Source organism: Haloarcula sp. CBA1122 (assembly GCF_009741785.1).
Classification (GTDB): Archaea; Halobacteriota; Halobacteria; order Halobacteriales; family Haloarculaceae; genus Haloarcula; species Haloarcula hispanica.
The window spans coordinates 1-115,343 of sequence record NZ_WPCB01000003.1 but is presented as its reverse complement, the minus strand read 5'-3'; the positions used below and the strand labels follow the sequence as shown (position 1 = coordinate 115,343).

Annotated in this window: 82 protein-coding genes and 6 pseudogenes; 35 read left to right on the top strand and 53 right to left on the bottom strand. The window is 60.6% G+C overall.

The annotated features are described in order from the left end of the window. The first annotated feature begins 354 nt into the window (after positions 1 to 354). The 6 genes and pseudogenes from GJ630_RS02130 (at position 355) to GJ630_RS02105 (ending at position 8,177) form a co-directional block, all read left to right on the top strand. Positions 355 to 2,058: a thiamine pyrophosphate-binding protein gene (locus tag GJ630_RS02130; protein WP_014030860.1), complete on the top strand. Its 1,704-nt coding sequence runs from the start codon at positions 355 to 357 to the stop codon at positions 2,056 to 2,058. Positions 2,059 to 2,119: 61 nt separating this feature from the next. Next, positions 2,120 to 3,082: an NAD(P)-dependent oxidoreductase gene (locus GJ630_RS02125; RefSeq protein ID WP_191449326.1), complete on the top strand. Its 963-nt coding sequence runs from the start codon at positions 2,120 to 2,122 to the stop codon at positions 3,080 to 3,082. Between the two features lie 116 nt (positions 3,083 to 3,198). Continuing rightward, positions 3,199 to 4,466 (top strand): annotated as a pseudogene (locus GJ630_RS02120) (M24 family metallopeptidase). Between the two features lie 86 nt (positions 4,467 to 4,552). Then, positions 4,553 to 5,557, top strand: a complete 1,005-nt coding sequence (locus GJ630_RS02115) for an LLM class flavin-dependent oxidoreductase (RefSeq protein ID WP_191449318.1) — start codon at positions 4,553 to 4,555, stop codon at positions 5,555 to 5,557. Positions 5,558 to 5,722: 165 nt separating this feature from the next. Then, positions 5,723 to 6,106: a PaaI family thioesterase gene (locus GJ630_RS02110; RefSeq protein WP_014030864.1), complete on the top strand. Its 384-nt coding sequence runs from the start codon at positions 5,723 to 5,725 to the stop codon at positions 6,104 to 6,106. Between the two features lie 71 nt (positions 6,107 to 6,177). After that, positions 6,178 to 8,177 (top strand): annotated as a pseudogene (locus GJ630_RS02105) (AMP-binding protein). A gap of 112 nt (positions 8,178 to 8,289) precedes the next feature. Here GJ630_RS02105 and npdG read toward each other — a convergent pair. Both npdG and GJ630_RS02095 read right to left on the bottom strand, forming a co-directional pair. Continuing rightward, complete coding sequence (gene npdG / locus GJ630_RS02100) at positions 8,290 to 8,961, bottom strand: NADPH-dependent F420 reductase (RefSeq protein ID WP_191449317.1); 672 nt, start codon at positions 8,959 to 8,961, stop codon at positions 8,290 to 8,292. Between the two features lie 134 nt (positions 8,962 to 9,095). Continuing rightward, positions 9,096 to 10,457: an NAD-dependent succinate-semialdehyde dehydrogenase gene (locus tag GJ630_RS02095; protein ID WP_191449316.1), complete on the bottom strand. Its 1,362-nt coding sequence runs from the start codon at positions 10,455 to 10,457 to the stop codon at positions 9,096 to 9,098. A 104-nt stretch (positions 10,458 to 10,561) separates the two neighbouring features. Between GJ630_RS02095 and GJ630_RS02090 the strand changes: the two genes are divergently transcribed. Beyond that, a complete protein-coding gene (locus GJ630_RS02090; RefSeq protein WP_023842934.1) occupies positions 10,562 to 11,281 on the top strand; it encodes an EthD family reductase in 720 nt (239 codons plus the stop codon). A 1-nt stretch (position 11,282) separates the two neighbouring features. Continuing rightward, positions 11,283 to 11,867: an HD domain-containing protein gene (locus tag GJ630_RS02085; RefSeq protein WP_050036566.1), complete on the top strand. Its 585-nt coding sequence runs from the start codon at positions 11,283 to 11,285 to the stop codon at positions 11,865 to 11,867. A 290-nt stretch (positions 11,868 to 12,157) separates the two neighbouring features. Here GJ630_RS02085 and GJ630_RS02080 read toward each other — a convergent pair whose 3' ends face one another. The 4 genes from GJ630_RS02080 to GJ630_RS02065 all read right to left on the bottom strand — a co-directional run bounded on the left by GJ630_RS02080 (position 12,158) and on the right by GJ630_RS02065 (position 16,708). Next, a complete protein-coding gene (locus tag GJ630_RS02080; protein WP_191449315.1) occupies positions 12,158 to 13,216 on the bottom strand; it encodes a glucose 1-dehydrogenase in 1,059 nt (352 codons plus the stop codon). A gap of 455 nt (positions 13,217 to 13,671) precedes the next feature. Next, positions 13,672 to 14,418: an IclR family transcriptional regulator gene (locus tag GJ630_RS02075; RefSeq protein ID WP_014030871.1), complete on the bottom strand. Its 747-nt coding sequence runs from the start codon at positions 14,416 to 14,418 to the stop codon at positions 13,672 to 13,674. Positions 14,419 to 14,470: 52 nt separating this feature from the next. Continuing rightward, positions 14,471 to 15,619, bottom strand: coding sequence for a galactonate dehydratase (dgoD, locus tag GJ630_RS02070; protein WP_014030872.1), 1,149 nt, complete (start codon positions 15,617 to 15,619; stop codon positions 14,471 to 14,473). A gap of 237 nt (positions 15,620 to 15,856) precedes the next feature. After that, the gene (locus GJ630_RS02065) at positions 15,857 to 16,708 is read right to left on the bottom strand and encodes an SIS domain-containing protein (protein ID WP_371726801.1); all 852 of its coding nucleotides are present in this window, start codon (positions 16,706 to 16,708) and stop codon (positions 15,857 to 15,859) included. Between the two features lie 400 nt (positions 16,709 to 17,108). On the opposite strand from GJ630_RS02065, the gene GJ630_RS02060 reads away from it, so the two are divergent. From GJ630_RS02060 to nagZ, 4 genes are all read left to right on the top strand, one after another. Next, positions 17,109 to 18,476 carry an extracellular solute-binding protein gene (locus GJ630_RS02060; RefSeq protein ID WP_252718695.1) on the top strand — a complete coding sequence of 456 codons (1,368 nt, stop codon included), beginning with the start codon at positions 17,109 to 17,111 and terminating at the stop codon, positions 18,474 to 18,476. A gap of 332 nt (positions 18,477 to 18,808) precedes the next feature. Beyond that, positions 18,809 to 19,669, top strand: coding sequence for a carbohydrate ABC transporter permease (locus GJ630_RS02055; protein WP_008308407.1), 861 nt, complete (start codon positions 18,809 to 18,811; stop codon positions 19,667 to 19,669). 1 nt (position 19,670) lies between these two features. Beyond that, positions 19,671 to 20,588, top strand: coding sequence for a carbohydrate ABC transporter permease (locus GJ630_RS02050; RefSeq protein WP_014030876.1), 918 nt, complete (start codon positions 19,671 to 19,673; stop codon positions 20,586 to 20,588). Positions 20,589 to 20,687: 99 nt separating this feature from the next. Further along, positions 20,688 to 22,235, top strand: a complete 1,548-nt coding sequence (gene nagZ / locus GJ630_RS02045) for a beta-N-acetylhexosaminidase (RefSeq protein WP_197427615.1) — start codon at positions 20,688 to 20,690, stop codon at positions 22,233 to 22,235. A gap of 39 nt (positions 22,236 to 22,274) precedes the next feature. Here the strand turns inward: nagZ and GJ630_RS02040 are convergent, their stop codons facing one another. After that, positions 22,275 to 22,979, bottom strand: coding sequence for a PIG-L deacetylase family protein (locus tag GJ630_RS02040; RefSeq protein WP_014030878.1), 705 nt, complete (start codon positions 22,977 to 22,979; stop codon positions 22,275 to 22,277). Positions 22,980 to 23,023: 44 nt separating this feature from the next. Then, positions 23,024 to 24,241, bottom strand: a complete 1,218-nt coding sequence (locus GJ630_RS02035; protein WP_050007469.1) for an aminotransferase class V-fold PLP-dependent enzyme — start codon at positions 24,239 to 24,241, stop codon at positions 23,024 to 23,026. A gap of 131 nt (positions 24,242 to 24,372) precedes the next feature. Here GJ630_RS02035 and GJ630_RS02030 point away from each other — a divergent pair, with 131 nt between their 5' ends. Together GJ630_RS02030 and GJ630_RS02025 are read left to right on the top strand one after the other, a co-directional pair. After that, positions 24,373 to 25,503, top strand: coding sequence for an ABC transporter ATP-binding protein (locus GJ630_RS02030; RefSeq protein WP_191449313.1), 1,131 nt, complete (start codon positions 24,373 to 24,375; stop codon positions 25,501 to 25,503). Positions 25,504 to 26,598: 1,095 nt separating this feature from the next. Then, positions 26,599 to 27,351 (top strand): IclR family transcriptional regulator, encoded by a 753-nt coding sequence (locus GJ630_RS02025; RefSeq protein ID WP_191449312.1) that lies wholly within the window; start codon positions 26,599 to 26,601, stop codon positions 27,349 to 27,351. Positions 27,352 to 27,625: 274 nt separating this feature from the next. Here the strand turns inward: GJ630_RS02025 and GJ630_RS02020 are convergent. The 5 genes and pseudogenes from GJ630_RS02020 to GJ630_RS02000 all read right to left on the bottom strand — a co-directional run bounded on the left by GJ630_RS02020 (position 27,626) and on the right by GJ630_RS02000 (position 35,361). Beyond that, positions 27,626 to 28,347 (bottom strand): annotated as a pseudogene (locus tag GJ630_RS02020) (ABC transporter ATP-binding protein). After that, entirely contained in the window at positions 28,344 to 29,108 is a 765-nt protein-coding gene (locus GJ630_RS02015; protein WP_014030883.1) for an ABC transporter ATP-binding protein, read from the bottom strand. Before GJ630_RS02015 ends, GJ630_RS02020 begins: the two are co-directional and overlap by 4 nt. Then, positions 29,101 to 31,125: an ABC transporter permease gene (locus GJ630_RS02010; RefSeq protein WP_014030884.1), complete on the bottom strand. Its 2,025-nt coding sequence runs from the start codon at positions 31,123 to 31,125 to the stop codon at positions 29,101 to 29,103. The genes GJ630_RS02015 and GJ630_RS02010 overlap by 8 nt, the downstream gene beginning before the upstream one ends. An 8-nt stretch (positions 31,126 to 31,133) precedes the next feature. Continuing rightward, positions 31,134 to 32,381, bottom strand: a complete 1,248-nt coding sequence (locus GJ630_RS02005; protein WP_129754775.1) for an ABC transporter substrate-binding protein — start codon at positions 32,379 to 32,381, stop codon at positions 31,134 to 31,136. 130 nt (positions 32,382 to 32,511) lie between these two features. Beyond that, on the bottom strand, positions 32,512 to 35,361 hold the full coding sequence (locus GJ630_RS02000) for a penicillin acylase family protein (RefSeq protein ID WP_191449311.1): 2,850 nt from the start codon (positions 35,359 to 35,361) through the stop codon (positions 32,512 to 32,514). 192 nt (positions 35,362 to 35,553) lie between these two features. Here GJ630_RS02000 and GJ630_RS01995 point away from each other — a divergent pair, with 192 nt between their 5' ends. Further along, positions 35,554 to 36,024, top strand: coding sequence for a VOC family protein (locus GJ630_RS01995; RefSeq protein ID WP_191449310.1), 471 nt, complete (start codon positions 35,554 to 35,556; stop codon positions 36,022 to 36,024). Positions 36,025 to 36,084: 60 nt separating this feature from the next. On the opposite strand, the gene GJ630_RS01990 is transcribed toward GJ630_RS01995, so the two are convergent. Further along, positions 36,085 to 36,411: an EthD domain-containing protein gene (locus tag GJ630_RS01990; protein ID WP_050036557.1), complete on the bottom strand. Its 327-nt coding sequence runs from the start codon at positions 36,409 to 36,411 to the stop codon at positions 36,085 to 36,087. Between the two features lie 112 nt (positions 36,412 to 36,523). Here GJ630_RS01990 and GJ630_RS01985 point away from each other — a divergent pair, with 112 nt between their 5' ends. Then, positions 36,524 to 37,294, top strand: coding sequence for an IclR family transcriptional regulator (locus tag GJ630_RS01985; protein ID WP_014030889.1), 771 nt, complete (start codon positions 36,524 to 36,526; stop codon positions 37,292 to 37,294). A gap of 105 nt (positions 37,295 to 37,399) precedes the next feature. Here GJ630_RS01985 and GJ630_RS01980 read toward each other — a convergent pair whose 3' ends face one another. Both GJ630_RS01980 and GJ630_RS01975 read right to left on the bottom strand, forming a co-directional pair. Then, positions 37,400 to 38,212: an enoyl-CoA hydratase/isomerase family protein gene (locus tag GJ630_RS01980; RefSeq protein ID WP_146418177.1), complete on the bottom strand. Its 813-nt coding sequence runs from the start codon at positions 38,210 to 38,212 to the stop codon at positions 37,400 to 37,402. After that, the gene (locus tag GJ630_RS01975; RefSeq protein WP_191449309.1) at positions 38,209 to 39,093 is read right to left on the bottom strand and encodes a 3-hydroxyacyl-CoA dehydrogenase family protein; all 885 of its coding nucleotides are present in this window, start codon (positions 39,091 to 39,093) and stop codon (positions 38,209 to 38,211) included. Before GJ630_RS01975 ends, GJ630_RS01980 begins: the two co-directional genes overlap by 4 nt. A gap of 99 nt (positions 39,094 to 39,192) precedes the next feature. Between GJ630_RS01975 and GJ630_RS01970 the strand changes: the two genes are divergently transcribed. Beyond that, positions 39,193 to 40,335, top strand: coding sequence for a thiolase family protein (locus GJ630_RS01970; protein WP_191449308.1), 1,143 nt, complete (start codon positions 39,193 to 39,195; stop codon positions 40,333 to 40,335). A gap of 9 nt (positions 40,336 to 40,344) precedes the next feature. Here GJ630_RS01970 and GJ630_RS01965 read toward each other — a convergent pair whose 3' ends face one another. Beyond that, positions 40,345 to 41,781 (bottom strand): zinc ribbon domain-containing protein, encoded by a 1,437-nt coding sequence (locus GJ630_RS01965; RefSeq protein ID WP_191449307.1) that lies wholly within the window; start codon positions 41,779 to 41,781, stop codon positions 40,345 to 40,347. Continuing rightward, the gene (locus GJ630_RS01960; RefSeq protein WP_191449306.1) at positions 41,778 to 42,950 is read right to left on the bottom strand and encodes a thiolase domain-containing protein; all 1,173 of its coding nucleotides are present in this window, start codon (positions 42,948 to 42,950) and stop codon (positions 41,778 to 41,780) included. The genes GJ630_RS01965 and GJ630_RS01960 overlap by 4 nt, the downstream gene beginning before the upstream one ends. A 131-nt stretch (positions 42,951 to 43,081) precedes the next feature. Between GJ630_RS01960 and paaK the strand changes: the two genes are divergently transcribed. Further along, entirely contained in the window at positions 43,082 to 44,371 is a 1,290-nt protein-coding gene (paaK, locus tag GJ630_RS01955) for a phenylacetate--CoA ligase PaaK (protein ID WP_044952595.1), read from the top strand. Positions 44,372 to 44,374: 3 nt separating this feature from the next. On the opposite strand, the gene paaI is transcribed toward paaK, so the two are convergent. After that, positions 44,375 to 44,770, bottom strand: coding sequence for a hydroxyphenylacetyl-CoA thioesterase PaaI (gene paaI / locus GJ630_RS01950; protein WP_014030896.1), 396 nt, complete (start codon positions 44,768 to 44,770; stop codon positions 44,375 to 44,377). 98 nt (positions 44,771 to 44,868) lie between these two features. Between paaI and GJ630_RS01945 the strand changes: the two genes are divergently transcribed. Beyond that, a complete protein-coding gene (locus GJ630_RS01945; RefSeq protein ID WP_008308373.1) occupies positions 44,869 to 45,327 on the top strand; it encodes a MaoC/PaaZ C-terminal domain-containing protein in 459 nt (152 codons plus the stop codon). Positions 45,328 to 45,474: 147 nt separating this feature from the next. Continuing rightward, positions 45,475 to 46,926 (top strand): aldehyde dehydrogenase, encoded by a 1,452-nt coding sequence (locus tag GJ630_RS01940; RefSeq protein ID WP_191449305.1) that lies wholly within the window; start codon positions 45,475 to 45,477, stop codon positions 46,924 to 46,926. Between the two features lie 100 nt (positions 46,927 to 47,026). Here the strand turns inward: GJ630_RS01940 and paaE are convergent, their stop codons facing one another. The 6 genes and pseudogenes from paaE to paaA form a co-directional block, all read right to left on the bottom strand. Beyond that, positions 47,027 to 47,194, bottom strand: coding sequence for a 1,2-phenylacetyl-CoA epoxidase subunit PaaE (paaE, locus tag GJ630_RS19415; RefSeq protein WP_004594293.1), 168 nt, complete (start codon positions 47,192 to 47,194; stop codon positions 47,027 to 47,029). Further along, positions 47,191 to 47,625, bottom strand: a complete 435-nt coding sequence (gene paaD, locus GJ630_RS01935; RefSeq protein ID WP_151104029.1) for a 1,2-phenylacetyl-CoA epoxidase subunit PaaD — start codon at positions 47,623 to 47,625, stop codon at positions 47,191 to 47,193. The genes paaE and paaD overlap by 4 nt, the downstream gene beginning before the upstream one ends. Beyond that, positions 47,618 to 48,451 (bottom strand): 1,2-phenylacetyl-CoA epoxidase subunit PaaC, encoded by an 834-nt coding sequence (gene paaC / locus GJ630_RS01930; protein ID WP_191449304.1) that lies wholly within the window; start codon positions 48,449 to 48,451, stop codon positions 47,618 to 47,620. Before paaC ends, paaD begins: the two co-directional genes overlap by 8 nt. Next, positions 48,451 to 48,750: pseudogene (locus GJ630_RS20455) on the bottom strand (PacF protein); the annotation flags it as partial. The pseudogene GJ630_RS20455 and the gene paaC, both read right to left, overlap by 1 nt. A gap of 54 nt (positions 48,751 to 48,804) precedes the next feature. Beyond that, positions 48,805 to 48,978, bottom strand: a pseudogene (locus GJ630_RS20450) (PacF protein); the annotation flags it as partial. 5 nt (positions 48,979 to 48,983) lie between these two features. Further along, complete coding sequence (gene paaA / locus GJ630_RS01920) at positions 48,984 to 49,925, bottom strand: 1,2-phenylacetyl-CoA epoxidase subunit PaaA (protein WP_014030901.1); 942 nt, start codon at positions 49,923 to 49,925, stop codon at positions 48,984 to 48,986. A gap of 106 nt (positions 49,926 to 50,031) precedes the next feature. Between paaA and GJ630_RS01915 the strand changes: the two genes are divergently transcribed. Next, a complete protein-coding gene (locus tag GJ630_RS01915; RefSeq protein WP_080510010.1) occupies positions 50,032 to 50,688 on the top strand; it encodes a helix-turn-helix domain-containing protein in 657 nt (218 codons plus the stop codon). A gap of 25 nt (positions 50,689 to 50,713) precedes the next feature. Then, positions 50,714 to 51,475: an enoyl-CoA hydratase/isomerase family protein gene (locus GJ630_RS01910; protein WP_050036548.1), complete on the top strand. Its 762-nt coding sequence runs from the start codon at positions 50,714 to 50,716 to the stop codon at positions 51,473 to 51,475. Here the strand turns inward: GJ630_RS01910 and GJ630_RS01905 are convergent. Then, on the bottom strand, positions 51,472 to 52,347 hold the full coding sequence (locus GJ630_RS01905; RefSeq protein WP_064287168.1) for an amidohydrolase family protein: 876 nt from the start codon (positions 52,345 to 52,347) through the stop codon (positions 51,472 to 51,474). The two genes, GJ630_RS01910 and GJ630_RS01905, sit on opposite strands and share 4 nt — an antisense overlap. A gap of 217 nt (positions 52,348 to 52,564) precedes the next feature. On the opposite strand from GJ630_RS01905, the gene GJ630_RS01900 reads away from it, so the two are divergent. Both GJ630_RS01900 and GJ630_RS01895 read left to right on the top strand, forming a co-directional pair. Next, positions 52,565 to 53,398 carry a CoA ester lyase gene (locus GJ630_RS01900; protein ID WP_191449303.1) on the top strand — a complete coding sequence of 278 codons (834 nt, stop codon included), beginning with the start codon at positions 52,565 to 52,567 and terminating at the stop codon, positions 53,396 to 53,398. A gap of 42 nt (positions 53,399 to 53,440) precedes the next feature. Beyond that, complete coding sequence (locus tag GJ630_RS01895; protein ID WP_014030906.1) at positions 53,441 to 54,163, top strand: class I SAM-dependent methyltransferase; 723 nt, start codon at positions 53,441 to 53,443, stop codon at positions 54,161 to 54,163. A 41-nt stretch (positions 54,164 to 54,204) separates the two neighbouring features. Here GJ630_RS01895 and GJ630_RS01890 read toward each other — a convergent pair whose 3' ends face one another. The 8 genes from GJ630_RS01890 to GJ630_RS01855 all read right to left on the bottom strand — a co-directional run bounded on the left by GJ630_RS01890 (position 54,205) and on the right by GJ630_RS01855 (position 64,640). Then, positions 54,205 to 54,669, bottom strand: coding sequence for a MaoC family dehydratase (locus GJ630_RS01890; protein ID WP_191449302.1), 465 nt, complete (start codon positions 54,667 to 54,669; stop codon positions 54,205 to 54,207). Positions 54,670 to 54,672: 3 nt separating this feature from the next. Continuing rightward, entirely contained in the window at positions 54,673 to 56,391 is a 1,719-nt protein-coding gene (locus GJ630_RS01885; RefSeq protein WP_014030908.1) for an acyl-CoA carboxylase subunit beta, read from the bottom strand. Between the two features lie 2 nt (positions 56,392 to 56,393). Continuing rightward, positions 56,394 to 58,172, bottom strand: coding sequence for an acetyl-CoA carboxylase biotin carboxylase subunit (locus tag GJ630_RS01880; protein ID WP_064287172.1), 1,779 nt, complete (start codon positions 58,170 to 58,172; stop codon positions 56,394 to 56,396). Further along, on the bottom strand, positions 58,172 to 59,338 hold the full coding sequence (locus GJ630_RS01875; protein ID WP_191449301.1) for an acyl-CoA dehydrogenase family protein: 1,167 nt from the start codon (positions 59,336 to 59,338) through the stop codon (positions 58,172 to 58,174). The genes GJ630_RS01880 and GJ630_RS01875 overlap by 1 nt, the downstream gene beginning before the upstream one ends. 45 nt (positions 59,339 to 59,383) lie before the next feature. Continuing rightward, positions 59,384 to 61,066 (bottom strand): acyl-CoA synthetase, encoded by a 1,683-nt coding sequence (locus GJ630_RS01870; protein ID WP_014030911.1) that lies wholly within the window; start codon positions 61,064 to 61,066, stop codon positions 59,384 to 59,386. Between the two features lie 170 nt (positions 61,067 to 61,236). Further along, the gene (locus GJ630_RS01865) at positions 61,237 to 62,640 is read right to left on the bottom strand and encodes a UbiD family decarboxylase domain-containing protein (protein ID WP_050036540.1); all 1,404 of its coding nucleotides are present in this window, start codon (positions 62,638 to 62,640) and stop codon (positions 61,237 to 61,239) included. Then, positions 62,637 to 64,142 (bottom strand): UbiD family decarboxylase, encoded by a 1,506-nt coding sequence (locus GJ630_RS01860; protein WP_151104037.1) that lies wholly within the window; start codon positions 64,140 to 64,142, stop codon positions 62,637 to 62,639. Before GJ630_RS01860 ends, GJ630_RS01865 begins: the two co-directional genes overlap by 4 nt. A gap of 3 nt (positions 64,143 to 64,145) precedes the next feature. Then, positions 64,146 to 64,640 (bottom strand): hypothetical protein, encoded by a 495-nt coding sequence (locus tag GJ630_RS01855; protein WP_014030914.1) that lies wholly within the window; start codon positions 64,638 to 64,640, stop codon positions 64,146 to 64,148. Positions 64,641 to 64,929: 289 nt separating this feature from the next. Between GJ630_RS01855 and GJ630_RS01850 the strand changes: the two genes are divergently transcribed. Both GJ630_RS01850 and GJ630_RS01845 read left to right on the top strand, forming a co-directional pair. Next, positions 64,930 to 66,495, top strand: coding sequence for an AarF/ABC1/UbiB kinase family protein (locus GJ630_RS01850; protein ID WP_050036539.1), 1,566 nt, complete (start codon positions 64,930 to 64,932; stop codon positions 66,493 to 66,495). Positions 66,496 to 66,714: 219 nt separating this feature from the next. Beyond that, entirely contained in the window at positions 66,715 to 67,953 is a 1,239-nt protein-coding gene (locus GJ630_RS01845; RefSeq protein ID WP_014030916.1) for an MgtC/SapB family protein, read from the top strand. Positions 67,954 to 68,101: 148 nt separating this feature from the next. On the opposite strand, the gene GJ630_RS01840 is transcribed toward GJ630_RS01845, so the two are convergent. The 6 genes from GJ630_RS01840 to GJ630_RS01815 all read right to left on the bottom strand — a co-directional run bounded on the left by GJ630_RS01840 (position 68,102) and on the right by GJ630_RS01815 (position 76,970). Beyond that, a complete protein-coding gene (locus GJ630_RS01840) occupies positions 68,102 to 70,510 on the bottom strand; it encodes a cation-translocating P-type ATPase (RefSeq protein ID WP_191449300.1) in 2,409 nt (802 codons plus the stop codon). A 60-nt stretch (positions 70,511 to 70,570) separates the two neighbouring features. Continuing rightward, positions 70,571 to 71,320, bottom strand: a complete 750-nt coding sequence (locus tag GJ630_RS01835; RefSeq protein ID WP_014030918.1) for a helix-turn-helix domain-containing protein — start codon at positions 71,318 to 71,320, stop codon at positions 70,571 to 70,573. A gap of 243 nt (positions 71,321 to 71,563) precedes the next feature. Beyond that, complete coding sequence (locus GJ630_RS01830) at positions 71,564 to 72,751, bottom strand: orc1/cdc6 family replication initiation protein (protein ID WP_050036536.1); 1,188 nt, start codon at positions 72,749 to 72,751, stop codon at positions 71,564 to 71,566. 1,276 nt (positions 72,752 to 74,027) lie between these two features. Beyond that, positions 74,028 to 74,459: a Zn-ribbon domain-containing OB-fold protein gene (locus GJ630_RS01825; RefSeq protein ID WP_050007977.1), complete on the bottom strand. Its 432-nt coding sequence runs from the start codon at positions 74,457 to 74,459 to the stop codon at positions 74,028 to 74,030. A gap of 32 nt (positions 74,460 to 74,491) precedes the next feature. Further along, positions 74,492 to 75,661 (bottom strand): beta-ketoacyl synthase N-terminal-like domain-containing protein, encoded by a 1,170-nt coding sequence (locus GJ630_RS01820; RefSeq protein WP_064287230.1) that lies wholly within the window; start codon positions 75,659 to 75,661, stop codon positions 74,492 to 74,494. A 190-nt stretch (positions 75,662 to 75,851) separates the two neighbouring features. After that, the gene (locus GJ630_RS01815; protein ID WP_064287176.1) at positions 75,852 to 76,970 is read right to left on the bottom strand and encodes an NADH:flavin oxidoreductase; all 1,119 of its coding nucleotides are present in this window, start codon (positions 76,968 to 76,970) and stop codon (positions 75,852 to 75,854) included. Positions 76,971 to 77,409: 439 nt separating this feature from the next. Here GJ630_RS01815 and GJ630_RS01810 point away from each other — a divergent pair, with 439 nt between their 5' ends. The 5 genes from GJ630_RS01810 (at position 77,410) to GJ630_RS01790 (ending at position 82,861) form a co-directional block, all read left to right on the top strand. After that, complete coding sequence (locus GJ630_RS01810) at positions 77,410 to 78,606, top strand: ABC transporter substrate-binding protein (RefSeq protein ID WP_008308325.1); 1,197 nt, start codon at positions 77,410 to 77,412, stop codon at positions 78,604 to 78,606. After that, positions 78,606 to 79,490, top strand: a complete 885-nt coding sequence (locus GJ630_RS01805; protein ID WP_008308323.1) for a carbohydrate ABC transporter permease — start codon at positions 78,606 to 78,608, stop codon at positions 79,488 to 79,490. Before GJ630_RS01810 ends, GJ630_RS01805 begins: the two co-directional genes overlap by 1 nt. Before the next feature lies 1 nt (position 79,491). Then, positions 79,492 to 80,394: a carbohydrate ABC transporter permease gene (locus GJ630_RS01800; RefSeq protein ID WP_191449299.1), complete on the top strand. Its 903-nt coding sequence runs from the start codon at positions 79,492 to 79,494 to the stop codon at positions 80,392 to 80,394. A gap of 10 nt (positions 80,395 to 80,404) precedes the next feature. Further along, positions 80,405 to 81,544 (top strand): ABC transporter ATP-binding protein, encoded by a 1,140-nt coding sequence (locus GJ630_RS01795; protein WP_050007813.1) that lies wholly within the window; start codon positions 80,405 to 80,407, stop codon positions 81,542 to 81,544. Positions 81,545 to 81,916: 372 nt separating this feature from the next. Beyond that, positions 81,917 to 82,861 carry a glycerophosphodiester phosphodiesterase gene (locus GJ630_RS01790; protein WP_191449298.1) on the top strand — a complete coding sequence of 315 codons (945 nt, stop codon included), beginning with the start codon at positions 81,917 to 81,919 and terminating at the stop codon, positions 82,859 to 82,861. Positions 82,862 to 82,910: 49 nt separating this feature from the next. Here the strand turns inward: GJ630_RS01790 and GJ630_RS01785 are convergent, their stop codons facing one another. Beyond that, positions 82,911 to 83,702 carry an HAD-IIA family hydrolase gene (locus tag GJ630_RS01785; protein ID WP_050007814.1) on the bottom strand — a complete coding sequence of 264 codons (792 nt, stop codon included), beginning with the start codon at positions 83,700 to 83,702 and terminating at the stop codon, positions 82,911 to 82,913. Positions 83,703 to 83,824: 122 nt separating this feature from the next. Further along, positions 83,825 to 85,126 carry an MgtC/SapB family protein gene (locus GJ630_RS01780; RefSeq protein WP_014030929.1) on the bottom strand — a complete coding sequence of 434 codons (1,302 nt, stop codon included), beginning with the start codon at positions 85,124 to 85,126 and terminating at the stop codon, positions 83,825 to 83,827. 299 nt (positions 85,127 to 85,425) lie between these two features. Here GJ630_RS01780 and phnD point away from each other — a divergent pair, with 299 nt between their 5' ends. From phnD to phnE (GJ630_RS01760), 4 genes are read left to right on the top strand one after another with little or no spacing between them, the layout of a single operon-like run. Then, a complete protein-coding gene (gene phnD / locus GJ630_RS01775; RefSeq protein ID WP_191449297.1) occupies positions 85,426 to 86,604 on the top strand; it encodes a phosphate/phosphite/phosphonate ABC transporter substrate-binding protein in 1,179 nt (392 codons plus the stop codon). Between the two features lie 15 nt (positions 86,605 to 86,619). Continuing rightward, a complete protein-coding gene (gene phnC, locus GJ630_RS01770; RefSeq protein WP_008308314.1) occupies positions 86,620 to 87,435 on the top strand; it encodes a phosphonate ABC transporter ATP-binding protein in 816 nt (271 codons plus the stop codon). A gap of 5 nt (positions 87,436 to 87,440) precedes the next feature. Beyond that, a complete protein-coding gene (gene phnE, locus GJ630_RS01765; protein ID WP_050036534.1) occupies positions 87,441 to 88,256 on the top strand; it encodes a phosphonate ABC transporter, permease protein PhnE in 816 nt (271 codons plus the stop codon). Next, positions 88,256 to 89,050 (top strand): phosphonate ABC transporter, permease protein PhnE, encoded by a 795-nt coding sequence (gene phnE, locus GJ630_RS01760; RefSeq protein ID WP_014030932.1) that lies wholly within the window; start codon positions 88,256 to 88,258, stop codon positions 89,048 to 89,050. Before phnE (GJ630_RS01765) ends, phnE (GJ630_RS01760) begins: the two co-directional genes overlap by 1 nt. Before the next feature lie 749 nt (positions 89,051 to 89,799). Here phnE (GJ630_RS01760) and GJ630_RS01755 read toward each other — a convergent pair. The 11 genes and pseudogenes from GJ630_RS01755 to GJ630_RS01705 all read right to left on the bottom strand — a co-directional run bounded on the left by GJ630_RS01755 (position 89,800) and on the right by GJ630_RS01705 (position 115,291). Further along, the gene (locus tag GJ630_RS01755; protein ID WP_191449296.1) at positions 89,800 to 92,715 is read right to left on the bottom strand and encodes a helicase-related protein; all 2,916 of its coding nucleotides are present in this window, start codon (positions 92,713 to 92,715) and stop codon (positions 89,800 to 89,802) included. 82 nt (positions 92,716 to 92,797) lie between these two features. Then, positions 92,798 to 96,994, bottom strand: coding sequence for a BREX-5 system adenine-specific DNA-methyltransferase PglX (gene pglX / locus GJ630_RS01750; RefSeq protein WP_064287180.1), 4,197 nt, complete (start codon positions 96,992 to 96,994; stop codon positions 92,798 to 92,800). A 78-nt stretch (positions 96,995 to 97,072) separates the two neighbouring features. After that, positions 97,073 to 99,265 carry a BREX-5 system phosphatase PglZ gene (gene pglZ / locus GJ630_RS01745; protein ID WP_191449295.1) on the bottom strand — a complete coding sequence of 731 codons (2,193 nt, stop codon included), beginning with the start codon at positions 99,263 to 99,265 and terminating at the stop codon, positions 97,073 to 97,075. Between the two features lie 3 nt (positions 99,266 to 99,268). Then, entirely contained in the window at positions 99,269 to 103,642 is a 4,374-nt protein-coding gene (gene pglX, locus GJ630_RS01740; protein ID WP_191449294.1) for a BREX-5 system adenine-specific DNA-methyltransferase PglX, read from the bottom strand. 570 nt (positions 103,643 to 104,212) lie between these two features. Next, entirely contained in the window at positions 104,213 to 108,055 is a 3,843-nt protein-coding gene (locus GJ630_RS01735; RefSeq protein ID WP_064287183.1) for a hypothetical protein, read from the bottom strand. Beyond that, positions 108,052 to 108,633: a BREX protein BrxB domain-containing protein gene (locus tag GJ630_RS01730; protein WP_014030942.1), complete on the bottom strand. Its 582-nt coding sequence runs from the start codon at positions 108,631 to 108,633 to the stop codon at positions 108,052 to 108,054. Before GJ630_RS01730 ends, GJ630_RS01735 begins: the two co-directional genes overlap by 4 nt. Then, entirely contained in the window at positions 108,630 to 112,313 is a 3,684-nt protein-coding gene (locus GJ630_RS01725; RefSeq protein WP_371726780.1) for a hypothetical protein, read from the bottom strand. The genes GJ630_RS01730 and GJ630_RS01725 overlap by 4 nt, the downstream gene beginning before the upstream one ends. Continuing rightward, entirely contained in the window at positions 112,310 to 113,152 is an 843-nt protein-coding gene (locus GJ630_RS01720; RefSeq protein ID WP_050007321.1) for a DUF1819 family protein, read from the bottom strand. Before GJ630_RS01720 ends, GJ630_RS01725 begins: the two co-directional genes overlap by 4 nt. Before the next feature lie 85 nt (positions 113,153 to 113,237). Next, positions 113,238 to 114,484 (bottom strand): annotated as a pseudogene (locus GJ630_RS20445) (P-loop NTPase). A gap of 1 nt (position 114,485) precedes the next feature. Next, complete coding sequence (locus GJ630_RS01710) at positions 114,486 to 115,097, bottom strand: hypothetical protein (RefSeq protein ID WP_191449293.1); 612 nt, start codon at positions 115,095 to 115,097, stop codon at positions 114,486 to 114,488. Between the two features lie 2 nt (positions 115,098 to 115,099). Beyond that, the gene (locus GJ630_RS01705; protein WP_252718690.1) at positions 115,100 to 115,291 is read right to left on the bottom strand and encodes a hypothetical protein; all 192 of its coding nucleotides are present in this window, start codon (positions 115,289 to 115,291) and stop codon (positions 115,100 to 115,102) included. Positions 115,292 to 115,343 lie beyond the last annotated feature (52 nt).

Here is a 115,343-nt window from a genome sequence, read left to right as displayed (position 1 = left end):
TCAGTAGGTGAAGTCAAACTTAGAAGGTCTTTACCGACAATTTTCCTAATTTATCCTTTCAGTCAGTATATGAATCTAGGGAGTCTGCACTGGAATTTACTCTGTTCTAACTATTAGAACAGTTTTCGGGAGCAATAACAAGGAATCCGAGCGGTCAAAGGACCGAGTCCGCTAGAAACTGGTACTATGACTTTGTCGAATTACTTGAACACCGCGGCAGGACATCGAGTTTCGCAGGGCCCCGAATAGTACGTCCGTTCACCGGGATTGGTGCAACGTTGACCCCAAACTCTATATCTTGGGAGTTACCCACAGTGGGACGTAACGCGATAATGACTCTCAAATTCACTACCCATGACTGAAACAGGAAAGCGCCTTGTCGAAGAACTGGACGAGCAAGGCGTCGAGTACGTCTTCGGATATCCCGGCGGTCGTGCCATCGAGATTCTCGATCACGTCCCGGAGGCCGACGTCGAGATGGTCCGACCACGCGATGAGCGCGAAGCCAGCGTCATGGCCGAAATGCACGGGCGACTCACCGGCAACCCCGGGGTCCTCGCGGGGCAAGGCCCCTGGATCGGCAGCCTCGGCGCAATCGGCCAGATGGAGGGCAAGCTCGCTTCGTCACCGATGGTCGTTATCACCGAGGCCAGCGAGCGTGGCGACTATTCCACACTCGCGCCGTACCAGCAGGCTCGCGGTGACTACGGCGGGCTGGACCTGCCGTCAGCACTCGACGCCTACACCAAGGAAAACTGGTTCCCGCGCTCACCGACGGAGACGGTGCGAAGCCTCCAGCTCGCGTTCAAACACGCGACTGCCGGCCGGCCGGGGCCAACGGCAATAATCCTCGACGGCGATGCCGTCACCGAGGAGATGCCCGAAGACCCGATTCCGCCGGTCTGGGACGGTCACGATCAGGTGCAAAACTGGGAATCGCGACCAGCCCGCGAGGACGTCCAGACAGCGATAACAGCCCTGAGCGAGGCCGACCGACCGGTCATCATCGCCGGCAACGGCGTTCACGCGGCCGACGCCTACGACCAGCTCGAAACTGTCGCTGAGGCTACTGATGCCGTCGTCACTACCTCCTATCTCGGCAAGTCCACGTTCCCCGAAACCCACGACCTGGCCGCGGGCGTTATCGGCTCCTTCGGGCACGAGGGCGCAAATCAGGTCGTCAGCGAGGCAGACGTCCTCCTCGTCGTGGGTTGTCGCATGAACCCGATGGACACGAACTGGCAGTCCCCGGAGTTCATCCGACCCGACGAGCAGACAATCATCCACGCTGACATCGACACACGCAACGCTGGCTGGGTCTACCCCGCAGATGTTGCACTCATCGGTGACGCCGCACAGAGCCTCGACGACCTGGCGGCAAACCTCCCCGAGAGCGCTGGAAACGACTGGGCGCGCGACCGTGCGGCCGCGGCGCAGGAGTCGTTTTACGCCCCCAGATGCGAGTCGGACGCGTCGCCAATCAAGCCACAGCGGGCGGTCAAAGAGATAGAGACAGTGGTTGATTCGGAGACCATCGTGACCGCAGACTCGGGCAACAACCGATTCTGGTTGCTGAACTACCTCCAGACACCGGACACCGGGACCTACTACGGCAGCGGTGGCGTCGGCGCGATGGGATGGGCAACGCCAGCCGCGGTGTCCGCCGCCATCACGACGGAGAAAGATGTCATCGCCGTCGCCGGCGACGGTGGCTTCACGATGACGATGACGAGTGTGGAGACAGCCGTCGAGAACGGCGTCGCGCCCACGTTCGTCGTCCTCAACGACACCAGCCTGGGGATGGTCCGTCAGATGCAACACGAGGCGGGCGACATCGCTGGCGTCGAGTTCCACGACACCGACTTCGTGAAAGCGGCCGAGGCGTTCGGCGCTGAAGCGACACGAGCCGTGACGCCTGCTGAACTCGGGGATGCACTCGCCGAAGGGACCAGCGCCGATGTCCCGTTCGTCATCGACGTTCGCATCGACCGTGACGAAGAGATGGTCGAGTCCCTCCAGTCGTCGTTCTACAAAGAAGTCGGCGGACTGCACGAATGACGTCCCAGACACGGGTTAGCAAAGAATATAAATCAACCACGGAACACACACTGATATGACAATGACAGATACGACGGTGCTTGTCACTGGTGGAACCGGCTTCCTCGGCTCGTATGTGGTCGAGGACCTCATCGAACACGGCCACGACGTCGTCGCCTACGACCTCTCGACGGACGACCACATCCTATCGAAGTTGGGTGTCGCCGACGACGTGACCATCCGGCGCGGTGATGTCTCCGAGGCGACGGATGTGATTCGTGCCGTCAAAGAGACGGGGACGACACACATCGTTCACCTCGCGGCACTGCTGACGAACACAGCACGGGACAACCCGCGGGCTGGCCTCGATGTCAACATCAGGGGGACGAACAACGTCTTCGAGGCCGCACGCACCCTCGACGACCAGATCGAGCGTGTCACCTGGGCCTCCAGCGCGGCGGTGTACGCGCCGCCACACAACTACGCCGCCGAGTACGTCGACGAGAGCGAACTCGTCTATCCTGACACGCTCTACGGCGCGACCAAGGAGTACAACGAACATCAGGCCCGTGTCTACCACGAGGACTACGGTGTTGACCACGTTGGACTCCGTCCGACAGTCGCGTACGGCCCCTACCGCGAAACCGGTGGGTCGGCGTTCCTCGCAAACATCATCGAGAAGCCGGCACTCGGCGAACCGTTCAGCGTCGAGTACGGTGATCAGGTGATCGACTGGCAACACGCCCGCGATATCGCACAGGCGTTCCGGAAAGCAACGTTCGTTGACGAGGACGACCTCAGCCAGCGCATCTACAACGTCCGCGGCGTCCTTGCGACTATCCGTGAAGCCGCCAACGCTGTCCGGGAAATCGTCCCGGACGCCGACCTCGATGTCTCCGACGAGGGCGAACTCCCCTGGACGCAGAATCTCGATATGACTGCCGCACAAGAGGACCTCGGCTACGAGGTCGAGTACGACCTCGAATCCGGGTTCCGGTCCTACATCAACACGCTCCGGGAAGAGAACGGGCTCGAATCGCTCTGACACTGGCCCGCCGGCTGTGTGCGTGCTTCCGAACAGGAGTGGCTGCGAGCGTGTTTGCCTCATTGTATCAGGGTGAACCCGGTGTTTGATTAGGGACCTCCGTGTACGCACAGGTGATGTACGAGCGCGACTTCATGGAAGGAACGCGTGGCACCATGCCGTCGACTGGGAAGAGCGGATCGACGTCCAGCGGATGCGACGCGAGCGCAAAGAGCGAGCCCTCGACCGACTGCAGGACTCCGAAATGGGGTCGATGCTGCTTATCAATGACCCGAATGTCCGGTACGTCACTGGGCTGGCGATGACCGGTGGGAGCGGGGCAGATCACTACACGCTCCTGACCGAAGACGGCGACGTAGTCCACTGGGACACTGCGGACCACGCATCGAACCAGCGGTTCAACTGTCCCTGGCTCGACGATATCCGGTATGCCTGTCCCGGACTCGGCAACGTTCCCCGGGCGTCAGGCAGCGCTTCCGCGCGCGACTGGCTCAAAGACAAGATGGCCGAGACGGTGTACACCGCCATGGAAGAGTACGGTGTCGATCGGGAGCCGATGGGTATCGACGTGGGGAACGGGACACTCATCGAGAAGTTCGAGGACCGCGGCGTCGATGTCGACACCAGTGCAGCGACCGATATCATGCTCGACGCGCGGAAGACCAAAACCCGCGACGAGGTCGAGTGTCTGCGACAGGTCGCTGCTATCTGTGAGGCAGGCTTCCAGAGGATTACGGAGAGTGCGAAGCCAGGCAAGCGCGAATCGGAAGTCTGGGGCGACACGGTCGGCGAACTCTGGGGCCACGGCGCGATGGCCCAGGGCGGCTACGTGACCTCTGGTCCGAACACCTGGCCGAAACATCAGGCGAACACGACCGACCGAATGATCCGGCCGAACGACCTCGTCTACGCGGATTTCTACAACATCGGCTATCTGGGCTATCGCTCCTGTTACTACCGGACGTTCAGCATGGGTGAACCGACGCAGGCACAGAAAGACGCCTACGAAAAGGCGCGTGACGACCTCTACGACGTCCTCGAACGAATCGAGCCGGGGGCCACGACCGACGAGATCTGCAAAGGATTCCCCGACAGAGAGGGTGAGCATATGGACTGGTACGACGCCGACGAGTTCTGGCAGATGACGACCAACCACTGGGCCCATGGGCTGGGGCTACAGCTCTACGAGACGCCGCTCATCTGGCGCGGGCTCTCGCCGGACCACCCGATCGAAATCGAGGAGGGCATGACGATGGCTGTCGAGACGATGCAGCCCGCGGAGCGACAGGGCGTCCGCGTCGAAGAGATGGTCGTTGTCCGCGAGAACGGCGTTGAGATCCTCAGCGAATGGCCCGTTTCGGAGATCACGCGGATAGACTACTGACTGGCAGGCATCTTGGCCGGTCTCACGCACTGTCTGGTCGCCGGCGTGCCACTACCGTTAAGTCGGTCGCGCCGTTACGGAAATTTATGCAACTGGGAACAGGCCTGTTTACCTGTCAGCAGCGCCCGGACGACGACCGCGAAACCAGCGATATTTACGACGAAATGCTCGAACTGGGGGAAGTTATCGACAACGCGGGTCTCGATAGCGCCTGGGTCTCAGAGCATCACTTCCTCGACGACGACTATCTGTCGGGCGTCACACCGGCGCTTGGGGCGTTAGCCGCAGTCACCGACGACATCGAAATCGGGTCCTGCATCGCACTCGCGCCGCTGTACGATTCGATCCGGCTCGCCGAGGATATCGCAACGGTGGACCAGATCTCCGGTGGCCGAACGACGCTCGGGATGGCAATCGGGTCCAACGTCTCCGAGTTTGACGCCTTCGGGATTCCTGACGACGAACGGGCCGAGCGGCTAGCCGATACGGTCGACACACTTCGAGGGGCCTGGTCTGACGGGCCGCTCGGCTACGAGCCGGAATTCCATGACATCTCGTCGGACGTCACTGTGACACCGAAGCCTGCACACGACGTTCCCCTCATGCTCGGTGGGGCGTCGCGGCCTGCCGTCCGGCGAGCCGCCCGGACCGCTGACGCATGGTGTGCCCCGTCGTCGCTGTCAGTCGATGGCGTCCGCAAGCGCGTCGAGGACATCCGTAACGTCCGTGACGACGAGGATATCGAGGGCGACTTTCAGGTGTACGTCCTCCAACACGGGTTCGTCGGAGACTCCCGCGAGGACGCGTGGGAGCGGATGCGCGACGGCTACCTCTACATCCAGCGCCGGTACGAGGAGATATTCTCCGGCGAGACCGTTGCGGAACTGGACGAAGACCGCAAACAGGAACTCAAAGAGCAGGCTATCTTCGGGACACCCGATCAGGTCACCGAAGAACTCGAAACGTACCGCGAGGCGCTGGGCGACGACATACACTTCATCTTCCGGACGTATCACCCGGGAACCGGAACGCAGGAGATGGCCGAGTGTATCCGGCGGCTGGGTGAAGAGGTGCAGCCGAAGGTCAGCTAAGGACTGGCACGTCGTGTCGGTGACTGCCGAGACGCCAGACGCAGTCCGGACCGAAGGGGCTGAGACACCATGAGCGCCAGTGAGTCCCTCGGTACCGCCCGTGTGGTCCGGCACCGTGTGAACACCAATACTTATTTCCCCTGATGAAAAACCGGTTGAATGAGTATGGACATCGAAGCGTTCTTCGAGAACATGCCGTTTGCCGACCTGCTCGATATCGAAATAACCACAGTCGACAACGGGTACGCCGAAGGGCATATCCAAATGCGCGAAGAGCTGTCGTGGAACGAAGAGCAGATAATGGCCCACGGCGGCGTCACGTTCACGCTCGCAGACACCGTTGGTGGGGCCGCTCTGGTGTCGCTCGTCGACCAGCCGGTGCCGACCATCGATATGCGCATCGATTACCTCGAAGCCGGGACAGGGGACCTCCGAGCAGAGGCGGATGTGGTTCGCCACGGCGGTGACGTTGGCGTCGTCAGCGTCGAAGTGTACGCTGAAGACGGCACACAGGTCGCGGACGCACGCGGCGTCTACAAGACGGGGTAGCGCAACCAGACGGGGTCGCTCAACTGCAGCGACTGCACAGCTTCCGACACTGTCACAGCCACTTGAATCCAATGTCAGATTCACTCACAGCACTCGACGAGGTACGGTACGAACCGAGCGAGACGTTCGTGACCGAGAGCAACGTCTACGCGTTCATGCAAGCGCACGGCATCGAGACCTTCGAAGACTCCACAGACGGACGGTCACCGATATCGACGGTGAGCCGGCGTCCGGACTTGACTGGTTCTGGGACGAGATAGTCGACTATCTCGACCTGGAGTTTTACGAGGCGTACGAGCAAGTCCGCGATGACACAGATGGTCCGCAGTTCACGGACTGGTACGTCGGTGGGGAACTCAACATCGCGCACAACGTCGTCGACCGTCACGCGGCCCCAGATTCAGAGACCCGAGATACCGTCGCGACAATCTGGGAGGGTGAAAACGGGACAGTCCGTAAAATAACCTATCACGAACTCCACCAACAGGCCAATCGCGTCGCCAATGCACTCGAAGAGCGCGGTGTCGGACCCGGTGACACCGTCGGGCTGTACATGCCGATGGTCCCGGAAATCGTCCCATTGCTGTATGGCTGTTTCAAAGTAGGTGCGATTGCCGTCCCTATCTTCTCCGGCTTCGGGGTCGACGCGACAGCAACTCGCATCGAAGACGCCGAGTGTTCAGTCCTGTTCACCGGTGATGGTTTCTACCGCCGGGGAAGCGAAATCGACCTGAAGTCGGCCGCAGACGAGGCTATCGAAGCGGCGGGCCACGTAGAGCACACAATCGTCTACAATCGGCTGGGTTCTCGGGAATCCACTCTCTCGTGGGACCCCGCTCGTGACGAATGGTGGGCGGATGCAGTCGGTTCCCAAACTGCCGACTACGAGACCCAGTCGCTCCCCGCCGACCACGAGTCGATGCTGCTGTACTCATCTGGGACAACAGGCAAACCGAAGGGCATCGTCCACACGCACGCCGGCGGGCTCGTCCAGCCGGCGAAGGAAATCTTCTTTTCGTTCGACCACAAGCCCGCAGACCGGTTTTTCTGGGTCTCGGACATCGGCTGGATGATGGGGCCGTGGACGCTGATCGGCAATCACGCCCACGGTGGCACCGTCTTCCTGTATGAGGGGGCCCCCGACTATCCCGAGCCGGACCGGTTCTGGGAAATGATCGACACCCACAATCTGTCGGTGTTCGGGATTTCACCGACGGCGATCCGTTCGCTACAGAAACACGGCGACGAGTGGCCGGATGGGCACGACCTTTCGACGTTGCGCCTGCTGGGTTCAACTGGCGAGCCGTGGGACCCGGACTCCTGGGAGTGGTTTCTGGAGAACGTCGGCGACGGCACGACACCGATTATGAACATCTCCGGCGGAACGGAGATATTCGGCTGTTTCCTGCAACCGACGCCGCTGCATTCGCTGAAGCCGGGGACGCTTGGTGGTCCGGCGCTCGGCATGGACATCGACATCGTCGATGCACAAGGGGAATCCGTTGCCGAAGCCAACGAGAAGGGGTATCTGGTCTGTCAGTCGTCAGCACCGTCGATGACAAAGTCGCTGTGGAGCGGTGACGAGCGGTACCTCGAAGAGTACTGGTCGCGGTTCGGCGATATGTGGGACCACGGCGACTGGACACAGAAAGACGAGGACGGCTTCTGGTTCTTACACGGTCGGTCGGACGACGTGCTCAACGTCGCCGGCCGGAAGGTCGGCCCGGCCGAGGTCGAGAGCGCACTCATCGAACACGATGCGGTCAACGCCGCTGTTGCCATCGGTGCGGACGACAAAACGAAGGGGACCGCGGTTGTCACATACGTCATCCTCAACGAGGAGTACGAGGCGTCAGACGACCTTCGAGAGACGTTGCGCGCGCAGGTCGGGACCGCGCTCGGCAAGCCGTTCCGACCGCGTGAACTCCACTTCGTCGACGCGTTCCCGAAGACCCAGTCGGGAAAGATTGTCCGTCGAATCGTTCAGAACGTCTACGAGGGGACAGCACTGGGGGACCTCTCGAGTATCGAAAACCCCGACGCGATCGACGAAATCGACAACGCGCGCTGAGATAATTCCTGATCTGGTTGCGACTGTCTACAGATACAGGCAAACGCGAGGACGTCGCCGATCTCGCTACGATACTATCGAACCGCGGCGGCGGACGGAAGCGCGGCCGGGTCTAGCTAAAACTCACACCGACATCGTGCATATCCTCGTTGTATCGAGCGATATTGATGAGCAGTGGCGTCAGACTCTCGACCTCCGTAGCGTTCGATAGCGGCCCAGCAGGGATCGGTCGGACGCCCGCAAGGTCATCAGTTAGCGTCACGACTCGTTCACTGACCGCCGGGTCGTCCGCGACCACCAGCGTATCCACATCGAGCGTGGCCTCCAGATCCGCTAGCCGGTCCGCGGCGAGGTTGTGGAACGCGCCGGCCACTGGAACAGATTCAGGGGCTCGCTCCGCGACAAACTCAGTAACGCTCCCTGTCGACGGTGGTCGGTAGTGAAGTCCATCCCCATCGCCGTTCATTCCGACGGCGGGGCTAATGAGCAGTTGGTCTGAGAGCACGTCATCTTCTGCCAGTGCTTCAACTGTATCGCCGACGTGGTGTGGCGGAATAGCCAGGATAACCACGTCTGCACCGGCCGCAGCGCTACTGTTGTCTGTCCCGTTGATTCCAGTCTCGACGCCGTGCTCGGACAGTCGTTCTTCGTACGTGCTCGCTCGCTCGGTGGCTTTCGCAGCGTCCCGCGAGCCGATCGTAATCGTGTGGTCCGTGTCCGAGGCAAACTGCATTGCGAGCCCCTCACCGATGTCACCAGTACCGCCCAGTATTGCTAACTCCATGCGCTTGCATAACGCCCCTTGAAACAAGAAGGTTTGTCCTGTCACGCGAATCGCTGACTACCATCGTTGCTGCCGGCAGACGAGAGCCGAGCGCGTCAGCAATGTGAAGACCACCCAGTGCCAAACGCGAACGGTTATTCGACCCAGACTGTCTTTTTGTTGACGAACTCTTTGATTCCCATCTCCGAGAGTTCACGGCCGTAGCCGGCGTCTTTGATGCCGCCGAACGGGACCCGCGGATCTGATTTGGTCATCTCGTTGATGTAGACACAGCCCGCGGAGACCTCTCGTGCCAGCCGCTGGCCGCGTTCCCGGTCCGCAGTCCAGAGGCTCGCACCCAGCCCGAAACGGGTGTCGTTCGCGACTGCGATTGCTTCTTCCGCATCGGCAACCTCGTAGACGGTCGCCACTGGTCCGAACGTCTCCTCTGTGTCGGCAGGGCATCCTGAAGGGACATCAGTCAGTACTGTCGGTGGGTAGAACGCGCCGGTCCGGTCAAGCGGCTCGCCCCCGGTCAACAGCGTTGCTCCGGCGTCGACGCTGGCCTGTACCTGGTCGTGGAGTTCGGCCATGAGGTCAGGGTCGGCCTGTGGACCGACATCAGTTTCGTCGGACATCGGGTCGCCGACAGTGAGGTCTTCGAAGGCAGCGACGAGTCGATCAACGTACTCATCGTAGACGTCTGTGTGAACAATAAAGCGCTTGGCGGCGATACACGATTGGCCACCGTTGAGCGTCCGTGCTTGTACCCCAGTTTCGAGGGCCGCATCGAGGTCTGCGTCGTCAAGGACGATAAACGGGTCAGACCCACCGAGTTCCAGTACGGTCTTTTTCAGGTGTTTGCCGGCGGTTTCGGCGACGGCACGGCCAGCAGGGCCACTTCCGGTCAACGTCGCCGCACGGACACGGTCGTCTGCGAGGATGCCGTCAACGTTACTGGAGCCAACCATCAGCGTCTGGAACGCGCCGTCAGGATAGCCGGCTTCAGCAAACACTTCGTCAAGTGCGAGCGCACAGCCGGGGACGTTTGAGGCGTGTTTGAGGAGGCCAACGTTGCCGGCAGTGAGATAGGGTGCAGCAAAGCGAATGACCTGCCAGAAGGGGTAGTTCCAGGGCATCACTGCAAGCACTGGTCCGAGCGGGTCATGGACTGTCTTTACCTCTGTCCCCGGTGGACTGGGGTGGTGCTCCTCGGAGAGATACTTGTGTGCGTATTCGGCGTAATGGTCACACGCCCAGGCACACTTTTCGACTTCAGCGACGGCCTGAGTGATGGGTTTGCCCATCTCCCGGGTCATCAGCTCTGCGTACCGCTGTTTGTTCTCCCGGAGGACCTCACCGGCGTTTACGAGCAATTGCTCGCGCTCACGCAACGGGACATCGCGCCATTCCTCGAACGTCGCTGCGGCTCGGTCCAGTTTTCGTTCGACCGTGTCGTCATCATCCGGGTCATACACGTCTAGCCGCTCACCCGTAGCGGGATTGACTGCTTCCATACCGGTTCAGTCTTCGGCGTCACACGTACATTAATCTTTACTGACCTAACTAATCTGATAGACGACAGCGTTAGCTTTTATATTCATAGGTCAGAAATGTGCTGATGATGTACAAGCACGTAGCCCTGTTAGTCAGACAGGACGGCATGTCTCACGAGGAGTTCGTCGACTACTGGCAGACCAATCACACGCCGATTGCAAAGGACATCGAGGGCGTGGTTCGCTACCAGCAAGTCCTTCCAACAGAACCAGCACACGCCGAATTCGACGGACTGGCGGAGCTGTACTTCGAGACGCTTGCGGACCTGCACGAGGCGCTGGGTAGTCCCGGCTCCCGTGACTATGACCCCACGAAAGCGGTCGCCGCGAAGGCCCGCGAGGACGTGAACAACTTCCTTGCTGTCGAGGAGCGGCCGCGTATTATCGGCGAAGAGATCGTCCAGAAAGACGAGGTCGACGGCGACACCGACGGCCTCTACAAGCACTCGGCGTTTCTCGTCCGGCAGGACGACATGACACACGATGAGTTCGTCGACTACTGGCAGAGCAACCATACGCCGATTGCCCGCGAAATCGAGGGCGTCGTCAAGTACAATACGGTCATCCCCACTGACCCCGAGAACGCCGAGTTCGACGGCGTCGCCGAACTCTACTTTGACGACCTCGAGAAGCTATACGACGCGCTCGGCAGCGAAGGGTCGCGGGATTACGCGCCCGACAAAGGGAAAGCGAAAGCGGCACGCGAGGACGTGGATAACTTCTTGGCTATCGACGAGCGGCCCCGGTTTATCGGCCAGGAACAGCTCGTCCAGGACGAGGGGTAGCATGCCCGACTACGAGGAGCAAGTCACGGAGGCGTTCCCGGAACTCGACTACATCTCGTCGGACAGCCTCCGCAGCAACGTCATCGAGGCGTGGACACTCGCGCTCGACCGAGGTGGCTGGCGCGACATTACCGATATCCCCTACGCCTGGAACATCCACGAAGTAACCAACGTCAGGCACGTCCGCGGTGTCACCAGAATCGCACGGGAATCCGCTATCGAGCAGCAGGAGTTCCACGGTGCCGACCCCGATATGGACGTCATCGTGGCAGCCACACTACTCCACGACGTCGGAAAGTGCTACGAGTACGTCGACTTCGTCGAGGACGAGAAGCTACTCGACCCGGACCCGAAATACGCAACCGAAGAGGTCCCACACTCCCTGTCGGGCTATGCACTCGCACACGAGGTCGGCTGTCCGCTGGCGGTCCAACGAGCGATTCCGCACTTTATCGGCGAGATCCCGACGCGGACACTGGAAGCCGAACTCGTCAAGAGTGCGAACTCCGCGTCCTCGAACGCGATTACCCAGTCAACGATGGGCATCACGCTGCAGGAGTGGGTCGATGAGTATTCCCAAACGTAGCCACTGGCGCGAACGATAGCGCTCTGCCACAGCGTCGACCGGCGAAACTAGTCCCTACGAGGCTTTCATTTTGAGTTTTCAATGGATTTCTACGCCCCCAACCAGCATTTACATCTAAATACACCGAAAATATTCTCATACATCAATAATTCCTTGCCATAAATGTCCCTAGAGGAGCCTGGTTTCGAAAATTCTCGTCAAAAGAATGATTAAGACAATTATTCATGTGGAAGTGCGGAGAAATACCACTCTTTCGAGTGTATATACACATATCGAGGGTATGCTGCGGCTTATGCGCTGAATTCGATGTACGATTTGATAGTATCCGGCGACTTCTCGAATGCGTCTGCAAACCCCGACACCGAGCACTGGGTCGTCATGATAGACGCAAGGAACCAGTCCGGGTATTCTGCAAGTGTGTTACGAGCGCGTTTGTAATGCCGGACGTTAGAGTTCACGCTCCCGAGCAACGCTTTGTTCTGGAGGACCAACTGCCTGTGAAGCGCTCCACCGTTGACAGTAAATTCCCAGTCCTCAGGGATGCCGAGGAGGACGCCGACTCCGTTCGCACCGAGTGCCTCGACCGTCGAAAACGCGTGTTTTGCATGCCCTGTCGCCTCGAACACCAGATCCATCGGCTCGTGGACATCGGGTATCTCGTCGACGGCCGTCTGTCGAGAATTAACGTAGGTAGCCCCCAGTTCCTCGATAATGTCGATGGTCGGGTCCGGCCGTTCACGACGGCCGAGACAGTACGTCCGCTCACACCGGTCTGCAAGCATCGCCAATGTGAGCAGTCCTAGCGGTCCGTTTCCGAGGACGAGTCCGGCAGCATTCTGCCACTCGAAGGTCGACCTGGAACGCTGTGCCAACTCGAGTGCCTTTTCGGCATTGCTGATCGGTTCGACCAGGAATCCGACATCCGCCAGCGATTCCGGGATCGGGACGAGAAACGATGCGGGTGTGGTGAAGTACTCGGCCATGTAGCCGTGCGCCCCCGCAATCCCCCGTTCGACATACTCACCTGGTGGAGCCATATCGGGCTCGTTGTTCTCGAAGAACCGACTCGACGTGTTTGCGGGCCGCCGGACTGTCGGGACGACAATCTCTCCCTCGTTCAGCGCGGTCCCGTTCGAGGACTCCACGACGCCGACGGCCTCGTGGCCCAGTATCTGGTAGTCGCTGCCCTCGGGAAACTCGCCATGTGATCCCGATAGCACCTCAAAGTCCGTTCCGTCGATGCCAACACGGAGCGTCCGCACGAGCACCTCTCCCTCGTCCGGTTCCGGGCGCTCGATGTCGATGCGTTCTGGCCGAGTCTTCCCCCGCTTGACAGCGATTGCATCCATTGTTGTAGGTATCCCCGTGAGTGAAACGCACCATCCATCAACAGTTGAATGTTTCGACCAATAGATAGAGGGACTTCGGCGAAATTATTTCGTATTACGAAAAGCTGTGAGGATGCGGGAAGCATACTGAACGACAGCGGTGTGAACGGCAAGTGGATGAGAAAGAACCGATGCAGCACCGCTACAGTACGATATGTGCATATTTAGGAGGGCCAGGTTCAGGTGAGTGAATTAGAATAATATGTGTACGGCTGTTATTTCGCTCACCACTCGCTCTCAAATGGTTTCGCTAAAAGAAATACCCTATCTCGGATAAAAATTTTTGTTGGGATATGTATGGCATTGCTGAAACTGCCGTCGGTCAGCTAGGACTGGAGTTGCTGCGGCTGTACTGAACATTGCTGATTCCAGGCTATATTGATAATGGCCGTGAACACGAATGGCTGACGAATGACTCAGATTTGCTCCGCATTGAGTTGCCTGACGGCGCTCAGAATCATCCCGGGGACATCCTCCTGTAACCGCTTCCCGCTCAGCCGTTCAGCGTGTCCTGCCACGTACACGGCTGCGGTTGTAGACTGGTCCTGAATCGGAACCGCGACGCAGTTTACGTCTGGATACTGCTCGCGACGCTCGAACGCGATACCTCGGTCCCGGATATTGTCGAGTTCGGCAGTGAGCGTCTGGCGATCCGTAATCGTGTTCTCGGTCATTGCAGGCAGACCAGTGTGGTCTAAAATAGCATCGACCGCCTCTGGGTCGGTCGCCGCGAGGATTGCCTTTCCCGGAGCGCTGCAGTGAAAACACGGGGAGTTTACGTGTCTCGGAGAGTCGTCAACAGCGGTGTGATAGACGTCGGCAATTTGCTTTTCGCACTTGATAACCAGTCCGGCAGACTCGCCGGTCGTCGCTGATATCTGGTCTATCTGGGGCTTCGTGTCGTGGTAGATGGGTGCCTGAGATTTAACGTGTTCGCCGATATCGGCAAACTGTAACGTCAGCTGATAGTTTCCTGTACTCTTTGTAACGTAGCCTGACTGCAACAGCGTATTCAGGTGCTTGTATGTCGTACTCCGAGTGTACCCGAGTTGCTCGGCCACCTCTGAGACGCCAAGCGGCCCGTCGGCGTCTCTGAGCACGTCGACGATGGCGAACGTCTTCATCGGTGCCGAAAGTGTTGCTGTCTCAGTTTTATCGGGCATAAGATTACTACTCCCGTCTATAGCTTAAGTTTTTATTATTATGAAACGATCGTTACCAGTCGGCGACGCTACCGTCCTCGTGCCGCCATATCGGGTTGTGCCAGTCGAGATCGGCCTCTGCCTTCTCCCGAACGACATCTAGTGCTACGTCGATACCCAGTCCCGGGCCATCCAGCGTCTTCAGGTAGCCGTCGTCGAACGCAAACGGGTTCGAATTCAGCAGATCGTGTGCGGGACTGGTCGTCTCAGAGTGGACGTCGAACCCCTGATCCTGGACTAACAGGTTCGGAACGACCGTATCCACCTGGATCGACGCAGCCAGCGCAATTGGACCCAGTGGGCAGTTCGGTGCAATGGCGACGTCGTGTGACTCCGCCATGTTAGCAAGTTTGACCATCTCTGAAATACCGCCTGCGTGAGAGACATCGGGCTGAATCACGTCAATCGCCCCCGTTTTGAGGAGGTCTTTGTAATCCCATCTCGAGTACAGTCGCTCACCTGCTGCGATTGGTGCGCGTGTCTGTGCCGCGATGTTCGGAAGGTGTTCGATGTTCTCGGGAAGCACTGGCTCTTCGATGAACATCGGTTCGACGGATTCGAGGCGGTTGGTGAGGGTCTTGGCCATCGATTTTGATACTCGGCCTCTGAAATCGATCCCGAGATCCACTCGGTCGTCCACCGCTGTTCGAACGTGCTGAATCCGTTCTGTGATCTCGTCGAGCGACGCCTTCGTTTCGATGAACCGGGTCTGATTCGTCGCATCCATTTTGAGTGCGGTGTAGCCGGCCTCGGCTAACCGCGTCGCTTCTGCAGCGACATCCTCCGGCCGGTCACCGCCGATCCACTTATACACTCTAACCTTATCACGGCTCTTCCCACCCAACAGTTCGTACACAGGTGCACCGAAGTGTTTCCCCTTGATATCCCAGAGCGCCTGATTGATACCAGCGATGGCAGACATCAGGATCGGTCCGCCGCGATAGAACCCGCCACGGTACAGCGCTTGCCAGTGGTCCTCGATTCTAAACGGGTCCTTCCCGATGAGATACTGGTCCAGCATCTCCTCGACCGCCGCTCGAACTGTTTTCGCTCTCCCCTCGATGACGGGCTCACCCCACCCCAGAACTCCGGTGTTGGTTTCTAGTTTCAGGAAGACCCAGCGGGGAGGGATTTCGAACAGTTCGTATCCGGTGATTTGCATACTGCCGCATCGTATCCGGAGTGTGATTAACCTTCATGATATAATCTGCATAATCCAGCTCCCACTGGGTTTACATATCGGTTGTGCGGCTGTGTATCGTGACGGTCGTCACCGCTGTCAGCTATCGACAGGACTCCAGAGGGCGGAAAAGAGACCAGTGTGAGTTAGCCGTTTCAATTCGTTGCTTCTCATCGGTGATCGATACGTGCCCTTCGCTAGGGTTGCTGGTGTAGCCCGCTACCCCAGCGCACTCCACTCGATATGTTTCGAGAGTTCCGGTGGATCGTCCGGATTGTATCCCTTCTTGACGGCCGTCTTGTACGTGAGCGATTGCAGGATCTTCAACGGGACTATCGGGTGGTCCGGTGATCGGGACGGGAGTTTGATTGAGATGTCTCCACCGTAGTCGTTCGTCGGCCGCCGCAGGACAATTGTGATCACTCCGGCGTCGCGTAGCTTTGAAACGACCTCGCTGGTCAACGATGACTTCGATTCTCGGGTCGCAATGACGAGTGCCGGCTCACCGGCAGCGTTTGCGATGGGACCGTGGCTGATTTCCGGTGTCGGGAGTGCTGTCGTATGCAACAGTGCACCCTCGCCGAACTTCGTCGCCGCCTCGCCTGCAAGCCCATATTCGATCCCCTGTCCGAGAGTGTAGAGTGTCTTGGCCTCCGCGAGGACAGCGACGGCTGCCTGAAAGTCCTGGTCGATGACGTTCCGGCATGTGCGTTGCAGTTCGTTCGGTGTGTACTCACTGTATTTGCTTTCGAGCAGCGAGAACGTCAGCATCAACGCGGCATCGACTGTTTTGGTAGCAAGGACTGCTTTCTCGGTCCCCGCCGGCGTGACGAGGATCTCGTCCGCTACAGACCCCAGCGTCGAATCGGCGCTGTTTGTAATACCGATAACGACTGCACCTCCCTCTTTTGCTCGGCGAGCGGCTGTAACGGTTTCAGACGTTTCGCCGGACTGGGAGTAGGCGACGACAACCGTTTCCTCAGTAATCGGCGGACCGGCGAACAGATATTCTGACGCGGCGTGCGCCGTTGCATCGATGCCGCTCTGGAAAGACGCATACTGACCGATCACGCCGGTCCAGTACGAGGATCCACAGCCGATGAAGTGGACTCGGTCAGCGTGTGCAATACGCTCGCGTGGCTCGGAAAGGTCGTGCGTGCTCAGTTCGAAATCGTTCAGTCGGTCGATACCGGAACGGATCTCGTCGTAGATGCGTGTGTGGTCATGTTTTGATGTTCATGGGACGGCACTGTGGTCAGTTGTTTCAGCGACAACGCCGGCAGAGGCTTCGGTCAGCCAGCAACTGTCTGACTGACCGAAGCCTCTCTGCGATCACTTAGATTACCAATTGATGGCAGTGTATTATAAAACCACACGATAGGTATTTGTGATAGTCCACAGGAACACAGTGTTACGAAGAATATCCTAAACAATTAATTATATATACTACATGGGTCGTTGGTGATAGCATATGTCAGACAGTAGTTTGCGGAGTGGCAAGCGACGTCGCTTCATCAAAAGCGCCGGAGCGGCAACAGTCACGCTGCTCGCGGGCTGTGGCAGCAACGGAAGTTCAGAGAGTACCTCCGGGGATGGCGGGGACGGCGACTCCGGCGCGAGCACCGGGGAGCAATCGAACGATATAACCACCCTCACAGTCCGTCACTTCGTCAATGACCACATTGAGACGTTCTACGAGAAGCACAATCCCATACTGAAGAAAGAACACGGGATCAGCGTGGATTTCGAGACGATGGGCTGGGGCGTCGCTCGGAAGAAGCAAAACAACAGTATCTCCACCCGGACCGGTCCGGACGTCGAAGAGATCGCATCGACGTGGATGCCACAACAGGTCAATTCCGACGGCTGGATGGACCTCGAAGAAGCCGGCGTCTCGATGCCGACAGACAATATCTACGAGTCACCGCTTCAGATCGGTAAATTCGACGGCGTCCGGGCTGGGTTCCCCTGGTTCTGGGGACCCCGCGGACACATTTATTATAAATCGCTGTTCGAGGAAGCCGGTATCGATGGCCCTCCGTCGACCTGGGACGAACTCGCGAATGATGCGTCGAAGTACAACACGCAGGCCGAAAAGTGGGAACAGGAAGGCTACAACACGAGATACCTGTTCGGCATTCCGGGGGCGAACAACTGGGCAGTCGTCCAGTACTATATGATGCTCATCTGGCAAAACGGCGGGAGCGTGATCGACGGGTCCAAGCCGACATTCGACAGTGACGCGGCGGTGGAGGCGCTGAATTTCTACAAGGACCTGTCGACGACGCACAAGGCGTCCCCACAGGCGTCAGTCGAGTGGAACGGCGTTGCACGGAACAACGCGTTTAGCAGCAAACGGATAGCCTCGACGTGGCAGGGGCTCAGAGTAGCAAACGATATCGACGCCGAACTCGGCGTCGGCAAGCCGCCGGCCGGTCCCCGGGGAGAGTCGTCGACCTTCTTCGGAGTGAACCTCATGGGCATCCATCCCTGGACGAAGAAGAAGAGCGAAGCCGCGACGTTCATCGAGTATCTGATGCAGCCGGGGGTCAACGCAGAACTCGCGAAGGGCTCTGGCTTCTTGCCGACGATCAAGAGTAGCTTCGAGCAAGACGCCTTCCAGGGTGAGCTGTATCAGTCCTTCAGTGAAGACGTTCTGAACAACACAAACGCCAAGACAGCGCCGCAAGTCGTGGGCTGGGGTGATGTCTCCGGAGCGATCAAGGGGGCTGTCACGAAGGTACTCACGAAGGCAGCAACGGACTCCTGGTCCGAAGGCGATACCGAGAAGGCACTCCAACAGGCTGCGATGCAGGCAGAAAACGCGCTTCAAGGATAACCTCGGAAAACAGGCGTTTCAGTGTGGTTCTGTGCTTGTCCGGTCGAATAGCTACTATAGTAACAATTGAAACGATGTACACACTTATCGCACTGCCGTCGTGCGATCAGGTGTGCATTGATTTTCAATGGCTACTATAGCTTTGTGTCGGGACCGTGTCACTCTAGCGTCGTGCAGAACGGTTAAATACATTGCATAATAATCGATTGTGTATGCTCCTGTCCGCGTACCAGCGAGTCAGACGTCGACTCCCAGCGGTTCATATCCCATACGTTAGCTCGTTACCTGCAAGCCAGCGCTTCGGACTCAAGCTCATTGCCCCGGCTCTGGCAATGATGCTTCTCGTCCACGGGATTCCAGTCATCCTCGGGTTCGTTATGAGCTTCTACGAGTTCCCGTCGCTCAGATACACTGACTGGTTCCGCCCAGAGACGTTCGTCGGGCTTGACCACTTCGCGAAGGTCTTCCAGAAGGATACGATCTATGGCGCACAGTTCTGGAACTCGCTCAAAGTCACCATTCTGTACACGGTTGGCTCGGTCGTAGGGACGTACGTTCTCGGGCTCGTCACCGCACTCACCCTCGATAAGCAATTCCGGGGGAAGCTTGTCGCGAGGACCGTGATTCTGATTCCGTACGTGACACCGGTTGTCGTCACGCTTCTCACCTGGCGGATGATGTTCCGGAGCGATACTGGAGTCATCAACGCGTTACTCCGGCAGGCCGGACTCATCGAGGGGTCCCTGTTCTGGCTGCTGGGTCCAAACTCACTGTACGCGATAATCATCGCGAACGTCTGGCGGAACTTCCCGTATGCGGCGATCATGTTGTACGCCGGACTGCAGTCGGTACCGGAGCAGTTGTACGAGGCTGCAGAGATAGACGGGGCCGGCCGGTGGGGGAAACTGCGGTACGTGACGCTGCCACAGTTGAAGCCCGTCTCTGCCGTCATTCTGCTGCTGTTGATCCTCTGGACCTTCATCAACTTCCCCGTCCCGTATATTTTGCTGGGAGGGTCACCGAGCGAATCGGGGAACGTCCTGATGTTGCTCATCTACTCCTTTGGCTTCAAACAGAGTGCGTACGGGATCGGGTCCGCGCTCAGCGCGATGCTGTTCCTGTTCTCTATGACCATCGCATACGTCTATTACAAGCGCGTTGTGGCGTCTAGCTACGACGGAGGGGCTATCTGAGATGCTCAGTTCGCTCATGGCTGCTGTCGGGTCAGAAAGTACGATGGTGCCCGACGAAATGCGGCTGACTGCCGATGGTAAAGAGCTCGTGTACCAACTGCTCTGGCGCTCCGTGCTCATCCTTGTTCTCATATTCGCGATATTCCCCGTCTGGATGATGTTCACGACGTCGTTCAAAACCCGCGATGAAGTGCTGCAACTCGGGCTCGACATAATTCCGGCGGACCCCTATGTCCAGAACTACTTCCTGATGTTCCAGCGGTTCCCGCTCGTCGACTACTACGTTAACAGCCTGGTCATTTCGAGCGTGACAACAGTTCTTTCGCTGCTCATCGGTGGACTGGCTGCCTACTCGTTGTCGCGATATGAGTTCCCTGGCAAGGAGAAATTCGAGATGGGGGCACTCGCAACGCAGATGATCCCCGGAGTACTCATCCTCATCCCGATGTTTCTGTTGTTCATCGTCATGGACCAGTCGGCGAACGTTCCGATGAAAGACACGTACCATGGAATGATATTCCTCTATACGACGTTTACCGTCCCGTTCACCATCTGGATGCTTCGTGGGTACTTCGACACGATACCGACCGCGCTGGAGGAAGCCGCGCGGATCGACGGCTGTACGCGGACACAGGCCCTGTTCCGCGTCGTCATGCCGCTTGCAGCACCGGGCCTGGCTGCGACTGGGATGTTCGTGTTCCTGCTCGCGTTCAACGAGGTGCTTTTCGCGTCGGTCCTGGCGACCGACAACGTCACGCCGTTCTCCATTGGGATTCAGAACTTCCAGCAGCAGGATCAGACGATGTGGGGCCAGATGATGGCTGCCTCGACGCTCGCCGCTGTCCCACTGCTCGCAATCTTCGTCGTGTTCCAGCGGCAGATCGTTTCCGGGCTGACGTCCGGGAGTGTCAAGCAGTAATCTTCGGCTCCAGTGTTGTGGCGGTTCGCGATTCCAAACGTAGTTTTATATCCCCAGCACGTCGGATGTTGTTATATGCAGACTCAGACGGTGGCGAGTATGCCATTAGCACAGAAAGTCGGCCAGTTATTCATGGCTGGCTTTGATGGCACCGAACCGACTGCTGGGATACGGGAACTGATTCGTGAGTACAACCTCGGCAACATCATTTATTTCACCCGAAATATTACGTCGCCGGCGCAGGTGGCAGCCCTCTCGGCGGAGTTGCAGTCAGAAGCCACAGCAGTCGGCGCTGGCCTCCCACTGTTCGTCGCCACCGACCAGGAGGGCGGCGTCGTCTCACGCCTCAACTGGGGCACGCAACTGCCGAGTCAGATGCTCATTGGGGCCTGCGATGACGAAGCGATGGCTCGGAAAGCAGGTGCGACCGTCGGACGGGAGCTACGGAGCCTCGGGATCAATCTGAACCTCGCGCCAGTCCTCGACGTCAACAACAACCCGGACAACCCCGTAATCGGTGTCAGATCCTTCGGTGAAAATCCCGAGCGCGTGGCCGCGCTGGGCGCAGCCATGGCCCAGGGCCTCCAGTCCGTGGCTGTCGCGGCCTGTGGGAAGCATTTCCCCGGTCATGGCGACACGGCAGTCGATTCACATCTCGACCTGCCGGTGGTCGCCCACGAGCGGTCCCGACTGGAACGCGTGGAGTTCGCACCGTTCGAAGCGGCGATACAGAGCGGTATCGACGCGATCATGACCACACACGTTGCCTTTCCGGCGATAACAGGCGACGCGGAACTGCCAGCGACGATATCGTCGGCAGTCCAGACAGCACTGCTTCGAAAGCAATTGGGGTTTGATGGGTTACTCGTCACGGACTGTCTCGAGATGGACGCGATTGCCGAAGGCGTCGGTCCCGCCGAAGGGGCTGTCCGTGCAATCGAGGCCGGGTGTGATATCGTCACTGTTTCACATACGTTCGAGCGACAGCGTGCAGCGATTGAGGCCGTGCTTACCGCCGTCCGAACGGGACGGCTTACCGAGGAGCGAATCGACCGGTCGCTGCAGCGCATCCGGCGTTGTAAACAGCAACGGATGGGTGCATCTGAGACTGCCGAAAAGCCGGAGTGGAATCGCTGTGCGCCCGAATCGAAACAGCTTGCAACTGAAATCGCAAACTGTGGGGTAACACTCGTCAGGGACGACAGCGAGACAGTGCCGTTCGATACGTCGCGTCACCTGCATGTGGTCAGCTTTACCGGAACGCGGGGGTCGCCCGCCGAGGACGAGCGATACGACCCAGAGGCGGTCTCTGCTGCGCTCAGCGAGGTCGGGTTTGAAATCACGACACATACAGTGGCGACCGGTGAGACTGTCGAGATAGCGCCAGAGAACGAGCAGATTGTCGCTGTCAGTTACGATGCCCTGGCAAACGAGTCACAGGCAGCGACGCTCCGGACGCTCATTGCGCACCACGACCAGCTGGCAGTCCTTGCCGTACGGAACCCATACGACCTCTCTGTCTGTCCAGGTGCGGCCACGTTTTTGACGACCTACGGCTACTCACCAGGTGCGATTCAGGCAGCGGCGAAAACACTGGCAGGGACAGTCGACCCAACGGGGACGCTTCCGGTCACGATTCCCGACTGAGGTCGCTTCAACGACAGTGCTCGTGAAACGCCAGCGACCTTATCCGAGAAACTCCTGTGCGGACTCGTGCAGCGGGACGAACCCCTCCGCACTGCGGGCCCCGGCCTGTTTCCCGAACACGAGATTCTCGGCGCGAAGTCCGTCGATGAGGTTGTCGAACTCGGCGTCGATGCCGCCGTGCTCGACGAGGAACTCTACCTGAGACTCGTGTTTCTTGATCGCTGTGACCTTCTGTTCCAGGTACCCATCGATATCGATGAACATGGAGGGGGTAAACTCCGATGTCGGCTTGCCGAAGTAGTAGATGTTGTCCGGATCACAGGGTTCGAAATCCGTCTCAACGAGGGGGAGCGAAGCCATGTAGTACGCGTCCGTAACTAAACGTGACGTCGCTCGGTGGTCTGGATGCAGATCGTCTTTGTAGTGCGTGAGGATGATGTCCGGGTCGTACTCCCGGATTACATCCACCATCTCTACACGGTTCTCCAGGGAGTAAGTGATCCGCCCGTCTTTGAACTCGAGGAACGCGACTTCCGACGCGCCTAACACTGCCCCCGAGGCGCGGGCCTCCTGTTCGCGGACTCTCCCGACGGCTTCCTGTGAGTCCGTTCGCAGCCCGCCGTACTCTCCCCGAGTCATGTGTACGATACTGACCTCGTCACCGCGTTCAGCGTGCTTTGCTATCGTACCGCCACAGAAGACATCTGCGTCGTCTGGGTGGGCAACTACTACGAGGACGTCCATACTATGCTATGGTATTGTAAGTTATTATTTATATCTTTTCTCTGTTACAGATGTGTGAGCAGGCGGTCGACGACGTACGCAGCACCGTCTTCGTCGAGACACATCGGGTTGAGAACAATCTCGCCCTCGTCGATGCGGTCCTCGCCGACATACACGCGCGGGTCCTCGCGCTGCAGTTCTGACACCAACGCGGCTGCCGAAAGAGTCGATTGGGAGTGAGTTATATCCACAATGATCCGTGGAGCAACACTCTGCTCACCACCAGCAACAACTGTGGTCTCTACGCCCGCTGCCTCAAGTTGGCTCGCCATGTTTTCGGCGAGGTTCTCCCACTCGGCGACAAGCGCTTCCTGATCCTCTTCGATGAATAGTTCTAGCGCGCGAATGAGGCCGACAAGTTCCTCCTTGCCGACCTTGAGCGACCGTCCGATTCCCTGTCTGGGAACCCCATCGAACCGTTCCGTATCGATAAGCGAGCTGGGTGGGTTCCAAACCCGGCGGTCGACGTGCATATCCTGGTGCTGCACAGCGATTGAACGGATATACTGACGTTTGCCGGCGATGATACCCGTCGTCTGTGGGCCCCGGATTCCTTTGCCACCGCTGAACACCACCATGTCCGCTCCCTGCTCGACGAAACGAGAGAGGTTCTCAATGGGCGGCACCTCGGCGGCAGCGTCGACAATCACGGGAACATCGTGTCGGTGTGCGATCTCCGAGACAGTCGAGAGGTCCGGCTGTGTGTATGTTTTCTGGACGTACGCGACCCCGGCAGTGTTTTCGTCGATGGCGCTTTCGATCTCCCAGGGTTCCACGTTTGTTGCGCCAGTGCCGAGATGGTAATCGTTTGTCCCGACATCGACGATGTTTGCGCCAGCCGCTCGCAGTGCGTGGTCGTACCCCGTCCGGTGAGTCCGGGGCATCACGATGTCGTTTGGTGCGTCTGTCGGATGGGGTAACTCCGACATGGTCTCCGGGTCGTCCCCCGCGATTGCGGCAGCCGCGGCCAACAACAGGCCGGCCTCAGCACCCGGCGAAACGTATCCGGCTTCCGACCCGGCGATTTCAGCGATCTGTTCGGAAGCCTTTGCCTCTAGATCACTCAGCTGAACGAATTCGTCGGCAGCAGCGCGCATGGCGTCCGCGGCTTCCTCTCGAATGAGGCTGCCGCCAATCCGCGTTTTTGTGCCCGCTGCATTGACGACCGGCGTGACACCCAACTGACGATACACCGACTCTGACTCTGTTGTGAATGGAACCATAGTTGTGCTCTTTTCACTACCGCTAGTCCCGTATACGAACTCAAACCCGCTCCAGGTATATGAAAGATTCCCATCTATAATCGAAAAACACAAACTATTATATATCTCTGTGGGACAATAACAGGTATCGCATGGCACAGTTAGAGCTCGATAACCTTGTCAAGACGTTCTCCGACGGGAGCGACGAGGTTGTCGCTGTCGATACGGTGAATATGTCGCTAAACGACGGCGAGTTTCTGGTACTGGTCGGCCCATCCGGCTGTGGAAAATCGACAACCTTGCGGATGGTCGCCGGGCTTGAGACGGTGACTGAGGGTGATATTCTGATCGGAGACGAGTCTGTCATCGGCACCGAGCCCCGTGACCGCGATATCGCGATGGTCTTTCAGAACTACGCGCTCTATCCACATATGACCGCAGAGGAGAACATGTCGTTCGGGTTGAAGATGACGACGGACCTAGATACAGAAACGATTGAACAGCGTGTAACCGAGACAGCCGAGATGATGGGCATCGAGGACTTGCTTGATGATCCGCCAAAGGAGCTATCTGGGGGCCAGCAACAGCGGGTGGCGCTCGGGAGAGCAATCGTTCGGGACCCAGCGGTGTTCTTGATGGACGAGCCACTGAGCAATCTGGATGCCAAGCTCCGGACGAAAATGCGGACAGAGCTAAAGAGCCTCCAGAACGAACTCGACGTGACAACGATCTACGTTACTCACGACCAGACGGAGGCAATGACGATGGGCGACCGTATCGCTATTCTGGACGATGGCGTGTTACAGCAGGTTGGAACGCCACTGGAGTGTTATCACCGTCCAGCCAATCGGTTTGTCGCCGGGTTCATCGGGTCGCCCTCGATGAACTTCATTCCTGCCGCTGTCGAGGACGGGTCGCTAGTGCACCAGGAGTTTACCTACGAGCTGTCCGCTGAAACCGCCGCCCAGCTCGACGGGTACGAGGAAGTCATCCTCGGTGTCCGGCCTGAAGATATTCAGCTCAACACCGCGACTGGCCCGGAGCAGACCGTTACCGCGACCGTCGACGTCGTCGAGCCACTTGGGGACCTGTTTCATGTGTACGTGACTATCAACGGGCAGCAGTATACGGTCACCGTCGAGGATGGAGCAAACCTCGGGAATGGCGTCACGGTCGGATTGCAGTTCCCAGAGGAGGTCATCCATCTGTTTGATGCGGACTCCGGCACTGCGATCAAGAACAGTGAAACGGAAATCGACGAAGAGAGTCCGGTTGCAGCCTGATTTTCTCATTCCGCGACGCCCGATAGAACGTGGCTTGAGAATACCCGAGAAGGGTACCAGTGGTAGTGACGGCCGGAAGAATACCAAAGGAGCCACTGGGAGGACCAGCGCGGAACCGACCCATTTTGACGGCTCTGTGAGCAGGGCTTGCTGACGAGATGGTCTGAGACGTGCTTGCTCAGTATTCAATATTTCCGCTCTGCGAGCGGGTGTGGGAGTTCGTTTCGTAATGTGAAATTCATTCACGCAGTCACCAGAAGTAGCTAGCGAGGCGCAGTCACTTGCTATATGAACTGTTGTCGTTGTGAGGGGTCAGTACCGCAACGGCACTGTGTTTCGTAATACGACATCTGCATGGCCTTCAGATAACAGGCGTACAAATATTATCGGAGTGGTCGACTGCTCTACACGTCTCACTAGGCGTCGGGAGCAGAGGGGAGACAGATGCAACCCTGACTGAGATTCAACACCTGTGAACAACCCTCACTGTAGGCCGGATGGTTGCACTGCGCTCTGGAGCGCACATATCTCAGAGATACAGCCATAGGATAACAGGCGTACATCTATTATCTGATTCAGAATCAGCCTGAGAGTTACCGGCCGTAGGTGATAGTGTCGGCGTTGGAGTGCAGACCAGTATCGAGGCGATACGAGAAGCGATTGCGGTTGTGCAAGGAGAGTGCTGAGCACGAACAGGGCGAATCGAAACGGACTGGGAGACCGTGACAGGACTAGTCCCGGTAACGCTGCTATCCTCGCTATGTTCTCATTTGTATTTCGTATGCTGCGGCCGAGTTCAAGCTGATTGAACATCCTGGTGTACAGCAAGTGCCACCGTCCGACATCTGCATCGGCCGGCATTAGAGCACCGGGACACCGCCGCCTTACTCCGTTTCTCAGTGGCAATACAGTGGTCAGTAGGTACGTAAACGGACGGACGGAATTTAGGAGAGTCACTGGATTGCCGAGTTTTGGGTAGTATATCATGGTGCAGTCGTCGCGACGCCACTGGGAATACACCTGATAACACAGTCCCCGGACACAGAGTTCAATCTTGTTGAATAATTTTATAAACAGTTAGCCGAATATACGCGTATGACAGGACAAGGCCCGATAGAGTCCGCCGGGAGGGTGCTGGACATTATTGAAGCACTGAAAACGGAACAGGCACTCGGCGTCACTGAGCTGGCAGAGCGGGTGGAGATGCCCAAGAGCACAGTCCACGTTCATCTCTCGACACTCCAGAGCCGAGGCTACGTCGTCCAGGACCAGAACAAGGCGTATCGGCTGAGCTTGCGGTTTCTGGATATCGGGATGAAAGTCCGCGAGCGGCAGGAGATGTACCAGGAGGTCGCCCCGAAACTGAACGAGATAGCCGACGAAACCGACGAGAAAGCGTGGTGGATCGTCGAAGAGAACGGAAAGGCGGTCTTCCTGGCCAAAGCGCTCGGCAGTCGGGCGATTCAGACAAACTCACAGATCGGCCAGTACACCGAACTGTACAGGCTCGCTGGTGGCATGGCAATCCTCTCAGTGTTGCCGAAACACCGGCGGGAGACAATCCTCGAAAGCTACGACTACCCCCTCCCCGACAGTCGGGAGCGGCAGGAACTCGAAGCAGAACTCGACGAGATTCAGGACCGCGGCGTCGCCTACGGCATCGACCAGTTCCTCGAAGGCGTAGCCGGCGTCGGTGCCCCGCTGGTAGACAACGCCGGCAACACGTACGGTGCCATCAGCGTGTCGGGACCAGCGAACCGGCTGGACTCCGAACGCATCGAAAACGAACTGACGGACCTCATCCGTGGAATCTCCGGCGAGCTACAGGTGAATCTCTCTTATCAGTAGTTCTACTGACTCGAACACCACTGATCTGGGCAAGACACCTGTGAGACCGTTCGAATCCCTTCGGAACAACGCTATAGCACGATAGAAGCCGATTCAATAGAATAGAACTTTCCGTGTTACATGTTGACACTCTTGATGTGTTGGCACTCTAGTGGTCGTTACCGCTCGGTGCATGGGGCTCGAACTATGGTCGGTAAGCCCCGTCTCGAACGGGGCCCTGCGCTATACGGCTAGTGACCGGGGATCGGGTCGTGCCCGGCGATTGTCGCCATAGTCAGTCAGTGACACCGACGCCGAGGTGTCTGTCGAGTACGTCCTCGTTGTTCTGGATCTCCGCCGCAGTCCCCTCGTGGACGATCTCGCCCTTTTCGAGGATGTACGTGTACTCCGAGACCGCCAGTGCGACCGGGATGTTCTGCTCGACGACCAGCACCGTGATACCCTGTTCGTTCAGTTCGAGGATCAGGTCCTCTATCTGCCGGACGACATAGGGTGCGAGCCCTTCCGTCGGTTCGTCAAGCAACAACAGATCCGGGTCGCAGTCAGGGCGCGGCCGACCGCGAGCATCTGCTGTTCGCCACCGGAAAGGACCGACCCGTCCTTGTGTTCTCGCTCCGCGAGGTTCTCGAACATATCCAGTACGTCGTCGACTGACGGCCCATCAGGCGACTCGGCACCGATTTCACCCATTCTGATGTTCTCTCGGACGGTCAACTCGGGGAAGATCCGTCGCTCTTCGGGAACGAACCCGATGCCGCTCCGGATCGTCGCCTCGGAGTTGCGTGTCGTGATGTCCTCGCCGTTGAACGTTATTGACCCACCAGTCGGGGTGATGTTACCGACAATCGACCGTAGCGTCGTCGTCTTGCCGACGCCGTTGCGCCCGACCAGCGACACAACGCTTCCGCGTTCGACATCCATCGAGACGCCCTGTAGCACCTCGGTCATCCCGTACCCGGCCCGGACATCTTCGAGAGAGAGGAGCGGGTCAGTCATTCTCGGACACCACCGAGGTACGCATCGCGGACGTCTTCGTTGTTTGCGATCTCGTCGGGTGTCCCGCTTGCGAGTTCTTCGCCGCGAGTAAGGACAGTAATCCGGTCCGAGACACGCATCACGAGGTCGATATCGTGTTCGATGAGCATCAACGACCGATCCGAGAGGACCTCATCGATGAGGTCCATCGTGGCCTGTGTTTCCTCGCTACTCATTCCGGCGGTCGGTTCGTCGAGCATGACGAGGGCGGGGTCTGTCGCCAGCACGAGCCCCAGTTCGAGTCGTCGCTGATCGCCGTACGCCAGGGCCTCCGCGTGCTCGTCAGCCCTGTCTTGGAGCCCGATCTGTTCCAGCACCGTCCCGGTTTGCTCCGTGATCTCGTCGAAGCCGTTCTTGTCACGGAACAGCGCTTCGCTGGGATTGATCTCGTCACTGTGGACGGACTGTGCTGCCAGCCGCACGTTTTCTCGAACGGTGAGACCGCCGAAAACGTTCGTAATCTGGAACGAGCGGCCCAGTCCGCGGCCAACCCGTTCGTGTGGCGCGACGTCAGTGATGTCCTCACCTTTGAACCGCACGACACCCGCTGACGGCGATAGTGCGCCAGTGATGAGATTAAACGTCGTTGTCTTCCCGGCCCCGTTTGGCCCGATAACGCTCCTGAACTCACCGTCCGCAACCGACAGCGACACGTCGTCAACGGCGGTGAGCTTGCCGAACCGCTTCGTCAGTCCGTCCGTTTCGAGTACAGTCTCAGTCATCGCTTCTCACTTCCGGCTCATCCATGTCGACAGGACCGTCCGCGTTGTTGGCCGTCTCCAGCCGTTGTGCGACGAGAGACGGAATCGATACGATACCGCGTGGGACGAACAGCACGAACAGGATAAACATCGTCCCGATGATAAGCCGCCACTGGTCGGTGTACGACGAGAGGAACTCCTCGGCACCGAAGAAGACACCGGAGCCGATCATGGGACCGTACAGTGTCCCCATTCCGCCAAACAGCGCAATGACGATGACTTCACCAGAGTGGATCCAGTTGAGGGTCTGGTCCGGTGAAATGATGACTGTCGACGGACTGATTGCGAGGAGGCCGCCAGCCAGTCCAGCCATTCCGCCGCTGATGACAAACGCCCGGCGCTTGTATCTGTTGACGTCATAGCCGATGAACTCCGCTCGCTCCTCGCTTTCCCGAATCGACTGCAGGACACTGCCAAACGGCGCGTTCATCATGCGCCGAGCGAACAGGAACGACAGCAGGGCGATGAGCAAGGCGAGATAGTAGAACACGAACTGCTGTCCGAGTTCGTAGCCGAGGAGCCCGAACTCGATGTTCGAGAGCGACGCCCCGACAGTACCGAATCCGAGGAACGCTTCGAAGCCGAGCAGGCCGTCGCTCCCGCCGGTAAAGTCGAACTTGAACACAGCGCTGTAGAGCAGTTCCGCGAACGCCAGCGTGATCATGGCGAAGTACACGCCGGAGACCCGAATCGAGAGGCTGCCGACGATCCAAGCTAGGACAGCACAGATGAGAATCGCCCCGAGCAACACGACGAAAACCGACTGCGAATAGTGCAACATGACGAGCGCGGCGGTGTACGCACCGACGCCGTAGAACATCGTGTGGCCCAGGGGGACCAGGCCGGCATAGCCCATCACGATATCGAGACTCAGTGCGAAGATAGCCCAGATCAGGATCTCGTTGAGAACGACGAGGTAGTACTGGTCGCCCATGAACAGAATCGCGAGTGGGGCGAGCGCGAGCGCGACAACGGCGATACCGCCGAGCCGTACCCGTGTGCTGTCCGCCAGTACCCCGCCGTACCCCCCGACGAGGATCTCGCCCTCGCTTTCCGACTCGTCACCTCGCGTTCCGAACAGTCCTTGCGGTTTCACGAGCAACACGGCGATCATGAGCAGGTACACAGTCAACCCCTCGAGATTGGGAACGCTCAGCGTGACATCGCCGACCGTTGCCACGACAGACCCACTGTAGGCCCGCATCAGCGTCTGGACGACACCGACGAGCAACCCGCCGAAGACGGCACCCCTGAAGCTACCGAGGCCGCCGAGGACGACGACAACGAACGCCGGGATGATGACGCTGTTCCCCATGCCGGTGTTCACGTTCTGGTAGCCGCCGAGGACGATCCCGGCGACGGCAGCGAGCGCCGCACCGACACCGAAGACCAGGGTGTAGTACTGGTCGATGTCGATACCGACGTTTCGGACCATTTCGCGGTCCTGCGATCCGGCACGAATGATCATCCCGTACTTCGTCCGGTTCAGCAGGTACCACGTCACTACCGCGAGCAGCGCCGCAAAGACGATCATGAAGTAATTGTACACGGACACCTGGACGCCCAGTATGGACACTGGCCGACTCAGATACTCCGGGACAGCTAGCTGTCGTTGCTGTGTCCCCCAGATAAGACGGATACCGTCGTTGATCACGAGCACGAGCCCGAACGTCAGGAGAATGTGATATAACGGGTCTCGACCGTACAGCGGTCGGACAGTCGTTCGCTCGATAGCGGCACCGATGAGGCCGACGGCGACCGGTGCAACCACTATCGCGATCCAGAACCCAGTCCCCGCGCCGAACGGCGCGATGATGCTGAGGGAGAAATACGCACCGAGTGCGAACAGTTCGCCATGGGAGAAGTTGATCACGTCCATCACGCCGAAAATGACCGATAGGCCGGCGGCTAGCAGGACGTAAACCATCCCCAGGGTGAGGCCATTCAGCAGTTGTTCGATGAAATCGGCAGCAACCATCGTACTACCTACATCTCACAGCCGAGGTCACTGGCCGGTGGCAGCGTCTCCGAACCCGGGACCTGTTCGAGGAGTTCGACATCCGCTGTGTCGCCATCGCCCTCGACGAGTTCGGCCATCCACGTCGGATTGGTGGCCTGGTGATCGCTCTCCCGAAGCGTGATATCCCCAAGCACTGTCGTGAACGTGCCACCTTCGAGGGCGTCTCGGACATCCCCGGGTTCGGTGCTCCCGGCTTCGTTCATTCCCTTGGCCATCAGCCGCATCGAGTCGTAGCCGACGCGGGCGAAGTTGCCGGGCTCTCTGTCGTTCTCGCTGGCGTAGGCCTCGACGAATGCCTGATTGTCCCCGGTCTCGAGCGAGGGGTCATACCGAGCGCCGCCGAAGGTGCCGACGCTGTTCGACCCGGTCCCGGCACGGACGCTCTGGAACGTCTGGGTCGGACCGACAACAGCCATCTGGTCGGTGAGGCCCTGATCTGCGGCCTGGTTAGTGAAGTTCACCAGATCACCACCGGTCATCCCCAACACGACCACGTCAGCGTCGGAGTTGCTGATCTGCGTGATGAACGAGCCGTAGTTGCTGGCACCCAACGCCGACGTTGATGTCCCGACCTCGGTGTAGTCGTCACTGGCACTCTCCATTCGTCTGCTCGTGCGGTTGTACACCGAGTCGCCGTACGCGTAGTCCGCGTAGTGGAACCAGACGTTGTTCCCCAGATTGTTGACTGAATACGCCGATATCGCCTCAGCGATCTGTGCAGTGTTCGTTTCAAAGCGGAACACCCATTCGTTGCAGGCAGACCCGGTGATCGGAACCGCTGCGCCGCCTGGGAAGTAGATATGCTCAGATTGCGCGGCAAAGTCGTTCAGCCCGAGCGCAACGGAGCTTGAAATCGCACCGAACACGAACTCTGCCCCCTCTTCCTGAACGACACGCTGGGCCTCGGACTGTGCGGCCCCGGCCTCAGTCTCTGTATCGCCCGTCACCAGCTCGAACTCGAAGTCGTAGTCGTCGTTGTTGTTTATCTCCGTTACAGCGAGTTCAGCGCCAGTACGCTGGCCCGGCCCGAGAGAGCTGAACGGGCCAGTCATTGGATTCAGGCTCGCGACGGTCACCGCCTCCTCGCCACCTGTTGATCCACCTTGGCAGCCGGCGAGGCCAAGCGCGCCGACCGCGCCAGCGGCGGCGATGAACTGTCTCCGTGAACGGTCGATTCCCACACTACTGTCTGGTGAGGTACCTTCGCTCGACATAGGTTCATTATCTATTGTTAAGCAAATCGTATTAAAGCCTTGCCCCCTGTCGGCGTGTCTCGCGCTGTTCGCCGCGTTCGGTAACTCCACTATCGCGTCTCGCGGCTTTTGATCCCCACCGCCGTGGGGGCTAGCTGGTGTTGTCGTCCTGTCTGTACAGCCACGCCAGCGCAGTCCCGAGTACTGCGGTCGCCCCAGTCAGTGCTGTAAAGCCGGGACCACTGGCGGCAGTCCCGGTATTCGTCTCCGTCGCTGTGACCGTGCTCTCTGTCTCGGCAGGAGTTGTCGCCCCACCGGCCACAGTACTCTCGTCTGTCTCAGTGCCCTCACTCGTCGGCGTGTCATCGGTGGCACCGTCAGCCGGGCTTGCTGACCGCGTCAACTCACGGGTTTCAGCCGTTGCGGACTCGATAGCGGCGTCAGCGAACAACAACTGTTTGTACTCGAAGTCCTCGAACATCGCCAGCTGGTCGTCGTAATGTTCGCCGGTAGTGCCGTCTGGAGCGACGTAGCCGTCGTTTCCGGGCGGGAGGATGTTCTCTGCCTGCGGGTCGTCGCTGAGCCGGACGACGTGATTCTCGGTCCCACGGTTCATCAGCGCCGTGTTCCCCGCGGACGTGACGCCGATAGGCATCCCGAACAGCGCGAGGTTGTCGAACTCGTGCAGGGCTGCCTCACGCCGCCAGGACTCCGGGTCGCCGTCGTATCGCTCGGCGAGTTCGCTCACTGCGGTCCGGAACGCCCTGACCAGCGCGTCCGTGATATCTCCATCGACGTACTCGGCCTGCGTCGGCAGTGCTGTCTCCGCCGGGTTGAGGACCCGCATCAGGGTGCCGCGCCCGTAGTCGTAGTCGAGGAAGTACGATGCCGGTCCGTATGCGCTCCCGAACGTCTCGCTGAAAACCTCTTCCAGAATGTACGGGAACGTCGCATCCCAGATCGTGTAGCCGGCAGAGTGGCGTCCCTCGTTGTCTTCGCCGTCGGCCTGGGCGAAGTGGTCCCACGAAGCCAGTTCGTCGCGGGCTTGCTGTTCGGTGCCGGAGAGGTCTGCGTCCGAAAGCGCGTCAAGCAGATGCTCTCTGTACCGAATCGAACGCAGATCGGTGAAGGAGATATCGTAGATAACGGTCTTCAGGAACTCATAATCGACTGTCCCCTCCTGTACTAACCGCTGTTCGACCAGATTGATGATCCGCTGCACGCGGTGGTCGGTCGCCCACGAATAGCTCAGGTCGCCGTTGTTCCAGTCCGGTGCGGGTTTGTTGTTCCACTGTGCCGAGTACCCCGGGGCGGGGTTGATCGCGTAGGGCACGTCACCGTCAGCCGCGCGCAGGTAGTCCGCCGACGTGAGTTCGTACTGCGTTCCGTCGGCCGGCAACCGAGTGTCCCAGTCGACTGCTTCGCTGTCCGGATACCGCCCCAGATGGACATACGCGATGTCGCCGTCCTTGTCTGCCCACATGAAGTTCAGTGCATAGTCACAGCGCTGTGCTGACTCCCGGAACTCCTCGGCGTCCGTCGCGAACTGACACTCGTAGAAGGCCCGCCAGCAGTTCATGTGCCGGCCGGCGTATGACTTCGTCTGCGCCAGCGCTTCCCCGTTGTCGGGGTCCCACTGTGTCACGACACCATGGCGTGTGAACCGTTCCGTGTACGTCACGTCCTCGCCGTCGGCGACAGTGATCGTCTGCTCGGCTGTTTCGACCTCGTACTCCTCGCCCTGGAAGGTGTACGTGTCCGGACCCGACGCGTTGGTGGTGATCGACTCCGTGAACATCTGGATGCAGTTGTCGATCCCGGCGGTCGAGGTCAGTGCCCCGTTGCGGTTGTGGCCGAACATGATGAACGGATACCCGGTAACGGTGACACCGGTGACGTCGAAATCCGGCCCGTGCAGGCTCGCCTCGTACATTATCGAGGGCGTGTTGAACCCCATCTGTGGCCCGCCCATCAGTAGCGCATCGCCACTGGCCGTGATATCACCCTGAACAGCGAGGGCGTTGCTGCCGTACTTAATCGGGAGGCCAAGACTGTCGAGTCCGGACGCAAGCGTTCGCATCCGCTCCATCTCTGCCTCGTGCATCCCGTCGGCGTCAGTTGGTGGCGTGTAGTCACCACCGGTGACCAAGTTGCTCGGCGTCACAGACGCGCCGGTTGCCCCGCGCGTCACCCTGTCTGTCTCCTGTCCCCCGGTCACGTTGGGTGTCGACCCTGCCCCGACATCAGTATAGGGAGGGGAGTAGGCATCCGATGGCTGGACTGTCGAGGTCGGGCAGCCGGGGTCGTTACCCCACTGCAGGTCCTCGAAGAGCTCCGTGGCACGCTGTTCGCTCCCTGTTTCCTGTGTGAGTGCGTCAAGGACAGTCGCGCTGAGGGTCTCCAGCTGGAAGCCGCTGAAATATGCCATACTGGCGACGAACATCCCCGCGGTGTCCGCCGTAGTAAACGCCTCGGGCTCGAACCCGTGCTCCTGAAACGCCTGGTGGAATTCCAGCTCCTCGCTCTCACGGACGTCGGTAATGTACCGGTTGATGCCGTCGGTAAACGCCTGCAGGACCGCTCGCTGGTCCGCCGTCAACTGCTCAGCGGCCTGCTCGTCGAGTGACGGCTCGCCGGCGGTGTTGCGCCGCGCCTCGATATCGAACTGGACCCAGTCGGTGTCCCCGTCACCCGAGCCGAGGACCGCAGCGACAGTCCCGTGATAGTACCGCCGGTACAGTTCTAGCTGGTAGAGCCGGTCGGCCGCGGTCGCGTATCCGAACCCATAGAACACCGGGTCACGGCTGTCGGCGTCGCGGGCGTAGACGTGTGGCACGCCGTAGTCGTCTCGTCGTATCGTGACCGTCGCGTCATCGTCCTGTGCGTACGCTAGCTCCGTCTCCACGGCTCCGATACCGGTCATGCCGGTGACCGCCGCGCCCGTCTTCAGGAGCGTTCGTCGTGTGAGGTGCCGCCGCGATTGCTGGTGCTGTGCTGGCATCCCGTAGTCGACAGTCTGGATATTTAATAAATATTTGGGAGGGTTTCGGGCGGAGCGAGTGTGTCTGTTCACATTCGTTAGTAGTAGGGTGGAGAGGGAACGGATGCTATACGGGATAGTTGGCGTCCCGTTGAGATCGAGACACACTGTCCGACCCAAGCATATAATTGGGAGCCTGACGCAGTCCTCGCCATGTCTCAGGAGACGCCGATCCGTGTCGATCATATCGGAATCGCTGTCGAGGACATCAGTGACGCCGAACCGTTCCTGTTCGCCCTCGGCTGTCGGAAACTCATCGAAGAGTCCGTCGAAGGGCGGTTTCGCTGGGCGCAGTACGATTTCGAACGGGACGCGTCACGGCTGGAACTCATCGCTCCGGAGGCACCGGACACGTTCCTCACGTCGTATCTCGACGACCACGGTCCGGGACTCCACCACGTCACGCTCGAAGTGGCTGCTATTGACGCGATGAAAGCGGTCCTGGAACGCAACGGCTACAGCGTCGTCGAGTACCGCGAGTACCAGGACTGGACCGAGGCGTTTGTCCCACCGTCGAACCCGACCGGGGCGCTCTTTCAATTGTTCGAGTATCACGACAGCTACGACGCTGAGCGGCCGCCCGCCGAGAAACTCTACGTCGATGGAAGCCGACTCGATGGCTGATATCTGCAACGGTTCGCTCTCGGGAAACGGAGTCGAACGGGAACAGCAGGAGCGACGCTATCAGTCGTCTCTTTCGTCGAGCTGGACCGTTTCCTCGACAATCATTCGGGGGCCGGCCTCCAGGTCGATAAACTCAGCCGCGTCGGCCTGGACCGTCTCGGCGAGGTCGGAATCAAACGCCTCGCTGAGTGCGTCCATGTCCTCGAAATAGAGCTCAAGCACGCCGTCGTAGGCTGCACGCTCCGGGTCCGTTGGCACGGATGTTACGTAGCGTTGCAGTCCCGGCAGATCCTTCGCCAACTCCGAGTGATCGCCTTGCCATCGGTCGGCAAACTCCTCGTGAGTGTAGCCATCTCTCCGGACGAGCAAATCGACGATTTTTGTCATGCGTTCCCCGTGTCGCCCCGGAGTGGCTTTTACTTACCGATCAGACAGGGCTGCCACCGATTCAAGCTACTCGAACAAAACACTTGTAAGCCAATTAGTCATGTGTGTACGTATGGCAATCCCGCCCGCTGTCAACAGGCCGGTCGGAACGATTGAGCGAGCGATCGAGATTATAGAGTATCTCAAGGAACACGACACGGCCACCGTGTCGGAGATGACGGCCCACCTCGACTGTGCGAAGAGTACAACGCACAGATACCTGAAGACGCTCGCGGCCAACAGTCTCCTCGTCGAGGACGACAACGAGTATCAGCTCGGTATCCGCTTTCTGGACTACGGCGAAGTGGCACGGAACAAATACCGGCTCTACGACGAGGCCAAGCCGAGAGTCGACGAACTCGCGGAGGAGACCGAGGAAAAGATCTGGTGTGCGGTCGAAGAACACGGCCGGAGCGTCCACATCTACGGCGCGCAGGGCAAACACTCGGTGCAGACGTACGCCCGGGTCGGCCATCGGAACTATCTCCACCAGCACGCCGCGGGGAAGGCCATACTCGCACACCTTCCGGATAGCCAGATCACGGAGACCATCGACAGGCACGGCCTGCCCGGCCGGACGCCACAGACGATCACCGACAGGGACGAACTCTGGGAGGAAATCGAGACGATACGTGACCGCGGCTACGCGTTCAACTTTCAGGAGTCTGTGGAGGGACTGCACGCGGTCGGGGCCCCTATTACGGACGAAAACGACGTTGCCATCGGGGCGATCAGTGTCTCCGGCCCGGCAAGCCGGCTTGAAGGCCCCATTCTCCGGGACGAACTGCCGACGCTGCTACTGGGCGTCGTCAACGAAATCGGGATAAACATGGCCCATCCGTGAGACCACCAGCGCAGTTCTAGCGGGGCAACTGGCTGTTTTTGGACTGTTCTTCCCTGTGTGCGGTATCAGCCAAGCTAGGGACTTCGTTCTGGGATGGGGACGCGCTCACTCGCTGGTCCACTCCGGCTCTCTGTCTTCGAGGAATGCGTCGATCCCTTCGTCCTTGTCGCCAGTGGCGAACAGTTGCGCGAACAGTTCGGCTTCGTACTCGATGCCGGCTTCGAGGTCCATGCGGGAGCTTGCGCGGACGGATTTCTTCGCAAATTCGAGCGCCGCGGGGCTTTTCTCTGCAATGGATGACGCTAGATCGTAGACGCGCTCGTCGAAGGAGTCGTCGTCGTGGACCTCGTCGACGAGGCCGATGTCAGCGGCCTCCGTCGCGTCGATGAGTTCGCCGGTGAGGATCAGCCGCATCGCGTGGCCTTCGCCGACCAGACGTGGCAACCGCTGTGTCCCGCCACCGCCGGGCATGATGCCGAGATTGATCTCCGGCTGGCCGAACTTCGCGTCCGTATGCGCGATCCGGATATCAGCCGCCTGAATCAGCTCACAGCCGCCGCCGAGCGCGTGCCCGTTGATGCGGGCGATGACCGGCATCGGGCACTCGTCGACGTACTCGTAGACCCGCGGTCGCTTGCTCGCCTCCCGTTGCTCTAGCATATCCCGCTCCCGGAGTTCCGTCACGTCGGCACCCGCAACGAATGCCCCGGTGTCTGCCGCGCCAGTCAATACGACAGCACGAACGTCACTGTCCGGAATGGCGTCGAAGACCTGTTTGAACTCCGACCGCAACTGCGTGTTGAGCGCGTTTCGGGCCTCCGGACGGCGTAATTCGACGGTAGCGACGTTCTCGACGCGGTCGCCGACGCTCACCGAAACCGTTTCACAGTCCACCGCGGCGTCAGCGAGGTCCGTCATGCGTCCCCCCAGTCGCCGCTGGTGCCGACGATGTCGCCGTCCTCCCAGACGTAGAACCCCTCGCCGGATTTCTTGCCGAGTTTGCCCGCGCGGACCTTCCGTTTCAGAATCTGTGGCGGGCGGAACCGTCCACCGAGTTCCGCACGTAGGTACTCGAGGATGTCGAGCCGGACGTCGAGACCGACGACGTCGCCGAGCTCGATCGGCCCCATCGGGTGATTGTAGCCAAGTTCCATCGCGGTATCGATATCCTGTGGTGTTGCAACGCCCTCCTGCACCATCCGCATCGCTTCGACGCCCAGCGAGACGCCGAGGCGGGAGGAAGCAAAGCCCGGTGCATCGGCCACCTCAACCGGTGTCTTGTCGATCCCGTCCACGAACTCGCGGGCACGCGCGACCGTCTCGGCACTCGTCTGTTCCGCGACGACGATTTCGACGAGTGCCATGATGTGAACCGGGTTGAAGAAGTGAAGGCCGATGGCTCGGTCGGGATAGTCGAGGACGCTCGCTATCTCAGTCAGTGACAGCGAGGAGGTGTTCGAAGCGATAAGCGTCGCCGGGTCGACGTGGGATTCGACCTCGGTAAGCGTCTCGTGTTTGATTTCCATGTCTTCGGGGACTGCTTCCACGACGAGGTCTGCCCCGGTCACGGCTTCCTCCAGCGATGTCGTCCCGGTGAGGCGGTCCAGGGTTGCCTCAGCCGTGGATTCGGTCACTTTCTCCCGGGCGATACCCTCCTCCAGATTCGACTCGATGGCGGCCAGGCCGTCGTCGACGATATCCGCATCGATATCTCGGAGAGTGACGTCGTGACCGGCCATTGCCGACACTTGAGCGATACCGTGTCCCATGGTACCGGCGCCTAGGATAGCTACGTGCATCGTTTCTCAGCACAGTAGCGAAGGATAAAAACGTTGCTTGCGTCTCGGCGCCGGCGTGGCCTGCATTTAATACGTCGGCCGCGATAGGAGTCGGTGAGGATGACTGCTTCCGACTCGCAAGCCGTTGTTGTCGACGCCGTACGAACGCCACAGGTACCGAAGGATGGCGCGCTGGCCGGGACACATCCCGAGGACCTCGTCACCGCTGTGCTTGCCGCACTCGTTGACCGGACCGATGTCCCGGCCGTCGAGTGGGACGACTTCCGGCTCGGGTGTGCAAACCAGGAGGCAGAGCAGGGGCGCAACCTCGCCCGGCAGTCGATACTCGCCGGTGGGTTCCCCGAGACGGTGCCCGGGGCGACGACGACCCGCCTGTGTGGCTCGTCACTGACGACGCTCGTCGACGCCGCTCGCGCCATCGAGGCGGGCGACGGGGCGGTGTACCCGGTCGCCGGCGTCGAACACATGAGCACCGTTCCCTTCTCCAACTGGCTGCATCCAGCTATCGAACAGCGGTACAACCCCGACAGGCTCCCGATGGGACAGACGGCCGAAACCATCGCACGGACCCACGATATCAGCCGAAAAGCCCAGGACGAGTTCGCGCTGCGGTCACACGAGCGTGCGGTCGCTGCGATGGAAGGCGGGCGGTTCGACGCAGAGATCGTGCCAGTCCACACCGGCGAGACAGCGGTAGAGAGCGACAAAACACCGCGAGCAGACACGTCAGTCGAGCAGTTGAGCGAACTCCCGACGGTGTTCCGCGACGACGAGGCGGCGACAGTAACGCCGGGGAACGCGTCACCGCTGACCGACGGCGCGGCCGGGATGCTCGTCACTTCGGCGGCGTACGCAGAACAGCACGACCTGGATGTTCTCGGCCGGGTCAAGACGCGGTCCGTCGCTGGTGTCGACCCGCTAGTCATGGGACGGGGACCGATTCCGGCGACGCGTGCCGCACTGGACGACACTGGACTGACAATCGGCGATATCGACCTCGTGGAACTCAACGAGGCCTTTGCCGCGCAGAGTCTCCACTGCAAGCGCGAGCTGGGGATTCCGGCCGAGCGGCTCAACGTCAACGGTGGCGCTATCGCGCTCGGCCACCCGCTTGGCTGTTCGGGGGCGCGGATCACGACAACGTTGTTACACGAGATGCGACGGCGGGAGGCGACGCACGGACTGGCGACGATGTGTGTCGGTTTCGGTCAGGGCGTCGCGGTTGTGTTCGAGCGTCCCTGATGCTGTCGGCTACCGGCGCTGGCTGGCGACCTGTGCTTTGAAGCCGTATCTGATGACGCCCTCCTGCGTGTAGATGCGCCGCGTCGTCAGCACGACGGAGGTGCCTATCGTGACCTCGTCGGTTGTATCGAGCACCTGTGCGGGGACGCTCACAGTCTGCTCGCCAGATGGACCATCAAGCGCGACGATAGCGCTATCGAACTCGCCGCTGCTGGACTGCTGGGCGACGAACTCCGGTGGCGCACCCCCCTGTTCGATAGTCGTTACTGCCTCGACTGTCCCGGTCCCGGGCAGTTCGACAGTCTCGAAATCACCGGTGCGCTCGTGACAGTCGTTGCAGGCCCCGGTGGGCGGGAAGTTCAGTGTACCGCACGCAGAGCACCGGCCGGCGACGAGCCGGTGGCGTTGCGGAAGCGTCCGCTGCCAGGACGGGACGCTAACGTAGGCGCCGCCACCCTCGGGTTCGTCGCGCGTAATCTCGCCACGCCGCCTGAGGTACTCGGCGTAGGACAGGGAGACGGCACCGTCCAGTGCAGTGTTGACCGGAACAGGACCAGTGGCGACGAACAGCGTCGCACTCGCACCGCTTCCGTACGCGGCAATCAGCACGCGTTCGGCGTCGTCTGCAAACGCTGTCGCCGCTCCGAGAAACGCACTGGCAGCGCCGGTGTCCCCGAGCGTACTGACTGTGTCCGCGGCGGCAATAGTCTCTGCGTCAACCCCGAGCGCACCTGTTGCCCGATACGGGAGTTTCCCGTCCGGGGACTGGACCGCTGCCGCATCGACTGTATCCATCGACACGTCCAGTCTGTCGGCCGCACTGCCGAGCGTGGTCGTGAACGCCTCGCGGTCGTACTGCGGCACACCCAGGCCGGTCGTCCGGTCGTCCCCACCCGTTCTGAAGCGCGTTCCGGGGTAGGCCTCAGTGTGTGACGCCCGGTCAACGACGGTTCCGGGACCGTCCTCGTCGACAACGAGCGCGACACTCCCGGCACCGGCGGCGTGCTCGACGCCGCTGTCGGGGTCACCTCGGGGACAGTCACTGATGACGACGAGGCCGACACCGTCCCCGAACGGCCCGCCGTCCAGTGTCGCGTCCAACGCCGCCGCGCCGGAGTGCGTGGAGCCGGTCATCGTCTGCGTCTTGGCATCGTCGGGAACGTTGAGAATACTGCAGAGTCGCGCCGCAAGGTCCTCTTCCGCCATCGGTGGTGTCGTTGTCGCGAAGGCCAAGTGCGCGACATCCGTCCCGGACGCGTCGGCCGCAGTGAGCGCACGGCGTGCGGCTTCGACACCCATCGTGACCGCGTCCTCGTCGGCATCGGGGACCGCCTTCTCATCAACCCCCGCCGCATCGAACCGACCCCAGGCGGCTTCGAACTCTTCAGCGTCGATCCGCAGGCGAGGTGCGTACGCACCGATGGCCGCAAGCCCTGCGGCAGTCATCGTGCAGCCTCCCGTTCGAGGATGTGGACAACTGCGCTGCCGCCGCTCCCACCCACATTGTGAGTCAGCCCGTACTTCGGGGCCGCTAGCTGCCGGTCCGCAGCGCTGCCGGTGAGTTGTTTGAACGCCTCGACAAGCTGTCCGGCACCGGTTGCGCCGATAGGGTGACCCTTTGATTTCAGCCCGCCGGAGAGATTGACCGGCATTGCTCCGTCAGATTCGGTCGTTCCCGCTTCAAGTAACTGTGGGGCCTCGCCGCGGTCACAGAACCCGAGGTCCTCGTATGCAAGCAGTTCGGCGATCGTGAAGCAATCGTGGACCTCTGCGAAATCGAGGTCGTCAGGGCCAACCCCGGCACGGTCGTAGGCTGTGTCTGCGGCCATTTCCGAGGCAGAAATCGAAGTGTAGCTGTCTCGCTGGAAGAGACCGACCCGGTCGCTGGCCGCGCCGACCCCGGCGATCCGGACCGGGTCGTCGGTGTACTGCCCGACGACGTCCTCACTCGCGATGAGCGCGACCGCTGCGCCGTCAGAGGTCGGACAGCAGTGATAGAGGTTCAAGGGGTCTGCGACGACCGGTGCACCGACGGCGTCTTCGAGGGAGCATTCGAAGCCCAGGTGGGCCTTCGGGTTCTTTGCGCCGTTCCGATGGTTCTTGACCGCCACCATCGAGAGGTGCTCCTCGCTGGCCTCGTACTCCCGTAGATACGCACTTGCCATCTGTGCGTAAACGCCAGAGAAGGTCGTCCCAGTCAGCCGTTCCCACTCTGTTTCACCGGAAACTCCAAGCCAGTACTTCGTCACATCGCTGCTCATGTCTGTCATGACTTCGACGCCGCCAGCCAGCGCTACGTCGGCCATCCCGCTTTTGACTGCCTGCACTGCCTGTCGGACAGCGTAGCCCGACGCGGCGCAGGCGTTTTCAACGCGCACGCTGGGGACGCCGTGCAGCCCAGCGTGTTCGGTCGCTGCCGGTCCAGAGAGACCGAGCTGTCGACCGCCCACGCCGAGTGAGCCGACGACCGCTTCGTCTATCGCGTTCGTATCGATACCGTGGTCGACACTGTCGATGGCTTCGCTGACTGCGTGGTCGAACAGTGATCTGTAGCTCTCTTCGGGCATCGAGCCAAACGGCGTTTGCCCTGCGCCGATGAGATACGCGTCCCGCATACATGGAACTCTGAGGGTACTGAAAAATAGCTTTGCATCACTTGCCGACAGTCACACAGCAAGCACGACCGGCACTCGGAGTGGTCAATCCCAAACCATTTTATCACTATCATTCCACTCTATCATTGACGATGGTGTACAAGCAACTAGAGGCGGCTGACCGTACAGAGCTGCGTGCGTTGCAAACCGACCGATTACAGGGGGTTGTTACGCACGCCTACGAGAACGTCCCGTTTTATCGGGAGAAGCTCGACGAAGCGGGCGTCTCGCCCGAAGACATCCAGAGTATCGACGACATCACGAAACTGCCGATGACGACGAAAGAGGATTTCCGCGACGAGTACCCTGATGGCCTGTTCGCCGTCGACGATGCGGACGTCGCCCGGATCCACGCGTCGTCCGGGACGACCGGGAAGCCGAAAATCGTCTCGTACACGGATGACGACCTCGACAGCTGGAGCGAAGTCGTTGCCCGTTCGCTGGCTGCGAGTGGGACCGAACCGGGCGACACCGTCCAGAACGCCTACGGATACGGGCTATTCACCGGCGGATTGGGGCTTCACGACGGAGCCGAGGAGCTGGGGGCCACAATTATCCCTATCGGGAGCGGCCAGACCCAGCGACAGGTCGAGTTGATGACCGACCTGGAGAGCGATGTGTTCACATGCACCCCGTCGTATGCGCTGTACCTCGCCGAAACGGCCGAGGAAATGGGCCACGACCCCAGCGACCTGCCGATCTCTACGATTATCTTCGGAGCGGAACCGTGTACCGATCCGATGCGGGCAGAAATCGAAGAGCGGCTGGGCGTCGACGGCATCGATGTTTACGGGCTCTCGGAGATCATCGGTCCCGGCGTCTCGTGTGAGTGCCACGAAGCACAGGACGGGCTCCACATCTGGGAGGACCACTTCTACCCGGAAGTCATCGACCCACAGACGAAAGAACCAGTCGAGGAAGGCGAGGAGGGTGAACTCGTTCTCACAACACTCACCAAAGAAGCGTTACCGGTCTTCCGATACCGGACCGGGGATTTGACGACGCTGAACTACGACGAGTGTGCGTGTGGACGGACGATGGTTCGGATGGACAACGTCACCGGTCGGACTGACGACCTCCTCATCGTCCGTGGCGTGAACCTCTATCCCAGTGAAATCGAGCACGCTGTGCTTGACATCGACGGCGTCGCTCCGCACTACCGCATCGACCTCTACGAGGAGAACAACCTCGACGTCCTGGAACTCACCATCGAACGGACTGCGGAGCAAGGGCCGGGCGACAAAGCGCTGGAAGACGAAATCATCGAGCGACTGGAGAACGTGCTCGCGTTCACCCCGGACGAACTCGAACTCGTTGCGCCCGGGAGCATCGACCGAACGCAGGTCGGCAAAGTAAAACGCGTCTACGACCACCGTGACTGACTGTCAGGGCCGGTAGACTCGTCCGCGAAACGTCGCGATGCGCTCGCCATCCTGTGCAGTCACCGTTACCTCGTACTCTGCGGTGCTGTCCGCGAGATGCGTCTCCTCGGCGACCGCAGACAGCGTCTCACCGGTTTCGACGGCGTCTAAATACGAGATGTTCGTCTCCAGTGCGACCGCCGCCTCGCCGTGCGAGTTCGACGCCGCGGCGAAGGCTGCATCGGCGAGCGAGTAGACCGCACCGCCATGGGGCGTCCCATGAAAGTTCAGCAGGTCCTCGGTAATCGTCAGTTCAGTCTGGGCGTACCCCGAGTCGAGTTCGACGACGTCAATGCCGAGGGTTTCGCAGTACGCGTCGGATTCGATGCGCTCTCTGACTTCGTCGGCGACGCCGGACATACGGCCTGTGTTTCTATCAGGAATAATAAATATATACCGGTCGCCGCTGCTGTCAGCGGAGCGTAAAAATATAAATGTCTGCTATCAGATGGGGAACTATGGCGTACAGCTACGAGCCACACCACTTCGAGGACTTCGAAGAGGGACAGGAGTTTATCAGTGTCGGCCGGACGGTCACCGAGTCCGATTTCGTCATGCACTCTGCGCTGTCGGGCGACTGGACGGAACTGCATACGAACAAGGAGTACGCGGAAGAACAGGAGTTCGGTGAGCGGATCGCACACGGGCCGATGACGTTCGTTCAGGCGACCGGCTTCGTCTACCGGACCGGTATCGTCGAGCGGACCGCGTTCGCGTTCCTCGGGATGAACTACATGGACCTCCCGAACCCGGTCCACATCGGCGACACACTCCAGTTGGAAATCGTCGTTGACAACACCAAGGAGGTCGGGCGCGACGACGCCGGGTTAGTCGTCCTCGACACTGAAATGGAAAACCAGGACGGAACCGTCGTCTTCAAGGGCGACATGAAGTTCCTGATCAAGAAACGCGAGTGAGTCAACTGACGCGTCTGAAAGCGATGCATCGGTAGCGGGTAGTGCCTCGATTGTGCGACTTGGAGATCGAGGATCGCGCTCTCGCCACCCAGACATTAATGATCAATAATAACAACTAAGACGCCGCGCACTCCCTCTGTTATTGCAATGGAGTACACCGGCCCGACAGACCTGTATATCGGCGGAGAATGGCGAGAAGCGACCAACGGCGACAGCATTGAGACGGAGGACCCAGCAACTGAGCAGCCCTACGCGTCGGTACAGAAGGCCGAGGCGACAGATATCGACGAGGCAGTACAGGCAGCACGGGCAGCCGTCGCAGACGGTTCCGAGTGGGCGACGATGGACCCGGGAACGCGCCGGGCGAAAATCCATGCGATGGCCGACGCCATCGAGGAGATGAAAGACGAGCTCTCCATGGTCGAATCCCACGACAACGGGAAAACCCCCTTCGAAGCCGGGCTTGAAATCGACATGGTCGTCGATACGTTCCGCCATTACGCCGGGTGGACGGACAAGATACGCGGCGACGAGATTCCCGTCGAGGACGGCCGGCTCAACTACACCGTTCGTGAGCCGGTCGGTGTGACCGCACACATCGCGCCGTGGAACTATCCCTTCCAGCTCGCCGGCCGCGGCCTGGCACCGGCGCTGGCGGCGGGGAACAGCGTTATCCTCAAACCGTCCGCTATGACGCCGCTGTCGGCGCTGTACTACGCGAAAGCCGCCGAAGAAGCGGGCCTTCCGGATGGTGTCGTCAACGTTGTTCCCGGGAAGGGCTCCGAGGCCGGCGACGCACTCACCGGACACGAGGGCGTCGATCACGTCACCTTCACCGGGAGTACAGGTGTCGGAAAGACGGTCCAGCGCAGTGCTGCCAACGCGGTCGCCGACGTGACGCTCGAACTCGGCGGGAAGGGGCCGGCAGTCGTGTTCCCCGACGCTGACCTCGATGCCGCCGCCCGCGGCATCCAGTACGGGATTTTCATGAACGCCGGGCAGATGTGCTGGGCGAACTCGCGTATCGTCGTTCACGAGGACGTCTACGACGAGATGGTCTCCCGGATGGCAGAGATCGCAGAGAACATCCCACTCGGCGGTGGCATCGACGACGATGGGCAGATGGGACCAGTCGTCAGCGCGGGCCAGCAACAGGAGATACTCGACTACATCGAGACCGGCAAGGAGGAGGGTGCGACTGTTGTGGCTGGTGGTGGCGTTCCTGCGGACAGAGACACCGGTCACTTCGTCGAGCCGACCGTCTTTGCCGACGTGGACAACGGGATGACGATTGCACAGGAGGAGATCTTCGGTCCCGTGCTCACCGCAATCGAAGTGAGCGACGAGGAAGAAGCGATTGCGGTCGCAAACGATTCACCGTTTGGCCTCACCGCCTGCGTCTGGACGAACGACCTGACTCGCGCACACACCGTCACAGACAGCCTGGACTACGGGATGGTGATGGTCAACGAGACGCCCAACACCTGGCCACAGACACCCTTTGGCGGCACGAAACAGAGCGGCCACGGCCGCGCACAGGGCGAGCAGGCTATCGAGGCCTACACCGAGGTGAAAAACGTCCACATCAACCTCGGCTGAAACTTCCCCCGACGAGTCGTGCCCAGGCAGCCAGCAACAGTTCCACCGCTCTGCCTCACGCTGTGAAACTCCGAAGGCAAAACTAGCGAGTAATAACTGCTTACTCGAACTTTTTGAACTGCTGCAGGCACTCGTTGCAGTAATGAATCGACTGGCACCGCGACGGCCCGCGTGGGTGTTTCCGCTCGGTGTCGGTCGAGCCACAGTACGGGCACTCAGCGCCCGTCTGTTCGCCGCTGGTCGTGACACTGGGGTCGGGTTCACTCATCCGTCGAAACTCATGCCGAAGTCCCGCAGCGCTTCTTTGCCCTGTTCTGTGACCAGATCAATCGACCAGTCCGGGGCCCAGACCAGTCGGACCGACGCGGTCTCGATTCCGTCGACACTCTCGGCGGCCTCCTCGACCTCCCCGAGGATTATCTCGCGCGCCGGACAGCCGCTGTAGGTGAGCGTCATGTCGACCGTGACGTCACCGTCGGATACGTCGAGCCCGTATATGAGGCCCAGGTCGACGATGCTGACCGGCATCTCCGGGTCCTCGACCTGATACAGCGCCGCCCACACGTCGCGTTCAATGCCGTCGGCGTCTTCGCCCGTGGCCGGCACGTCGTCCGCTGCGTGGTCTTTGGTCTCGTAGTCGGTGTACGAACACGCGGTAGCATCAGCGTCCGCGCGTGGCCGGTCGTAGTCGCTACTCATCGTCGGCCGCCATTATCAGCGTCGCTTCGTCACGGCCCAGATTCCGGTAACTGGCCGTCATTTCGTCGTGTAGGTCGTGCCAGTGGTCGGTGTGTTCGTTGTCCCGGCCTGCCGGCGTTGCGGGGGCAGCATCGGTCGGCACGTCGAACCCCAGTTCGGTCAGGAACGATTCGACGCGGATCTCCCACTCGGTGCGCATCTCGTCGAGGGTCATCGTGCGGATGCCCAGCCGGTCGATGTCGGCCTCCACGTCGCCAACGGGTTCGAACAGCGTGAGGGCGTACGGGTAGAGCTCGTCGATAGCCGCCTGAACGCGTTCGCTGGCCTCCTCGTCCAGTGCCATCCGGTCCAGCCAGCTCTCGGCGTGTTCGAGGTGATAGCCTTCCTCGCCCTGGATGCGACTCGTTCTGTTCCGGATGATTTCGTACGACGAGTCCTCGAGCGCAGAGAGGCGGATGTCTTCAGCGACGTCGTAGAGGTACGCTCTGACGATAGCATCGGCCCAGTCACCTTCCGCAAACGGTAGCTCGACGAGCGTACTGTGCTGGAAGTCGCTGGGGTCGCTCTCGTAGATGAGCGATTCCTCGGAGTAGCCGAGTTGCTGTACCGCATCGTACCACAGTCGGGCGTGGCCCAGCTCGTCCTGTGCGTTGTTCGAAATCGAGAGATCCGATTCCAGTGTCGGCGCACGCACCTGCCAGAACGTGTAGCGTTCGGCCTGAACCAGTTCGTCGTCGGCGAGTCGGAGTAGCTGTGCCTCGACTGCGCGCTGTTCGTCCTCGGACAGGTCGGCTGGACCGCCGAGGTCGGATTCCGTTGTTGCCATTAGATTTCACCTCGCTGTTTCTCCGCTTCTATCTGCTCGGATTCGGAGGCTTCGACCTCCTCAGCAGCCGGATCGACGTTGTACGTCTGTGCGAACCGGTAGGACTTGTTGGTCGTTCCGCCGAAGCTCACGTCGTCCTCGGTGACTTCACCGATGTACTGGTGCTGTACGACCCAGAGACTGTTGGGGTCGTCGTCAGTGAACGCCGCAATCGCCGCCTGTTCTGCGCCGGCGGTGCTGGGGGCTTCGACATCACCGCAGTGCGTGTGATACCCGCCGGGCTGGTCCTGCCGGAAGACAGCCCACGGTTTCTCGGCGCTGTTTCCGACCTCGCCATGGCTCTCTGCGTCAGGATCGACCTGCGTGATTTTCTCTTGCGGGGCAACCCAGAGCGCGTGGGTCGGCTTCCGCCGTCCGTGCTGGATGACCGAAAACTGCTTCGCCATCTCTCGGTCGGGTGCGTGGACGTCCCGGCAGTGAACGAAATCCGCGTCCGGACTCTGTTGTCGGAATACTTCCCAGATCATCGTTCTCAGTCCGCCGCCTGTGACTGCGGGCCACTGTTCGTCGTCGTCTGGTCGTCCATCATGTCACGGACCCACTGCACCGCTTCCTGGGCCTGCCGGCGACCGGAAATCTGTTCGATGCTGCCGTCATATTCGTTCTGCGAGACGGTGAAGAACTCGTCCCAGTCAAGGTCGTCCTCGACGACCTCGTAGGTCCCGTCACCGTTGTCCCGAATGCGTGGCTCGTCGGGCATCTCCAGCCCGTATTTTTTCGCCTTCGGGATGTAGGTGTTGAGGAACGCGTTCCGAAGCTCGTCGTTCGTACACGTCTTCAGCCCGACTTCCGCAGCGAAGTCGTGGTGGGTGCTCTGGTCGTCGGTCGGGCCGAAGAACTGCAGGATTCGCGGCCACCACTCTTCGAAGGCCTCCTGAGTCATGCGCTGTTCCCTCCGGGAGCCGTTCATCAGTTCGCGGAGGATCGACTCACCGTGCTTGACGTGCATCCCCTCTTCGAAGCAGATCTTGTCCATCGCGTGGGCGTACGGCTCCCAGCTGGACTTTTTCAGGGTCGCCTGACGACGCATCGCAGCCCCGTCGACAAAGAACGCGATCATCGGCGTCTCGACGTAGCTCTCCATCGGGTAGTGGAAGCAGTTCAGGAACTTTCCGTCCCCGTTCGCCAGGTCGTCGAGCATCTCTTCGCGGGTCTTGATACCGAGCGACTCCGCCGCTCGGTAGAGCATCTGGCCGTGGCCGATTTCGTCCTGCACCTTCGCGCTGAAGGCCATCTTTCGCTCGATGCTCGGGGCTTGTCTGATGAAGGGCCGTTCGAGGTACGCCCCCATAATCTCGCTGTTGGCGTGGAATTCAAGCATCCGCGTGGCTGCCTTCCGATACTCTTCGGGAAGGTCGTCTTTCGGGCTGAACTCCCGGGGTCCAGCGCGGGCTTTGACTTCGTCAACGTTCATATGTATCCCATAAATCGTGAGGAATGTTCATACTAATTTGCCCCTATATAGACGGGTTTTATAAGTATATCCGCACATATACGAGGCAATGATAGAGGAGTGTCTAATGGTCGAATTTCGCATCGAGGGCGATGACTGTCCACTGGCAGATGCGAGTAGTGCCACTGGCACGCCCATCGAGGCGGCCCCGCCACTCCTCCGGGATGACCGTAACGTACTGTTGCGGTTCAGCGCGCAGGCGAGTGAGGAACTCAGGGACTACCTCGACGGCGACGACCGGATCCGCTATCTCTACCAGTCAGTTACCGAGGGTCGGTACAACTACCGATGTCTGTCGCTCCAGCAGTGTGTCGTCCACAAACTCATCAGCGCGGGCTTCATGGTGGAATCGCTGACCTATCGGGACGGAAACGCGATTCTAACTGGCGCTGTGGTGGGCCACGAGATCCTCCAGACGGTCATGGAGACGGCCGGTGAAACCGTCGGCGTGAAGCTACAGCGGGTGTACGCCCTGCGTGCGAGAGAAGACGCGTCTATCGCCCAGCAGTGGGACCTGACCCCGGCACAGGCGGAAAGTCTCCGGTACGCGGTCGAGATGGGCTACTTCGTCGTCCCACGACAGACCACCGCTAGTGAAGTCGCCGCCGAACTCGGTATCAGTAAGTCCGCGTTCCTCGAACGACTCCACCGCGCACAGCACTCGCTGCTCACACATCTGTTCGGCGGCGTCGGCGAAGGCCGACCGGACGACGACCGGGAGTAAAGTACCCGCGCGTGTGAGTACGACCATGCGCGTTGAAGACGGCGCTGTTCGACGAATCGTATTCGACCGTCCCGATGTCAAAAACGCGATGACCGGGGCGGTCGCGACTGAGCTCGCTGCTGCGCTCGCTGACCTCGACCCAGCGACACACGATGCCGTGCTCCTCACCGGCGACGGCGACGCCTTCAGTGCCGGCGGGGATATCGAGGCGATGAGCGAGCGTGAGGAGTCCGCGACGGAAGCCTACGAGCGGGTCCGGACGACGCTGGGTCGGGTGGCCAGCAACATCCTCGAAGCGCCGGTGCCTGTCGTCGCGAAGGTCAACGGGGATGCGGTCGGTGCCGGGCTGTCGCTCGTGGCTGTCGCTGATTTCGCGTATGCCGCCCAGTCCGCCCGGTTCGGTGCGTCGTTCATCAGCGTCGGCCTCGTGCCGGATATGGGCGCAACCGCGATACTCCCCCGGCTCATCGGGCTCAGGAAGACCAAGGAACTCGCGTTCACCGGGAAACTGATCGACGCCGAGACCGCCGCCGAGATAGACCTGATCAACGAGGCTGTCGAGCAGCGTGACCTCGACGCGCGGACGGCCGACCTGCTCGAAACGCTTCAGGCACAGCCGACGGCGAACCTCGGGCTGGCGAAGGAAGCGATCCACGACAACATCGGCCAGCCGTTACAGACCGGGCTGCGTCAAGAAGCACGCATCCAGTCACTGGCGTACGATACGCCGGCTCATTCGCGTGGTGTCGAGGCGTTTCTGGACGGTCGAACCCCGGACTTCGATTAGCGGTGGAAAAACTCCTGTGCGTTTTCGAACAGAATCTTCCGCTGGACGTCCGTGTCGAAGTCGGTGTCGCGGGCGAACGATTCGAGCCACGTTTCGGGGTCGATCATCGGGTAATCGGTGCCGAACATCACCTTGTCTTTGAGAACGGTCCCGGCGTAGTGAAGGACCTGATCGTCGATGTACTTCGGCACCCAGCCCGAGAGGTCCATGTACACGTTGCCCTTCTGCTGGCAGATCGCCAACTGCTCTTTCTCCCACGGGAACGCGGGATGGGCAATGAGGATGTCGAGGTCCGGATAGGCGGCGGCCACGTCGTCGATGAGCATCGGGTTGCCGTACTTGACCTTCAGGCCACGGCCGCCGGCGCTACAGGCCCCGAGCGTCGAGTTGCCGCCGTGAAAGACGACGGGGACGCCGAGGTCTTCGATGGTACTCCACAGGTGGTCGTGGCGTTCGTCCGAGGGGTCAAAGCCCTGTGCGATCTGCTGGAACTTGAACCCGGAGAGGTCCAGATCCTCGACGCACCGGATTGCCTCCTGCACACAATCGTCTTTCAGAGGGTCGACGCTTCCGAACCCGACGAAGAAGTCGGAATACTCGTCCCGGACCTCGGCGACGTAGTCGTTCGGGACGGGCGGGTTCCCGGTGTTCGTTTCCGCATCCCACCCAAGCAGGACAGCGCCACCGACGCCCGCTTCGTGGTACTCCGCGAGCATTTCGTCGTAGTCCCACGTCTCCAGATCAGTGCCGAACCGGTCGGCGGCGTCTTGCATCATTTCGCCGCCGGCGTCGTGGAGGAACTCACTGGTCGGTTGGTGCGCGTGCGTGTCGAACAGTTGCCTGTCGGCGACACCCGGGAGGTCAGTTGTCACAGAAGGAGCTTTTACCCAGTATCATAAAAATCCATGCCTGATTGTGCTGTGCAGAATACTCGCCGGAGCGAGTGGAGAACCGTGCTGAGGATACCAGCATCGAGAAGAGCCGATGATAACGGCGGCAGACGAACAAATCGCCAGACGAAGGCTCACCCCCGGTATGGCCGGGCGTCAATCCCCTACAATCTTACTACCGGGGAGTGAAGGCACAGCTATGGTTCGTCGCAGTGTTCTGTTCGCACCGGGTGACAATACGGAGTTGATGCGGAAAGCGGCCGGTGGCGACGCCGATGTCGTCGTCTTCGACCTCGAGGATGCGGTTGCACCGGCGGATAAAGAGCAGGCACGTCAATCCGTTCAATCAGTACTCTCGGCTGTCAGTTCGGACAACCACATCTGCGTTCGCATCAATCCCGTAGGGGTCAGCGCCACAGCGGACCTCGCAGCGATACTGACGGATGCCAGCCCTGACAGCGTGATGCTCCCCAAGGCCGGGTCCGCCGGCGACATCGAAGCACTAGAACGGCTCCTCAGAGAACACGATACGGATCTCCCGGTGCTTGCGCTGGTGGAATCGGCCGCCAGCGTCCTCAACGCGGCGGAGATTGCAGCCGCCGATGCCACCGATGCGCTCTTGTTCGGGGCCGAAGACCTCGCGGCCGACATCGGTGCGAGTCGCACCAGCGATGGACGGGAGGTGCTCTATGCACGCCAGCGGGTCGTCGTTGCGGCCAGCGCCGCAGGAATCGATGCAATCGATACGATCTACCCGGACTACGGCGATCTGGATGGCCTCCGTGACGCAACTGAGTTCGCTGCCCAACTCGGGTACGACGGGAAGATGGCAATCCACCCAGATCAGGTCGCGGTCATCAACGACGCGTTCACCCCCGATGACGAGGAGATAGCATGGGCTGAGCGCGTTGTTGCGGCCGACAACGAGACCGATGCTGGGGTTTTCGAGGTCGACGGGGAGATGATCGACGCACCGCTTATCGCACAGGCGGAGCGTGTCCTCGAACGCGCTCGCGAAGCCGGTCAACGGTAGTCAACGGCAACACCTATCCGGGACCTGGCTGTGCTGTCGCGTATGAAAGACGTCGTCCGGCAGAACTTCGATGCCAGCGTCGACGCCTACACGACCTACGAGCGGCGGACCAATCGCTTCACGTCGCTCGCACGCCTGCTCGCCGCCGAGATGGATGCTCGTACTGACGGCGGCCTCGGGACAGTTCTCGATGCGGGCGCAGGAACAGGCGTGAGCACACGCGTATTCACCGAGACAACAGCGGACACGATTGCCCTTGATATCAGCCGCGAGATGCTGAGCGAGATCGAGTCCACGGCCCGACTGCAGGCCGATTTCGACCACCTGCCGCTCAGTGACCAGTCAGTCGACGGCGTCGCGTTTACCGCCTCGCTCTTTCTGGTCCCCGACCCAGCGACTGCAGTACGGGAAGCTGCCAGAGTCCTCCGGTCTGGTGGAGTGGTCGGGGCCGTCGCACCGCTTGGCTGGTTCGATTCTGACGGCACAGACGCGTTCGAGCAGTTCGAGCGCGAGTCGCGCTCCCCGACTGATACACCGGCTATTCGGGACGCCCTCGCGGCTGAGTTCTCGGCGACTACAGGAACCTGGAAATTTTCGACAAGTGCCGAAAATATTCGGCTATTCCACGCGATTCCCGCGATGGCCGCACGGCTCTATCCGAAACTCGAAACGGAGAAACGAGTGCGGCAAGCCCGTGAACTCCTCGGCGCTCTCGACGGCACGTTCGAGCAACGATGGCGCTGGGTCGTCGGTGTGCCCGAATAGGTGACTTGAATCTGCGGTTCGTCCGTCGAGCGGTCACAGCGTCACTCGGCGTGGTCCCGTTTCAGCGACAGCACGGTGCGGTCGAACTCACAGACGAGGACGTCGTCCGAATCTGCGAGTTTGAACACCTCGACGTGCATCGTGACGACGCCGCGTTCGCCGTCGCTGGTCTCGCGTTTGTCGGTCACGGTCGACTGCACGCGAATCGTGTCGCCGTGGAACACCGGGTTCGGATGCTCGACGCTGTCGTAGGACAGGTTCGCGACGATGGTGCCGTCAGTCGTCTCTGGAATGGTCAGTCCGACAGCGACACTCATCGTGTAGAGTCCGTTGACCAGTCGTTCGCCGAACTCCGTCTCGGCCGCGAATTCAGCATCGAGATGGAGCGGCTGCTGGTTCATCGTCATATCGCAGAACTGCTGATTGTCGCGCTCGCTGACCGTACGGCGCTTCTCGTGTTCGATGGCCTCGCCGACCTCGAACTCCTCGTAGTAGCGTCCTGTCATAGCTCAGAGGATGGTCCCGTGTTTCTTGTCCGGGAGGTCTTTCTCGACGGTCTCGTAGAACGCAAACCGGTTTGTCAGTTCCGTTCTGAGGTCGCTCGGCGGGACGATGTCGTCGACGACGACCTCGCTAGCCATTCGATGAATGTCGATATCCTCGCGGTAGGCCTCGCGGAGTTCCTGCTCCTTTTGCTGTCGCTCGTCCTCGTCGTCGATCTCGGAGAGCTTGCGGGCGTAGACGGCGTTAATAGCCGCTTCAGGTCCCATGATCGCGATTTCCCCACTCGGAAGGCCGATTGTCGACTCGGGGTCGTAGGCGGGACCGGACATCGCGTAAATGCCCGCGCCGTAGGCCTTCCTGACCACAACGGACTGCTTGGGCACTGTCGCCGAAGACGTGGCGTAGATCATCTTCTTGCCCTGTTCGAGGATGCCCTCTTTCTCGACGCCAGACCCGGCCATGAACCCCGGCGTATCGCAGAGATACAGCAGCGGGATGTTGTAGGCGTCACAGGTCCAGATGAACTGGGCGGCTTTCTCCGCCGCGTCCGGGAAGATGGCCCCGGCACGCTGGGCTGGCTGATTGGCGATAACTCCGACTGGCCGCCCGTCTATCCGGGCGAACGACGTGATTATCTCCTTGCCGTATTCGGGCCGGAGTTCGAGCGTCGACCCGGCGTCGACGACCCGCTCAATCACGTCAAACATATCGTAACCCTTGTTCGGCTTGTCCGGGACAACGGCGTCAATACCCTCCGGCGAGCGCTTCGGGGCCGTCCCACTGGTCTGTGGTGGGTCTTCGTCGGCGTTGTCTGGCAGATAGCCGATGAGTTTCGCGACGAGTTCGCGGGCGTGTTCCTCGTCGTCAGCGATGAGGTCCGCACTCCCGGAGTGCTGTGCGTGGACAGCAGGGCCTCCGAGGTCGTCGAGGCTGATCTTTTCGCCGGTGACCATTTCGACCATCCGGGGGCTGGCGATGGCCATTGCGCTCATGTCCCGAACCATGACGGTGAAGTCCGCGAACACCGGCGTGTAGGCTGCACCGGCGATACAGGGACCGTACAGCACACAGATCTGCGGGACCCGCCCCGATAGCATCGAGTGGTTGTAGTAGAACTTCCCGATACCTTCGCGGTTGGCGAAAAAGCCCGTCTGCTGGTCGATACGGCCGCCCGAGGAGTCCATCAGATACAGCACCGGTCGCCCGGTTTTCAGTGCCCGCTGTTGCATCCGGAGGAACTTCTCGACACCCTTTGCCGCCATGCTGCCACGTTTGACCGTGTAATCGTTGGCCATGAAATGCAGGTCACGGCCCTCGAACTCCGCGGCCCCCGTGATGAGCCCGTCAGCCGGGAGCTGGTCGTCGGCGTCGAACTCCGCAAATTTCCCGTCCTCGAACAGGAAATCGTCACCGAACCACAGGTCGATACGGTCCCGGACGAACAGCTTGCCCTCCTCAGGTAACTGCTCCTTGTACTTTTCCGGCCCGCCTTCGAGGATCTCTGCAATCTCCTCGCGCAGGGCCTCTTCGCGTTCGGTCGGACCGAGGTCGTCGTCGACCGGTTCCGTGGATTCGTCCCGTCGAGTGCTGTCGTACGTGGCACTGGCGACCGTTTCGCCGCTGTCAATGACGAGGGTAATGTCGTCCTCAAAGTGTGTCGCCAGCGCCTCGGCAATGGCCTGTGCTTCCGATTCGGTCGCGTCGTCTGAAATTCTGACTTGCATACTTACTCCTCCAGTACAACCAAGGTGTCACCCATGTCTACGGAGTCGCCCTCCGCGACCGGGACGGACGCGACAGTGCCGCCCGTGGATGCCACCACGTCGTTTTCCATTTTCATCGCCTCCAGCACGCAGACGACATCGCCCGCTGCGATATCGTCACCGGGCGCGACTTCGGTCGAGAGGATAGTGCCCTGCATCTCAGCCGTAATCGCACCCGACGTGGCCACCGGGCCGCCACCGGATGAATTGCCGCCCGAAGCGCCACTGCCGGAGCCGCCACTGGCGTTACCATCACCGGAGACGCGGGGCAGTCCGTCCGTAACGACGACATCGAAGCGCTTCCCATCGACTTCGACGGCGATTTCGTCCGTCGACGCCGATGAGGTGTTGCCGCCGACCTCGTCTGTCCCCCACCGCGCGACGGCCGCGTCAAGGGCATCGTCGGCGAGTTCCTGATCGAGGTATTTCGTCGTGTGCGTCCCGGCGCGGAACGTGTCGTCGTCCAGCATCAATCGATGGAACGGGATGGTCGTGTGGACACCCTCCACGGTGAAATGGTCGAGGGCACGCCTCGACCGGTCCAGACAGTGGTCCCGGTCCTCGCCAGCGACGATGAGCTTCGCGATCATCGAGTCGTAGTCGCCCCCGATCTCGTCGCCCTGCGAGACTGCGTGGTCGAGCCGCACACCGATACTGCTTGGCGGCGCGTACGTCGTCAGCGGTCCCGGCGTCGGCGCGAAGTCCTCGGCCGGGTTCTCCGCGTTGATTCGGTACTCGACGGCGTGTCCGTCTATCGACACGTCCTCCTGTGTAAAGTCCAGTTGCTCGCCCGCGGCGACCCGGAGCTGCCAGCGAACGATGTCGATGCCCGTCACAGCCTCGGTGACGGTGTGTTCGACCTGAATGCGGGTGTTCACCTCCATGAAGTAGAACTCCCCGTCCTCGACGAGGAACTCCACCGTGCCGGCGTTCGTGTACCCGGCTTCGCTGACACCGCGTCTGGCGGCCTCGCCGATCTGCGTCCGCAGTTCGGCATCGAGAGCGGGACTCGGGGCTTCCTCGATGACCTTCTGGTGGCGACGCTGGAGCGAGCAGTCGCGCTCGCCCAGATGACGGACGTTGCCGTGTTCGTCTGCAAGCACCTGCACTTCGACGTGTTTCGGTGCTTCGAGGTACTTTTCGACGTACACGGAATCGTTGCCGAAGTAGGCTTCCCCCTCGCGCTTCGCGCTCTTGAGCGCCTCCGCGACCTCGGCCTCGCTCCGGACGATCTTCATGCCACGACCGCCGCCGCCACCTTCGGCTTTTATCGCGATGGGGTAGCCGTACTCGGCACCCAGTTCGCGCACTTCGTCCGGCTCGCTGACAAGGTCCGTCGTGCCGGGGACGACCGGGACGCCGGCATCCTGCATCACCGTCCGGGCTTTCGTCTTTTCGCCCAGCGTCTCCATTGCGTCGCTTGGCGGCCCGACCCAGGTGATGCCGTCGGTAGCCTCGACGCGGCCAGCGAACTCAGCGTTTTCGGCGAGGAAGCCGTACCCGGGATGGATCGCGTCGGCCCCGGCCCGCTCGGCAACATCGAGTATCGCGGTCTGGTCGAGGTACGACTCGCTTGCGGGTGCCGGGCCGACGTTGTATGCGTCGTCGGCGTACTCAACGTGGCCGGCGTTGCGGTCGGCATCGCTGTAGACGGCGACCGTTTCGATACCCAGCTCTTCACACGCAGCCATCACACGGACCGCGATTTCGCCGCGGTTTGCGACAAGGACTTTCTCGAACATTAGTAGGATCTGGGGAAGCCGAGGTGCTGGCCGATATGGTTGTACGCCATCTGCTGGGAAACCGGGGCCAGCCGTGTCAGGTTGATTTCGCGCCACCAGCGTTCGACGTCGTACTCCTTCGCGTAGCCCCAGCCGCCGAACGCCTGCATGGATTGCTTGACCGCTTCGATGCCAGCGCTGACGGCCGTCGCCTTTGCGACGTTTGTCTCGTAGCCACACTCCTCGCCCTGATCGTAGAGCCAAGAGGCCTTCTCACGCATGAGCGCCGCCGTTTCCATGCGTGCGTACGCCTTGGTGATCGGGAACGACACCGCCTGATGGCTCCCGACAGGCGCGCCAAACACCTCCCGGTCGCTAGCGTACTCGATAGCAGTGTCGGCGGCCAGTTTGCCGATACCGGTCCCGGCGGCCGCAAAGCCGATGCGTTCCGGGTTCAGCATATCGACCAGAGTCCACCAGCCGTCGTCTTCCTCCCCCAGGAGGTTCTCCTCGGGGACCCGAACGTCCTCGATGAAGACTTCACAGGACTTCGAGTAGTTGATGCCGTGTTTGGGAATCGGGGACACGTCGATGCCGGGGTCGTCCATATCGACGATAAACAGGCTTATACCGTCGGTCCCGCGCTCGACCTCGTCGCGTGGGGTCGTGCGCGTGACGAGAATCATGTTGTCAGCCCGGTCGGCGAAGGTAATCCAGGCCTTGTTCCCGTTCAGAACGTACTCGTCGCCGTCTTTCTCCGCGCGGGTGGCGACGTTCAGCGTGTTTGTCCCGGCCTCGGGCTCCGTGATGCCGATAGAGAAGTTTCGCTTGCCGTTGGCGATGTCCGGCAGATAGGTCCGTTTCTGCGCTTCTGTTCCGCTCTCGCTGATACCGGCAGCGGCCATGCCGGCGGTGAGCACCAGATACCAGGTGCCTGCCATGCCACAGCCCTCGGCACAGAGCGTCTCCATGACCAGCCCCATCTCCTGGATGCCCATACCAGCCCCTTCGTACTCCGGCGGGACCAGCAGGCCGTGGAAGCCGGCCGCGGCCAGTTCGTCCCAGAATGCCTCTCCGAACTCGCCTGCTTCCTCTTTCTCGCGCCAGTACTCCGGTCCGTACTCGGCCGCCACGTCCGCCGCGGTCGACCGAATCATCGAGCGTTCCTCTGTTTCTTCGAAATTCATTGTGGTTGTGTCTGCGTTGGCACTCGTACTGCTTGATACCCTGTGTCAGGATTCGACTTCGGCTTCTGCTTCGGCGTCGTCGTGGAGTTCGGTTCGGCGAATTTTCCCGGTCACTGTTTTGGGTAGGCCCTCCCGGAACTCGATTTCGCGCGGGTACTCGTGTGCTGAGAGCTCTTCTTTCACGTAGCTCTGGATGTCTTCTTTGAGCGAGGCGGATGGCTCAGCGTCCTCGCTCGGCACGACATAGGCCTTGACGATGTTCCCTCGCGCCTCGTGTGGTTTGGGGACGACTGCCGCCTCGGCGACCGCGTCGTGTTCACCCAGCGAACTCTCGACCTCGAACGGCCCGATGCGGTAGCCAGCAGAGAGGATCACGTCGTCCGCACGCCCCTCGAACCAGAAGTAGCCGTCCTCGTCTTTGTGTGCCAGATCACCCGAGAGATACCATTTCCCGTCTGGACCGTCGATAAATGCCCGCTGGGTCTTCTCGGGCTTGTTCCAGAACTCGGCGAAGAAACACGGGTAGTCGCCGCGCTGTGCGATTTCGCCCGTCTCACCGGGTTCCAGAACCTCGCCGCTCTGTGGGTCGACGATGTCGGCCTCGATTCCGGGGAGTGGTTTCCCCATCGACCCGGGCCGGAGGTCCATCGTTGGATAGTTGTTGATGATCATGTTCCCGGTCTCAGTCTGGCCGTACGTATCCAGAATCGTGACGCCGAGTTCGTCTTCTCCCCACTCGACGACGCCAGCGCTGAGCGGTTCGCCGATGGAAAGCGCATGCCGCAAATCGAGGTCGACATCCGCAAGGACCTCCTCGTTCTCTCGGAGCATCCGGTACGCCGTCGGAACCGAGAACAGGACGCTAATCGGGTATTCGTCGAGCAGGGCGGCCCACTCGTCGGTGTCGAACTCGCCTTCGTACGTGAACAGCGACGCACCCCAGAACCAGGCACCGAGGGTGTTGATTGCACCCGTCAGCCAGCCGAGGTCACCGGTCGACCAGTACAGGTCGCCGTCTTGAAGGTCCACGGCGTACTTCTGTGTTGCCGCGACGCCGGCGATCCAGCGCTGTTTGTGGAGGACACCCTTGGCCAGCCCGGTCGTTCCCGAAGTGTAGTACAGCAGCGCGTCGTCTTCCCCGCTGGTCTCAGCGACCTCGTACGCCGTGCTCGCGCCATCAAGCGCGGTATTGAACACCACGTCGTCAGCGGGTGCGCCGCCCCCGCGGTCAACGGTGAGTACGTGTTCGACCGACGGGGCCTCGTCCAGCGCGTCTTCGACCGTGTCGCGATTGTCGGTCGTGGTGACGACGACCTTCGCGTCGCAGTCGTCCAGACGGTACGAGATGCCGTCGGGGCCGAACCGCTCGTTGACACTTCCCCAGACGGCACCGTGTTTGAGCGTGCCGACCAGCGCCACGTAGTGCTCCGGAATCCGGGGCATGTATGAAAAGACCCGGTCACCCTGGGCGACCCCGAGGTCGTCGAGAACGTTGGCGAACTGGCTCGAACGGTCAGCAAGCTCCCAGAACGTCATTTTCGACAGCTCTCCGTCGGTCCCGACCTGGTAGAGTGCGACCTGGCCCCGGTCGGTCGCGTGACGGTCGGCGACTTCGTGCCCGATGTTCAGCTCGTTTGGTGCGTCCCAGTCCGCTGCCGCGTATATATCGTCCCAGGAGAACTCGTTTCGCGCTGTGTCGTAGTCCGGGAGGTTGTGGCTGGTGACCATACACCGCTCGGAATACCGGATTCTGGTATAACTGTACCGGTTACTTTTTGCGAAAAACGTATTGAATCTATTTTATTTTTCATTCCTACCTAGGTATTATTCGATTTCAGTATGGCGTAAACAGAACTGATTACAACATATTCGAAGATATATACACGCGAGAGACATATTCAGTGGGGCGATTCGTTTTCAGTCGTCTCTCCGGGAGCGGTGTCGGGTTCGTCCCACAGGACACGAGCCACGTCGCGGACGTCGTTCGGGAAGGAGTTCTCGAACGTGACTCGCGGCGCGATGTAGGTTTCCTTCCAGCGCGGGTCCCACGCCGCGTTCACGTACAGGCGCGAGCCGGTTTCGTTGTCTCGTCGATAGTGAGGGCGTGTCGCTGCCGGTGCATCCGGTTCGCTGAACGTCCAGTCGCGGGCGGGGTGGGATTTCAGCCAGATATCGGCCAGAACGCGGCCGAAGTCCTGTGGCGGAACGTCTTCATCGACGATAACGACCGTGTCGAAAAGCGACGAGAACGAAAAGAGGATGTTCGCGAGTTGCCACTCGAAGCCGCCGTAGAGCACGTCACTAGCGACGAAACAGATACCGAGTTCAGCCTCTGCCGGCAGCATAATCCATTCGACTGGCGAGATGCCCCAGTAGTTGTTGAGTCGGTGATAGAGCGCTGCGGCGGTCACGAGCCCCGTGAGACGGGTGTCATCCGCGAGTGGGCGACCGACGGGGGAGACGGGGATGACCGGGTTTTCAGTAGTGCGGACGCGCTCGACCGACAGCGAGAGCGGGCCGCTCTCGATGACGTATTCCCAGCCCTCTCGACGGTCGGACCGGAAGTCCGGCTTGCAGTCCACGACCGTCGTCTCCATGACGACCTCCGTCGCGCTCGGGACGAGGCCGCCGTTGGTCGGGACGAGCGGGACGGTTCCGGTCACCCCACAGGACTGGATCGGCGTGGCAGTTTGCTCGGTGACAGCGAGCAGGTACGCCGTCGTGATCGCCGCCGGCGGCACGCCGAGCGCTATCGTTATTGTCGTCCCTTCACTGACAAGCGACGACAGCGTGTCCGGGACGCGCACTCTGAGCGTCTCGCCGCCCACGACCGAGCCGTGAACCGGTGCCCAGTGTGTGCCGTCAGCGGTCGAGACCGATGCGACGCCAAGCGTCACTGCGGGCCACGTATCGGTTTCGCCCTGCGGGAACCGCAAGTCCTGTGCGTCGATATCTGTTCCCGAGGCCGCCTGACCCGTGTATGTCGGGTCCAGGTTCCCGCCGGCCGGGCCGAGAGTGCTGATCGTCTCCAGTAGATCAACGAGCGTGGCTTCCGGGTCGAGTCCGAGGCCGAGCGACAGCCGCGACCACGGCCTGGCCTCGCGCTGGTGTGTCTGGTCCGGGCCGCTGAACACACCGCTAACTAGATCACTGCCGGCGGCTCGCTGGAATCGAAGCGCCGGTCCACTCGCGCGGAGCGCCTCCGCCGCAAGCACGTCCACCGGGACTTCGAACGGGCCGTTGAGTCGGACGAGGTCGTCGTCGCCGGCCAGTCCGCGGACGTACTGCGTGAACGGTATCACTGTGACTGCCCCTCCCGCTCGTCGAGCCGGTCGAACCGCGCAGCGTTTAGGCCCGCTTCGACCAGCCGCTCCTGGGCTCGCTTCCGGGTTTCTGTGGTCGCTGCCATCTCCGCCGCGTCACCGTCACTCGTTGCGTCAATGTAGGCTTTGGCCGTCTTCGCCTTCGACGTCCCCACGTCCGCGTTGCCCTTCTCGTCGGGCGTCTGGTAGATGTTGAGCGGAACTTTCGGCATTCGCTCGACGCCGAACTGATGGAAGTCGGCGTCCGGATCGGCCTCAAGCGCGATAGCTGTCAAGACTGCCCGTGGGTCGAGCGGGTCGACAGCAGCGTCGACAAACACGAAGAAATCGATGTGGAGCATCCCCCACGTCGTGAAAATGAAGTTCGCCAGTTCGTGGAGATAGCCCGGATACGGTCGATCCGTCGCGATGACCCAGACGGTGCGAGAGGTGAATCGCCACGGGACCGCCATCGCAACGTCGAATCCGGCGGCCCGAAGACCGACAGTCGCGTCGGGGCCGGCCGCGACGAGCCGGAGCGTACTGGTCGAGTTTTGCCCGTATCCGACACCGCTCCCCTCGACACAAAACGGTATTCGCGGTTCGTGGCGGTGGGTGATCGCATCGACCTCGAACACCGGCATGGAGCGTCGCGGGCCGTTCATGTAGCCGAAGTAGTCGCCGAACGGCCCCTCGTCGAGGCGGTCGTCGGGTCGAACGTGGCCTTCGAGAACTAACTCGGCCGTCGCCGGGACGTACAGGTCATTGGTTTCGCACTGGACGAGGTCCACAGGCTCGCTTTTCAGGCCGCCCGCGAATGCCGCTTCGCTCCGGCCTGTCGGAATCCACATATCCGCAGTACACTCGACGGTGGGTTCGGCACCGATGACGACCGCGACGGGCATCGGTTCGCCCCGGGGTTCGTAGTCGTAGTAGTAGCGGTTGGGTACCTGCTCGCCGGCCAGTAACAGCAGACTGGCCTGGGAGGAGTCGTGGATCATCATGCGATGGCTCGACCAGGTCCCCCACTCCGTGTCGGGGTCCGGTGCGACGATGGTGTGGAGATTCGAGTACCGTCCCCCGTCGCCCTCATGGATATATGGCCACGGAAACGACAGGAGGTCGACCTCGTTCCCCGTCCGCACTGTTTCTTTGCAGGGGGCCTCCTGGCTCGCGACAGTTCGGGGCGCTTGTGGCGCGTTGAGGCGATCAATCACTCGGTCGTAGTACGTACGGCCCGAAAGGCCGCCTGAGAGTCCCAGCGCGCGGGCGAAGTGATCCCAGGGACGCGTCTGGGGGCCGCGGTACGGATCGCCAACCAGTTTCGACTCCGTCTCTAGCCCTGCGATGGACTCGAACACCGGAATCGGGCCGTCGCGGATATTGGCGAGCATCGTCGCCGCGCTCGCTTCGAGGTCCCACGACACCGGTTGGTCAAAGGACCGGAGCCAACCGGTCGTGTCGAGCAAATCGAGGTACTCGCGGAGCGAACTAACCGACATAGATCACTCCTGTTGTTCCAGCACGCGCCTCAGTGGGTCGTCGTCGAGTTCACGGCGGACCTCAGCGTAGGCGTCAAGCAGGGCCGGTCGTTCTGTGGCGAGCTGGTCGAACGCGATCTCGCGAAGCGCATCGGCCGTTGACTCGTACTCGCCGGTCTCGACGAGATACTGTAAGAGGACCTTCAGATCGTCGGATCGTGTATTGAGGATGTTCGACGCCGTCTCCTGTTCGGCCGCCAGATGCGTCACCAGCTCCTGATCGATACCAGTCGCCTCAGTCTCGTCGAGCAGTTCGACGTATCTGGTCTCGCTGACGCTCTCGTGTGGCCCGGCGACGATTGTTAGCGGTTCCGGGTCAGTGAGCGCATCGGGGTCTTTGGCAATCCGAACGCGTGCCTCGAAAATGCGTTTCGTTTGGGCATCCGTGATCTGTAGTGTGGTCTCTGTCTGTGCTTCTTCGGGGAGATGGTCTGCTGACGTGATGTAGTGGTTCGACATTACCTGCCCTCAGTTGTTTTGCTGATGTTCTTAGCAACCTCTTGTCCCTATTGCATATATGTACCGTCGTCAGTCCACCGTTTCACTGACCCGTGCATCCCAGGCACGGTTTGTCGCTCGAATCGGGCTCTGTGAGCTGAAATGCGCGGATCACTAGTATTGAGAGGTTGTCAGAAAGTGTATATTTACACGAGCCAGTATAATGTTTCCTTCAGTTATATATGCCGCTTGATCGAAGCCAGAGTATGCACTGCCAATTGACGCGACTCAGCCGTTTTCGCTTCGATAGATGAACGGATTGTTTCGCCGGTACCTGGTCGTTATCGTCCGGTTTTTACCCTTCGCGCTGTCATTTCTCCGTGACCGTCGGCGGTTCGTCCTTTTTGGCTCACGAAGACAGGTTCCAGACGAGAAGCATCGACAACGGGCCGAGCAGATCCGGGATACGATGCTCGAACTCGGACCGGCCTTCATCAAAGTCGGGCAGGTACTCTCGACGCGCCCAGATATCGTTCCACCGGTGTATGCCGACGTTTTCGGAACCCTTCAGGACGAAGTGCCAGAGGGTGCAGGGGGCGATCCAAAACACGTCGTCGCGGAAGAACTGGGCGACGAACTCGATCAGTCGACGCTCGAACCGGTCGCCGGCGGGTCGCTCGCGTACGTCTATACGGCAGACTATCGGGGTGAGCGAATCGCACTGAAAGTTCGACGTCCCGAATTGAAACCCGTGATAACGCGTGACCTCCGGGTGGTCCGGGGGCTGCTTCCGCTGATTCGCCCCTTCGCTACCGAACGCCAGCAGTATTCGATCCAAAACGCGGCTGACGATTTTGAGGACATCATCCTGAACGAGTTGGATTTCAAGCGTGAAGCGACGATCATGGCCGATATCAGGGAGAACTTCGACGACGATGAGCGAGTCGTCATCCCTGCCATCTACGAAGACCTGTGCTCTGAGCGCGTGTTAGCTATGGAGTATCTGACCGGTCGGAAAATAACCGACGACGACGCTTTCGACGATGTCGACGTGACGCCACACGAGATGGCGACACGGATCATCAATGTGTACCTGGAGATGGGTCTCGTCGACGGCGTGTTCCACGCTGACCCCCATCCGGGCAACCTCGGCGTCACAGACGACGGCCATCTGTTACTCTTCGATTTCGGCATGAGCGAACGCCTGCCACCGACGGTTCAGGACGATATCATCGCCCTCTATCGGGCACTCGTCCGTCGTGACGTGGACGACCTGGTGGACGCGCTCATCGCGCTCGATGTCCTCGAACCACACGTCAACCGCGCCGAGGTCGGCCGGGTGCTCGAACTCGTCATCGAGAACCTCGAAGGCCAGTCGGAGATCACCTGGCGGCAGATCATTACGGAGTTGACGACGACCCTCCGTGCGTTCCCGTTTCGGATTCCGCCGGACGTGATGCTACTCATCCGGGTCGGGACCGTCGGTGAGGGCGTCTGTCGACAGCTCGATCCGGAGTTCGACTTCCTCGCCGCTGTTCGCTCGTTTCTCGTCGAACAGAACCTCATCGAGAGTGAATTGGACGCAATCATCGAGGAAACGTGGGCGGACGTGCGCCGGTCGCTTCCCGCGCTGGCACGGGTCCCGTCACGAGTCGACCGAACGTTGTATCGGCTCGAACGTGGTGAACTGGTCGTCCGTACGGAACCGGCTGATGGACATGGAATAGGGGAGCGGAATCTCGGTTACGCGGTGATCGCCGGAGCGCTCATCGTGGCAGCAGCGATTCTGACCTTTCACCAGCGTCCGTACGAGATCCCAGTACTTGCCGTCGCCGCCGGCTTTCTCCTCGTCTACCTCGTCGACATCGAGTCGTAGCTCCTGCCTCACCGGGTCTCCAGAAGAACAAACAGCAATCCGACCGAGAGTCGGAATGCAGGTGACGGCACAGGTGTAGTCGGCTCATCCGGAATGGCTCGCGCAGTTCTCCGGTCATCAGGGAAAAACCGAGCACGGCTCCGAAGTCGCCACAGCAGACGACCGATACCGGCTCTCACACCCGAAGTTTGACAACTTGGAGGCATGAACCCCTAGAGAATGGTCGCGATCATCGATTCGCTCCTCCTTCGTCTCCTCGTTGCATTCGGTATTGGTGCTCTCATCGGACTGGAACGGGAACAGGCGAAATCTGGGGGCACGTTCGCTGGCAGCCGGACGTTTCCGCTGTTTGCCCTCGTCGGTGCAACCGCCCAGGCGTTCTTTCCGGCCCTCTTACCCGTCACTGTCCTCGCTATTGCAGTCCCCCTGACCGTCGCGTATGCCGGGAAAGTGCTGACTGAAGGGGATATCGGACTCACGACGGTGACCGCTGCCTTGCTCACTGTCCTTCTGGGTGCGTTGGCAGTGTCCTCCGAACGCGGGATGCTGTTCGCGATCATTCTCGGCGGGAGTGTCACTGTCCTCATGTCGGCGAAACCCATGATCCACAGTTTCGTCGACCAGATCGACGAGCGGGAACGCCGTGCCTCGCTCAAATTCATCCTCGTCGTGGTGGTCGTGCTGCCGATCCTGCCTGATCGTGAACTCGATGTCCTATACGGCCTCAATCCGCGGTTCATCTGGCTGATGGTCGGCTTTGTCACCGGCCTGAGCTTCGCTGCCTACATCTTGAGCCGGTTTCTCGGAGCCAAGCGGGGGATCGCCCTCACGGGAATCCTCGGCGGGTTCGTCTCTTCGACCGCGACGACGGTCTCGATGGCCGAGCGGATCAGTGAAACTCCAGAGCTCTACAAGATCGGCTCGTTCTCGATTGTCGTCGCGTCGATCGTCATGTTCCCGCGCGCACTCGTCGAGGTCGCCGTCGTCAACCCGGCCTTACTCCCTCGCGTCGTCGTTCCGCTCGGAGTAATGACTGGTGTCGGCGTGGGTATCGCCGGCATCGTCTACTGGCAATCGACGACAGAGTCCGCGGTCGAGACCGATCTCAAGAACCCGTTTCGTCTCCGACCGGCACTGTTTTTCGGCGCTGTTTTCGCTATCGTGCTCCTCGTGTCCCAGTCCGCGAATACCTGGTTCGGCGATTCGGGTATCTATGCGACTGCGTTCCTCTCGGGGCTCGCTGACGTCGACGCCATCACGCTTACGCTGAGCGCGCTCGAAGCGGACGGTGAGATCTCGCCCGAAGTAGCGACTACCGGCATCGTCATCGGCGCTATCGCGAATACGCTCACGAAAGCCGGACTCGCGTGGCTACTGGGGACGGTCGAACTGGGCCGGCGAGTGACGGTCGCTCTTGGAATCGTCGCCGTCGCCGGCATCGCTGTCGTCGTCCTCTAATCCGTTGGGCCACCGAAGCCACGTCAGTCCCGAAAAATCGCGTCCGGAAGCCGTGAAGAAACTACCTGCGAACGTACGAGATATCGGGAAGCTCCGAGAAGCCCGCAGAATAGCCTGTAACGCAGTGATGGGCTGGCAGACGGTCAGATTACCGGTCCGGCTCGATTCGCGACAGCCGCATCGCGTTTCCGGTGACGCCGAGGCTCATCCCCATGTCGCCGACCACGACCGCGAGCGCGACACTAACCAGCCCTAGTGGGACACCCAGTGCGAGCAGGAACTTCGCGCCGAGGCTCACCCAGATGTTCTGCCGGATCACGCCGTTGGCGGTGTGTGACAGCTCGTACAGGTAGGGGAGCTTCCCGATATCGTCGCCCATTAGTGCGATGTCCGCCGTTTCCAGCGCGGTGTCGGTGCCGGCAGCGCCCATCGCGATACCGACTTCCGCGGTGGCGAGCGCGGGCGCGTCGTTGATCCCGTCGCCGACCATCGCCACCTCGCCGTACTCCGCCTGCAACCCCTCGACTGCATCGACCTTCTCGTCCGGCAGGAGTTCGGCGCGGTACTCGTCGACGCCGACCGCGTCGGCGATAGCACGGGCGGTACCCTCGTTGTCGCCGGTCAGCATCACGACGTGCTCGACACCCAGCTCCTGTAAGCGCTGGACAGCCTGCTTCGAGGCGGGGCGTACCTCGTCGGCGATGGCGATGGCACCCAGCAGCTTCGACTCCGTTCCGACGATAACGACCGTCTTGCCCTCCCGCTCCAGTGCGGCGAGTGCATCCTCGGCGAACGCCCCGTCGTCGGACGCAGCCGTTTCTTCCGGCACGATGCCACCGTCAGACCGATGCGCTGACGAGGCTCCGGTCGCTCCGCTCCCGGGGACACCGTCTGGGTCGCGGCGGGCCCGCGAGAGATCGAAGCCCAGTTCCTCGAAGAGCGCGGGCTTGCCCGCGTAGTACGTCTCGCCGTCGATCTCCCCGCGGATACCCTTCCCGGTGAGGCTCTCGAAGCCCGTCAGGTCGGGGCGGTCGCCCACACCCTCCTCGTTTGCACGGGCGAGGATCGCCGTGGCGATCGGATGCTCGCTGCGCCGCTCCAGTCCGGCGGCGTGACTGAGGAGCGTCGCCGCATCCGTGTCGCCGGCAGGGACGACGTCGGTGACGGCGAGTTCGCCCTTCGTGAGCGTGCCCGTCTTGTCGACGGCGACGGCGTCGACCCCGCCCATCGCTTCGAGGTAGTTACCGCCCTTGATGAGGACGCCGTTCTTCGCGGCGCTGGTGATGCCCGAGACCACCGAGACGGGCGTCGAGATGACGAAGGCACAGGGGCAGGCAATCACCAGCAGCGTGAGCCCGCGGATGAACCACGTCTGCCAGTCACCGGCGAACGTGAGGCCGTACCCGGCCACGCTCACTGACACTGGGTCGGCGATGACCAGTGGCGGAATGGCGGCGGTCAGAATCGCCAGCACGACGACGACCGGCGTGTAGTAGCCCGAGAACCGGTCGACGAACTGCTCGGTGTCGGTCTTTTTCGCCTGTGCGCCCTGCACCATCTCGATGATGCGCGAGAGCGTCGAATCGCCCGCCGTCGACGTGACTTCCACTTCGAGATAGCCACCCTCGTTGATGGCACCGGCGTACACTTCGTCGCCAGCGGCCTTGTCGACGGGGACACTTTCGCCGGTAATCGGTGACTGGTCGACCGCACTCTCGCCCTCGACGACAGTACCGTCGAGCGGGATTTTGTCGCCGGGGCGGACGACCACGGTCTCGCCGATCTCCACCTCGTCGGCGGGCACCGTCACTTCCTCGCCATCGCGCATGACAGTCGCCTCGTCCGGTGATAGCTCCATCAGCTCGCGCAGGGAGTCCCGTGCCCTGTCCATCGCGTAGTCTTCGAGCAGCTCGGCGATGCTGAACAGGACAGCCAGCGTCGCGGCCTCGACGAAGTAGCCGATACCGGTCGCGGCGATGATAGCCGTCCCCATCAGCAGGTCGATGTCGAGGCTCAGATTCTTCGCCGAGTAGTAGCCGCTGCGGACGACAGGGGCGCCGCTGGCGGCGACGGCCCCCAGGAACAGCACGTCGGCAACGGCCAGTGGATAGCCGAGAACACTTGCCACCGCGATATTCTGTGCTGTCAGGAGAAACTCGAAGAGGAGACCGAACGTGACCAGCGCCGCGCCGATCCACGTCTTCATGGCGCGGGGACTCGTCCAGACCTCCGAGGGCGGCGCGATATCGGCGCCGCCACCCATCTCCGCTTGCTCATCGCCGTCGGAGGCCGGGCCGCCGACGACCTCGTAGCCAGCAGCCTCGATCGCCTTGACCACGTCTGCCTCGCCCGTGCGTTCGGAATCGTACGTGACACTGGCTGTACCGGTGGTCGGCTGGAGCGTGGTGTCGACAACGCCGTCGACACGCTGGAGACTTTTGTCGACTTTCTGGGCACAGGAGGGGCAATCCATTTCGGGGACTGTGAGGCGGACAGTCAACTCCTGTTGCTGACCGCCCCCACTTGCCTGCCCCGTCGAATCCGGATTCTCTGTCATCACTTCATGATAGGCGCGTGAGTTCGATAAGGCTTTGTTGGAATATTCCAACCCGATGGGTCAACGTGATACCGAGGACTCCTCGCCCACTCGGCTGCCCGCGACGTACTGCTTCGCCAGCTGTTCCTCAGCCCGACGCAGTCGGTAGGTGAGCGTCGACCGGGGGACGTCGAGGTGCTCGGCTAACTCGCCGACGTCGACCTCTCGGGGTGACTCGTAGTAACCGTGCTCGACAGCGGCCCGGAGTGCGGCCTCTTGCTCCGGCGATAGGGCACCCTGTGTCCCGTCGGATTCTCGCATCGACGCCGTCGTGTCCGCAGTGCGGAGTATCTCCATCTGGGCACTTTCCCCGACGGCCGCCGCGAGGTCGTCGAAGAACGCGGCCACGTTACCCTCGCCGGAGTGAATGAGTCGCCACGTATAGTGATGCCCCTCGTGGCGCGTCTCGAACAGTACGCCCTCTCCGAGGTGATCGCGGGCGATGTGGGGAACCGAAGCACAGGCGGGGGTGCGTTCCCAGTCGGAGTAGAGGACAAGCGTGTCGTCGGCGCGGTCGAGGACGCGAGTGGTCTGGGTGGCTCCGCAGTCCTCGGTGGCGAGACAGTCGGCGTAGTAGTCGCTGGTGAGAAAGGCGTCTTCGATGGCGTCGAGCGCCTCGGGAGTTCCGGTAGCGTGGTCGACGCGCCAGAGACGGTCAGCAGTGGCGTGCAGCGAGAGCGAGCGGACACGGGCGTTGGGGTGTTCGGCGAGAGCGTCTGCAACCCTGTTGCAGCCCGGCTCGTAGTCGAGAGCGAAAACGAGTTCGCGCATACGCATCGTAAGCAGCGGTTCGATAAAACACGTCGGGACGATGCCGTTCAGCCTTGACTTCGGGACGCTCCGCTCATCGTTGACGACAGTCAGAGCACGTCATCGGTATCGAACAGGCCCCGCATTCATTGGATCGCAATGGCTTGTCGCTCGCGGTCCGGAATTCCGTCGGAGAGATTGTCTATGTCTGCTCTCCGTCTAACAGCGGAACCAGTGGGGTGGCTAACAGCGGAAGCGGTGGGGTTACGGGCTTTTTTTCAGGAGTTCTGACAGCCCTGTTTTGATCGAGCTGATGGATTGCTCTAGCTCGAATTCCTTGTACTTTCCACCGCCTTTCCCCCGGTTGTACTCCGCTGAGGACACAATTCCGAGTTGTGTGAGCTCACCGAGATAGTCACGGACCGAGCGCTCTGAAACCGGGTCCAGACCCTCATCACGGGCTAACTCCTGATACGCACCCAGGATGTCTCGTGTCCGGGCTGGCGTGTCATCGTCTTCGGCGAGCCCGGTGAGCGCATAGAGAACGAGTTGGCCGTGATCGGAGTAGTTACGGATACCTTCAACGACCTGATCGGTCTGTAGCCGCTGCCGGGCTTCGCGTACGTGATGTTCCGTTACGAGTTCATCGTCGTACTCCCGAGCGAGGTCTCCGGCCTCAAGGAGGAGGTCCAGAGCCTGGCGGGCGTCCCCGGAGTCTTTCGCGCCGTACGCAGCACACATTTCGATGACGCCGTCATCGAGGACATCGTCCTGAAACGCGACAGCCTCACGCTGTTTCAGAACGAGCTGAAGCTCGTTGGCGTTGTACGCCGAGAAAGACACTTCCTTTTCACAGAGACTCGACCGGACTTTCGAGGACAGTTGGTTGCGGAAATCGAGATCGTTCGAGATACCGATGACGCCCAGTTTCGCTTCGGAGATGTCACCGTTCGATCTGGCGCGAGGAAGTTTGTACAGCAGCGAATCGTCTTCGATGTGATCGACTTCGTCGAGAACGATGAGTACCGTGCCGCCCAGGTCATCGAGTGCGTCGAAGAGGAATTGATACACTGAAGCCTGTGGATATCCGGTGTTGGAGATTTGATTCGCCGGATCACGAAGTGTGTTGACGATTGCGACCGCGGCCTGATAGCTCGAATTGAGTCCATCGCAGTTGACTTCGACCGTACTGAGGTCCAGTCCGTCGACATCTGCTGCATCGCGTTCCAGGGCGGAGAGGAGGTATCGGGTGGCAGCAGTCTTCCCGACACCGCTTTTCCCGTACAGGAAGATGTTCGACGGAGTTTCGTTGTTGATGACTGGCTGGAGAGCAGCGTGATACTTCTGGAGCTCCTCGTCACGTCCGACGAGCTCCTCAGGAGTCCACTCTTCGAGTAGTGCCTCGCGTTGTTCGAATATTGTGGAGGTGGGCGAAAACGTAATATCGCTCATTTGTGTGTAGTTGCAACACGGAGTGTCTTAACCTTTGGTTCCGCTGCTTCCGCTGTTCGGTTGGGTATATAAATGATTGACCCCGCCACTTCCGCTGTTAGATGAGAGGGGAACACCTGACTGACCACTCCCCCACCCCACCGCTTCCGCTGTTAGATGGGAAATGGGATAGCAATCCTCCTACTCCCCCACCCCACTACTTCCGCTGTTAGATGAGAAATGGGATAGCGACCCTCCTACTCCCCCACCCCACCGCTTCCGCTGTTAGCGCGGTAGCCGAGAAGTTCCCTGGTCGAGGAACGGGATCGAGTAACTGCGAGTGGTTAGACAGCAGGATTTCGCGGGATTGTAGCTGTAGAGCGACACACCCACCCCACTACTTCCGCTGTTAGCTCGATGGAAAGGGGTATACGCTGTGGGACCACGCTGTTTCTCCACCCTGAACAGGTCGAGTATCTTGGGATACCTCTTCTTCGACCCCTACCCCCACCCCACTGGTTCCGCTGTTAGGACCGAAATTTGGTGGTGACCTATCCAGATCGCGGCCTGAATATCTCTAGAGCTAGTAAATAACTTCAAGTGTCTCAGTAATAAACCATAACCGTAGGACGTTATCACAAAATAGCAAAGCACCCCCTCCCATGGGGGTGGTGCCGTCTATTTATTCCCTAACAGCGGAACCAGTGGGGTGGGGGTGTGGACCCATTCTTGTTACAGTTGCTGGGGCAGGCCATCCACAACTTCCAGTCGAGGCGGAGAGTCGGCTGAGGCGTCTATCGACTCGACACAGCGGTGAACCATACGGCCCAAACTTACGCCGACAGACGATACCCGGAGTAGACTTTATTCATGAGCGAGAGTAAGACAACCGCTCGGTAAGCGTACGGATTGACTGAATCCAGAACTGTAATACGACTTGAAGCTGTATTGTCCATTATGTCCGACAAAAACCCACAGCCAAATAATCCATTAGCTCCGTATTATCCCTCAGAAACGCCGAGTTTGTCGGGGAATGGTCGAAAGTGGTTTGCCATACTTGTTCTCGGGTTCTGGCTATTTCTGGCGGCGATTGCGCTCGCTGTTGAGCTTTTCCTGTGATTTCGCCACAGTTGCGACTGAGAACCGCCGGCACGAATAGACACACCCGGCAGCGCCCAATATCCATTTTCAGCGTATTACCCGCGTCTCTTCACCTCACGGCCCCTCTCCAGTTTCGCTCGCACCAGACTGGGCTCCCGATCACTCACCGATAATCGCTGTGGAGCCGGCCTGCCCCTCACCGCGGTTCGAAGACGTGGACCGGCCAGTCGCTCTCGTAGTCGAGCGCGACCTCACGCTCTGTGGCCGTCGGCTCCCGCACCGTGAGTTCGACCGGGTCACCGATGGTGACGTCGGCGTAGTCGGCGGCAACGCGGCCAAGCAAGCGGCCACCGTCCGCGAGTTCCACCACGGCGACCGTGTAGGGCGCGTCCGCTTCGAACGCCGGCGGCGGCGTGTGGACTGCCGTGTACGAGAAGATCTGGCCCTCGGGTGACTGCGGTTCGACGTCGACGTCGCGACTGCCACAGGCGTAGCAGGCCGGTCGCGGCGGCAACAGGACCTGTCCACAGTCCGTACAGACCCCGCCCAGGAGTTCGCCATCGGCGAGCGCGTCGAAGAAGCCCGGCAGCGTCCGCGGGTCGGTTGCATCAAGGCCGCCGTCAGTCATGCTGTCTCCGCTGGCATCGAGATCGCCGTCAGTCATGGTGCCTCCGCCGTCGTAAGCACATGGCCAACGGTAACCGCGTCCGCGACGCCCCCCTCGTTGAGCAACAGGGCTGTCTCGGCATCCTCGACTGCCCGGTCGCCCGCGGCCCCCGTGAGCTGTTCGTAGGCTTCGAGCGCCTGCAAGAGCCCGGTCGCACCGATGGGGTGACCGCGGGCCTTCAGGCCGCCGCTCGGGCTCAACTGCACGTCGGTCCAGCCGTCAGCCCGCTCCGCTGGCGGCTGGTAGCTCTGATAGCCCGTTCCCGCGGGAGCGAAGCCGGCGGCCTCCGCGAGCAGCGCCTCGCAGACGGTGAATGCGTCGTGAACCTCCGCGATGTCGACGGATTTGGCGTCGATACCCGCTTCCTCGTAGGCCGTCTCGGCGGCAATGCGAGCGCCCGCGATGTCGGTCATGTCCCGCTCCGCGACCGCGATGTTGTTCGCGGAGGCCCCGCTGCCCGCGACGCGCACCTGCGGCTGGTCGAGGTCGGCCGCCATTTCGGCGGTCGTCACGAGGACGGCGGCGGCACCGTCCCCGACGGGCGCGCAGTCGTAGAGCTTCAGCGGCGGGGCGACGGGGTCCGATTCTAGCACGGTCGCCACGTCGATTTCTTTCGGGAACTGTGCCCGGGGATTGCGAGCGGCGTTGGCGTGGTTCTTCACTGCGATCTCGGCAAGGTCTCGCTCCGTGGCGTCGGTCTCGTAGAGGTACCGCTGGCCGAGCAGTGCGTACTGGCTAGGCGCGGTGATGCCGGAGCGCTGCTCGATGGCGCGGTCGAACGCCGCCGAAAGCGCGTCCGTCGCGCCGCTGGTGCCCGCGGACGTCATCTTCTCGACGCCGCACGCGAGCACGGCCTCGTGTTCGCCGTTACGGACGTCCTTGACTGCGTGTCGTAACGCGAGCGCGCCCGCGGCGGCACACCCTTCGACTCGCTCGGCGGGGACGTGTCGGAGGCCGGCCCACTCGGCCAGCAGCGTCCCCTGCATAATCTGGTGTTCGTAGGTCTCCGACTGGTTGCCGACGTACACCGCCTCGACGATGTCGGCAGGGTCGGGCAGGTCGTCGAAGGCCTCCGCAAGCGCGACCGAGAACAGGTCACGGCCCGGGAGGTCTGTGCGGCCGAGCGGCGAGGCACCGACCGACGCGATGACTGGCTCTGGCATCTGTACCTCCCACATGTCTGCGAGCCTAGTTAGTCATTCCCATTTTCTAGATAGTTGGAATATTGGCCCCGTCGAACTACGCACATAGCATCGCAGGTGCCGTCGGGGTCGCTCGTCCCCGATCTAACTCACCCCTCGAATCGGCGTTCGGACCGTCTTTCGCGTCGCGGTATCTGGTGTCCAAACTGCTTCAGTCGTCGGCCGAGGCACCGCTTGTCTGCAGTTCATGCTCCGAGAGTTCTGCGGATGGAGCGAGGAACTCAGCAGGGTCGAATGCAGTCAGTTCTTCACCCTTTGAGACCTTCTCAGGCCAGTCCGGATTGGCGAGTGCGCTCGTCGCCAACGTTACCAGGTCGGCACCGGCATCGACCTTCTCGCGTGCCGCGTCAGGCGCTCCGAGCCCGCCGTTGTCGATGATGACTGTCTCATCTGCTGCGTAGGTAGCCGCGGCCTCGGCCAGCGTCGGTCCGTCGTCGCCAAACGCCGGCGTGGTCGCATCGGGTTCGGTGACGTGGATGTAGTCGGCACCGGCCGTCGACAGTTCCTCGAAGAACACCGCTGCGGCGTCCTCGCCTTCGGGCCACAGGTGGTCCTCGTCAAGGGCGGTCGACTGTGAGACACGAATGCCAACGACGAAATTGGCGGGTGTCGCCTCGTCGACCGCAGCGACAACCTCACGCGGATAGCGCACCCGGTTCGCAGGCACACCACCGTACTCGTCATCACGCTGATTGAACTCTCCCGAGAGGAACTCGTGAAGCAGATACCCGTTCGCACCGTGTATCTCGACACCGTCGAACCCCGCTTCGATGGCGTTCTGCGCCGAGGTAACGAACCCGTCACGGATGTCGGCTAGCTCGTCGACCGTGGCTGCTTTCGGCGTAGGGAAGTCACCGCTCCCGCCGTAGGCTTCGGCCTTTTGTCCGTCCGGTTGCACCGCCGATGGGGCGATGGTCTGTTCCCCGTCGATATGTGGATTCCCCTGGCTCTGTGCGCCGGCGTGCATCAACTGGGCGAAAATCGGGACACCAGCGTCGTGGACCGCCTCGGTAACCTGTTGCCAGGCCGCTGCCTGTGCGTCGGTCGCCAGACCTGGCTGGTTCAGATACCCCTGGCTGTATGCGTTGTCTGGATAGGTCCCCTCTGTAATAAGAAAAGAGAACCCACCGTCGGCGAACCGCTGATAGTACTGTGCCATCTCCGCCGTCGCACGGCCGTCGTCGGTGGCGCTCACCCGTGTCATCGGCGCGAGGCCAACTCGGTTGTCTAACGACAACTCGTTGAGTGTAGTTCCGTCGAACAGTGTCACACCACCCGGTAAGCGGATAAGACAATTAACGGCTGGTTCAGCATACGCCGAATCAGTCGCCTGTGAGTGAAAAGATAATACATTTGCCATTTCGAAGCACGCTTCGAACGTGTTCACTCCGGCGTGACTGGGGAGCCTCCAAACGCACGGAGACTCGGGAGCCAGCCGCTCACTTGCTACGTCTATCGTTCGGTTATGACGCCCATATACGCGTACTGTCTACTATAGAGAGCAATTATAATCATTCATTTTTCATGCCTTGCTGGCAAAGGGTATGGTTCAAAGTGGTGGCGGGTACGACCATGTATCGCGGCGGTCGATTCTGAAAACATCGGGGGCTGCACTCACGGTGGGGACCGTGGGGCTAGCCGGATGTAGCAGTAGCAGCGGTGCCAGTGTCCGGCCGGTCGACGAAGACAGCCTCACCATCTGGCATGCCATGGGTGGTACCAACGGTGAGACGCTGCAGGGGCTGGTCGACCAGTTCCAGTCCGAGACGGACATCGACGCGAACCTGGTCTTTCAGGACTCCTACGAGGGGGTGCTGACGAACACACTGAGCGCACTTGACTCCGGTGAGGTCCCCGATGTCTTCCAGATCGACAGTCTGTTCGCACAGCAGGTCCTCGACACGGACGCGGTCGAGCCCGTCGAGAACTTGCTCTCCGACGACTACCCGGTCGATGACTTCCTGTCGAACGTGACCTCGTTTTTCACCATCGATGGGACGCTTACGTCGATGCCGTTCAACAACTCCAACGCCATCCTCTATTACAACCGGTCGGCGTTCGAGGAAGCCGGACTCGACCCGGACAGTCCGCCGACCACGCTTGAGGAAGTCCGAAGTTACTCGCAGACGCTCGTCGACGAAGGCGTCACCGACGCCGGCCTCACATGGCCGAACCATGTCTGGTTCGTCGAGCACTTTTATTCCGTCGACGGCCAGACGCTACTCGACGCCGAGAACGGCCACGCCGGTCAGCCGACGACGATGCAAACGGACAACGCCACGGCCCGGTCACTGTACGAATGGTGGCACGAGATGGCAGACAACGGCCTGTTCAGCAACCCCGGGATAGAGGCTTGGGGGGAAGCAACGTCCACGTTCCTCACCGGACAAGCCGCCATGTTGATGACCTCGACGGCATCGGTCACTGGTATCCGCTCCGGCGCGGAGGAGAACGGGTTCGAGGTCGACAACGCGTTCTATCCGACGATTGACGGCGACCGGACCGGGCCAGTTATCGGCGGGGCTTCGTGGTTCGTCCCCTCCGGACTGCCACAGGACCGCCAGGACGACATCGGCAGCTTCCTCGAATTCATGGGTCGACCGGAGTCACAGATCACCTGGCACAAGGGGACTGGTTACTACCCGATCCGACAGACCGCTGTCGAGCAACTCGAAAACGACGGCTGGTTTGCGGAGAACCCGATGTACCGAACCGCGTTTGACCAGTTGACACAGGCCGAGAACACGCCGGCGACAAAACGGATGCTCATCGGCCCGGCTCGGCAGGTCCAGACAACAATTCAGGATATGTCGGTCGAGCTGTTCAGCGGCGAGGTCGGCGTCGACGAGGGGCTCTCCGAGCTGAAATCGGCCGTCGAAGACGAACTAGACCGATACTACAGCTAATGTCCACCCACGAAGTATTCACAGACCGCCTGCAGGCCGGTGTGTTGCTGTTACCGACGATGGTCGTGTCGCTGTTGTTCCTCTATTACCCGACGGTCCGTGCGATAGGGCTGAGCTTTTACCAGGCCTCACTCGCCCGGGGTGACGTGTTCGTCGGACTGGAGAACTACAGGCGGTTAGCCGGCTCCACAGAGTACCTCCGGAGCGTCCTGCTATCGGTCCTGTTCGCTACGTGCGTCGTCGTCGGCGTGATGGCCGTTGCCCTGTGTGTCTCCTTTCTCATCCACGAGATCGAAGTCGGGAAGGGGCTGTATCTGGTGGCGGTTATCTGGCCGTACGCGCTGCCGCCGGCAGTCGCCGGGTTGGTGTTCCTGTTCATCGCACACCCGAACATCGGTATCTTCACGAGCTACATCGAGGCTCTCGGCATCGATGTCAACTGGTTCAGCAACGGTCCACAGGCGTTCGTCGTCGTGTTGATCGCAGCGGTGTGGAAGCAGATCGGATACAACGTTATCTTCATGACAGCCGCGCTCGGCAACGTCCCCGAGTCGCTGACTGAGACCGCTGAACTCGACGGCGTCTCCCGAACGCAGCGACTGCTTCGCGTGTACGTCCCGATCATCTCGCCGACACTCGTGTTCCTGGTCATCATGAACACGATTTACGGCTTCTTCGGCACGTTCGCCATGGTCGATCTCATGACTAAGGGCGGTCCCGCCGGTGCGACGAACATCCTCATCTACGACCTCTATCGGACCGCCTTCCAGTTCTACGAGTTCGGATTCGCCTCGGCGAAGTCCGTTGTACTGTTCGTCGCTGTCGGGCTGTTGATGTACGGCCAGTTCCGGCTGAGCGACAGGTACGCCTACTACGGAGGCTAACATGCTCGGGTCACTCCTCACCGCGTTGACTGCTGCCGCTGAGCGCTCCCGAGCTGCGGGACGAACCACCAGCGACCGCATCCGGCGATTTGAGACGGAGCAGCTCACGCTGCACGTACTCACAGCGACCGTCGTGTTCCTGATCGTACTGCCAGTGTTGATCGCGGCGCTTGTCTCAACGAAGCGGGCCGGGATCGTCACCTCGATCGCCGATCTGGCACCTGGCGGCCACGCGCTGTCGAACTACCGTCGTGCCCTCATTGGCCTCGAATTCTGGCGGTACATGCTGAACTCATTTGTGATGTCTGTCGCCGTCGTCGTCGGAAAGCTGATCGTGTCGCTGCTGGCCGCGCTGGTGATCGTCTACTACAGGTTCCCGTACAAGAACGCCGTGTTCCTGTTTATTCTCTTTACGCTCTTGCTCCCGGTCCCGGTCAGGTTTGTGCCACTGTATCGCTTGACGACGGAGCTTGGCATGGGTAACACGATCTTCGCTATCACGGTCCCATACTTGGCCAGCGCGACGACCGTCTTTATACTGCGCCAGCATTTCCTGTCGATTCCGGCCTCGCTCGTCGAGACGGCAAAGGTCGACGGTGTCGGTCCGCTGCGGTTTCTGTGGTCGGTACTGGTTCCGATGTCCCGTGCCGTCCTCGTGGGCGTCTCGGTGATCATGTTCGTCTACACATGGAACCAGTATCTCTGGCCGCTGGTGATCATCAACGCCGAGAGCCTGCAGGTCGCACAGGTCGGGCTGAGCCTGCTTCGCGGACAGGCCAGCACCGGCGAAGTGGCCTGGTCCATGGTGATGACTGGGTCGATACTGACCCTGTTGCCACCGCTGGCGCTGTTAGTGCTGTTCCGACGACAACTGCTGGAGACGTTTACAATCCAACGAAAATGAGAGGAAACCAATGACTGACGTAACCCTACAGAACGTACGGAAGGAATTCGACGGTGTCGTCGCCGTGAAAAACATCGACCTCCAGATACCGGACGGGGCGTTCGTGACTGTCGTCGGGCCCAGTGGGTGTGGCAAAAGCACCACGCTTCGGCTGATCGCCGGGCTAGAGCGGGCCACTGACGGCACGATCCAGATGGGCAACCAGGACGTCACCGGCGTCGAACCGAAAGACCGGGACGTCGCGATGGTGTTCCAGAACTACGCGCTGTACCCGCACATGACCGCGCGCCGGAACATCACGTTCGGCATGAAGTCGGCCGGCGACTTCAGTGACGAGGAAATCGACCGCCAAGTGAGAGAAGCCACAGCGGTGCTCGACATCGACGACCTGCTCGACCGAAAGCCAGGCGAGCTATCGGGCGGCGAACGACAGCGAGTCGCACTTGGCCGCGCACTAGTCCGTGACCCGGAGGTGTTCCTCATGGACGAACCGCTGTCGAACCTCGATGCCAAACTCCGGATCAAGATGCGGGCTGAACTGGCGAAACTCCACGGCGAATTCGAGACCACGACAATCTACGTGACCCACGACCAGACAGAGGCGCTGACGCTCGGTGACCGGGTGGTAGTGATGAACGACGGCCGCATCCAGCAAGTCGACAGCCCACAGCGCCTGTACGACTTCCCCGAGACTCGGTTCGTCGCGGAGTTCATCGGCGACCCTGCGATGAACATGCTCGCCGTGGATATCTCCCGTGATGGGACTGAATACGAGGCCGTCGGACCGACGTTTCGCATCCCGTTACCCGACGGCGACGGCTTGGAAACAGCCGCCGGAGGACAGGCGTTGCTAGGCGTTCGGCCGGAGAGCCTTTCGGTAGCTGATTCGACCGACCGAAGCTCGTTCGCCGCTGAAGTAACCGTCACCGAACCGCTCGGCGATAGCCTCCTGCTGGAGTGTCGGACCGGCGATCAGGAGTTCAAACTACACGCCGAACCCCGAACGGCCGTCGAGCCGGGCGACCGAGTTGCGTTGACAGTTGAGACCGAGCGGCTCCACCTGTTCGACCCACAGACGGGCGAGGCCATCTATCACGCAGCGGCGGCGCAACCACCCGAAGAAACTAGCCCCATCGATAGCACTCTTTAGGTTTTCCGACCGATTCTCGATCCTCCGATAGAAGGGACGGGCACCGACATTTCGGTTCGATCCGGTGCTGTGGTCTTCTCGAACGCGACGACCGGCGCGACCACGGGGATAGTGGCAGAGCGCTGTCTCAGAGCCGATGCTAGCGAGAGCGCTGTGCAAGCCCAGTTCCGTCCGATTAGCTTGCTACATATAGTCTCAATACAACAAAGCTGGGGATTCAACCGGCATTTATGCTATATATTGATATATACATCCACTCTGCAGCCGTTTCTACTGCTGTATAACCCGAATAAACTCAAGAAAACGCAATAGTATATACTGATATGTGCAATCAATAGTTATATATAGATTGTGTAGGTAATAGGCCACGGAATGGTTCGAATACCAGACATATGCCGTCGAACCGTACTGAAGAGTACGTCTGCTGCCGCACTGGGCTCCATTGTAGGCACTGCGGCTGGCAGGGAAAACGATCACAGCAGTACCGAACCGCCCATCGCTTCTCCACCGATCCTCGCTGCACACCGTGGCTACCGCGGGCTGTATCCGCAAAACACCATCGCCGCAGTTCAGCAGGCGGCGTACGGCGGTCCCAGCAGTCACGAGTACAATACCGATATGATGGAATGTGACCTTGTGCCTGCAGGTGGGAAGCCCTGGAAGGGTGAGGACTTCGAAATCGTCGTTTTCCATGACGATAAGCTAGACGACCTGACAGACGAATCAGGGTACGTCTGGGAGAACGACGTACAGACGGTTCTGAACGCTGAAATCCGTGACAGCGGACAGACAATCCCTCGACTAGACGAGTTCGTCGAAGCGACTCCGGACAGTATCCCACTCGACATCGAGTGGAAGGCCGCTGGTGTCTCTCCCGACGACGACGCGTCGGAATCCGATGTCGAGACCTGGGATCCGTTCACGGAACAGGCACTCGAAGTCCTCTCGCATCACGAAAACGACGTTATCATCCAGTCGTTCCAGAAGGCTGCGCTGGAGTCCATCCGAAACGCGGACGCCAGTATTCCGATCGCGTACCTGTTCTGGGATTCAATCGAGGACGGTCTTTCTATCGTCCGTGACCTGGACGCGGAGTACATCCAGCCGCCGTACAATATGATCATGAACACGCCCTTCTTCAACGAGGACTACTACCTCGAAGACCCGGATTTCGCCGAGATCGATCTGGTCGAGACCGCACACGAGGAAGGTCGGAAGGTAATCCCGTACACGATAACGACCTGGCATCAGGCGGAGAAACTGGTCGAGGCCGGTGTCGACGGAATCATCGCTGACTACCCCGGAGTGCTCGACTGAGCTCTGGGTATCGAGACCCCTGGAAACAGTTACTCCCCTGTTTCCGGACCTACTGTCCGTTTTCTACGATAGCTGCCAGTTCTGAAAGGTCGGTCACGACGTGGTCCGCGCTCACGTCACTCTCCTCTAAGTCCGCCGTACTGGTAACGCCAGTTAGCGGCAGTACCGTCTCCATCCCGGCCTGGTTCCCCATTCTGATGTCTGTCCCGAGGCGATCACCGATCATGAGACAGCGCTCCGGCTCGCCACCGAGCCGTTCCAGCGCCATCTGAAGGATTACGTTGGACGGCTTGCCGATCAACTGATCCAATTCCTGCCCGGTAACTCCTTCTATTGCCCCGATCATCCCTGCTGCATCGGGTATCTCACCACCATCTACCGGACACGTTCGATCCGGGTTGGTCGCAACGAAAAGCGCGTCGTTCTCGGTAAGTGCGATTAGCGCATCTTGTAGCGCCTGGTAATCGAAACCGAAATCAAGTGATGCGATCACAGTGCCCGCTCGTTCGGGGTCGGACGTCGTTTTCAATCCGGCGGCACGCAACTCTGCGACCAGAGCGTCTTCGCCGATGACGTAGATTTCGCGCTCCGGGTGCTGCGCGGATAGATAGTCCGCTGATGCAGTGGCGGACGTGATTATGTCCTCACTGCTGCAATCGATGCCCAGCGCGTTCAGTTTCTCGCAATACTTCTCCCGCCGGTCGATCGGCTTGTTCGTGACGAACAGCGTCGAAAGCCCCGCCTTACGTACTGTCCGTACCCCCTCTGCAGCGTTTTCGACTAACGAATCCCCGCGATATATCGTCCCGTCAAGGTCGATGATGGCACTGGTGTACGTCATCTAGAGTTCCTCCATCTCGAACGGTGACGCTTCGGCAGAAGCCGCTGCCGACGTGATCACAGGCGCTTCCTCTGCCGCAGGGGCCGCGGCGACCCTCGAAACACGCTGATAGCTCTGACTGTTCATATCAATTGGATACTGATAACCACGCCACCGATCCCGATGAGCGACAGGTAGAGTGACTTTCGCACCACCGGCGCTAGCAGTGAGCGGTTGATACTTGTTGCAAACCCGATTTTCACGAGTATACTGGAGAGCGTCCCGGCCAGCACGCCTTGCGCCGCTACTGCCGGCGATATCTGACCGGTCGACGTCAGCGTCACTGCGGTCGTTGTCGTCGTGCCGCTCGATACGATGCCGCTGAGGAAGCTCGTAATCAGGAACCCGGCTGTTCCGAAGATGCGCTGTGCTCCGGCGGTCAGAATCAAGACAGCGAGGAAGAGCAAGCCGAATTTCAGCGCATTTGCACTGCTAAACGGCGAGTCGAAATCCAGTTCCAGATCTCCCTCCCAGTCGCTATCGTAATATGCGAGTCCGACGCCACTAATCGCGATCAGGCCGAGCGGGAGTCCAACACTGACAGCCGACTCGGGGACGAATGCAACGATGATCGCTAAATTACGGACCGCCATCGCCGCATCAGCGATCAGTATCGTTCCGACTGCGAGCTCTGTGATCCCCGCATTGTTCTTTGCCCTGCCCGCGATTTCGCCGATCACGGCAGTGGAGTTCACCAGCCCGCCGAAAAAGCCAGTTACAGCGATCCCCTTGCTGCCGTATCGCTGCATCACGATATAGTTGACAAACCCGATCCCACTGACTGCGATCACGAGCATCCAGACCAGTTTCGGATCGATCGCATCCCATGGCCCGTACGTCCCGCCGGGCAGGAGCGGATACACGACAAACGAGATGATCGCAAACTCACCTGCGCTGCGTACTTCTTCTCGCGATAGCTGGTTCGCAAACTCGTGTAGCTCCCGCCGAAGGACTAGCAGGAACGACGACGTTATGCCAATAATGACGCCGATCAGAACGTGATTGGCTCCGACCAGTATTCCGACCGCGTACGCGACAAGTAACGAGGTCGAGGTTGTCAGAGACAGGCCGAACTCCAACTCACTATCGTCGCTGGTCCACTGTGCGACTATTCCCCGGATCCCGAGCAACCCCCCTTGCACGAGTACCAATGCCCCTCCCAAGGCAAGTAGTATCCTCTCGTCGAGTGACATTGCGGCAGCGCCGACCAGACTCGTCAGCGTAAACGTTCGGATTCCCGCAGACTTGTTGGCCCACTCTCGTTCGAGCCCGAGCAGCATACCCAGTGCACCTGCAATAAATAGGTGGAGTATCTCAGTATCGACAGTTATCCCCTCTATACCTCCGAAAACAGCCGTATTCGCGATTGCACTCATTACAGTCATCTTATCTTACAAACGGTGGTTCCGTCATTTTTATATAGTCTATATACTACTATGTTCTATATGGAGACAAATATACTGATGGGTAATAGGTGTTGGCCTTGAGGCTCGCTTGAATATTGCCGTGGCTCCTGCGGAACTCGAAGATCGCCCTCGATTACTGCTTAGTGTCTAGTATCTTCTATATATCTACTTCTAATACTTATTCTAGATTCTATGTGAAGAGCATCTAAAACTCGGTACAAAGGGTTTGTTGTTTTGTCAGATATAAACATAAATACTTTTTAACCCAGGTTTCGCACATGTCTGCGTCGACAATGAAACAGAACCCAGTTGACCGACGATCTGTGTTGAAAATTGGCGCTACTGCGCTTGCAGCGGGCGTTGCAGGCTGTTCTCAGGAGAGTAGCCAGAACACCGAAGCGTCTGGTGGTGACAGCACTGATAGCAGTGACGGTTCCAGTAGTGGCGACGGTAGTTCCGGACAGAGTACCAACTATCCCGAGTTCGATCCGGCGAACCCGGAGTTCCCGCAGCTGATGCAGACGCTCATCGAGGCAGGGTTCGAGACGGGGTCCCTGCAGGACCTGAAGAACATGAAGGAGCGCGAGAAGCCCCGCTACGGTAACCCCGTCCAGAGTACTCCCGGTAATCAAGACGACCTGATTGACCCGGACCGCATCGCGTTTGCGATGACGCCGACGGAGGACCCGGCAGTCTACCGGGATACGATGCAACCGCTGATGGACAACATCGCCGAAGAGACGGGGAAATCGGTCAAGTACTTCCCCCTCAACTCGTACGCGTCCCAGATTGAGGCGATGCGATCCGAGCGCCTCCACGTCGCCGGGTTCTCCACTGGGCCAACGCCGTTCGCTGTGAATCTGGCCGGCGCTGTCCCGTTCTCGCTCCAGATCTCGAAGGAGGGTGACTTCGGTTATCGGCTGTGGCTCGCCACACAGGCGGATAACGATGAGATCTCGTCGCTGGAGGACCTCAAAGGCAAGCGTGTCGCACACGCCGAACCGTCGTCTAACTCCGGGAACCTCGCTCCGCGTGCGCTGTTCTCGAACCAGGGCGTTACTCCGGGAGACGACTACGAAGTGAGCTACTCCGGCGGGCACGAACAGAGTATCCTCGGAGTGGCAAACGATGACTACGACGCTGCCCCCGTTTGTAGCACCTGTGTCACGCGTGTTGCGGAGGCGGACAACATTGACCCGACGAATCTCAAAGTCGTGTGGGCCAGCAACCCGTTCCCCACAACGAGCTTCTGTTACCGCTACAACCTGAAACCAGAAATTCAGGAAGGTATCAGGGCGGCATTCCTCGATTACGACTACTCGGACACCAAGATCGCGGAGGTCTTCGGTGGTCGCGGAAAATGGACGGAGATTGATTACGCCACTGTCTACGATATCATCCTCCAGATTCAGGAGAACAACGACATCAAGTACAACACCGAGAACGTCGAAGGCTAAGAAGAGAACCGAATAATGCTCACTGTAGATAATCTGGAAAAAACGTACGACTCCGGTGATAAAGCACTCAAAGGTGTCTCATTCGAAGTCAGTGGTAACGAGATCGTTGCGATCATCGGGCCAAGCGGGGCCGGAAAAAGCACGCTCGTTCGTAGTATCAACAGGCTGACCGAGCCAACTGGCGGGCGTGTCTCGCTCGATGATACAGAGGTGACCGGCCTAGACAAATCAGCCCTTCGCGATGTCCGGCGCGATATGGGCATGATATTTCAGGAGTTCAATCTCGTCGAGCGCCTCACGGTGATGGAGAACATACTCTCCGGCCGCCTTGGCTATCTCAGTACGTGGAACGCATTCCGTCGGAACTTCCCACCAGAGGACATCAAGCGCGCACGGGAGATCCTCAGTCGCGTGAATCTGGAGGGCGTCGAGAACAACCGTGCAGATGAACTCTCCGGTGGCCAGCGACAGCGCGTCGGTATCGCCCGTGCCGTCATTCAGCGGCCGAAAATTCTGCTCGCTGACGAACCGACGAGTGCGCTGGACCCCGATACCTCCCGGGAGGTTATGAGCCTCTTGACGGACATCGCTCACGAAGACGATATCCCGATCATCATCAACATCCACGAAGTCGATCTGGCGGTCGACTACGCGGACCGGATCATCGGACTCAGTGACGGTGAGATCGTCTTTAACGGCCCACCTGACGATCTGGATCAGGCAGCCAGAGACGAAATCTACCGCGGTGGTGAATCCATTGCGGACCGCGAAGAGCCGAGTGCTGGTAGCAGCACCGGATCTGACGACGTCATTGCTGAACGAGGTGACTAATCAATATGGCTGCTGAATCTGGATCGGCCGTTGAAGGATCTTGGGAGCGGCCCACAGTCTTCTACAACAAGAAAGTCAAGTATCTCATCTACGGGCTTATCTTGTTGTTCTTCGCGTATAGCTTCTGGAACCTTCGGATTTCTCCCAGCCGGTTCGTGCGAGGGATCGGAGCTGGTGTCGAACTCGTCACCAGTATGCTCCCGCCAGCGTACACTCCGTCGCAGCGGGAACTCCTCATACAGGGGATCGTCGAGAGTATCGTGATGACGATTGTCGCCACGACAATGGGTATTATCGTCAGCGTGCCGGTCGCTGTCATGGCTTCCAATAACCTCTCGCCGAAGCCAGTCTACTACGTCGGTCGCAGCATCGTTGCAGTCACGCGCTCACTCCACGAGCTCATCGTTGCGATCATTATGGTCAAAGCGGTCGGATTCGGTCCGCTCGCTGGTGTCCTTGCCCTCGCGTTCAAAACGATCGGATTCTTCGCGAAACTTCTCGCAGAAGAGATCGAAGACATCGATCGTGGGCAGATGGAGGCGATCACTGCTGCCGGCGGGACACCCGTTCAGACGTATCTCTACGGCGTTCTCCCGCAGGTAATGCCCCGGATCGTCGGCCTGTCGATTTACCGCCTGGACATCAACCTCCGACACAGCACTGTCGTCGGAATCGTCGGAGCGGGCGGTATCGGTATCACGCTGCTGAACTCCTTCGATAAGTACGATTACCAGTTTAGCATGGCAATTATCGCTGTCATCGTCGCCATCGTCATGGTTGGTGAAGGTGTCAGCGCTCTCGCTCGGAGGCGGATCCAATAATGTCAAACAGCACTGACTCATGGAGCCGGTTCGATCGCCGTGAGCGCTTACTCCGGTTCTTCGGGCTGCTAGCTGGACTCGTCATCCTCGTCGCAGCCTGGCGCGCCATGGAAGTGAATTACGGCTACGCCGTGACTGCCCCGCGTGAGCTGGCCGACCTCTTCGGCCGGATGTATCCCCCCAATGTGGGGTACTCCCGGAATATTGTCGGGCCGCTGCTCGAGACGATCAATATCTCGATTCTGGGAACGGCACTGGCCATCGTGATGGCGATCCCGGTTGCGTTCCTCGGAGCCAGCAACACGTCGCCCAACAAGCCGGCGTACCTGCTGGGGAAGTTCATCATCTCGTTTACCCGTTCGGTCAACGTCATCATCTGGGCACTGATCTTCGTGGTTATCTTCGGCCCTGGGGCCCTCGCTGGCGTGCTGGCGATCTCGATCAGATCGATCGGGTTCACTGCAAAGCTAATCGCGGAAGCCATCGAGGAGATCGACCGCGGGTCTGTCGAAGCGATCACTGCAGCCGGAGCATCGCCGATTGATGTGCTCATCTACAGTATCGTTCCACAGATCAAGCCGGCGTTCATCAGTGTCGCGACGCTTCGATGGGATATCAACGTCAGAGCGTCGACGATCATCGGGTTCGTCGGCGCAGGCGGGATCGGTGTCCCGCTCCAGACTGAGATCAATTACTTCAACTGGGAAGCAGTCCTGACGATCCTCATCTCGATTCTGGGCCTTGTGCTCATCAGTGAAGCCATCTCGGCCTATCTGCGCAAGAAAGTAATGTAGGCGAGCAGTCCGCTCGTATCGCCTATTATTATCCGCCCAGACAAATACATAATATTGTAAAGCATCTATCAAAAAACTTATATGTTTGGGCTGTATATTGATAGTGGGGCCAACGCCAGTGTCTGCCAACCTGGTTTCCCCACTCTCCGTTTTGCGAGTGCCTGGATCGACGGATACAGCGTCGCGAGACAAGTCATTCCGCAAGAAGGTAGGATATCGGGGCCGTCGGTGCGGCCCGGATACCGGAGTGGATCTCCTGCCTAACCGTGATGCTCGCACCAATGGGTATACGTGAGCTTACGATGTCTTACACCAGAGCCACGCTGATATACCCGAACCAGTCTGTGGCCGCCCCGCTGCTGGAGAGACGTGGTAGTGACGGCAGACGAACTCCCGGATACGTATCACGAGGACTGCTATCCCCTCACTCAGGTCAGCAACGGAATGGTGGGCAGCCGGGGGGAGTGGCGTGCAACGCACCATTCGAAGTCGTCATCCACGACGACAGGTTCTGGACTCGGGCCAATCGATGATCTGAATCGGATTCAAGGGGGAAATGGAGCGAGGACCAGAACCCACCTACCGGTACACAGTTGGTAACAAAAACAGTTGTGATATCGGCTTGCAGTCTATTGGTTCTGTGATTGTTGCGCGGCCACGAACGCTCTCTCGGAAGGAAAATTATTCAGCCGACTGTCAGCGAGCCCGTCGCAATTACGACACTGAGGTAGTCTCATTCAGAAACCGATTCATAATGGGAGAGTCAAACAGTAGTTCTCAACCTCGGGCGCCAGTGAGATGATCTGTTCTCGGCGCTCTAATTCACGGCGACGTGTCTCGATTCGCTCTTCGAGCTGTGCAAGTCGCTCCTGTTGGCCACGGATCGCGATGTCCATATCCGAGCCGGCGTCGGATTTGCGCTCGTACTCCTCGATGAAGGCCTCGATCCGTTCTCGTTCCGCCTGTGCATACTCCTCGAGATTTTCCAACTCCTGGGCAGTCTCCTTGTGACGTTTCTCCTGAAGATGGTTCTTGATCTCGTTGACACGCACGCTCACGTACCGGTCAGCGGCCGCCCGTAAGTCGGATTGAGCGTCGAGAACCGTTCGCAAGTCGTCGACGTCGGGCTTTGCTGCTACCGAGTCGCCTTCGACGACACGTTCACCAAGCGCCTGCTGAGCGTCCCCTTGCGTCGCATCCACGAAGACGGGGATGGTCTCCTCACGAATCACATCGCCAGTGCCGTCCTCGAACGCCACGCGATAGTTGTAGGTAATCCCCGGCGTGTCGACGAACGGCAGCAGTTTGAGTCCGACCGCACCGCGCTCGTCCTCCAACACGCGTGCCATGAGCCGTTGCAGGACGTCCGTGTCCGGAGCGAGGTAGGTGATGTCCTCGTGATCCATCGCGAAGTCGCGGTCGAACGTGAACGGGCCGAACGTCGCATCTTGGCCGGGCGAATTGATCCCATCAGGCAACTCGGCTTGATAGAGGTTGGTACCGCGTTTCTCGAATTCGCCTCCGAAGGCTTCGACTGCTCGCTCGAAGAACTCGCGGATGTCTCCCTCGCTTCCGTAGACGTCCGCTGACTCGTCGACGACCTCCTGAATCTGCCGGCGACTCTCCGCGTCGAACGTGCTCGTATCGACGAGACTCCGCTCGTACCACTCCTCGAGCGTCCGCTGGCGCTCCTCGATCAGCTGCTCGAGTTCCGCTTTGGTCGCACTCGGCGGGTCGTCGTTCTCGATGGACTCCATGATGAGCGAATCCACGTCGATGTCGTCGAGGATGCCAAGCACGTCCGCTGTGTTTCCGAGCTGGGAGCGGATCTCCTCGACCTTGGTCTGGAGCATTTCGAAGATTTCGCTCTCGCGGGTGTCGTCGAAGAGGAAGTTCCAGACCTTGACCTCCTCTTCCTGTCCGTAGCGATGGATGCGTCCGATCCGCTGTTCGAGGCGGTTCGGGTTCCACGGAAGCTCGTAGTTAGCCATGATGTGACAGCTGTGCTGGAGATCGATCCCCTCACTCGCTGCATCGGTCGCGAACAGGAGTCGTGACTGCCCGTGATTGAACTCGTCTTCGATCCGGGTCCGTTCGTCCTTGTCAACGTCGCCGTGAATCACCAGAATCTCGTCGGCCCACGGCTCGTCCTGCACGAATTCGAGAAGGTAGTCCAGCGTATCGCGGTACTCCGTGAACAACAGGAGTTTCTCGTCCGGCTGTTCCTCGAGGAGTTGGGAGATGAACCGTCTGACTTTCTGGGCCTTGGAGTCGACCGGTAGATCCTCCGCTAGCGACACGAGGTCGCGGAGCGTATCGATCTCCTCTTGGAGTTGTTCGTCGGTACTGGTGACGGTCAGACCGGCGATCTCGTCTTCCGCGTGTTGCTTGTCGTCCTCGTCTAGATCCTCGCCGTCGAGATAGGCTCGTGCTTCCTCGGAAAGCCCGTCCGTTTCTGCCTCTTCGTCGAGAAGGTCGTCGAGTCGTCGTCGGAGCGTCGCGTGAATCGCGCCGACGCTGCTCACCAGTCGTTTCTGCATGAGCGCCATCGCGAACCCGACTGCGGGTTCGTTCAGCTTCTCCGAGCGGTTGTAGACGTTTTTCACGTAGTCGGTGACAGCCCGGTAGAACTGTCGTTCGTCGTGGGTCATCGAGACCGATACCGAGTTGACCTCGCGGTCCGGGAAGACGCGTTCACCGTCCTCGTCGTAGATGTCGGTCTTCCCGCGACGGATCATGACGCGGTCGACTGTTTCCTGTGAGAGTTCCTGATTTTCGGCGACGAGGAACGGATCGATGTACTCCACGAGCGAGCGGAACGCCTCGCCCTTCCCGTCATGTGGCGTCGCGCTGAGAAGCAGCAACGAGTCGGAGTTCCCCGTGACGGCGTCAATCATCCGTGCCGTCTTGCTCGGTGAGTCCCCCCGCTTTGCAGCCTTGTGGGCCTCGTCGACCACGACGACGTCCCAGAACGCGTCCCGGAGTGCAGGCCGGAACTCGTCCTGCCGCAGGAACGCCATGCTGGTGACGAGCCGTTGCTGGTCTTGGGCCCAGATGTTAGCCTCCTCGCCGAGCCGTCGGCGCTCACCTTCCACCCACGCGCGGTCTGCCACGGTCAGGTCGATGTCGAAGAAGCGGTCCATATCCCGGATCCATTTCTTCTGGAGGTGGGCGGGAACGACGAACAGGACGCGGTCAGCGCGATTCCGTGCAGCGAGTTCCTTGAGGACGAGGCCCGCCTCTATCGTTTTCCCGAGCCCGACGTCGTCACCGATAAGTGCCCGCTGCCGGAGCTTCTGCATCACCCAGTTTACGGCGTCAAGCTGATACGGTTCGAGCCGAACGAGCGAGTTCGAGATGCTCAGGAGCTGTCCCTGTTCGTGAGCGAGTTTGAGCTTCGTCGCCTGCGTCCGGAGGTCGAACCACTGCGCCGCGACCGCATGGTGATCCGGATGAAGGTCGTCGATTCGCTGGTTGGCCAGTTCCTCGATTCCGGACTGCTGTGGCTGAATCTCTACATCGTCGAGACAGACAGTCTTGACGCCTTCCCCGTCGATATACGCTCTCAAATATTCGATCTCGCCGACTGTCTGTGTTTTGATGATTTCAGCCGGTGTTCCGTTGAGAAGGACTCGTTGCCCGGACGAGAATGAAGAATCCGTCATCGAGTGCTACGTGTTCCAAAACGGCATAGACTCTTGAACCTTGTCAGCCACCTCCTCTGACGGAGATCGGTTCCCCACCGCCTCAGAGTACGTTGTCCGCCACCACTTCCGGGACGATGTCTTGCTCGGCGAGCGGCGTGATGTTGATCGCGACGCCGTGTTTGTGGGTGGGCTGGTAGCCCGCGGTCACGACTTCTGAGAGCGCCCGTTCCTCCCAATCGCCGGAGATATCGGTCGCAACCTCGTCGCAGTTTGCAGCGATTTCGTCGGCCAGTTGCCGATACTCGTCAACGTCGGCCGCGAGTTCTGCGAGCAGTCGCTGCCGCTCGGCGACGCCGGTGTCTCCGATCTGTGACTGCTCGGCATCCTCGAACTGTTCGAAGTAGTACGTCATGAACAGGATCCCGTTGCTCGCGTAGTGGGAGGAGCCGACGAGATCGTCGTAGTACTCGAAGAGGTCGTAGAGATGTGCTTCGACGGGTTCGGAGCCGTCTTCGGCGTACGCTTCGAAGGCAGTCTGTAGGTCGTCGAGCGCATCGACCCACTCGTCTTTGTTCTCCTGTACCGTCTCGTAGAACGAGGGACTGAACAGGTCTGCCATATCTACGTCCTTCAGGTCGGCGAGGGTTTCGAGAGTGTCTAGCCGTGATGCTGTCCGCTCCCGGAACTCCGCCACGCGTTCGGCTGCCTCGGCCGCGCGTTCCTGATTCACGCTGGGCCAGTCACGCGGGGTGGCCTGCGAAAGGTCGCCAAGCCGTTCTTCGAACGCGCTGAGCTGTTCGAGGGCGCTCTCACACTGGTCGTACTCTTCGGCGGCGTCGGCTCGCTCAGTGGTCGAGAGCGATTCGTCGTTCCGACGGCTGTTTGCCGCCGCCCGGCGTTCGCGGAGGTGCGTCCGCCGCGGTTCGAGATACTGGTTCTGCAGTCGGTCGAAGATGCTCGCGTCCAACTGATGGTAATCGACGAGACAGCCGAAGCCCTCGCCCGTGGCGTCGGAAACGAGTCGCTCGGTCGAAAGCCGCCAGAGGATCGGCGTTCGGTCGAACTCCGCGACGTGGTACTCGAACAGGTCGTTTTCGAGCCACGCCCGAAGGTTCGGGTACGCTTCGTCGCTCGCGTTGCGGTTCCCGAGTACCGCGTCGGCTTCCGCGAGGCGGTCGGTCGCGTGCTCGCCCCAGACACGTTCGAACTCCGCCTCGATGTGGGTCAGAAGGTCGTCCGTGCCGTCGATTTCGGAAAGCGGGATAATGCCGTCATCGGTGTCGTTGATCGCTCGGAGCGTGAAGTGGAGAAGGAGGTCTTTGACCTGTTCCGGGAAGTCGCTAGACGGCTCTGAGATGGCCGCTGGAGCATACACTTCCTGTTCGCGTGGATCTTCGATAGTTCGGAGCGCGATCTCCTGAAGGATCGTCTCGCGCTGCCCGTCGGTGATGTCGAAGCAATCGAAGACGGCATCGTCGATGTCGTTCGCACAGGACTGGAGGGTTTGCTCGACTCGCGCCAAGTGTTTCGCGGCGGCAGTTCCGACCTGATTGAGCGAGTCTGCCGTGGACACAGTTTGTGTCGGGCTATCGAGCGAAAGTTCGTCCCGAAGCTCGCGGTGTGGATGATCGTACTGCGGTAGCGGGTCATCGACACCGAGTGCATCGAGCAGGACAGGCCCATCGTAATGCGGCGACACGAAGTCGTACTGCCGCTTCGAGATGAGGTGCCCGACGGCTTCCCGGGCGAGGGTCGCCAGTTCGTCGATCTCTTCGAGTTCTGTCCGCCACGGGACTTTCGAGACGAACCCGACTTCCCACATTCGCTCGGAGGTCTGTGCAAGCATCAGATACGTGAATAGATGGCTATTCGTGTACGAGAGAGCGTTCCAGATAGCCCGATCCGGAATCAGAACCGAGCCCTTGTGACCGAAGACGGACGAATCGTGGAGATACCCGAACCTCCGACCGCTTCGCTTTGCGACGGTGTACGTTAATGATTCGTTGAAGTAGGCGTCTGTATTGCGGGGGTAGGATTTCGGGTATCTATCGACTTCCGTCCCGTCTTCTCCCCAGAGGAGGGTGTTCTTTATTCGAGGCAAAAGCCACGCATCAGCGCCCCCCTTCGCAAACGGCACCCATTCAGCGCCCCTGTCTTCCCAGAACTTATGCACGAACCGGGAATCGTCTGCGGTTGCGGTACCCTGTTTGATGTCTCCAAGCGTCTCCCGGTCCTCTAAGCCCGCATTATCCGCGTCGAGAACGGTATCGGACTGATAGATGCTTCGCAGGCCTCGTGGCACCCAATAAGAAAGCGGCGTGCCGGGAACCATCGCAAACTCGGACAGGTCTCGGTGATAGAGTCGCTTGACACCGGTTTCAGAACCCTCGAAAGACGCGCGGATGAATTCCCCTTCCTTCTCACCCTTCGCAACATCCGGGAGGCGGATGAACGTCCCTGTCTGCCCGCTGTCTGCCTCGGAGCGAACAACTGTCCCGACAGTGCCGACGGTCGCGTTGTCGAGGATGTCGTACCCGAACTCTGAGAAGAAGTCGAACGCACCTCTCCCACCGACGAAATCCTCCCGGAAGGTCTGGAAAGACTTGTTGAACATGAACGACCACGGAACGAGCATCCCCGTGCGTCCGTCGGCTTTGGCCAGCCGATCACACGCCTCGAAGAAGTTGATGTAGTACTCCGTCGTATATTTGTAATTCTCGTTCTCTTCGACGTATTCCTGCACGGTGTCCGGCATTCGTCCCCCCGAACCATACGGCGGGTTCATAAGCGCCACGTCGTACGATTGGCTTAACACTACCAGCAGATTCAGGAAACTCTTGAGGTTCTGTTCGCCGAACGAATCTGACGAGCGTTCACCAACGGCTTCTCGAAGTGCCTTCAAGAAGGAGTTCAGCGACTGGTGTGTTCCGTCGCCCCAGTCCGAGAGGTCCGTCTGACCGCTCTCGAACACGTCTTCGAGCGTCCCACTCACGTCGAGCAGGCTCCCGAGGGCTTCCGTGTGCTGGAACGTGTCGATGATCTCGCCCAGCGCAGCACGCAGGTCCGTTCCCTCGCCGGTAATGTCGTCCAGCACTTCTGCGCCTTCCTCGACGTCCGCCACGCGGGCGTCCGCACAGACGATGTCGACGCTGGGCATCTCGAACTGGCCGTCTTCCGCTTCGGTACGTGTTCTGGCTTTCAGATACAGATTGAACGCCGAGAGCTGACACGAGCGCAGGTCGATGTCGACGCCGTAGAGGTTGTGCTCCAGCACCTTCGCCGGAATCTCGGCGCGGTCGAGATCGGTTTCGGCCCACCAGATGCGCTCCAGTACGTCGAACGCATAGAGGAGGAAATGGCCGCTCCCACAGGCCGGGTCGATGACCCGCAGTTCCGACGGATGATCGAACTCCGGTGCATCGCCGGCCTCCTCGTCAGGGATAAGGTACGTACAGAGTTCGGGAACGGACGGGCTGTCCTCCGGCGTGACCAAGCGCTCTTTTCGCTCTTCGGGGCTGAGAGCGTCCGGATTCGGAACGGCGTCTTCCTGCTCAGTCGCTTCGAGATAGAGTTTGCCGAGGGAGTTGTCGGTGAGCATTCGGACGACCCAATGGGGCGTGTAGAACTGGTTCGCCGGCCCCACGTCCTCCGGTTCGAGCGTGTTCTTCGCGTCGAGCGCCTCGACAACGGGACGGTTGTAGTACTCGTACACCCAGCCCAGCACGTCGTCGGCTCGCCAGACCTCGTCGGGTACCTCGTCCAGCATTCCACAGAGGTCTTCGTAGGTGTCGTCGTCGGGGTCGATCAGACTGTAGGCGGTCGAGCGGTCGAAGAGGATCTCGATCTCCGCGGCCAGTTTGTCGCACGCGTTCCGATAGGCTTCGAGGACGGCCTCCTCCTCCAGCATGAACTCCTCGGTGACAAGCCGGTCAGCGGCCGGTGTGAGGCCGTCGTCACGGAAGGCCGTCACTTCGTCGTCGATGAAGTCCCGGACCTCCATGCAGCGAAGCGCGGCCAGCCGATTGACGACCGTGTAGCCGACGCCCGTAATGTACTGTTCGTGGGCCTCCTCCCAATCGTGGCCATCGGCGGCTTCGAGTTCGATAGCTTCCACGAGGGTTTCCTGCGTCTCGCTCAGGGACGCGTCATCAGGACGGTCTGCCAGATCAGACGCTTCGAGCTGGTAGCGAACGTTCGCCTCGATACGGTCTCGCATCTCGGTGACGACCGCTTCGAGGTGTTCGCGCTCTTCCTTGTCGAGTTGCGCCTTTCGGGGGGCCAGAGCGTTCCCATCCATATGAGAGTCAGTGATATTCTCCCAGTACAACTGTGGTCTCTTGAATATTGCCCCATCGCGATGGCTCGACCAGGACAGCTACCCCTGCGTGATGCTGATGAAATCGAGCACGAACTCCTGTGGGAGCAGGCCACCGTGGTAGAACCGTGCGTCCCCGAGGCCCTGCTTTTTGAACCGCTTGAGCGGGCTCGCAAGGACGCTGACGTTGGCGTCGAGATACCCCAGCCGGGTGCTGGAGTCGAGTAACACGCCGGGTGAATCCGCGTCTACGTCCTCGCCGGCAATCCATCGCCGACCGGAGTCTGACGCCTCCGTCGGCCGAGAAATCTTCTCCGGCGACGCGCTGTCCGGGAGCAGGACGAACCCGTGGTCGGTCAGCACGTAGGCCTGGTCCCACTCTCCCTGTTCGAGCTTCGTCCCGATGAACTCCGCGAGCGAGTCGACGCGTCGGGCCAGCATCGCCTCGAGGTCGCTGAGTTCCTTCTCGCCGATGTCGTCGAGGTCGTTTTTGAAGTAGGCGACGCGCGTCGACTGCCAGCCGTCCTCGGTGTCGCGAGTGACCGTCCAGCCGTCGCCGCCCAACAGCGAGTTCCGCCGGTTCGTGTTCACCTTTCGGTTGTTTCGAAGGGGCTGTAACTCGCCGTCGACCAGCGAGACGTCGAACATCTGGATCTCGCCCGGCGTGAGTGCGGCCTTCCCGAACTCGGTCTCCGAGGGCAGCGTCCCGAGCCAGACGTCTTCGTCGACGGCGAACTCGGGGGCGTCGGCCGGGAGCGTCGCCACGTAGTCGCGCAACTCGTCCGCGAGCCGGCGCGCGAGGTCGAGTCGGAGGGCGTCGATGACAAACAGTGCGACCGTCTGGCCGCTTTCGAGGCCGGCGGACTCCTTCGTGAAGAACTGATAGGAGTGGTCCTCGTCGACGAACGGAGCGCCGGCCTCGACAGTTTCGGTGACGCGGTCGCCGAGGGCTTCGAGGTACTCGACGTATTCCGACTGGAGCTGGGTGCGGAGGTCGTCAAGGGTATCGACGGCAGGATGGTCGGCAGGGAGGTCGGACTCGGGCGCGCCGGCGACGACGAGGTTGAGCATCGCGTTGTCGATCTGCCACGTTCCGTCGTCCGGATCAGCGTACAGCGAGACGACGTCGTCGGTGGCCCTCTCGTCCCACGTCTCGAGTTGGTGTGCGAGGCGGGCGACCTCCGCGGCCTGCTCCCACGTCTGCGTCCACGGACTGTCCGGGCCGTAGGCACCGCGGTAAGTGCCCCGGAAGTCCTCACTCCCGAGGAGAGCGTCGTACCGCTCCTCGGCGCGCCCGAGACACGTCTCGTAGTCGCCGGCGTCGAAGGACGCGTGCCACTCCTCCCAGAGACGACGTTCGAGCGCGGCGTCAACGAGACAGTCCGCGAGGTCCCACGGGTCGTCGACGGCCGCGACGACGTCGGGCCAGGTCGCTTCGCCGAGGTAGCGGTCGGCGAGGAGACCGGCCGAGGTGGTGTTGTTCAACAGCGACTTGAGTTCGGGGAGGTCGTGATCGCCGGCCGTCTCGGCGCGGCACTCCGTCGGGAACCGTTCGGCGTCGACACCGGCGTGGATCAGCCACTCGGCGACGGCCCACCGACGCGTCGCCGCGACGATCCCCGCGGGTTCGTCCTCGCTGGCGACCGCGTCGACGCCCTCGCTGGTCAGCAAGTCCTGCATCTGCTCGATGGTTCCGGGGCTGTCGTCGATATCGCCCCAGCCGTTCTCCAGCACGAACGCGACCGGGTCGGTGTAGCCGCCGGTGACGATCCGCGTGCGGAGCTGTTCGAGCGTCGGGAGCTGGCCGCCGGTGAGCTGGTCGTGGAGAATCCGCGCGATCTCGCGGCGCTTTGCGGGGTCGTCCGACCGCGTCGCGGTTTTGAGCTCCCACGCGTCGAGTTGCCCGCGCTCGAACGCGTGGACGGTGAGGTCTTCGATGCTCATCTCCACCTCGCCGCCCGTGTGCTCGACGTCGCGGAACCAGTCGAAGTCGCCCTCGGCGTCTTCGGGCTCCTTGACGTGTGGGACGTACCAGACCTGTTCGCCGTCGACTGGATCGGCACGGAGTTCCAGCGGCGTCTCCTCGGCGACTTTCAGGTGAACGCCGAGTTCGTCGCAGGCCTGCTCGATGATGTCCTCGAGGTAGTTCCCGTCGTCCCACCAGAGGACAATCGGGTCCGCTGATTCGGCTCGGTCGAACTTTTTTCGGATGGTGTCTTTCGCGGCTTCGGGGAGCGTTTGCGTTGCTTGCATACTTCAGAGCACCTTGTCCTCGACGATTTCGGGGACGATGTCTTGCTCGGCCAGCGGCGTGATGTTGATCGCCACGCCGTGTTTGTGATTGGGTTGGTAGCCAGCGGTCGTGATTTCCGACAGCGCTCGGTCTGCCCAGTCCGCGGGAATCTGTTTGTCCACAGTCTGGCAGCGGTCGTCGATCTCCGCGGCGAGCGCCTTGAACTCCGCTAACGGTGGGAGTTCGTCCACGTCGTCGACATCTTCCTCGGCTGCAATCTGTTGGAGGTACTCGTCGTCGAGGACGGACGCGTCGTCGATGCCCGTCGCGAGCGACGCGAGCAGTTCCTCATCTTCGGTGAGGGTGCCGAATGGCTCACCGTCCTCATCGAGAAGGTCGCTCCCTTCGCGCTCGAAGTAGTACGTCATGAAGAGGATGCCCGTGCTGGAGTAGTGGTCCGAACCCTTGAGCCGCCAGTTGAAGTAGTCGAAGAGGTCGGCGAGGTGGGCTTCGACGGGCTCGTCGCTGGGCTTGGCGTACTCCTCGCAGGCGTGTTCGAGTTCACCGAGGGCGTCCAGCCACTCGTCGCGCCACTCGTCGACCTTGTCCCAGAAGCCATCGGAGAAGGTGTCTTGGAACCACTCCTCGCCGTTCACCTCGCGGAGTCGTTCGAGCGTCTCAATGCGTGCCGCAGTCTCCTCGCGGAACGCGGCGACCTTGGGAGCCAGTTCGTCCACGCGTTCGCGGTCGCCGTCGTCGAAGTCCCGCTCGCTCGTCGACCCGAGTTCCTGAAGTACCGCTTCGAATTCTGCGATCTGTTCGAGGGCGCTCGAACAGAACTCGAACTCCTCGGTCGCGTCGGCGCGTTCGCTCGTAGAGAGCGACTCGTCGTTCCGACGCTGGTTCGCCGCCGCTTGCCGGTCGCGGAGGGCGGATTTCCGTGGTTCGAGATAGGTGTTGCCGAGGCGGTCGAAGAGGCTGGCGTCGAGTTGGTGATAGTCGACGAAGCACGCAAAGCCCTCGCTCTCGGCGTCGGCGAGGAGCCGCGCCGTACTGAGCTTCCAGAGGATCGGCGTGTTCTCCATCGTGTCGACGTGGTAGGCGAAGAGGTCGTCCTCGACGAACGCCCGGAGGTTGGGGTAGGCCTCGTCGGCGGCGGACTCGGCCCCGAGGATGTCGTCAACTTCGACGAGTCGGTCTTCGGCGTACTCACCGTATGCGTCCTCGAATCGCTCGACGATACGGTCAAGCATATCCGCCTGTTCGTCCGCGCCTTCGAGTGGGATGATGCCATCAGATTCCTCGCGGACGGCTTCCATCGCGAAGTGGTGGACGAGGTCTTTGACCTGCTCGTCGAGGTTGTCGGGGACTTCAGGGACGGACTCAGGGTCGGGGACTTCGCGGTCTTCGGGGTCTTCGGAGGTTCGGAGGAAGATTTCGTCTTTTAATTCATGCCGAAGGCGATGATTGAAATCTAGGTAGTCGAATATCTGCCTATCTATCGAATCTGAAAGACTTTCCAATTCGTGACGTAACTCAAGTTCCCTCCTTTTGTTTCTATTAGCGCTCTTAACTATCTTGCAGTCAGATGACTGAGTCTTTTCCGAGATATCGTCATTACTCTCTATCTTCTCGGTATGAGGGTGAGAGTAAAATGGCTCGTATTCCGCAGACGGTAGAAGCTGAGGGCCAGTGTAGTAGGGGCTGATTGGATTGTGTAGCCTCTGTTGGATCGCTACTTGATACTGCTTTTTTGATAACTCCTCTAATTCTTCAATCTCTTCTAAATCTTCAATCCAAGGTAGACCTCCGATTTCACCAGCTTGCCAGTTCCTCTCGGGTGTTATTGATAATATCAGGTTATGGTATAGTGTTGAATTGACAATAGCTAATATTTTCAGATTTGACATCCCCTCTTCCGGAATCAACATACATCCAGAGTTATTATAAACTCCCCCAGATGGAAAGATTCCGAATCGTCTTCCTTTTTCTTTTATAAATGCCCATGTCAACCCCTTCTTGCCATATAAATCTTCATTCCTTGTACGAAATGAGCCGGGTGAGCGTTTAACAGGAACGCCATTGTTGCCCCACTCAACTACGTCTGAAACTTGTGGGACAATCCAAGTTGTTTCTCCACCCATTGCTAAAGGTTTAAAACTGTCAAAATTAGCCACTTCCCAGTGTTTTCGGACGAATCTCTGGTCATTTGCTGTGGTCAGTCCCTGTCGTGCTTTTCCTATTGATTGGTTGCCAATCTCTGCTTGCTCGGCATCTATTTTGAAATCTGTTTCGTGTAGCTCCCGCACTTCTTTTGGAATATAATACGAAAGGGATTTTCCCGGAATGTTATCAAACTCATTCAGATCAACCTGATATAACCGTCGAATATCCGTTTCAACGTTCGAAAGAGAGTTCGTGAAGACCGTTTCTTTTGCTTCTGAGCTCACGTCATGGAGTCGTATGAACGTGCCGGACTGCTCTTGTTCAGCACCTGACCGAACTACTGTGCCTGCCGTTCTTACGGTGGCATTGTCAAGGACTCCAATCCCGTATTCAGCTAAAAAATCAAAGCTCCCACGACTCCCAACAAAATCGTGTCTGAACGTCTCGAACCTGTTTTTAAACATGAATGTTCTCGGAACAAGCATACCAATTCGGCCATTTTCTTTCGATATTTTATCACAAACTTCGAAGAAATTTATATAGAACTCGGCAAAATAGTCGTATCTGTCATTGACATACTTCGTGACTGAATCTGGCATTCGGTTAACTGAACCATAAGGTGGATTCATCAACGCAACATCGTAGTCCTGTGCCAACACATCCAACAGGCGTACGAAGCTCCGCAAGTCCTGCGCTAAGAACGAGTCTTCCTCCCGGTGCTCGTCAACAGCCTCTCGAAGGCTGTGGAGAATCTGCCCGAGCGTGTGATGCTCAGTCGGGTCATCTTCCAGAGTAATCTGGACGCTCTCTTGATCAATTCCGTCTTCAAACAGTTCGCCAAGCGTCCCACGAACATCCAGCAGGCTTCCGAGGCCGTGGACTTCCTCGAATGCATCGAGAATCCGCCGCAGTGCGTTTTCAACATCATCCTTCCCATCAGCGACCTCGTCGAACACTTCCTCGACGCCCTCGATGTCGGCCACCTTCGCGTCAGCACAGACGATGCCGACTTCTGGCATATCGAAGCCAGTTGCCCCTTCGGCCTCGGCACGCGTCCGCCCTTTCAGATAGAGATTGAACGCGGCCAGTTGGCAGGCCCGCATATCGAGGTCGACACCATGGAGGTTGTGCCGCAGAATCTCCCGCGGAATCTCCGCGTGGTCAAGGTCGGTCTCTGCTCGCCAGATGCGCTCCAGGACGTCGAACGCGTACAGGAGGAAGTGGCCGCTTCCACAGGCCGGGTCGATGACGCGAATGTCTTCTGGGCCGTCGAACGCCGGTGGCTCGCCTTCCTCCTCCGAGGGAACGAGATAGGTACAGAAATCCGCCAAGTCCGGGGATTCGTCGGGGGAGAGTGGCCGGTTCTTGCGCTCGTCCGGCGTCAGCGCGTCCTGTGCTTCGACGGTCTCCTGCAGCGTTCCGTTGTCTTCGAGATAGAGTTTGCCGAGCGAGTTGTCGGTGAGCATCCGGACGACCCAATGGGGCGTGTAGAACTGGTTCGCCGCCGGCACGTCTTCGGGCTCCAATCCTTCGCGGTCGCCCTTCCGACGCAGGTCATCGAGGAGTTTGACGTTGTAGTACTCGTACACCCACCCCAGCACGTCGTCGGCCCGCCAGACCTCGTCGGGGACCTCGTCCAGCATTCCGCAGAGGTCTTCGTAGGTGTCGTCGTCGGGGTCGATCTGGCTGTAGGCGGTCGAGCGGTCGAAGAGGATCTCTATTTCATCAGCGAGGGCGTCGCATTCGTTCCGATAGGCTTCGAGGACGGCCTCCTCCTCCAGCATGAACTCCTCGGTAACCAACCGGTCCGCGGCCGGCGTGAGGCCGTCGTCGCGGAACGACGTGACTTCGTCGTCGATGAAGTCCCGAACCTCCATACATCGGAGGGCCGCCAGACGGTTCACGATAGTGTAGCCGACGCCCGTGATATACTGCTCGTGAGCGGCCTCCCAATCGTGGCCGTCGGCGGCTTCGAGTTCGATAGCCTCGACCAGGTTTTCCTGCGTCTCGCTCAGGGACGCGTCGCCGTCCTCGCGAGCGTCAGCGGGGGCGGGCTCGCCGGAGCTTGCTCCGACGGTGTCCGGCTTCTCGTCGAGGCCGTACTCGTCTTCGAGCTGGTAGCGAACGTTCGCCTCGACGCGGTCGCGCATCTCGGTGACGACGGCTTCGAGATGCTCGCGTTCTTCCTTGTCGAGCTGGGCCTTGCGGGGGTGGGTAGATTGTCCGTCCATACGAGAATCCGTGATGTTTCAAGCAGAGCCATTGCGATGTCTTGAAGATTGTCCCTCGATCTCTCGGACGGCGGTTGGATTAGCACTCGGAGATAGGCCGACGGGGGTAACCCTCCACGAAGCATTTATGCCAAAATGTGGAAGCTGAGGTATAGTAGATGCCTTCGCCGGCCCTCGGAAGCTTCGGTACTTCCTGTATCTACTGTTGATAGCCGTCTTCGGTGCCGTGATCTCGAAGATACTTGCGGACTTCTACGGGATCGAGTTTCTCGAACCAATCTTCTGATGGTTCGTAGAGAACCCGATGGCGCTCTTTGAGCTTGCAGGGTTCTTCTCGATCATCGCGCTCATCCTTATTGTGCTGATGAAAGCTCTGGAAATGGCCGAGAATAGCGGATTCTAAGCATGATGTCGAGATAGTATCACAGACGCATGATAATCCTTTGGAGCCACCAGTAAACGATGAGTGCGATTTCGGACAAGCACGTCGTTTCAACCGCGATAACGTCGTTATGTTGCGTAATTACGAATCGAACATAAATGAGTTCGGCGTTTTGCAACGCCGGTGTGTCAGTCGAGCGGCTCGATCAACACGACAGCGCCATCCGGTAGGTCATCCATCGTCTCCTGAATCCGCCGCAACTGCTCGTCTACGCCCGCAAGCACCTGTTCAGCTTCTTCGATCAATTCACCCACTCGTTCCTCACTCGGCGAGCGGGTACCCGCTGCTGCATCGACAATCTCGTCGGTGATGTCGTGATCGGGGTGCTCGGACTGCAGTTCCGCGGCGAGTTCCGCAAGCCGCTCGTCGACCGTGAACGGGTTCTCTGCCGCATCGAGGAGTTGCTCTACATCGTCGACACTCGGCGGCTGCGACCGGCTGAGCATCTCGCTCACGTCGGCCGTGACTGGGTGATTCGGATGGTCTTCCGCGAGTCGTTTCGACGCGTCCCGGAGTTGCGACCAGAGCGAGGCCTCGCCACCGGATGCTTCGAGGAGTCGCCGTGCCCGCTCGTACCGCTTGGCCTGCTGGACGACCGCCGGGTCGACGAGGGCTTCCTCGGAGAACGAGTCACCCCGCCACGCCGTCTCGAAGAGATCGTAGAGGTCGTCGATGGTTACGCCGTCGAATTCGACGGCGACGCGGTCCGCGGTTTCCTTGCTGCTCCCGTCGTGTGCGTAGAGCCACGTCGCGAGACTGGACACCACGCTCTCGGGCTCCTCGTCCGTCGGCGGTCCGCCCGTGATGCGTTCGTACTGCGCACGGACGACGGTACGCCTGTGTGTGTCAGCTTCTTCGAGTAGTGCTCGAAGCCGGTCGGCATCTGGCACTTCGTCCCCGCCGATGACTGCTTGCATCTCCCCCGTAATGTCCGGACCGGGGTAGCGCCGCTTCATCTCCACTGTCCGCTGGCTGAACTGCTCCCAGAGGGACTGGCCGTCTTCGCTCGGCTGGAAGAGCCCGCTGGCCCGAGCGAACCGCTCGGACTGCCGTTCGACCGTCTCGGACGCGAACGCATCCGTTTCGAGTGATTCGCCCCCGAGTGCGGGCTGGAGCGCCGTTTCGAGTTCGTCCAGCGAAGCGCCGTCGCCGAACTCCCTGCTGACACCTCGCAGGACGCGTTTCACCAGCACGCTGTTCTCGTCAACCCACTCGGCTAACGCGGAGAGCCACGCGTCGGGGTCGGTCCCGTCCGGCTCATCGCCGATCAGCGTCTCGACGGTGTCCCGGATCTGCTCTGGATCGATCTTGCCTATCGACTCGAAGCGGATCTGTATCTCGGTCAGGTTCGTCTTGTTTCTGACCGCCCGTCCGATCTCCTCCGGTTCGGTAATGTACTCGTCGTCCCGCCGGAGTGCGATCTCGTTGGCCGTAGCGAGCGTGATCAGCAGTGCCGAGATCGACTCCTGGGGCGTCCCGCGATACGCGCCGCCGCGCTGGACAGTCTGGGTGAGCACGTCTTCGGCACGAAGCGACTGGGTGTCCGCGTACTCGTCGAGGAATTCCTGACACCGGCCGTCGGCGAGTTCGGCGCGGTCTGTATCCACCCCGAGCGTGACAGCGTCCTCGCTCGTGAGCGGCCAGTCGGCGACACCGCGGAAGAACTGTGCCATCCGCCTGGCGTCGTCGACTTCCGTGATACCGTTCGTCAGGACGAACCGCGTTCCGCTGAACACGGACTGGACTTCCGTTTGAACGACCTGCTCGAACGCGTCCTCGTACCGCCCTCTCGTCCCACCCGTCCGGACGTAGACGTCCGCTTCTTTGAGCTGCTCGCGAATCGTCGATTCGAGTGCCCGCTGTTCGTCGCGGTGATCGGACTCAAGGTCCGGATAGGTATCCGTCTCTTCGGAGAGCACTTCCTGCATCCCCATCACGTCCCGCAGGCGGTCGATTGTCGATTGCTGTAGACTGACGGCGACGAGGATATGCTCACCACCGTCACGGCCCTCGTTTGTTGCCTGCCACGCAGTAACCTGGTCGCTGATCTCGGCGTCGCGGTTCGCGACCAAGCGCACACGAACGGCGTCGAACTCCGGCGTCGGTGCTTGCTCGATCGGGTCTAGGACGGAGTAGCCGAACCGGAGCGGGACTTTGCGCTCTCCCTCGAAATCCACCTCGTGTCGACTGCCAGCAGAGAGCAAGCGATCGCTGCCCTCCCGGATGGAGTTCTCCAACTTGGCCGACAGCCGATGCGACGGAATCTGCTGTGCGCGAGTCTTCGCCCGCGTCAGGATGTCCTCCTGTTCCTCGGAGACCAGCAGGTACTCCTCGTCGCCGCGGTCGTTCGTCTCCGTCAGCACCTTCCGATCCTTGAGGAGGGCAGACAGCGCCGATTCGACATCGCTTCGGACGGACTCGAACGACTCGTCGGTCGACGTGACCATCAGTCGGGCGAGGTTCGCCGGCGTCGACGGCACCGCGGATCGAACCTGATTCAGCAGGTACAGCGCCTTTGCCACCCGAACTGAGAACGCGTTCTCGTCGCCGCCCGCCGAGGGGACGAGCTTGTTCTCGACCATCTCCTGTACCCAGAGCGGGACGTACGTCGTCTCCTCGACCAGCAGGTCGTACAGTTCGTCCCATGTGACGAGAGCACCGACCCGCTTGTCGCCCCACTCGAACCGCGTGAACAGCGAGCGGACGAGGATGAGCAACGCCCGACCCTGCACGTACTCCTCTTCGGTCACGCGTCCCCGCGGCATCAGTTGCTGAATCACCGTCCGGAGCAACCCGAGGTCGTACTCCCGGAACGGGTACGACTCGACTGCGTCCGGATCGGCCCCGGCGATATCTGTGTATGCGTCGAGTGTCAGGTCGGGCATCTCCCGGAGTGCGGTCTCGACGGCCTGTCCGCCCTCGACATCCTTCTGCAGCCACCGTTTCCGGACGATGATCTCGGTGTCGGCACCCTCCAACGGTTCCTGGGCACCGTACCACGGTTGCTCCGTGACTTCCGTATCGTCGAACTCACCGTGAATACGCTCGATCGGATACTGTCCAGTCCCGATGACCGGCGGGTTAGGCCCGACGCCGAGCTCGGTCAGCGCTTCCATCGTCTCCTGGAACTCCCTGTAGCGATGGCGGCCATCGCCGATGAACAGAGCCACCTCGTCGAGCCCGATCAGCAACTCCGTCTCGGTCTCCGGCGTGCTCAGCGACGCTTGCGCCGCTTCGATGCGCTCGACGAGATCGGCGGAGTCGAACTCACCGGGATCGACCTCCTCGATGGCGTCGTCGATCGACTGCTTGACCTCCGCCCGAGACGCGAACGGCGAGTCATCGAGCGTCGGAACGGCGTCGTAGAGCCAGCTCCGTAGCGACGCCCGCTCGTCGTACACATCCTCGAACGTCTGGCCGTCGTGCTCGACTTGCTGTAGCCGCTCCCAGCAGTCACCGTGGTTCATGTCGAGCTGCCACGCCCACTCGAGCAGCCAGTTCGGATCAGTCGGATAGCCGAGTTCGCGGCCGATCGCCTCGTAGATGAGATACGGGAGCGGCGGCTCCTGTGCTGCGTCCCGGTTGAGGAGGTTCAGGAACACGGGTTTCAGCCGGTCGACGTGCGAGTCAGCGACGCTCTGTCGGAACGACTGGAACCCCGGCCACCTGTTCGCCAACTCTTCGCCGAGATCGGTGAACTCCGATTCGGTATCGGCGGCGAAGCCGATGAGTTTCAGGAGGTGTGTCTTCCCCGACCCGAACGTCGCGGAGATGTAGAGGAAACGCGGTTGCTCGTGTGGATACTTGTCGACGAGGTCCCCCAGCGTGGTGAGCACGTCGCGAGCGCTGTCGGTCTCGTAGAACTCGCGAACGTCGTTTTCGGCCTGCGCTCTGGCGTTTACCTTCTGGACCTCTTCGAGTTCGCGAGTCGGTGATTGCTGGAAGATGTCGTGAATGTGTGTGTCGCTCATTGGAGATGCACCCCCTCAACCCGGCCTTCGATCTGGTGGGCCGGGTAGTAGTTACGCGATTCCTCGCCGAAGAAACTCAGCTTCCCACCGACGATATCTCCGGGGAACGGAATGCCGATAGTCGACTGGACGTTGCGACGGTCGAGTTCGTCGAGGAGCTCCGACGCACGCGTGAACGGGTAGAGGCTGCCGAGATGTGTGAGGAGGACGACGTGTCGCTGCTCGCCCGGTGCCTCGATCCTATCGAGCATAATTCCGACCAGTTCTTCCGCTAGCCGGTCTTGCATCGTTTCGGTGATCGTCGCTGGTTGGCTGTGCTTCCCGAGGTCAACTGCGAGTTCGAAGACTTCTGTTTCGACGAACACCTCGTCTAACCGGAGGATCTGGACGGTTCCGTCGTCCGGGAACTCCTCGGTTCGATGCGGGTTCGTCGCCCACTCGGTGAGCCGTTCGGCGACGCGTCGCTCGTACTTCGGCTGGACGGGAACGATGACGAACGGGTTTCGGATGCCGCGTCGCCCGTCGGCGAACTGTGCGATCCGGTCCGTGAAGTCCCGGAAGGGACGTTTGGTCGTCATCGGATGATAACCCCCGTTTCAGTCCGTTCGACACTGAGTTCGTGGTGTTCGACGAGCCGTTCCAGTTCGGAGTCAAGCGATTCGCGATCCGACGGGAGCACCCCGATCGCCGTGACGTCCGCGGGAGACTGCTCCCCAACGAGTGTCTGTAGCTCTTCGAACGTCGCTCGTAAATCGCCGATGTCGCTACCGGCAACCACGGCGAGAGGGTCGCTGTCGAGGAGTGCGTTCGTTGCCCGAATGAAGTCGTCAGCTTCGGCGTTGGTCGTTCCGCCAGTCACCGTCGACACTGCGTTCGAGACGTCAGCGTACCACGATGCGGCGCGGCGGAGCGGTGTGATGTATTCACTCTCGAAAGCCGGCCGAACGTTCGATTCGAACTCGCTCAGGGGCTGGATCCACGGATGCGCCTGTAACTCGTCGACGAACGCATCGACCCCGGTTTCTTCTCGGAACGAGTCCCACGCGGTCCCGATCGCGTCGTTGAGCGCCGGTGCGGTGGTTTGGGCGTCGTTGAACCGATCCCACCCATCGTGTGTCCACCACTCGCCCTCGTAACCGTCGATACTCCCACGGAGCGTCTGGCTGGCCGTGTCACACTCCTCGGTCAGCCAGTCGTACGACTGCTGGGCGAGCGTTAGCTGCGCGTCGATTCGTGTGAGCGCGGGCAGGCGCAAATTCCACACCTCCTCGGCGTCGTCGTACCATCCCTGTGCGTCGTTGGTTGCTTCGACGACTGCCGCCCAGTCGGTATCGCGTGACTTGACGGCCTCTCTTCGGTCGATAGCGCTCTGCTGCTCGGCTTCGAGCGCCCCCACGAACGACTCGAGGAGGGTGCGAACGGCTCGCGTTTGGATGTCACTCTCGGCGACCAGTTTGACGTCTTCTACGAGACTCCCGAGTCGACCCGCGAGCGTGTCGTTCGCGGACTGGAGCCTGACGATTCCGTCCGGTATGGTCTCCGTCGAGTCGATGAAGCCGCCCTCGCGGAGAATCCCTCGGACACCGCCACTCCCCGCGATCTTGAGACGCGTCGTCGTCAGTTTGTTGAGGTCGATGACGGCGTCGAGTTCGAGGGAGTCGCCCGTTTCGTCGACGGGCAGGAAGTCCCCCTTCCGGCAGAGCCCCCAGATAATCGCACACAGCGCCGGGCGAGCGTCCTCGTAGATCGGCTTCTTCTTCACGATGCCGTCGAGGATCGTCGCCATCGCGAGGTTCCCGCCGCGTTGCTTCAACTGTCGGCCGGTGAAGGCGCGTACGTTGTTCTGGATCGACCCGCCGTGCGTTTCGGGGTCTTCTGTCGCGACATCGATCTGCCGGGCCCACGCAGGGAGCGGGTCCTGGGCGGAGAGTCCCTGGAGCTCGTGTAAGTGTTCGTCCCCGACCTGCAACATTACGGGATGGAAGTCGTCGGGATAGGTGACGTCGAGATACTCCTCGACTCCCGAGCCCATGCCCCCGATCTGGTCGCCGCGATCCTTGACGTCGAATGCCCCGCTATCGAGAGCCCCGACGAGCTTGCTCTGAACGCGAGCCGCGCGATCGGAGAGATCTCGTTCGACAGACTGTGGGAGCGTGTGGTCTCCGACGGCATCTCTGAGTGACCACCACTCGATGAGGCTATCTCGGAGGTCGTCGAGCCCGTCTTGACCGATCGTCCATTCGAGCGGGTCGCCGTCGTGGTCGACGTCTGTCGCCGCAGGTGAAATACCTCTGACGGCGACCTCGACATCGAGTGCGTCCGCAGCGTCGACGGTCGTGTCGAGTTCTATCCCGTCGATACTGAACCCGTAGCGAACGGGGTACTGCTCGCCAGTCTCTCCGTACTCGGCCGACGTCGGGAGCGAGAGGTCACGCACGATGTCGTCCCAGAGATACCCGTCCACGGCTTCGATGATGGACTGCCAGTCCGGGTTGTCGAGGTTCCGCTCTGCGGCTTCGATGATCTCGCGCTCTTCCGGATGCGTGAACGCGTACTTCGGCCCGGTTTCGTCGTGCGTCGGACGGATGAATTTCCGAAGCCGCTGGAGCGAGTCCTCGACGCGGTTCTCCATCTGGAACTGGGTCGGGCCGTCGAGGTCGCTCAACACGGCGACTGCGAGATTCCGCTCGGACATCGGAATCGTGTCCGGGATGTGCTGGAGGAGCAACACGGCCTTCGCGACAGCCACGTCGATCTCCTCCAGTTCGCCTGCCTCGTGTTGTTCCTCGATCTCCTCGATGACTCCCACGTCCTGTGGCGTAATGTCATCGAGTTCCGGCTCGATGAGGTCGTAGAAGTCGACAAGCGAAATGACGTGAGTCTCGTCGCCGGCCTCTAGCCACTCTTGCAGGAGGCCGTGAACGAGGGCCAGAATCGCCCGTGCGGTTCCCGAGAAAATCGACTTCGCCGGATCGTGGGCCTCCTGCCGGAGGTTCGAGAGAATTTCGAGAAACAGCGGTGGCTGATACGGGAGGAACGGATAGAACTCGATGAGACGCTCGCGATCGATGTTGTCGAGCGGCGGTTCGGTGTTCTGTTCGATACCGGAGTACACGAGCAGTGTCTCGGGCTCGTTGCTGGTACGGTCGAGGACGCGCTCCGTGTCCTCCCTCCCGGCTTCCGACTTTTTGAGTAGCCGTTGCGTCGATATTTCGCCGACGTGTCGGCTCGGCAGGCCAAACCGATGCGGGAACCGGTCCTTGACGATGCTGAAGTCGGCCCCGCGAGCCGCGAACTGCGGCTGGACGTCCTCGATTTTGGCCTGTGCCGTCGCCACCAGTTGGATGTCGCCGTCGCCGGTCTCGTCGACGCTCTCCGCGAGCGTCTGCAACTCGGTGAGGCGGTCGAAATCCGTCCCGATGAAGAGACTGACCTCGTCGAGCAACAGCACGAGTTTGACCGGGCGGCCGAGTTCCGATTCGCGATCGCTCCGCAACTGTTCGAGGCGCTCGACCATCGCCTGCGGGTCGAGATCCGACGGCATCAGGTCGTCTAGACCATCCGCCGTGCCGGTCTCCTGCTCGAAGAGTGTCGGGAGAACGGCATCGGCTAGAGCGTTGTACTGCTGCACGTCCTCCCAGTTGTACTTCTCGGGGCTGTCAACCGTACCCCGGAGTGCCGTGTGGGTGTTGGCGGTCCGGTCGTCCCACGCGTCGGTCGTCCGGTACCAGTCCTCGAAGAAGGCAACGTCGAGTTGCGAGGAGAGCCCTCCCTCTGCACCAGTGAGTCGTTCCGACGTGTGGGCGCTTCGGAGGACGATCTCGCTGAAGCTCAGTTTCTTCTGGCCCTGATGCTTCAGGAGGTTCACCGAGACCGGAATGACCTCGTATTCCTCGTGAATCGATGACCACGTTGACTCGAGCGTCTCTAGCGACCGACCGTCGGGTAGCCGTTCCCAGACATCGTCTCGCTGTCGCAGCCATTCGCTGTCAAGAAGTCCGCGGAGCACGCTGAGGAGGTGGCTCTTTCCGCTCCCGTAGTACCCGTAGAGCCAGTAGTTCGCGCCCGACCGCATATCCTCGGACCGACCGAGTAGCCGCGAGAAGAAGTCGGATATGAACTCCTCGGACTCCTCCGTTACGTGGTAGGTGTCGATCGATTCCAGCCGATGATCCCGCCCGTCGTCTTCGCGGTCGATGCGCACGGACTCCTCGAAATCGCTCCCGACGTCGGCAGCGAACCAGCCCTCGTCCGTCACACTTCGCCCTCCCACGGTTCAGCCCAGCCGTACGTGTCATCGACCGGCTGGAGTCGCAACTCACCGTGAATCCCGCTCGCTTCCCAGTTCGGATCGTCGCTCACGCGTTCGGCCAGGGCGTCCCAGTACTGGTCCGGCTGGAAGAGGTAGAGCCAGCCGGTCGGCTGGGAGAGCCAGTCGTCGCCGTGGATCTCCCACGAGTAGCCTGATGCGACGAGTAACGGCGTCGACCCGAGGTTTGGGATCTGTCCCTGTAAGGTCTGTTGTGTGTCGAGAACACCGATATCGCGCAGCACCGACCGGAGCCCCTCTCCCCACCGTCGCGTCGTCGATTCAGCATAGTCAAACTCGCTCCCGTCCTCGTAATGGAACTCGCTCAGGAGGCGCTCTATCGTCTCCTGCTCGAATCCCAGCCCGCCGACACCGGACTCCTGCAGGCGGTCGACGTATCGATGTACCGTGTACCTCACGAGGGGATCGTCTTCCAGCAAATAGAAATACAACACCTGCGCTTTGTCACGCACCGTCTCACACCGGTCGAGTACAGAGGGGAGCTGGACAATAGAGGGAAGTTCGCTGCCAGCGGTCTTGAACCGCGAACTGAGTGCGCGGTAGATGCCCTTCGAACTCCCACGCGTGCTGCGCTCGTCGAATCGCTCTTCGATCCACTTCTCTTCGACAACCGTCCAGTCCCGATGGTGGGCGTACAGTCGAGCGAGCGTCTCCGCTCTGTCAACGAGAAGCCCGCATCTAGTAAGAACCATCGTCACTTCGTCGTCAGAAAACGTCGAGTCGAGCGACGGTAGAGAAACACCCCTCCCGTCGGTGCGGAGAGTCATATATCATCTCGAACCGGCCACACCACTTAGTTGATAGGGAAAACCGAATCGGAGGCGTCCGGTAACCCGGGTGTTCGACCGTCGGTTAGCAGGGCACGTCTTCGGCTGGGTCAGGGGCGGTCTTGGATATCTGTAGCGCCCACACGCCGGACCGCTTCTGTTCTACGGCCACCCGTGGCGGTGCCGAGGTGAGATCTTCGAGGGCTCCGCTGACGTCGCCCGGACGGGTGTCCGTCACGAGATGGAGCGACTCGCCGGGAGCGAGCGCGCCGAACTCCGCGCGAACCTGTTCGATACGCGCCCGGTCGGGGACGCCGCGAAGGTCGAGCGCAGTCTCGGGAACCGTCACCGTCGTCCGGTCCGCAAGGGCTTCGCGTACGTCCTCGCCCAGGTCCCGAAAGGCTGCTGGGACGTCTCCCTCGGTCGAGCGAAGCGAGTCGTCGATGGGGAGCTCCGCGAGTACGTCCGCACTGAGGTCGGGGTCGCTGCCGAACGGCGCGTGGTCGTCGCCACAGGTGGGACAGGTGAACCCGGCCATGTTGACAACGGCTCCGAGTACCGGGACGCCCTCCTCGCGGAACAGCGCCGCCGAGCGCTCCGTATCACTGGCCGCGGTCGGAAACGGCGTCGTCACGAACACCGCGCCGTCGACGGGGAACGACTGCAGCGTCGTCAACACGATGTCGCCGGTCCCCGGCGGCAGATCGAGCACCAGCGTGTCGACGTCCCAGGCGGCGTCGGTCAGCAGTTCCTCGACGGCCTCGTGGGCCATCGCGCCGCGCCATGCCATCGGTTCGTCGTTGGCGATCAGGCCGACACTGACGACTTGCAGGCCGTCGACCTCGACCGGCTCCGCCCGGCCGTCCTCGGTCGAGCCGAGTGGCCCCTCGATGTCGAGTAACTCCGGCGTGTTCGGACCGTACACGTCAGCGTCGAACAGGCGACCCGCTCGCCGGACGCGGCCAGTCCGCGCGCCAACTGGGTCGCCACGGTGGTCTTGCCGACGCCGCCTTTCGCACTGGCGACGGCGATGATTTGGTCCACGCCGGGCACGACGGTCCCGTGGTCCGGCTCTGCGATGTCCGTCTCTATGCGGACCGCCTCGACACCGCCACACTCTAGCACCGCCGCCCGCATCCGGTCGGCGAGCGCGTCCGCCGTGGCAGGGTCCATGCCGGACAGCGCCGTCTCCACGCTGACGGTCCCGTCAGTGGTAGCCACGGACGCTACTAGCCCCGCGGCAACCACGTCCTCGTCACTCTCGGGCGTGGCCACAGTCCGAAGCGCGTCCCTGACAGCGTCTTCCGTTGGTTCGGGCTGCTCTCCGGACATATTACCACGTCCCCCCGTGTTCGGTTTCCGGTTCGGGACCATCGTCGTCGTCCATCAACGTGCCGCCGTAGGGGCGGTAGTCGATTTCGAACACGCTGTCGATACGCTCTATGAGGTCCTCGCGCCTGGCGATGATCTCAGTATCGAACTCCGCGGCTTCCAGGGCGTCGACGAGGCCGTCGTCGTCGAGCCGCCCGTCGCCGTAGGCGGCGGCGACGCCGTCCCGGAACGTGTCGGCGTTGCGCCGACACCGCAGCCCCTCGTCGATGTCCGTCTCCGCTTCGCTCCGGTCCCCGTCCAGCGGGACAGCCTCGAAGTGCTCGATAGCCCGCCGGTCGAACTCGGCTGCCTTCGAGAGCACCTCGGTCGCCTGTTCGATGGGGGACAACTCCGCCCAGGCATCCCGGGCGACGGGCGCGACCATCGTGTCGACGATGTCGGTCCAGGTCGTCGCTCGCTCGGGGTCCTCCAGCGCCTCGGCGACGAACGCACCGACGTGGTCCTCCGGGATGGTCATGCCCAGCGACGACTCAAGACCGCCGCCCTCGTCGGTTTCTGTCTCGTTCCCGTCCTGTTCCGCTGCCGTGCCGGTCGAGTCGAGTTCGTATGGCATCGTCAGGTCCTGTCCTCCGGGTCGGTGTTCAGGTCGCGCCGGGGCTCGAACCCGGGCGCGCCGCCGGGGGCCGGTGACCCGCTCCCGGATCGGGCCGAGCCAAAGGAGCCGGCGGGGTCGTGAGCCATCGACGACTGCTCCGCGGGCGTGTCCGGCCCGCGTACCGGGGGCCGACGCGGCCCGATTTCGGACATCTAGCTCCTCGGGGTCGGTCCCGCGAGCGCTCGCGAGCGCTGTTGGCCGCGC

Coding starts and splice junctions, on each gene's coding strand:
- GJ630_RS02130 (WP_014030860.1), top strand. CDS start 355: ATGACTGAAACAGGAAAGCGCCTTGTCGAAGAACTGGACGAGCAAGGC.
- GJ630_RS02125 (WP_191449326.1), top strand. CDS start 2,120: ATGACAGATACGACGGTGCTTGTCACTGGTGGAACCGGCTTCCTCGGC.
- GJ630_RS02115 (WP_191449318.1), top strand. CDS start 4,553: ATGCAACTGGGAACAGGCCTGTTTACCTGTCAGCAGCGCCCGGACGAC.
- GJ630_RS02110 (WP_014030864.1), top strand. CDS start 5,723: ATGGACATCGAAGCGTTCTTCGAGAACATGCCGTTTGCCGACCTGCTC.
- npdG (WP_191449317.1), bottom strand. CDS start 8,961: ATGGAGTTAGCAATACTGGGCGGTACTGGTGACATCGGTGAGGGGCTC.
- GJ630_RS02095 (WP_191449316.1), bottom strand. CDS start 10,457: ATGGAAGCAGTCAATCCCGCTACGGGTGAGCGGCTAGACGTGTATGAC.
- GJ630_RS02090 (WP_023842934.1), top strand. CDS start 10,562: ATGATGTACAAGCACGTAGCCCTGTTAGTCAGACAGGACGGCATGTCT.
- GJ630_RS02085 (WP_050036566.1), top strand. CDS start 11,283: ATGCCCGACTACGAGGAGCAAGTCACGGAGGCGTTCCCGGAACTCGAC.
- GJ630_RS02080 (WP_191449315.1), bottom strand. CDS start 13,216: ATGGATGCAATCGCTGTCAAGCGGGGGAAGACTCGGCCAGAACGCATC.
- GJ630_RS02075 (WP_014030871.1), bottom strand. CDS start 14,418: ATGCCCGATAAAACTGAGACAGCAACACTTTCGGCACCGATGAAGACG.
- dgoD (WP_014030872.1), bottom strand. CDS start 15,619: ATGCAAATCACCGGATACGAACTGTTCGAAATCCCTCCCCGCTGGGTC.
- GJ630_RS02060 (WP_252718695.1), top strand. CDS start 17,109: ATGTCAGACAGTAGTTTGCGGAGTGGCAAGCGACGTCGCTTCATCAAA.
- GJ630_RS02055 (WP_008308407.1), top strand. CDS start 18,809: ATGATGCTTCTCGTCCACGGGATTCCAGTCATCCTCGGGTTCGTTATG.
- GJ630_RS02050 (WP_014030876.1), top strand. CDS start 19,671: ATGCTCAGTTCGCTCATGGCTGCTGTCGGGTCAGAAAGTACGATGGTG.
- nagZ (WP_197427615.1), top strand. CDS start 20,688: ATGCCATTAGCACAGAAAGTCGGCCAGTTATTCATGGCTGGCTTTGAT.
- GJ630_RS02040 (WP_014030878.1), bottom strand. CDS start 22,979: ATGGACGTCCTCGTAGTAGTTGCCCACCCAGACGACGCAGATGTCTTC.
- GJ630_RS02035 (WP_050007469.1), bottom strand. CDS start 24,241: ATGGTTCCATTCACAACAGAGTCAGAGTCGGTGTATCGTCAGTTGGGT.
- GJ630_RS02030 (WP_191449313.1), top strand. CDS start 24,373: ATGGCACAGTTAGAGCTCGATAACCTTGTCAAGACGTTCTCCGACGGG.
- GJ630_RS02025 (WP_191449312.1), top strand. CDS start 26,599: ATGACAGGACAAGGCCCGATAGAGTCCGCCGGGAGGGTGCTGGACATT.
- GJ630_RS02015 (WP_014030883.1), bottom strand. CDS start 29,108: ATGACTGAGACTGTACTCGAAACGGACGGACTGACGAAGCGGTTCGGC.
- GJ630_RS02010 (WP_014030884.1), bottom strand. CDS start 31,125: ATGGTTGCTGCCGATTTCATCGAACAACTGCTGAATGGCCTCACCCTG.
- GJ630_RS02005 (WP_129754775.1), bottom strand. CDS start 32,381: ATGTCGAGCGAAGGTACCTCACCAGACAGTAGTGTGGGAATCGACCGT.
- GJ630_RS02000 (WP_191449311.1), bottom strand. CDS start 35,361: ATGCCAGCACAGCACCAGCAATCGCGGCGGCACCTCACACGACGAACG.
- GJ630_RS01995 (WP_191449310.1), top strand. CDS start 35,554: ATGTCTCAGGAGACGCCGATCCGTGTCGATCATATCGGAATCGCTGTC.
- GJ630_RS01990 (WP_050036557.1), bottom strand. CDS start 36,411: ATGACAAAAATCGTCGATTTGCTCGTCCGGAGAGATGGCTACACTCAC.
- GJ630_RS01985 (WP_014030889.1), top strand. CDS start 36,524: ATGGCAATCCCGCCCGCTGTCAACAGGCCGGTCGGAACGATTGAGCGA.
- GJ630_RS01980 (WP_146418177.1), bottom strand. CDS start 38,212: ATGACGGACCTCGCTGACGCCGCGGTGGACTGTGAAACGGTTTCGGTG.
- GJ630_RS01975 (WP_191449309.1), bottom strand. CDS start 39,093: ATGCACGTAGCTATCCTAGGCGCCGGTACCATGGGACACGGTATCGCT.
- GJ630_RS01970 (WP_191449308.1), top strand. CDS start 39,193: ATGACTGCTTCCGACTCGCAAGCCGTTGTTGTCGACGCCGTACGAACG.
- GJ630_RS01965 (WP_191449307.1), bottom strand. CDS start 41,781: ATGACTGCCGCAGGGCTTGCGGCCATCGGTGCGTACGCACCTCGCCTG.
- GJ630_RS01960 (WP_191449306.1), bottom strand. CDS start 42,950: ATGCGGGACGCGTATCTCATCGGCGCAGGGCAAACGCCGTTTGGCTCG.
- paaK (WP_044952595.1), top strand. CDS start 43,082: ATGGTGTACAAGCAACTAGAGGCGGCTGACCGTACAGAGCTGCGTGCG.
- paaI (WP_014030896.1), bottom strand. CDS start 44,770: ATGTCCGGCGTCGCCGACGAAGTCAGAGAGCGCATCGAATCCGACGCG.
- GJ630_RS01945 (WP_008308373.1), top strand. CDS start 44,869: ATGGCGTACAGCTACGAGCCACACCACTTCGAGGACTTCGAAGAGGGA.
- GJ630_RS01940 (WP_191449305.1), top strand. CDS start 45,475: ATGGAGTACACCGGCCCGACAGACCTGTATATCGGCGGAGAATGGCGA.
- paaE (WP_004594293.1), bottom strand. CDS start 47,194: ATGAGTGAACCCGACCCCAGTGTCACGACCAGCGGCGAACAGACGGGC.
- paaD (WP_151104029.1), bottom strand. CDS start 47,625: ATGAGTAGCGACTACGACCGGCCACGCGCGGACGCTGATGCTACCGCG.
- paaC (WP_191449304.1), bottom strand. CDS start 48,451: ATGGCAACAACGGAATCCGACCTCGGCGGTCCAGCCGACCTGTCCGAG.
- paaA (WP_014030901.1), bottom strand. CDS start 49,925: ATGAACGTTGACGAAGTCAAAGCCCGCGCTGGACCCCGGGAGTTCAGC.
- GJ630_RS01915 (WP_080510010.1), top strand. CDS start 50,032: ATGGTCGAATTTCGCATCGAGGGCGATGACTGTCCACTGGCAGATGCG.
- GJ630_RS01910 (WP_050036548.1), top strand. CDS start 50,714: ATGCGCGTTGAAGACGGCGCTGTTCGACGAATCGTATTCGACCGTCCC.
- GJ630_RS01900 (WP_191449303.1), top strand. CDS start 52,565: ATGGTTCGTCGCAGTGTTCTGTTCGCACCGGGTGACAATACGGAGTTG.
- GJ630_RS01895 (WP_014030906.1), top strand. CDS start 53,441: ATGAAAGACGTCGTCCGGCAGAACTTCGATGCCAGCGTCGACGCCTAC.
- GJ630_RS01890 (WP_191449302.1), bottom strand. CDS start 54,669: ATGACAGGACGCTACTACGAGGAGTTCGAGGTCGGCGAGGCCATCGAA.
- GJ630_RS01885 (WP_014030908.1), bottom strand. CDS start 56,391: ATGCAAGTCAGAATTTCAGACGACGCGACCGAATCGGAAGCACAGGCC.
- GJ630_RS01880 (WP_064287172.1), bottom strand. CDS start 58,172: ATGTTCGAGAAAGTCCTTGTCGCAAACCGCGGCGAAATCGCGGTCCGT.
- GJ630_RS01875 (WP_191449301.1), bottom strand. CDS start 59,338: ATGAATTTCGAAGAAACAGAGGAACGCTCGATGATTCGGTCGACCGCG.
- GJ630_RS01870 (WP_014030911.1), bottom strand. CDS start 61,066: ATGGTCACCAGCCACAACCTCCCGGACTACGACACAGCGCGAAACGAG.
- GJ630_RS01860 (WP_151104037.1), bottom strand. CDS start 64,142: ATGTCGGTTAGTTCGCTCCGCGAGTACCTCGATTTGCTCGACACGACC.
- GJ630_RS01855 (WP_014030914.1), bottom strand. CDS start 64,640: ATGTCGAACCACTACATCACGTCAGCAGACCATCTCCCCGAAGAAGCA.
- GJ630_RS01850 (WP_050036539.1), top strand. CDS start 64,930: ATGAACGGATTGTTTCGCCGGTACCTGGTCGTTATCGTCCGGTTTTTA.
- GJ630_RS01845 (WP_014030916.1), top strand. CDS start 66,715: ATGGTCGCGATCATCGATTCGCTCCTCCTTCGTCTCCTCGTTGCATTC.
- GJ630_RS01840 (WP_191449300.1), bottom strand. CDS start 70,510: ATGACAGAGAATCCGGATTCGACGGGGCAGGCAAGTGGGGGCGGTCAG.
- GJ630_RS01835 (WP_014030918.1), bottom strand. CDS start 71,320: ATGCGCGAACTCGTTTTCGCTCTCGACTACGAGCCGGGCTGCAACAGG.
- GJ630_RS01830 (WP_050036536.1), bottom strand. CDS start 72,751: ATGAGCGATATTACGTTTTCGCCCACCTCCACAATATTCGAACAACGC.
- GJ630_RS01825 (WP_050007977.1), bottom strand. CDS start 74,459: ATGACTGACGGCGGCCTTGATGCAACCGACCCGCGGACGCTGCCGGGC.
- GJ630_RS01820 (WP_064287230.1), bottom strand. CDS start 75,661: ATGCCAGAGCCAGTCATCGCGTCGGTCGGTGCCTCGCCGCTCGGCCGC.
- GJ630_RS01810 (WP_008308325.1), top strand. CDS start 77,410: ATGGGTGGTACCAACGGTGAGACGCTGCAGGGGCTGGTCGACCAGTTC.
- GJ630_RS01805 (WP_008308323.1), top strand. CDS start 78,606: ATGTCCACCCACGAAGTATTCACAGACCGCCTGCAGGCCGGTGTGTTG.
- GJ630_RS01800 (WP_191449299.1), top strand. CDS start 79,492: ATGCTCGGGTCACTCCTCACCGCGTTGACTGCTGCCGCTGAGCGCTCC.
- GJ630_RS01795 (WP_050007813.1), top strand. CDS start 80,405: ATGACTGACGTAACCCTACAGAACGTACGGAAGGAATTCGACGGTGTC.
- GJ630_RS01790 (WP_191449298.1), top strand. CDS start 81,917: ATGGTTCGAATACCAGACATATGCCGTCGAACCGTACTGAAGAGTACG.
- GJ630_RS01785 (WP_050007814.1), bottom strand. CDS start 83,702: ATGACGTACACCAGTGCCATCATCGACCTTGACGGGACGATATATCGC.
- GJ630_RS01780 (WP_014030929.1), bottom strand. CDS start 85,126: ATGACTGTAATGAGTGCAATCGCGAATACGGCTGTTTTCGGAGGTATA.
- phnD (WP_191449297.1), top strand. CDS start 85,426: ATGTCTGCGTCGACAATGAAACAGAACCCAGTTGACCGACGATCTGTG.
- phnC (WP_008308314.1), top strand. CDS start 86,620: ATGCTCACTGTAGATAATCTGGAAAAAACGTACGACTCCGGTGATAAA.
- phnE (WP_050036534.1), top strand. CDS start 87,441: ATGGCTGCTGAATCTGGATCGGCCGTTGAAGGATCTTGGGAGCGGCCC.
- phnE (WP_014030932.1), top strand. CDS start 88,256: ATGTCAAACAGCACTGACTCATGGAGCCGGTTCGATCGCCGTGAGCGC.
- GJ630_RS01755 (WP_191449296.1), bottom strand. CDS start 92,715: ATGACGGATTCTTCATTCTCGTCCGGGCAACGAGTCCTTCTCAACGGA.
- pglX (WP_064287180.1), bottom strand. CDS start 96,994: ATGGATGGGAACGCTCTGGCCCCCCGAAAGGCGCAACTCGACAAGGAA.
- pglZ (WP_191449295.1), bottom strand. CDS start 99,265: ATGCAAGCAACGCAAACGCTCCCCGAAGCCGCGAAAGACACCATCCGA.
- pglX (WP_191449294.1), bottom strand. CDS start 103,642: ATGGACGGACAATCTACCCACCCCCGCAAGGCCCAGCTCGACAAGGAA.
- GJ630_RS01735 (WP_064287183.1), bottom strand. CDS start 108,055: ATGAGCGACACACACATTCACGACATCTTCCAGCAATCACCGACTCGC.
- GJ630_RS01730 (WP_014030942.1), bottom strand. CDS start 108,633: ATGACGACCAAACGTCCCTTCCGGGACTTCACGGACCGGATCGCACAG.
- GJ630_RS01720 (WP_050007321.1), bottom strand. CDS start 113,152: ATGACTCTCCGCACCGACGGGAGGGGTGTTTCTCTACCGTCGCTCGAC.
- GJ630_RS01710 (WP_191449293.1), bottom strand. CDS start 115,097: ATGCCATACGAACTCGACTCGACCGGCACGGCAGCGGAACAGGACGGG.
- GJ630_RS01705 (WP_252718690.1), bottom strand. CDS start 115,291: ATGTCCGAAATCGGGCCGCGTCGGCCCCCGGTACGCGGGCCGGACACG.